106 protein-coding genes and 1 other RNA gene (2 of these 107 cut by a window edge) are annotated in these 115,343 nt (G+C 48.2%); 55 read left to right on the top strand and 52 right to left on the bottom strand.

The window, feature by feature from the left end:
* The 3 genes in view from ACO0LF_RS03630 to ACO0LF_RS03620 are tightly spaced (each overlapping or abutting the next) and all read right to left on the bottom strand, a layout consistent with a single transcriptional unit that may run on beyond the window.
* On the bottom strand, positions 1-1,437 hold the 5' portion of the coding sequence (locus ACO0LF_RS03630) for a DUF5906 domain-containing protein (protein ID WP_423011973.1). The gene continues 1,611 nt to the left of window position 1, outside the view; the window shows 1,437 of its 3,048 coding nt (coding positions 1-1,437); it begins with the start codon at positions 1,435-1,437; its stop codon lies beyond the left edge, outside the window.
* Positions 1,434-1,946 carry a hypothetical protein gene (locus tag ACO0LF_RS03625; protein WP_423011971.1) on the bottom strand — a complete coding sequence of 171 codons (513 nt, stop codon included), beginning with the start codon at positions 1,944-1,946 and terminating at the stop codon, positions 1,434-1,436. The genes ACO0LF_RS03630 and ACO0LF_RS03625 overlap by 4 nt, the downstream gene beginning before the upstream one ends.
* The gene (locus tag ACO0LF_RS03620; RefSeq protein ID WP_423011969.1) at positions 1,939-2,415 is read right to left on the bottom strand and encodes a YmfL family putative regulatory protein; all 477 of its coding nucleotides are present in this window, start codon (positions 2,413-2,415) and stop codon (positions 1,939-1,941) included. The genes ACO0LF_RS03625 and ACO0LF_RS03620 overlap by 8 nt, the downstream gene beginning before the upstream one ends.
* Positions 2,416-2,495: 80 nt before the next feature.
* Between ACO0LF_RS03620 and ACO0LF_RS03615 the strand changes: the two genes are divergently transcribed.
* The 4 genes from ACO0LF_RS03615 to ACO0LF_RS03600 all read left to right on the top strand — a co-directional run bounded on the left by ACO0LF_RS03615 (position 2,496) and on the right by ACO0LF_RS03600 (position 5,370).
* Positions 2,496-2,780 carry a hypothetical protein gene (locus tag ACO0LF_RS03615; RefSeq protein WP_423011967.1) on the top strand — a complete coding sequence of 95 codons (285 nt, stop codon included), beginning with the start codon at positions 2,496-2,498 and terminating at the stop codon, positions 2,778-2,780.
* A gap of 443 nt (positions 2,781-3,223) precedes the next feature.
* Positions 3,224-3,673 (top strand): hypothetical protein, encoded by a 450-nt coding sequence (locus ACO0LF_RS03610; RefSeq protein ID WP_423011966.1) that lies wholly within the window; start codon positions 3,224-3,226, stop codon positions 3,671-3,673.
* Between the two features lie 106 nt (positions 3,674-3,779).
* Positions 3,780-4,157, top strand: coding sequence for a helix-turn-helix domain-containing protein (locus tag ACO0LF_RS03605; protein ID WP_423011964.1), 378 nt, complete (start codon positions 3,780-3,782; stop codon positions 4,155-4,157).
* Positions 4,158-4,473: 316 nt separating this feature from the next.
* Complete coding sequence (locus ACO0LF_RS03600; RefSeq protein ID WP_423011962.1) at positions 4,474-5,370, top strand: LysR family transcriptional regulator; 897 nt, start codon at positions 4,474-4,476, stop codon at positions 5,368-5,370.
* A gap of 29 nt (positions 5,371-5,399) precedes the next feature.
* Here ACO0LF_RS03600 and ACO0LF_RS03595 read toward each other — a convergent pair whose 3' ends face one another.
* A complete protein-coding gene (locus tag ACO0LF_RS03595; protein WP_423011960.1) occupies positions 5,400-6,239 on the bottom strand; it encodes a PDZ domain-containing protein in 840 nt (279 codons plus the stop codon).
* A gap of 223 nt (positions 6,240-6,462) precedes the next feature.
* Between ACO0LF_RS03595 and ACO0LF_RS03590 the strand changes: the two genes are divergently transcribed.
* The 8 genes from ACO0LF_RS03590 to ACO0LF_RS03555 all read left to right on the top strand — a co-directional run bounded on the left by ACO0LF_RS03590 (position 6,463) and on the right by ACO0LF_RS03555 (position 11,732).
* A complete protein-coding gene (locus ACO0LF_RS03590) occupies positions 6,463-6,888 on the top strand; it encodes a hypothetical protein (protein WP_423011958.1) in 426 nt (141 codons plus the stop codon).
* Positions 6,885-7,034, top strand: coding sequence for a hypothetical protein (locus tag ACO0LF_RS03585; protein ID WP_423011956.1), 150 nt, complete (start codon positions 6,885-6,887; stop codon positions 7,032-7,034). The genes ACO0LF_RS03590 and ACO0LF_RS03585 overlap by 4 nt, the downstream gene beginning before the upstream one ends.
* 174 nt (positions 7,035-7,208) lie before the next feature.
* Positions 7,209-7,400: a hypothetical protein gene (locus ACO0LF_RS03580; protein ID WP_423011954.1), complete on the top strand. Its 192-nt coding sequence runs from the start codon at positions 7,209-7,211 to the stop codon at positions 7,398-7,400.
* A 298-nt stretch (positions 7,401-7,698) separates the two neighbouring features.
* A complete protein-coding gene (locus ACO0LF_RS03575; RefSeq protein WP_423011952.1) occupies positions 7,699-8,040 on the top strand; it encodes a hypothetical protein in 342 nt (113 codons plus the stop codon).
* Positions 8,037-8,738 carry a primase-helicase family protein gene (locus ACO0LF_RS03570; RefSeq protein WP_423011950.1) on the top strand — a complete coding sequence of 234 codons (702 nt, stop codon included), beginning with the start codon at positions 8,037-8,039 and terminating at the stop codon, positions 8,736-8,738. Before ACO0LF_RS03575 ends, ACO0LF_RS03570 begins: the two co-directional genes overlap by 4 nt.
* A 26-nt stretch (positions 8,739-8,764) precedes the next feature.
* Complete coding sequence (locus ACO0LF_RS03565; protein WP_423011948.1) at positions 8,765-10,774, top strand: ParB/RepB/Spo0J family partition protein; 2,010 nt, start codon at positions 8,765-8,767, stop codon at positions 10,772-10,774.
* Positions 10,774-11,457 carry a dATP/dGTP pyrophosphohydrolase domain-containing protein gene (locus tag ACO0LF_RS03560; RefSeq protein WP_423011946.1) on the top strand — a complete coding sequence of 228 codons (684 nt, stop codon included), beginning with the start codon at positions 10,774-10,776 and terminating at the stop codon, positions 11,455-11,457. The genes ACO0LF_RS03565 and ACO0LF_RS03560 overlap by 1 nt, the downstream gene beginning before the upstream one ends.
* Positions 11,454-11,732, top strand: coding sequence for a hypothetical protein (locus tag ACO0LF_RS03555; protein ID WP_423011944.1), 279 nt, complete (start codon positions 11,454-11,456; stop codon positions 11,730-11,732). Before ACO0LF_RS03560 ends, ACO0LF_RS03555 begins: the two co-directional genes overlap by 4 nt.
* A gap of 335 nt (positions 11,733-12,067) precedes the next feature.
* Here the strand turns inward: ACO0LF_RS03555 and phaR are convergent, their stop codons facing one another.
* From phaR to phaC, 3 genes are all read right to left on the bottom strand, one after another.
* Positions 12,068-12,625 (bottom strand): polyhydroxyalkanoate synthesis repressor PhaR, encoded by a 558-nt coding sequence (gene phaR / locus ACO0LF_RS03550; protein WP_110253707.1) that lies wholly within the window; start codon positions 12,623-12,625, stop codon positions 12,068-12,070.
* A gap of 303 nt (positions 12,626-12,928) precedes the next feature.
* Positions 12,929-13,669, bottom strand: coding sequence for a 3-ketoacyl-ACP reductase (locus tag ACO0LF_RS03545; RefSeq protein ID WP_423001401.1), 741 nt, complete (start codon positions 13,667-13,669; stop codon positions 12,929-12,931).
* A gap of 42 nt (positions 13,670-13,711) precedes the next feature.
* Positions 13,712-15,430 (bottom strand): class I poly(R)-hydroxyalkanoic acid synthase, encoded by a 1,719-nt coding sequence (gene phaC / locus ACO0LF_RS03540; RefSeq protein ID WP_423011942.1) that lies wholly within the window; start codon positions 15,428-15,430, stop codon positions 13,712-13,714.
* Between the two features lie 133 nt (positions 15,431-15,563).
* Here phaC and ACO0LF_RS03535 point away from each other — a divergent pair, with 133 nt between their 5' ends.
* Entirely contained in the window at positions 15,564-15,806 is a 243-nt protein-coding gene (locus ACO0LF_RS03535) for a hypothetical protein (RefSeq protein ID WP_423012453.1), read from the top strand.
* An 18-nt stretch (positions 15,807-15,824) separates the two neighbouring features.
* Here the strand turns inward: ACO0LF_RS03535 and pgeF are convergent, their stop codons facing one another.
* Both pgeF and ACO0LF_RS03525 read right to left on the bottom strand, forming a co-directional pair.
* Positions 15,825-16,628, bottom strand: a complete 804-nt coding sequence (gene pgeF / locus ACO0LF_RS03530) for a peptidoglycan editing factor PgeF (protein WP_423011940.1) — start codon at positions 16,626-16,628, stop codon at positions 15,825-15,827.
* A 2-nt stretch (positions 16,629-16,630) separates the two neighbouring features.
* Complete coding sequence (locus ACO0LF_RS03525) at positions 16,631-17,665, bottom strand: RluA family pseudouridine synthase (protein WP_423011938.1); 1,035 nt, start codon at positions 17,663-17,665, stop codon at positions 16,631-16,633.
* Between the two features lie 55 nt (positions 17,666-17,720).
* Between ACO0LF_RS03525 and ACO0LF_RS03520 the strand changes: the two genes are divergently transcribed.
* Positions 17,721-18,524, top strand: coding sequence for an outer membrane protein assembly factor BamD (locus tag ACO0LF_RS03520; RefSeq protein WP_423011936.1), 804 nt, complete (start codon positions 17,721-17,723; stop codon positions 18,522-18,524).
* An 81-nt stretch (positions 18,525-18,605) separates the two neighbouring features.
* Here the strand turns inward: ACO0LF_RS03520 and yaaA are convergent, their stop codons facing one another.
* Positions 18,606-19,382, bottom strand: a complete 777-nt coding sequence (yaaA, locus tag ACO0LF_RS03515; protein WP_423011934.1) for a peroxide stress protein YaaA — start codon at positions 19,380-19,382, stop codon at positions 18,606-18,608.
* A 21-nt stretch (positions 19,383-19,403) separates the two neighbouring features.
* Here yaaA and ACO0LF_RS03510 point away from each other — a divergent pair, with 21 nt between their 5' ends.
* From ACO0LF_RS03510 to ACO0LF_RS03475, 8 genes are all read left to right on the top strand, one after another.
* Complete coding sequence (locus ACO0LF_RS03510; RefSeq protein ID WP_423011932.1) at positions 19,404-19,886, top strand: putative toxin-antitoxin system toxin component, PIN family; 483 nt, start codon at positions 19,404-19,406, stop codon at positions 19,884-19,886.
* A gap of 255 nt (positions 19,887-20,141) precedes the next feature.
* The gene (locus ACO0LF_RS03505) at positions 20,142-20,894 is read left to right on the top strand and encodes a protein phosphatase CheZ (protein ID WP_423011930.1); all 753 of its coding nucleotides are present in this window, start codon (positions 20,142-20,144) and stop codon (positions 20,892-20,894) included.
* A complete protein-coding gene (locus ACO0LF_RS03500) occupies positions 20,894-22,744 on the top strand; it encodes a chemotaxis protein CheA (protein ID WP_423011928.1) in 1,851 nt (616 codons plus the stop codon). The genes ACO0LF_RS03505 and ACO0LF_RS03500 overlap by 1 nt, the downstream gene beginning before the upstream one ends.
* Positions 22,745-22,843: 99 nt before the next feature.
* Positions 22,844-24,322, top strand: coding sequence for a protein adenylyltransferase SelO (locus ACO0LF_RS03495; protein WP_423011926.1), 1,479 nt, complete (start codon positions 22,844-22,846; stop codon positions 24,320-24,322).
* Positions 24,323-24,347: 25 nt separating this feature from the next.
* Complete coding sequence (gene msrB, locus ACO0LF_RS03490; protein ID WP_423011924.1) at positions 24,348-24,743, top strand: peptide-methionine (R)-S-oxide reductase MsrB; 396 nt, start codon at positions 24,348-24,350, stop codon at positions 24,741-24,743.
* A gap of 11 nt (positions 24,744-24,754) precedes the next feature.
* Complete coding sequence (locus ACO0LF_RS03485; protein WP_423011922.1) at positions 24,755-25,378, top strand: septation protein A; 624 nt, start codon at positions 24,755-24,757, stop codon at positions 25,376-25,378.
* On the top strand, positions 25,375-25,647 hold the full coding sequence (locus ACO0LF_RS03480; RefSeq protein ID WP_423011920.1) for a BolA family protein: 273 nt from the start codon (positions 25,375-25,377) through the stop codon (positions 25,645-25,647). Before ACO0LF_RS03485 ends, ACO0LF_RS03480 begins: the two co-directional genes overlap by 4 nt.
* Positions 25,648-25,697: 50 nt before the next feature.
* Positions 25,698-26,474: a peptidyl-prolyl cis-trans isomerase gene (locus ACO0LF_RS03475; RefSeq protein WP_423011918.1), complete on the top strand. Its 777-nt coding sequence runs from the start codon at positions 25,698-25,700 to the stop codon at positions 26,472-26,474.
* 63 nt (positions 26,475-26,537) lie between these two features.
* Here the strand turns inward: ACO0LF_RS03475 and ACO0LF_RS03470 are convergent, their stop codons facing one another.
* The 22 genes from ACO0LF_RS03470 to ACO0LF_RS03365 form a co-directional block, all read right to left on the bottom strand.
* Positions 26,538-27,278, bottom strand: a complete 741-nt coding sequence (locus ACO0LF_RS03470) for a substrate-binding periplasmic protein (RefSeq protein ID WP_423011916.1) — start codon at positions 27,276-27,278, stop codon at positions 26,538-26,540.
* A gap of 167 nt (positions 27,279-27,445) precedes the next feature.
* Complete coding sequence (gene purL / locus ACO0LF_RS03465) at positions 27,446-31,441, bottom strand: phosphoribosylformylglycinamidine synthase (protein ID WP_423011914.1); 3,996 nt, start codon at positions 31,439-31,441, stop codon at positions 27,446-27,448.
* Positions 31,442-31,578: 137 nt separating this feature from the next.
* Complete coding sequence (locus ACO0LF_RS03460; protein WP_423012451.1) at positions 31,579-33,084, bottom strand: glycosyltransferase family 39 protein; 1,506 nt, start codon at positions 33,082-33,084, stop codon at positions 31,579-31,581.
* Positions 33,085-33,443: 359 nt separating this feature from the next.
* Positions 33,444-34,661, bottom strand: a complete 1,218-nt coding sequence (locus ACO0LF_RS03455) for an EAL and HDOD domain-containing protein (protein WP_423011912.1) — start codon at positions 34,659-34,661, stop codon at positions 33,444-33,446.
* Between the two features lie 39 nt (positions 34,662-34,700).
* Entirely contained in the window at positions 34,701-35,333 is a 633-nt protein-coding gene (gene cheZ, locus ACO0LF_RS03450) for a protein phosphatase CheZ (protein WP_423011910.1), read from the bottom strand.
* Between the two features lie 29 nt (positions 35,334-35,362).
* Complete coding sequence (gene cheY, locus ACO0LF_RS03445) at positions 35,363-35,752, bottom strand: chemotaxis response regulator CheY (RefSeq protein ID WP_110253727.1); 390 nt, start codon at positions 35,750-35,752, stop codon at positions 35,363-35,365.
* A 103-nt stretch (positions 35,753-35,855) separates the two neighbouring features.
* Positions 35,856-36,932 (bottom strand): protein-glutamate methylesterase/protein-glutamine glutaminase, encoded by a 1,077-nt coding sequence (locus tag ACO0LF_RS03440; protein ID WP_423011908.1) that lies wholly within the window; start codon positions 36,930-36,932, stop codon positions 35,856-35,858.
* A 49-nt stretch (positions 36,933-36,981) separates the two neighbouring features.
* The gene (gene cheD / locus ACO0LF_RS03435) at positions 36,982-37,590 is read right to left on the bottom strand and encodes a chemoreceptor glutamine deamidase CheD (protein WP_423011906.1); all 609 of its coding nucleotides are present in this window, start codon (positions 37,588-37,590) and stop codon (positions 36,982-36,984) included.
* Positions 37,587-38,486: a CheR family methyltransferase gene (locus ACO0LF_RS03430; protein WP_423011904.1), complete on the bottom strand. Its 900-nt coding sequence runs from the start codon at positions 38,484-38,486 to the stop codon at positions 37,587-37,589. Before ACO0LF_RS03430 ends, cheD begins: the two co-directional genes overlap by 4 nt.
* Positions 38,487-38,632: 146 nt before the next feature.
* Positions 38,633-40,360, bottom strand: a complete 1,728-nt coding sequence (locus tag ACO0LF_RS03425) for a methyl-accepting chemotaxis protein (RefSeq protein WP_423011902.1) — start codon at positions 40,358-40,360, stop codon at positions 38,633-38,635.
* 80 nt (positions 40,361-40,440) lie between these two features.
* Entirely contained in the window at positions 40,441-40,950 is a 510-nt protein-coding gene (locus tag ACO0LF_RS03420; RefSeq protein ID WP_423011900.1) for a chemotaxis protein CheW, read from the bottom strand.
* 35 nt (positions 40,951-40,985) lie between these two features.
* Complete coding sequence (gene cheA, locus ACO0LF_RS03415; protein WP_423011898.1) at positions 40,986-43,019, bottom strand: chemotaxis protein CheA; 2,034 nt, start codon at positions 43,017-43,019, stop codon at positions 40,986-40,988.
* A gap of 50 nt (positions 43,020-43,069) precedes the next feature.
* On the bottom strand, positions 43,070-43,435 hold the full coding sequence (locus ACO0LF_RS03410) for a response regulator (protein WP_110253733.1): 366 nt from the start codon (positions 43,433-43,435) through the stop codon (positions 43,070-43,072).
* A gap of 51 nt (positions 43,436-43,486) precedes the next feature.
* On the bottom strand, positions 43,487-44,035 hold the full coding sequence (locus tag ACO0LF_RS03405) for a chemotaxis protein (RefSeq protein ID WP_423011896.1): 549 nt from the start codon (positions 44,033-44,035) through the stop codon (positions 43,487-43,489).
* 53 nt (positions 44,036-44,088) lie between these two features.
* The gene (gene motB, locus ACO0LF_RS03400; RefSeq protein WP_423011894.1) at positions 44,089-45,012 is read right to left on the bottom strand and encodes a flagellar motor protein MotB; all 924 of its coding nucleotides are present in this window, start codon (positions 45,010-45,012) and stop codon (positions 44,089-44,091) included.
* Between the two features lie 17 nt (positions 45,013-45,029).
* Positions 45,030-45,890 carry a flagellar motor stator protein MotA gene (gene motA / locus ACO0LF_RS03395; protein ID WP_423011892.1) on the bottom strand — a complete coding sequence of 287 codons (861 nt, stop codon included), beginning with the start codon at positions 45,888-45,890 and terminating at the stop codon, positions 45,030-45,032.
* Positions 45,891-46,008: 118 nt separating this feature from the next.
* Positions 46,009-46,815, bottom strand: a complete 807-nt coding sequence (locus tag ACO0LF_RS03390) for an SAM-dependent methyltransferase (protein WP_423011890.1) — start codon at positions 46,813-46,815, stop codon at positions 46,009-46,011.
* Between the two features lie 15 nt (positions 46,816-46,830).
* Positions 46,831-47,385, bottom strand: a complete 555-nt coding sequence (flhC, locus tag ACO0LF_RS03385) for a flagellar transcriptional regulator FlhC (RefSeq protein WP_423011888.1) — start codon at positions 47,383-47,385, stop codon at positions 46,831-46,833.
* A 39-nt stretch (positions 47,386-47,424) separates the two neighbouring features.
* The gene (gene flhD / locus ACO0LF_RS03380) at positions 47,425-47,742 is read right to left on the bottom strand and encodes a flagellar transcriptional regulator FlhD (protein WP_110254236.1); all 318 of its coding nucleotides are present in this window, start codon (positions 47,740-47,742) and stop codon (positions 47,425-47,427) included.
* A gap of 536 nt (positions 47,743-48,278) precedes the next feature.
* Entirely contained in the window at positions 48,279-48,986 is a 708-nt protein-coding gene (gene dnaQ, locus ACO0LF_RS03375) for a DNA polymerase III subunit epsilon (protein ID WP_423011886.1), read from the bottom strand.
* 33 nt (positions 48,987-49,019) lie between these two features.
* Positions 49,020-50,411 (bottom strand): tRNA lysidine(34) synthetase TilS, encoded by a 1,392-nt coding sequence (gene tilS / locus ACO0LF_RS03370; protein ID WP_423011884.1) that lies wholly within the window; start codon positions 50,409-50,411, stop codon positions 49,020-49,022.
* The gene (locus ACO0LF_RS03365) at positions 50,408-51,382 is read right to left on the bottom strand and encodes an acetyl-CoA carboxylase carboxyltransferase subunit alpha (RefSeq protein WP_422637547.1); all 975 of its coding nucleotides are present in this window, start codon (positions 51,380-51,382) and stop codon (positions 50,408-50,410) included. The genes tilS and ACO0LF_RS03365 overlap by 4 nt, the downstream gene beginning before the upstream one ends.
* Positions 51,383-51,861: 479 nt before the next feature.
* Here ACO0LF_RS03365 and ACO0LF_RS03360 point away from each other — a divergent pair, with 479 nt between their 5' ends.
* From ACO0LF_RS03360 to ACO0LF_RS03335, 6 genes are all read left to right on the top strand, one after another.
* Positions 51,862-52,878: a L,D-transpeptidase Cds6 family protein gene (locus ACO0LF_RS03360; RefSeq protein WP_423011882.1), complete on the top strand. Its 1,017-nt coding sequence runs from the start codon at positions 51,862-51,864 to the stop codon at positions 52,876-52,878.
* The gene (locus ACO0LF_RS03355; RefSeq protein WP_423011880.1) at positions 52,878-54,146 is read left to right on the top strand and encodes a L,D-transpeptidase family protein; all 1,269 of its coding nucleotides are present in this window, start codon (positions 52,878-52,880) and stop codon (positions 54,144-54,146) included. Before ACO0LF_RS03360 ends, ACO0LF_RS03355 begins: the two co-directional genes overlap by 1 nt.
* Before the next feature lie 48 nt (positions 54,147-54,194).
* Positions 54,195-54,866, top strand: a complete 672-nt coding sequence (locus ACO0LF_RS03350) for a peptidylprolyl isomerase (protein WP_423011878.1) — start codon at positions 54,195-54,197, stop codon at positions 54,864-54,866.
* Positions 54,867-54,901: 35 nt separating this feature from the next.
* Positions 54,902-55,390, top strand: coding sequence for a peptidylprolyl isomerase (locus ACO0LF_RS03345; protein ID WP_423011876.1), 489 nt, complete (start codon positions 54,902-54,904; stop codon positions 55,388-55,390).
* A gap of 17 nt (positions 55,391-55,407) precedes the next feature.
* Entirely contained in the window at positions 55,408-56,187 is a 780-nt protein-coding gene (locus ACO0LF_RS03340) for a UDP-2,3-diacylglucosamine diphosphatase (RefSeq protein WP_423011874.1), read from the top strand.
* Between the two features lie 372 nt (positions 56,188-56,559).
* Positions 56,560-57,684, top strand: coding sequence for a tetratricopeptide repeat protein (locus ACO0LF_RS03335; protein ID WP_423011872.1), 1,125 nt, complete (start codon positions 56,560-56,562; stop codon positions 57,682-57,684).
* 158 nt (positions 57,685-57,842) lie between these two features.
* On the opposite strand, the gene ACO0LF_RS03330 is transcribed toward ACO0LF_RS03335, so the two are convergent.
* Positions 57,843-58,535, bottom strand: a complete 693-nt coding sequence (locus tag ACO0LF_RS03330) for an ABC transporter ATP-binding protein (RefSeq protein WP_423011870.1) — start codon at positions 58,533-58,535, stop codon at positions 57,843-57,845.
* 13 nt (positions 58,536-58,548) lie between these two features.
* Here ACO0LF_RS03330 and ACO0LF_RS03325 point away from each other — a divergent pair, with 13 nt between their 5' ends.
* Positions 58,549-59,208 (top strand): arylesterase, encoded by a 660-nt coding sequence (locus ACO0LF_RS03325; protein WP_423011868.1) that lies wholly within the window; start codon positions 58,549-58,551, stop codon positions 59,206-59,208.
* Positions 59,209-59,212: 4 nt separating this feature from the next.
* Positions 59,213-60,283 carry a tRNA 2-selenouridine(34) synthase MnmH gene (gene mnmH / locus ACO0LF_RS03320; protein WP_423011866.1) on the top strand — a complete coding sequence of 357 codons (1,071 nt, stop codon included), beginning with the start codon at positions 59,213-59,215 and terminating at the stop codon, positions 60,281-60,283.
* A gap of 3 nt (positions 60,284-60,286) precedes the next feature.
* On the opposite strand, the gene ccoS is transcribed toward mnmH, so the two are convergent.
* The 7 genes from ccoS to ACO0LF_RS03285 form a co-directional block, all read right to left on the bottom strand.
* Entirely contained in the window at positions 60,287-60,430 is a 144-nt protein-coding gene (gene ccoS, locus ACO0LF_RS03315) for a cbb3-type cytochrome oxidase assembly protein CcoS (RefSeq protein ID WP_423011864.1), read from the bottom strand.
* A gap of 21 nt (positions 60,431-60,451) precedes the next feature.
* Positions 60,452-62,710 carry a heavy metal translocating P-type ATPase gene (locus tag ACO0LF_RS03310; protein WP_423011862.1) on the bottom strand — a complete coding sequence of 753 codons (2,259 nt, stop codon included), beginning with the start codon at positions 62,708-62,710 and terminating at the stop codon, positions 60,452-60,454.
* Between the two features lie 4 nt (positions 62,711-62,714).
* Positions 62,715-62,957, bottom strand: coding sequence for a heavy metal translocating P-type ATPase metal-binding domain-containing protein (locus tag ACO0LF_RS03305; RefSeq protein WP_423011860.1), 243 nt, complete (start codon positions 62,955-62,957; stop codon positions 62,715-62,717).
* A 499-nt stretch (positions 62,958-63,456) separates the two neighbouring features.
* Positions 63,457-64,455: a S49 family peptidase gene (locus tag ACO0LF_RS03300; RefSeq protein ID WP_423012449.1), complete on the bottom strand. Its 999-nt coding sequence runs from the start codon at positions 64,453-64,455 to the stop codon at positions 63,457-63,459.
* Complete coding sequence (locus tag ACO0LF_RS03295) at positions 64,455-64,820, bottom strand: Rieske (2Fe-2S) protein (RefSeq protein WP_423011858.1); 366 nt, start codon at positions 64,818-64,820, stop codon at positions 64,455-64,457. The genes ACO0LF_RS03300 and ACO0LF_RS03295 overlap by 1 nt, the downstream gene beginning before the upstream one ends.
* 26 nt (positions 64,821-64,846) lie before the next feature.
* Positions 64,847-65,506 (bottom strand): HAD-IIIA family hydrolase, encoded by a 660-nt coding sequence (locus ACO0LF_RS03290; protein ID WP_423011856.1) that lies wholly within the window; start codon positions 65,504-65,506, stop codon positions 64,847-64,849.
* A gap of 101 nt (positions 65,507-65,607) precedes the next feature.
* Positions 65,608-66,615, bottom strand: a complete 1,008-nt coding sequence (locus tag ACO0LF_RS03285) for an RluA family pseudouridine synthase (protein WP_423011854.1) — start codon at positions 66,613-66,615, stop codon at positions 65,608-65,610.
* Positions 66,616-67,251: 636 nt separating this feature from the next.
* Between ACO0LF_RS03285 and ACO0LF_RS03280 the strand changes: the two genes are divergently transcribed.
* The 9 genes from ACO0LF_RS03280 (at position 67,252) to ACO0LF_RS03240 (ending at position 78,432) form a co-directional block, all read left to right on the top strand.
* Positions 67,252-70,239, top strand: a complete 2,988-nt coding sequence (locus ACO0LF_RS03280) for an Rne/Rng family ribonuclease (protein ID WP_423011852.1) — start codon at positions 67,252-67,254, stop codon at positions 70,237-70,239.
* Positions 70,240-70,520: 281 nt separating this feature from the next.
* Positions 70,521-71,639, top strand: coding sequence for a GTP 3',8-cyclase MoaA (moaA, locus tag ACO0LF_RS03275; protein ID WP_423011850.1), 1,119 nt, complete (start codon positions 70,521-70,523; stop codon positions 71,637-71,639).
* Positions 71,640-71,682: 43 nt separating this feature from the next.
* Complete coding sequence (mobA, locus tag ACO0LF_RS03270) at positions 71,683-72,306, top strand: molybdenum cofactor guanylyltransferase MobA (RefSeq protein ID WP_423011848.1); 624 nt, start codon at positions 71,683-71,685, stop codon at positions 72,304-72,306.
* Position 72,307: 1 nt separating this feature from the next.
* Complete coding sequence (glp, locus tag ACO0LF_RS03265; protein WP_423011846.1) at positions 72,308-73,585, top strand: gephyrin-like molybdotransferase Glp; 1,278 nt, start codon at positions 72,308-72,310, stop codon at positions 73,583-73,585.
* A gap of 204 nt (positions 73,586-73,789) precedes the next feature.
* Complete coding sequence (locus ACO0LF_RS03260) at positions 73,790-74,536, top strand: peptidylprolyl isomerase (RefSeq protein ID WP_423011844.1); 747 nt, start codon at positions 73,790-73,792, stop codon at positions 74,534-74,536.
* Positions 74,537-74,563: 27 nt separating this feature from the next.
* Complete coding sequence (locus ACO0LF_RS03255; RefSeq protein ID WP_423011842.1) at positions 74,564-74,983, top strand: ComEA family DNA-binding protein; 420 nt, start codon at positions 74,564-74,566, stop codon at positions 74,981-74,983.
* 99 nt (positions 74,984-75,082) lie between these two features.
* Positions 75,083-76,330 carry a hypothetical protein gene (locus ACO0LF_RS03250; protein WP_423011840.1) on the top strand — a complete coding sequence of 416 codons (1,248 nt, stop codon included), beginning with the start codon at positions 75,083-75,085 and terminating at the stop codon, positions 76,328-76,330.
* 6 nt (positions 76,331-76,336) lie between these two features.
* Positions 76,337-76,768, top strand: coding sequence for a hypothetical protein (locus ACO0LF_RS03245; protein WP_423011838.1), 432 nt, complete (start codon positions 76,337-76,339; stop codon positions 76,766-76,768).
* Between the two features lie 11 nt (positions 76,769-76,779).
* The gene (locus ACO0LF_RS03240; protein WP_423011836.1) at positions 76,780-78,432 is read left to right on the top strand and encodes a diguanylate cyclase domain-containing protein; all 1,653 of its coding nucleotides are present in this window, start codon (positions 76,780-76,782) and stop codon (positions 78,430-78,432) included.
* Here ACO0LF_RS03240 and ACO0LF_RS03235 read toward each other — a convergent pair.
* The gene (locus ACO0LF_RS03235) at positions 78,411-79,361 is read right to left on the bottom strand and encodes a questin oxidase family protein (RefSeq protein WP_423012447.1); all 951 of its coding nucleotides are present in this window, start codon (positions 79,359-79,361) and stop codon (positions 78,411-78,413) included. The two genes, ACO0LF_RS03240 and ACO0LF_RS03235, sit on opposite strands and share 22 nt — an antisense overlap.
* 196 nt (positions 79,362-79,557) lie before the next feature.
* Between ACO0LF_RS03235 and soxR the strand changes: the two genes are divergently transcribed.
* Positions 79,558-80,031, top strand: a complete 474-nt coding sequence (gene soxR, locus ACO0LF_RS03230; RefSeq protein ID WP_423011834.1) for a redox-sensitive transcriptional activator SoxR — start codon at positions 79,558-79,560, stop codon at positions 80,029-80,031.
* A gap of 16 nt (positions 80,032-80,047) precedes the next feature.
* Here the strand turns inward: soxR and ACO0LF_RS03225 are convergent, their stop codons facing one another.
* The 6 genes from ACO0LF_RS03225 to ACO0LF_RS03200 form a co-directional block, all read right to left on the bottom strand.
* The gene (locus ACO0LF_RS03225) at positions 80,048-81,517 is read right to left on the bottom strand and encodes a DNA recombination protein RmuC (protein WP_423011832.1); all 1,470 of its coding nucleotides are present in this window, start codon (positions 81,515-81,517) and stop codon (positions 80,048-80,050) included.
* 50 nt (positions 81,518-81,567) lie between these two features.
* Positions 81,568-81,981 (bottom strand): group II truncated hemoglobin, encoded by a 414-nt coding sequence (locus ACO0LF_RS03220; protein WP_423001530.1) that lies wholly within the window; start codon positions 81,979-81,981, stop codon positions 81,568-81,570.
* A 12-nt stretch (positions 81,982-81,993) separates the two neighbouring features.
* Positions 81,994-82,626, bottom strand: coding sequence for a glutathione transferase (gene yfcF, locus ACO0LF_RS03215; RefSeq protein ID WP_423011830.1), 633 nt, complete (start codon positions 82,624-82,626; stop codon positions 81,994-81,996).
* Positions 82,627-82,661: 35 nt separating this feature from the next.
* On the bottom strand, positions 82,662-85,160 hold the full coding sequence (locus ACO0LF_RS03210; RefSeq protein WP_423011828.1) for an ABC transporter permease: 2,499 nt from the start codon (positions 85,158-85,160) through the stop codon (positions 82,662-82,664).
* Positions 85,161-85,268: 108 nt separating this feature from the next.
* The gene (locus ACO0LF_RS03205; RefSeq protein WP_423011826.1) at positions 85,269-86,522 is read right to left on the bottom strand and encodes a cystathionine gamma-synthase family protein; all 1,254 of its coding nucleotides are present in this window, start codon (positions 86,520-86,522) and stop codon (positions 85,269-85,271) included.
* Positions 86,523-86,620: 98 nt separating this feature from the next.
* A complete protein-coding gene (locus tag ACO0LF_RS03200) occupies positions 86,621-87,514 on the bottom strand; it encodes an alpha/beta fold hydrolase (RefSeq protein WP_423011824.1) in 894 nt (297 codons plus the stop codon).
* 145 nt (positions 87,515-87,659) lie between these two features.
* Between ACO0LF_RS03200 and ACO0LF_RS03195 the strand changes: the two genes are divergently transcribed.
* Entirely contained in the window at positions 87,660-89,375 is a 1,716-nt protein-coding gene (locus ACO0LF_RS03195; protein ID WP_423011822.1) for an acyl-CoA synthetase, read from the top strand.
* A gap of 10 nt (positions 89,376-89,385) precedes the next feature.
* On the opposite strand, the gene ACO0LF_RS03190 is transcribed toward ACO0LF_RS03195, so the two are convergent.
* Positions 89,386-90,009, bottom strand: coding sequence for a flagella assembly protein FlgT middle domain-containing protein (locus ACO0LF_RS03190; RefSeq protein WP_423011820.1), 624 nt, complete (start codon positions 90,007-90,009; stop codon positions 89,386-89,388).
* 102 nt (positions 90,010-90,111) lie between these two features.
* Here ACO0LF_RS03190 and ACO0LF_RS03185 point away from each other — a divergent pair, with 102 nt between their 5' ends.
* Positions 90,112-90,648 (top strand): GNAT family N-acetyltransferase, encoded by a 537-nt coding sequence (locus tag ACO0LF_RS03185; protein WP_423011818.1) that lies wholly within the window; start codon positions 90,112-90,114, stop codon positions 90,646-90,648.
* Positions 90,649-90,792: 144 nt separating this feature from the next.
* Positions 90,793-91,413, top strand: coding sequence for a GIN domain-containing protein (locus ACO0LF_RS03180; RefSeq protein ID WP_423011816.1), 621 nt, complete (start codon positions 90,793-90,795; stop codon positions 91,411-91,413).
* Between the two features lie 23 nt (positions 91,414-91,436).
* Here the strand turns inward: ACO0LF_RS03180 and ACO0LF_RS03175 are convergent, their stop codons facing one another.
* A complete protein-coding gene (locus ACO0LF_RS03175) occupies positions 91,437-92,240 on the bottom strand; it encodes a ferritin-like domain-containing protein (protein ID WP_423011815.1) in 804 nt (267 codons plus the stop codon).
* An 82-nt stretch (positions 92,241-92,322) separates the two neighbouring features.
* Here ACO0LF_RS03175 and ACO0LF_RS03170 point away from each other — a divergent pair, with 82 nt between their 5' ends.
* The 7 genes from ACO0LF_RS03170 to ACO0LF_RS03140 all read left to right on the top strand — a co-directional run bounded on the left by ACO0LF_RS03170 (position 92,323) and on the right by ACO0LF_RS03140 (position 100,292).
* Positions 92,323-92,847 (top strand): gamma carbonic anhydrase family protein, encoded by a 525-nt coding sequence (locus tag ACO0LF_RS03170; RefSeq protein WP_423011813.1) that lies wholly within the window; start codon positions 92,323-92,325, stop codon positions 92,845-92,847.
* A gap of 13 nt (positions 92,848-92,860) precedes the next feature.
* Complete coding sequence (hslO, locus tag ACO0LF_RS03165) at positions 92,861-93,787, top strand: Hsp33 family molecular chaperone HslO (protein ID WP_423011811.1); 927 nt, start codon at positions 92,861-92,863, stop codon at positions 93,785-93,787.
* Between the two features lie 152 nt (positions 93,788-93,939).
* On the top strand, positions 93,940-94,356 hold the full coding sequence (locus tag ACO0LF_RS03160) for a DoxX family protein (protein WP_423011809.1): 417 nt from the start codon (positions 93,940-93,942) through the stop codon (positions 94,354-94,356).
* A 174-nt stretch (positions 94,357-94,530) separates the two neighbouring features.
* Positions 94,531-95,568 carry a MerR family transcriptional regulator gene (locus ACO0LF_RS03155; protein ID WP_423011807.1) on the top strand — a complete coding sequence of 346 codons (1,038 nt, stop codon included), beginning with the start codon at positions 94,531-94,533 and terminating at the stop codon, positions 95,566-95,568.
* A gap of 10 nt (positions 95,569-95,578) precedes the next feature.
* The gene (locus ACO0LF_RS03150; protein ID WP_423011805.1) at positions 95,579-96,904 is read left to right on the top strand and encodes an MFS transporter; all 1,326 of its coding nucleotides are present in this window, start codon (positions 95,579-95,581) and stop codon (positions 96,902-96,904) included.
* A 518-nt stretch (positions 96,905-97,422) separates the two neighbouring features.
* Entirely contained in the window at positions 97,423-97,911 is a 489-nt protein-coding gene (locus tag ACO0LF_RS03145; protein ID WP_423011803.1) for a cache domain-containing protein, read from the top strand.
* Positions 97,912-98,018: 107 nt separating this feature from the next.
* Positions 98,019-100,292 carry an ATP-binding protein gene (locus ACO0LF_RS03140; RefSeq protein ID WP_423011801.1) on the top strand — a complete coding sequence of 758 codons (2,274 nt, stop codon included), beginning with the start codon at positions 98,019-98,021 and terminating at the stop codon, positions 100,290-100,292.
* Between the two features lie 86 nt (positions 100,293-100,378).
* On the opposite strand, the gene ffs is transcribed toward ACO0LF_RS03140, so the two are convergent.
* Positions 100,379-100,477: signal recognition particle sRNA small type (ffs, locus tag ACO0LF_RS03135), an RNA gene on the bottom strand.
* A gap of 233 nt (positions 100,478-100,710) precedes the next feature.
* On the opposite strand from ffs, the gene ACO0LF_RS03130 reads away from it, so the two are divergent.
* The 5 genes from ACO0LF_RS03130 (at position 100,711) to ACO0LF_RS03110 (ending at position 110,305) form a co-directional block, all read left to right on the top strand.
* On the top strand, positions 100,711-101,619 hold the full coding sequence (locus ACO0LF_RS03130) for an ABC transporter ATP-binding protein (RefSeq protein ID WP_423011799.1): 909 nt from the start codon (positions 100,711-100,713) through the stop codon (positions 101,617-101,619).
* Positions 101,620-101,628: 9 nt separating this feature from the next.
* A complete protein-coding gene (locus ACO0LF_RS03125; protein WP_423011797.1) occupies positions 101,629-105,198 on the top strand; it encodes a M1 family aminopeptidase in 3,570 nt (1,189 codons plus the stop codon).
* 327 nt (positions 105,199-105,525) lie between these two features.
* Complete coding sequence (gene pepF / locus ACO0LF_RS03120) at positions 105,526-107,388, top strand: oligoendopeptidase F (RefSeq protein ID WP_423011795.1); 1,863 nt, start codon at positions 105,526-105,528, stop codon at positions 107,386-107,388.
* 108 nt (positions 107,389-107,496) lie between these two features.
* A complete protein-coding gene (locus tag ACO0LF_RS03115; RefSeq protein WP_423011793.1) occupies positions 107,497-109,551 on the top strand; it encodes a S46 family peptidase in 2,055 nt (684 codons plus the stop codon).
* 154 nt (positions 109,552-109,705) lie between these two features.
* Positions 109,706-110,305, top strand: a complete 600-nt coding sequence (locus tag ACO0LF_RS03110; RefSeq protein ID WP_423011791.1) for a hemerythrin domain-containing protein — start codon at positions 109,706-109,708, stop codon at positions 110,303-110,305.
* Between the two features lie 13 nt (positions 110,306-110,318).
* Here the strand turns inward: ACO0LF_RS03110 and ACO0LF_RS03105 are convergent, their stop codons facing one another.
* A complete protein-coding gene (locus ACO0LF_RS03105; protein ID WP_423011789.1) occupies positions 110,319-111,215 on the bottom strand; it encodes a DMT family transporter in 897 nt (298 codons plus the stop codon).
* 119 nt (positions 111,216-111,334) lie between these two features.
* Positions 111,335-115,343 carry the 3' portion of an ATP-dependent RNA helicase HrpA gene (gene hrpA / locus ACO0LF_RS03100; protein ID WP_423011787.1) on the bottom strand. 140 nt of this gene lie beyond the right edge of the window, so only the last 4,009 of its 4,149 coding nucleotides appear in the window; its start codon lies off the right edge, out of view; the stop codon is at positions 111,335-111,337.

Raw genomic sequence — 115,343 nt, 5'->3', positions numbered from 1 at the left:
AGTCATATCCTCTTCACCACGCAGCTCTGCTGCGCTAATTTGCTTTTCTTCTTTCTCTCGCGGCTCTGCCGCGCTAGATAGCCTTTCTTCCATCCCGAGCGGGGGCGCGGGGTCAGAGGGTGGCGCGCCATCTGCATCGAGGGGGGCGGGGGAAATAAGGGCAGGAACCCCAATCAGATCCGCTTCGCTGGAGGGTACGGGAGGCGCTAAATCAGGTTCAGTTTCGCTGTCGCGAGAGGGGGCGGGAGACACTGCCACGCCCAGGGCGACATCAAAGGCATGATTAATTTGCGACGCTGCCGCGTCGAAGGATTCTTCAACGTGCAAATCATTGAAGTCTGTCCATTTCTGACCACAGCGGCTTGCAAAGATAGGCTTAATTACAGTAGCGTTACCAACTTCAGCAGCTGCCGCATGGCTGCACCATACCCCAGCATTTTTAAAGGTTGTATGCCTGTTGCTGCGACCTTTGCGGATATCCGCCTCGATGTATGCAATGCCCTGCTTGTCAGTTCGCCACCATGCAGTCAAGTCTACAGTCTCACCATCCGTTGCGACGAACTGGTGAGAGTTACCGTCAATCACCGGCACATAGCCGCAACCTACCAGGTGAAAATCTGCCACGAAAGGCGCACTGAATTCTTTGCGCAAAGTGTCGGCCAGGCGCTGCTCTAACAGATAGTCATCATCAGCCAGAAACAACAGGTGCGCCGTTTTGTACTTGGCCCGCAAGGCGCGAGCGACGTGGATAATGCTACCTGCATCAAAAGCAGCTACAACAGGCTGGCCAGATCCCATGTGTGCTGTTGCGCACGTAGCGTAGCCTTCGCCGACTGCAATAATCTTAGGATCAGCAGGAATCTCGCCCAGGACGAAACCTGCGCCGTTCTTATCGATGCCTTCGTTATAGAGTTTTGCACCAGTTGCAAATATCTTTTGCAGACCCACAAGCCGGTCACCAGTGCCACCATCCGACCAAAGAGGAATAAACAACTGACCATCTTCATTGACGCGCAGACCAAAATTAGTGACGGCTTTTTTAACCAGGTATGGATGCAGTTCTGCTCCCTGGGGTGAGGCTGCAGTCCATTGACCCTTTGCGCGGTTTGCTGCAAACCTTGCTTCTTCTTCTCGCTTAGCCTGGTCACGCTCTTCCTGTTCGCGTTGCTTGCGAATGAACTCAGCTTTATCAGTGTCACCCCAGCCGCCGGAATCAATCTTGACCTTGACTGTATTAGGGTTTTCCCCCTGATAGTTCCCAAAATGGCCAGTAATAACCACTTTGCCGGAACGAAGCGTTACCTCCCGCAATACATACCAGGCTTTCTTCCCTTTACCAAAACGATGTATTTTTCCGTCTACTTTAGGGTGACCAGCAGGCAGGGACGGCAAATTCCATTCAAGCATCTGCAGGACTACATCTTCCACTGGGGTCATTCAACGACCTCGCCGGAAGGCAACTTACGCACTGTTTTTCCTACAGTCACAGTCCGAATCAATGCCCCAAATTCATTAGGCTCCAACTTCTCGACGACATCGGCAGTAAATAAGGATGGAATTTTTTTAAAGTCATCTGAACCAGGACGAAAAGGGGCTACCGCCCTATGCCTTTTCAGGTTCAATTCGCGCACGGTGCGCGTACGGGGCTGGACGACCTCACCCACATACTTGTCTGCAGTTGGCAATTGCGACTTAACAGCTCGCCCAGCAAAATCTTTGCCGTATTGCGTAGCACGTAAAATCTGGCCGTCACACATATCGGCAAATATCAAGGCGTGGTCAACCAGTATGTGAATGACATACCGGCGAAACATTGCAACAGTGTGATACTCGATTGGCAGTACACCCAGCAAAGCAGACATTTTTGCACTACCACCAAGGTCTACAATACGACAAATCGCCTTGTATGCTGCTGACCCTGGGCGCGGACCGGCATGCTTAGCCATGCTTGCGCCCTCCTGATTTCGCCGCCGTTTCGTGGCAATAAAACTTAAAGGTCAATGCACGAAGCTCATCCATGGTCCTGTGCATACGGTCAACCACGCAGTTGATGCACTCGCGTTCTTTATTATCGACTTCACCGTCTTTTGTCGCCTTCTGGAACTCGACCGACAACTCACCTAACTCAGCATAGAGTTCGTGGAATTTGTCGGCTATCGATTCATTGTCGATATGGTCCAGGGATGGCAATTGAACGAACGTGCCACCGCTGGCAGTAGCTACCGCCTCCGCAAAGTGTGTCGTGCGAGCAAACTTTTGCATCTGGATCGCCGTTTGAACGTGCAAGCCCTGCCCTTTTCTTTCGTAAATTCTATTTTCAAGGCCATCGTGGCTCATACCCAGGACAGCAGACATTCCATCCCAGCCGCCCTCGTATGCCCTAATCATCGCTAAATATGCTTGCCGTAAGTTCACTACTTCCCCCGTTTTCCTGTGGTTTAACTTTTACTTAACTGCATCTACACTTCACTCAAATTCAACCTGGAGCCAAGGTAATGACATCTAAAACAGCCGCCGATGAACGACACGAAGCGCAGCAGCAGTTAAATGAATTTCTAAAAAAATCTGACTACTTGAACAGCATGCTTACTAGTCATCGCCTGGCAACCTCACAGGCATTCGCCATCGTTTTGAAGGCTCTGATAAAACACGATCCAACCCTAGCGCCGGTCATACTCGCTGCCGTTGGTCAAATCGAAGCAAAAGCATTTAAAAGCCCGAGCGTTGATGGAGACAGGGCCTTAATTGCAAGAGCGATTCGCGAAGAACTGAAGCGATGAACTTACGATTCGCATTCACCTTGTCGTCAAATGAGAGATCTGGCTCGGGAGGAACATCAGCGTTTGCTGATTGCAGAAGGATGAACAACTTGCGTTCAGCCTCGTTTAGTGGGCCACACATAGCTGTCCAAACTTTTTTTCGATGTACTCCCAATCCATCACGGCTTGAGGACACAATCGCTTGCAGGACACAGTCCCGCCCGATTCACGGTCAATGGAAACGGCCAGTTCAGGACTACACGGTTTTACACCGTAGGAAATCAGTCTCAGAAATCCAATCGACGTGCCACAGCGAGCCGCAAATTCCTTCTTTTGCGGTGCTGTTAACTGTTTTAAGTATTCGAGTAGGTTCATGCCGAAACAATATCATTTGATATTGTTAAAAGCAATAAAAATAATCATTTGATGTTTTACCAAATGATATTCATGGATGAAAATGCCGTATGAACGACGAAATCGCAGAATTACGACAAAAGAAACTCCAGGAGCTGATAGATAGCTTTAGCACTGACCCAGGGAATCGGGCGGCATTTTGTCGCGCCCATGGACTTGATCCACTGCAAATCGGTCAATATTTTACGACTGGTTCCCATGGTAGAAACATCGGTGAGCGTAAAGCTCGTCATATAGAGAAAATGGTAGGATTGGAACCTGGCTGGCTAGATCAAATAGATAGCAACAGGAACAAAACGAAAGCGGCTACGCCCATAGTAAATGAGCAGCCAACCAATGAAAGTCTGAATATTGTCAGCTTGACCTATGTGACAATTGAAGAAATCGAATTACTCACTGCGTTTAGAGAAGCCAACGACATGGGTAAAAATATGTTCAAGGCGGCAATTCTAACCGCACCAAGAGATCAAGCCAGAATCAGGTCTATCAAGAATTTGTAATGATTTATTAATTTTGAAATCGGCTTATAATTCCGATTTCGGGCAAATAGACCGATTTCGGGCTAGCGATTGAGAGAGCAGTCTGCCGTGCGTATAGTTGAGCACCATGACTACAATCGCCGACAGAATTGATATCGCAATGCGCATAGAAGGCTTTAAGAGCCAGGCCGAATTGAGCCGTGCTTCTGGCGTACCCAGTTCAAGCCTGGTGCGCATTTTAAAGTCTGAATCGTTACCGAGTATTGAAAATCTTGTAGCAATAGCTGCTGCATGTGGACGGAGTATCGACTGGATCGTGACAGGTAACGAAAAGACCAATTTCAATTCTCCCGAAGTAAGCCTCTCATATGTCACGACGGAAGAGTTAAAGCTATTAACTCAATTTCGCGAGGCTACCGATATGGGGAAAAATCTCATTCGAACCGCTGGCGACACCGCCCCAAAAGTATCAGCCTTTCGCGGTCCCAACCCGAACAAGTCTTAGCATCGGTTCCTTTTTTAAAGGGTATCCACTAACAAACTCTCTAAGCATCTGTACCGCAAGGGCAAATGCTGCTGGGTCTGTACGCCTTTGAATTTCTTTTAACTCTTGAATTTGATCCTCTGCTCTCATAAAACCTCGTACGACGTAAGTAGTTGTAATAAATATTTCAATATGTGACTTTATAACATGCAAAATTTATATTATGTTACGGAAATTCCGAACCGTTTTCGGAATTTCCGTAACTCTTTCTTTTTTGCAATTGCTTTGATGTTTAAGTCGCGATATAAACAAGCGTCGTTCAGTCGCTTGCATTACTTTGTCATCTACTTTATCACTCGCGGATCTAGAACTCATCCGCGCCTGTGCGGAGGAGCGAACACTAACGGCTGTAGCAGAGCGCATGCATAAGTCACTCTCTACAGTAAGTGGTCGCCTGCTGCTAATCGAAGAGATGCTCGGAGAGACCATTGCTCACAGAAAGCCCTTTCATTTGACAGATGCAGGGGAAGTTATATTAAAAACTGCGGTAAAAATCCACGAAGAATTAAGGTTGATGCATGATGAACTGCGCGACCGTCAAACCTCCCAAGATCGACTAAAGATAATGTGTTCGTCGGTAATCATGCTCAATGATTTACCGCTAGCAGTCGAAATATTACGCACTAGATTTCCGAGTGTTCGATTGGATATTACGTCAGGTAGTTTTAGCGAGATTCAGACCTCTGTATATGAAGGAACGTGCGATGTTGGCCTTCTCGGCCCGACACCACATACAGAAGGGTTAAGCTACATGACATACAAAACAGAACGGCTATGTATAGTCGCCCCGGCAGATCATCAACTTGCACAAGGTAATGGGAAAATAAATTTTATTGACACTTTGCATCACCAATTTATTGGTATGGATATTTCTAAACGCATTACAGAATTTGTAGAACATCATGCCGATATAGCAGGGCTACACATTGACTATCGCGTCATAATTTCAGATTTTCATGCCCAAATTGAAATGGTTGCTCAAACTGGCTACGGTATTGCTTTAGTACTTGAGTCCGCTGCAAATCGTGCTATTAGAACCGGTTCACCACTGAAAAAAATAGAATTGTTAGACAATTGGGCATGGGGAAATTTTGTCTGCTGCACCAAAGAAAATGCACCACAAAAAGAAGTTACAAGGGCTCTCTTAGACATATTGTCAATGACACCCCGGTAATAGGAGTGTCATTGTTCAAGTAATGTAGTTCAGAATTGAACTGGTATTTCCAGTTTTTGCGAAGCACGCATGATTTTGAATTGTACTTTTGCTCCTGCAGGAATTTTACCCAATATATTTTGTAACGATGTTAAGTCAGAGGCGACCTGTTCACCACCAATAGCTTCAATGATGTCCCCAGGGAGTATTCCAGCAGACTGAGCAAGACTATTGCCTTCAATGTTAACGATAACGACGCCTTGAACGCTGGGCAGTTTTGCGTATTGCAAGTATCCGTCGGTTACCGGAACAAACTTAACTCCAAGCTTTGGCTTGCTGTTACTCCTAGATTCTTCAATCTTTGTTGGTAGCTGTGCAAGCTTGCCACGCACATCAGCTTCCACCTCTGTCAATTTCGCTAAAAAAGTCTGCACATGGTCGCTGGGTAGCTTAACAATCAACTGTCCGCCCTTGCCCTGAAACCGGAAGTCAAATCCGTTGTCTTTGTGTCGCTCTATATAGTCCCTTGAAAGCTGAGCTGAGAACTCCTCAACCAATAAGCTTGCGGCTTGAATTCGTCTGTCAATAACACTTACCGTTAATGTATTTCCGTCAATATCCTTCGCTGAATCAAAAAATTTCCAATTGCCTGAGTGATAGTAAACGCGTAGCCACATACTCTCCGCACCTTGGTCTGAAACATTCCCGGCCAAATGTGCCGTCGCGTACGCTGGATTCCAGAAGGAGTTTATATCAGGAACTATAAAGGCAGTAGTAGCGATTCCGGTAGCTTTTGAATACTGATCGTACTTGGCTACCGACACAATATCTTCACCAGCTATCGCCATAGAAGCAACGATATACAAACACAGCGCTAAAAATTTCTTCATCTTGCAAAGCCTTATTTAAATTACTTGCCTAATTAGAAATAAATACGGCAATTACTTCATATTAACAAATTTCCAATTGAGTTAAAAATATCAAAAGATATTGCACTATTCAATATCATTTGATATTCTTCGAATCAATATCAAATGATTGTTTTTAAATTGATAATTAAAATCAAATAATCAGTCATAGATAGATTTTCAATATCACAACACAGGAGTGACCATGAAAACTTTTCTTCAAAGACTGATCGACGAAAACAAACGCCGCTTTGAAACGCGAACAGCCGAGATCGTACGCATGATGAGCGAAATCGAAGCTGCCGAGCCAATAATTAAACAGCTCGAAGCTATGCTGGGCAACGAGCTTAAGGTCAACAGCCAACTCCAAGACAGTAGTTTCTACCCTCGTCCGCTATTTCTGAGCGAGTCCTACTTCAGCCACCATGACCGCCGCTTACACGATTCACTGTTGCTTTTGGGCTTTGTAGAAATCAACCGTCTGGGCATTACAGGTGGATTGTATGACCGGGCCGTATTTACCAAGGACCAAGTGTTTATCTCTATTGATACGGCACCAGGTTATCGCAATCCTGAAAGCCCCGCCCCTGTAAATCAAAAGCGTCGCGCTAGTGACAAGGTGACAGCATGAGCATATACACAGTCACTGTCCGCACTCCTGGTCAGGTTGTCAGCTATCCAGCGATTGCGCCTACTTCTGCCGACGCGATACTCAATGCCCTGGATCACTTCGGTGTAGCGTCTGTTAGCGCCCTCCCATTAGTCGGAGGCCAATAATGCCATTCAACTTTCTGACAAACCGAAAGATACCGACTGAGCTCGCTCCAAAAGCCAGCCCGACAAGTCCAAACCTTGGCATTTTCGCTGGCTTGTACGGCCCAGAATACATCAAACAAAGACAGAAGCCTTCAAAAGTGCAGACGTCTGCACTTTTGAAAAAAAGGAGCTGACATGCTTGCAACTCAGCCAGATCGCGCAGCCCTGGAGGTGGCTTACAGCCATCTCCAGGACAAGACCAAATCACTCGACGACATGCTCAAAGTTCCAGCATTGAGACTGGCCCTTGAAAACGATGCACGCAATCACATGCGCCACCGTAGCCAGTTCGACTCAAAGCTGGCCAGGTGTGGCGAGAAAGACTGACCCCTCATGCCAATTACTTCAAGTTCCACAAACGGCCAAAGTAGCACTGCTTACTTTGCGAGAAACGGCAGAACTTTCTCGATTAGGCAAGCCAACTGCACGGCCAGACTGCTGGAAAAAAGACTCAGGAACGGAGTCTACCAGGAGCAAGAAGATGGTCTCTACAAACGCTGCTCAAAGTGCCGGGACTACTGGCCAGCAGATAGCGAATTTTTTTATACATCAACCCGCGATGATGGCCTGTCTTCATGGTGCAAGGCATGTTCGCTGGAGTGGTGCTCACCTAAAGGAAAAAGACGTGGTAAATCAAGAAATTAAAGTCGGCAGCTATGTTGAATTCGATAGCGATTACGGCCCGCAAAAAGGCGTCGTCACCGGCTTACTCCCTTGCCTTGAAAACGGCAGGCAATTCGCGGCCATCGAGATAGACCATGAACTGGATGGCATTGTATTCAAGATGCCTATAGATACCCTCAAAACAGCCCAGGAGACCTTGAGTTTTATCTTCATGTCCGGTGCATTTAATGCCATGGAGTTAGACCAGGGTGACCGCCGCTTCGCATCGTTTAATCACCAACCGCTCAGCAAATCAGCATGTGATATCTGGGCAAATTCTTTAAAGAAAATGATCACACCATGAACTCACCGTTATCAAAAGTCCACCAAGCAATCGCAGCCGTTAAATCAGCCATTTTTAAAGCCTCGCGCCCCAGGGTATTGCCTAACACACCCATATGCGACCTACTGCTGCACATTTGCAATAAGGATGAAGACTTAGCGCTGTTCGTAGCCAGGTGGATCGCTTTCCCGCTGATCAGAAAAGGCACAAAGATGGATACGGCGTTGGTTGTCATTGGCCCGAACAACGTCGGCAAATCACTGTTCTTTGAACACATTGTTACTCGCCTGCATCCGGAATATGCAAGGGCCACCATTAGGAAAGAAGAACTCCTTGGTAGATTCAACGGCTGGACAGCACAAAAGAACTACGTGGTAGTTGATGATTTCAATCCAATGTGGCAGTCCGATTCTATCGGAAATGAATGCATGGTAAAGGCGTATCTATCCTCAGGTTCTTTCCGTCGCGCCGAAAAAGCACGGGAGCCTGTCTCCCAGGTCAACAGAATGAATTTTGTATTTCTTTCATTCCGACCAGCCGAGACAGAAAGTACACGCCGTTTCATCGTCATAAACACCCCTGAGCCAAGAGAAGAAGAATTCTACGGGAAGCTGTTTGCCAACCTGAGCGATGACGACATAGAAGGCTTCAAGCATTGGCTTATGCATGGCCTAGATATGCGTGGCTTCAATCGCTCAAGCACATTTATCCCATTTTAAAAATCACTCAATATTTCGGAGTAATCATGTCTCTTACTGAATCCACTGCAGTCGCCACCACCGAGCAACACATAGTCGCTTCTGAGCTGGTTGACCAAGGCACGTTTGGCATTTACAGCCTGCGTGACATCCGTATATCAAAAACAAACCGCAAGCGCTTCAACGAGACAGCGCTCCAGGAGCTGGCCGCAGATATCAAAGTTCATGGTGTGGCACAGCCCATACTCATACGCCCGGTCACCCCTACCGATGATGAGCCAGAACCGTTTGAAATCGTTGCTGGCGAACGCCGCTACCGCGCATCCAAACTGGCAGGCGCTGTTTCAATCCCTGCAATGATGCGCGTTTTAAGCGACTCGCAAGCCGCCAAAATGCAGCTCCTAGAGAACCTGCAGCGTGAAGATCCGCATCCGCTTGAGGAGGCTATAGGCTATGAAAATCTGATGATGGCGCATGGTTACAGTGCCGACCAGTTGGTGACAGAGCTGAGAAAGACCAGATCTTACGTTTATGGCAGGCTGAAGTTGTGTTCACTTGCAGCTGACTTGCGTGAAGATTTTTTAGATAACAAATTTCCTGCATCAATTGCTTTGCTAATCGCACGCATCCCAGTGCCAGCATTGCAAAGACAAGCAGCCGATGAAATTTTAGGCGAGTCCGAGGAAGATCAGTTATCAGTGCGAGATGCAACGGCACATCTTCATAAGCGCTTCACTCTGAAACTGGACGACGCCTCATTCAAAACAAGCGATAGCAAGTTACTGCCCGATACTGGTTCATGCATAAAATGCCCCAAACGCACCGGCAACCAGCCAGAAGTTTATGCTGACGCGCACCCAAATTACTGCACTGACCCCAATTGTTTTGAAGAAAAAACAGCGGCAGCATTTAATCAAAAAGTCATTGAAATAGTGAAGTCGGGTATCCCAGTTGTATCAGAGATTGAAGAAGGAGAAACTGAACTTTCCAATGCCAGATCAGTAAAAAATGATACGGCAACAGAAGCCACACAACTGTGGCACATGGCAAGGCGCAAACCATCCACATTAGGGATGACTACCATAGGTCACGCCCTTTTGGGGAAAACTCAACCAACACCTGTACTGAAGTATGTCAGAGCCGCTGACAATAGACTTATCCCTATTTGGAACATACATGACGCACAGGAAGCATTAGAGAAAGCTGGGTACTGCTACACCCTTCTGGATATCGCTACAAAACCATCTGGAACTGCAGCCAGTGTCGCAACAGCTCATACTGTTACGTCTGGCAATGGCACAGTGCTAACTCAAAAAAATAATGATGCGTACTTGGAAAAAATCAGGAAAGAAGACGAACTCAAAGAACGTGCAGCCAAAGAAACTCGCTACCGTGTGGAATTGTATAAGCGCGTCCGTCAGCGCGGCTTCAATGGCTTTAGCTTACAGTCTCTACGCGCATTTGTTAAGCAAATGCTGATTGACGCCAACGACTACGAATTGAACGAAGACGTCTTTAAGGAACTGCCTGGCATCTACCCGTTCATGGACGACTACACCCGTGAAAGTGCTTTTGAATTTATCGATAACGCGCCCCTTGATGTAGTCCAGCTCGTACTAGTGGACCTGGTCTTGTCAGATTCCTTGCTCGTTGACCAATGGTTCATTGAAACAATAGGCAACAGCGACGACAGTTTTATGACTGTTGAAGCTATGGCCAGGGCAGAAGGTATCGACCCAGATCTAATGCGGGCCGAACTAGAGAAACCTGCCGAGCCTGAGCCGCAACCGGGAGCAGCGCCAAAGGCATCAAAACGCGGCAGGCCCGCGAAGACCGCAGTAACCAAAGAAGTTGGCCAGGCCAACGAAGTGCAGGCCACTACTGCCCCCTCAAAGCAAGGAATAACCACAAACATGAGTGTCGCACGGCGCAAAGCAAAACAAGCCGCTACTGAACAAATAGCCGCAGGCGACACCCCCGCACCTCCAAACCAGGAACAAGAACCCCAAAAGCCCAGCGTCAACGCAAGCTGGCCATTCCCGAAAGGAGCAAAATAATGAAGCAATGGATTCTACGTCACTTCAAGTGGTGGATCGCAGGTAAAGAACTGCAAGAAAAAAATGCTCTAATTGCTCTGTTAAAGGAAGAGTTACGCGATGCAAAAGAGTTCGCATTTGTAAGCGGGCTCGATGCAGCAAGGGATGGACCTCACAAGCTGTTTGTCCATGAAGACTCCGATCTTGATGGACTGGAAGGCGATGTGCCATTTTGTCACTTCTATTTTTATTCAGATTCTGGCGATAGCTCTGTCGGCATTCCAGCCAGGCATTACTGGGCATTGTCAGACGATCAGACCAGCACAGAACTGGCACGAATTCTTGACATGCGAAACATCAAAGCAAAAGAAATGATGTATGAAACATTCGATTTCATCCTGCACATGAACCGCCAACGTAACTTTTCTGAATACACATTCGGCCCCGGCCTGCGCACCAAAATGGTCTGTGACCACATCCGCAAAGAGCTTATAGAAGTTGAGGCCGCACCCGTTGACCTTGACGAATGGATAGACATTGTACTACTCGCCCTCGATGGCGCATGGCGAACCGGGGCTACATCGGAAGCCATTGCGGCAGGGCTGTGCGGCAAGCTAACAGAAAACGAATTACGCACCTGGCCAGATTGGCGCACTGCAAATCTTGACAAGGCAATCGAACATATCAAAGGGGAAGCAAAATGATAGGAATACCAAAAACCGACACCCTCGCGCAATCAGTTATAAGCGGAGTTTGCTTTGAAGGATTGACGATCACAACGAAGGATGGAAAGCCTGCACAACTGGCCGTAATCGACGCAGATGGCAACATTGTCGAAAGCGGCGCTGCCGTTGCAAAGGAAGCCTGGAATGTAACGCTCGCCGTTTATAAAAACTTCTTAGTTGGACAAGGCCACCTTCGAATATTTAGCCAGCCACCAGGCTTGAACTTGAATCAAGACCAAGCAATTGCTGCTTAAAAACAACAGGGAGTGTCATATTAAAAAACCCCAGGAAGTTAATCACTTCCTGGGGTTTTTCTCTATGAAATTTCTCAATTATCAAGAGTATATATTAAACATCCTTCGGGCAACCCAGGGACACAAATCCCACCTTGTGGGTAGCAGGCATTTCTTGACGACGAATTTCAGAGATAGACATAGAGGACAATTAATAGCAAATAAGAGCAAAAAGGGTACAAAAGCGAATCCGCTATTGTACCCTTTTTGCCAGCCCAACTTGCCGCATCTGCGATAATTTCCTGAAGAATCAGGGGCTTAAGTCAGAATGCGAGCCTATTCAACTTGAATATCATTTACTTTTTATTCACATCTTCCGGATTGAACGGAAAGACATTGAACATGTTTTTTGCCTGGCTTTGCATCTGTTCTTGCATTTGCACAAACAAATTCTTGCTTTGTTCTATGTAGTTGCCCATCATGCCTTGCATCATTGGGCCCTGCACATTCATGAACTGTGTCCACATTTCAGGGCTGAAGGGCTTGCCTTCATAGATGCCCTTGGAATTTTCGGCCAGCTTGTTTTGGATATCGATAAAGGCCTGGACGTTTTTTTCCAGATAATTGCCCATCATGCCTTGCATGGCATGGCCATAGTAGCGAATGATTTGCGACAAAACGACACTGGAGAACATGGGCGAACCGCCCGCTTCTTCTTCCAGAATGATTTGCAACAATATGCTGCGCGTCAAATCCTCGCCTGTTTTTGCATCAACTACGGCGAAATCATCGTTTTCCAGTACAAACTGCTTGACGTCCACCAGCGTGATATAGCTACTGGTTTGGGTGTCGTACAGACGACGGTTAGGATATTTCTTGATCAGATGCTGTGATGATTTTTTTGCGCTATTCATTGAGATCTCAGTTAAACACTTCGATATCCTGCTACTTGAAGAGAATCTCCCTTCAAAGTAACACAGACTATTCACGCAAACATGATTTCCTGTTCTGGATCAGCCAAAACAGCTAGCCATGTTTGTCCCCTTTTTTTTATATCTTGTATTTTGCAGTCAGCAAAAGATATGCCCATCGAAATCTTGCGACTCTGATGGGCATATTTTACCGCACTGCAGAAGAAAGACAGCAATCAGGGAGGCTAAAAAGCCAATTTAAAAAATTTATTCTAATTTCTGGTCATTCCTGAGTTATCGCGGCGATTACCCCATGTGTAAACCACCATTGATGGAGAAGTCTGAACCAGTAGCATAACCACCTTCGTCAGATGCAATCCAGGCAACAATAGAAGCAATCTCTTCAGGCTCAGCCAGACGTTTGACGGGGATGCCAGCCACAATCTTCTCCAATACATCAGGACGTATGGCCTTGACCATATCTGTACCGACATAACCTGGAGAAACCGTATTCACAGTCACCCCCTTGGTTGCCACTTCTTGTGCCAGGGCCATGGAGAAGCCATGAATACCTGCTTTAGCAGTGGAGTAATTAGTCTGACCAAACTGACCTTTTTGACCATTCACAGAAGAAATATTGATAATACGACCCCAACCGCGGTCTACCATGCCATCAATAACCTGTTTGGTGACGTTGAAGAGGGAATTCAAATTGGTGTCCATGACAGCATCCCAATCTGCCTTGCTCATCTTGCGGAACTGGCCGTCACGGGTGATACCGGCATTGTTCACCAGCACATCCACTTCACCAATTTCTGCCCTGACTTTTTCAAAGGCTGCCTTGGTTGATTCCCAATCTGAGACATTTCCTTCAGAAGCATGAATGTCCAGACCTTCAGCACGCATATCGGCCAGCCATTTATCTTTGCGGGCCGAATTGGGGCCGCAACCTGCAACGACTGTATAGCCGTCTCTGCACAAACGTCTGCAAATTGGAGTTCCAATACCACCCATACCACCAGTAACATAAGCAACACGTTTTGACATACTTGTTCTCCTCATTGAAATTTATTACTTAACGACAAACCTTCAATCTGCTCTTACCTTGACGTAGCGTCCCGGTGCATCCTCAATTGCTGGAAATTCTGCATTACCGGGAACTGTTGGTATTTTTACCATTTTACCACCATGTTCCGCCAAAAAGGCTGACCATTCTGGCCACCAGCTACCTGGGTGTTCGGTAGCACCGGCCAGCCAGCTCTCTGAATCCAGACCGGTTTGCTCATTGGTCCAGTAACTTCTTTTTTTCTTGGCAGGCGGATTAACGACGCCAGCAATATGGCCGGAGGCACCCAGCACAAAACGGTTCCTGTTTTTATGACGTGGATTCAGCAAGGCGGTGGAAGCAAAAGCTGCCTGCCATGGCACGATATGATCCTCACGCGAGCCATAGATAAAGCAAGGCGCATCAATTTCCCCCAGATCCACTTTACTACCCGCTACCGTCAATGCCCCCGGTTGCTTGAGTTTGTTTTCCAGATAGGTATTGCGCAAATACCAGCAAAACATAGGACCAGGCAAGTTGGTACTATCAGCATTCCAGTACAAGAGATCGAAAGGCGGCGGCGCCTCGCCCTTGAGGTAATTCGACTGCACATAATTCCAGACCAGGTCATTTGCCCGCAAGCTGGAGAAAGTGCTGGCCAGGTCTTTACCCGGCAAAATGCCACGGCGACCTATGCTTTGCTCACGCAGATTGACTTGCATTTCATCGACAAACACATCAAGCACGCCGGTCTGCGTGAAGTCGAGTAAGGTGGTCAATAAAGTCAGGCTGCTGGCGGGATGCTCTCCACGTGCAGCCAACACTGACAAAGCCGTAGAAACAATCGTGCCGCCTACGCAAAAGCCAAAGGTATTGATCTTGTCCTGTTTGCTGATCTTTTGAACGACCTTGATGGCCTGTATGGCACCATCTTCTATATAGTCATTCCAGCTAACTTCGGCCATGCTTTCATCAGGATTCGCCCAGGACACCAGGAACACTGTGTGCCCTTGATCGACGGCATAACGCACGACCGAATTCTCAGGCTGCAAATCCAGGATATAGAACTTATTAATACAAGGCGGCACCATCAACAAGGGACGGTGATGCACGGTCTTGGTGGTTGGCTGATATTGAATCAGCTGGAACAAATGGTTCTCATAGACCACGGTACCGGCCGAAGTTGCGACATTCTTGCCAACTTCAAAGGCTGATTCATCTGTCTGGGAGATGCGGCCTTTCTGCATATCGGCCAGCATTTGGGTAATGCCTTTGGCCAGACTCTCGCCTTTACTCTCGATCAGCTTGCTTTGCGCCTCAGGATTAGTGACCAGGAAATTGGCTGGCGACATGGCGTCAATCATTTGCTGCACTGCAAAACCGATTTTCTGTTTTGTCTTGATTGGGGCTTGCACAGACTCTGCCATCGCCATCAAAAAGCGTGCATTCAACAGATATGAAGCTGCACTATAAGAGTGCATGGCATGGTTATGCCAATCTGGCGCAGAAAAACGCCTGTCTTTCAAATCAGGGATTTTGGATACGGCAAAGTCTTGCCATAGCTTGCCAAACTCTTGCATATACTCCGTTTGCAAACGGGTCATGGTGGCCGGGTCTATCTGCGCGCCCAAGTCCTTCAGCATATCCGCTGCCGGCATGGGATTGATTGCTGCAGCAGGTTTCATCCACTCCTGCCATTTATCTTGATTCACTAGCTGTGACATCCACTCGGAGTACATAGCTTGAGGATCGAAAGTCTTCATGCGTGCCTCCTGATTTTCGCGTATCGTTTCGAAATAATTTTGAGCTTTCTTTCTCGTATTAATTAAGCTGCAATACAGTATCTTCTATTGCATGCGCACATCAAACACCTATCAAATTCAAATAAAGGTTTTTATGTATATCGTTGCAATCGCCTGGATTTATGTCGTACTGATGATGTCGATCACTGAACATACAGTAATCGCAGGCATCATGACTTTCCTGCTGTATTGCGTTTTTCCTTTAACAATAGTTTTATACCTGATGCGCACGCCACAGCGCAAGCGCGAACGTCTGGAAAAACAAGCTGCACTGCAAAAACAATCTGAGGCCACCACAATTTCCGGAGCCAATCAACAAACCGAAAACGAAGCCTGACCTGCCTCAGTTATCAACTTAGTTCTGCGCCATCCAAATCAGGCTGGCCATCCTGCCGCTGACACCATCGCGACGATAGGAATAAAACTCCGTCGCCTCTTTCACTGTACATCTGTCCCCACCATACACATGATGTACATGTATATCGTTTAGCAATTTTCTTGCCAGGCTGTAAATATCAGCCAAATATTTTTCAACATTACCCGTCCTGGCTTTCATCTGAAAATAAGGCCGTATATCAGTCAGCTGCGCAGCAAAGGCATCAAGCACATCAGGTCCGACCTCAAACGCTTGTGGACCTATCGCTGGACCCAGCCACGCAATAATCTCCCCTGCCCCCTTGTCACGCATGGCTTGCACGGTATTTTGCAACACCCCGGAAGCCAGGCCACGCCAACCAGCATGTGCTGCCGCCACGACCTTTCCGGTAACATCAGTGAACAAAACTGGCAGGCAGTCCGCCGTCAGCACTGCGCAGACCATGCCTGGCTGCGTCGTCAATACGGCATCAGCGACATTTCCAGAAGAGAGATTTGCTGCATCAAGTACTATATTGCCATGCACTTGTGATAAGAATATGACATCCGACGGCAATTGACGATTTAATTTATTCCGATTCTGCTTTACAGCAATGGGATTGTCGTTGACATGGTCACCGAGATTGAGACCGGCGCTGCCGCTTATATCTCCATAGGGACCAAGACTGAACCCGCCGTGACGGGTGGTGGTGAACGCCCGCACGTTTGCGGGCGCGTGCTGCCAGTTGGGCAGCACCACGGGGAAAGAAGCAAGATCAGTGATGTTCTTGCTGTCTGATTTCATACTTATTTAGCGATCAACTGTATGCCAGCCTGCAGCAGCAATGCTGCAAAATCATCAGCCAGAGGGATTTCCCATTCCACATGCTCACCCGTGGTCGGATGCGTCAAGCCCAGCTTGCGCGCCTGCAGAGCCTGGCGCGGGAAGAAGCGCGCCAGATGCTGCTTGCCATACAAAGGATCGCCTACCAGTGGAAAGCCGAGCGACAACATGTGCACACGTATTTGATGGGTGCGGCCAGTTTCCAGTTGACAAGCCACCAGGCTGACTGGGAATTTCTCCAGCATGCCAGCAGCTACGCGCTGGAAATGAGTCACTGCGGGTTTGGCAAGCATGCTTTGAGAAACTGCCATCTTGATACGGTCACGCGGATGCCTGGCCATAGGTGCATCGACAGTGCCAGACAAATTCGGCGTACCCCAGACCAGAGCATAATATTCACGCTTGACTGTCCGGTCCTGTAATTGACGAACCAATTCAGTGTGCGCGATCAGGGTTTTGGCGACAACCATCAAGCCCGAGGTATCTTTATCCAGCCTGTGCACAATCCCTGCACGTGGCACGCCCAGCAAAGCTGGCCAACGATATAGCAAACCATTTAATAAAGTTCCCGACCAATTACCTGCTGCCGGGTGCACGACCATGTCAGCCGGTTTATTAATGACCAGAATGTCGTCGTCCTCATACACCACGTTCAAAGGGATATCTTCTGGTGCATAAGCACCCTCGTCAGGTGCGGCCTGCGGTTCAATAACTATTTTTTCGTCACCCAACATGGTCATTTTGCCACGACCCGGCTTACCATCGACGCTGACAAAGCCTGCTTCTATCCATTGCTGGATACGACTTCTGGAATATTGGGGAACCAGTTTGGACAAAGTCTTGTCCAAACGCTCACCACAGGCTTCTGATGTGAGCTTTATTTCTATATTTTCGACTACTGGCGAAAAATCTTCGTCCACTTCGGTGCTATCGTTCAGCTCTTCAAATTCAGTCTCCAAGTCGGAATCTGACAAAATCACTGTAGTAGTTTGTTTCACATTTTTTGCCATCGGCTATAATCCGTAAATTGTTTTCATGCTCACGCACAAATTTATGCACATTAAATCTTTGAAATTGCTGGTTCTGGCTGTTGCCGCGTCCTTAAGTTTAAGCGGCTGCGGGGTGTTTGGTGATAAGGGCGATGAGACCAAAACCTGGTCAGCATCAAAATTATACGCTGAAGCAAAAGACGAAATGTCTAGTGGGAGCTACGAAAAGGCCATTCAGTACTTTGAAAAACTGGAATCTCGCTTCCCTTTTGGTACTTACGCACAACAAGCGCAGATGGAAACCGCCTACGCTTATTATAAACAAGGTGATCAAGCCCAGGCTTTGGCAGCAGTTGAACGCTTTATCAAGCTGCATCCTAATCATAGCCATGTAGACTACATGTATTATTTGCGTGGCGTCATCAACTTCAATGACCAGGTTGGTTTGTTGAATTTCCTGGCGAACCAGGACATTACCGAACGCGACCCAAAAGCCTCTCGCGACTCTTTTGACGCCTTCAAACAGCTGGCAATTCAATTCCCAGACAGTAAGTATACGCCAGACGCGATCTTGCGCATGAAATATCTGGTGAATGCACTGGCGCAGTATGACGTGCACGTGGCACGCTACTACCTGCGCCGTGGCGCCTACCTGGCATCTGCCAACCGCGCCCAGTCAGCCATCAAGGAATATCCTGATGCGCCTGCAATTGAAGAAGCCATGTTTATCCTGATACGCTCCTACGATGCCATGGGCATGACAGAGTTGCGTGATGATGCGAACCGCGTCTTCCTGCAAAACTTCCCGAAAAGCGACTTCCTGACAGGCAAAGCTCGCTTAAGCACCAGTTGGTGGAAGTTCTGGTAATAATGTAATCTCAACATCCACCAGAAATTAGTTGCATCTGGTGGATGTTGTGCTGTCGTCAGGCCTCAATTTAACCCCAAGTTAGCCTTCAATATTCCGTCGGAATACCCAGCGTGACTTGGTCGATTCCATTTTGCAGTAGGCATACCCCTCTTCGGCAAAGGCCTTCAAGTCTTCTGCCTTGCGGATGCCGTTCTGTGCGCAATATTTAGCCATCACCCCCCTGGCGCGCTTTGCATAGAAAGAAATGATCTTGTATTGACCGTTCTTATAATCCTGGAACACAGGTGAGATCACTGGCACACCCAGCAAGGCTGGTTTAACAGCTTTAAAGTATTCATCAGAAGCCAGATTGACCAGAGACTGTGACTTTTGTTGCTGAATAACATCACTCAGTAACAAACTTATTTTATCGCCCCAAAAGGCGTATAAATTTTTGCCTCGGGCATTATTGAGGCTAGTCCCCATTTCCAGTCGATACGCTTGCAAAGCATCCAAAGGGCGCAATAATCCATACAAACCAGACAAAATACGTAGATGATTTTGCAAGTACTTTACTTGTGGCGCATTCAGGCTGGCAACATCCAAACCTTCGTAGACATCGCCATTAAACGCGAAAACTGCCTGCTTGCTATTCTTTGGCGTAGCCTGCACTTGCCAGTCAGCAAAACGTTGAACATTGAGTTGCGCCAGAGCCGGAGAGATATCCATCAGCTCAGCCAATTGATCGGGCTGGTAATTTCTGGCAATGTCGATCAACTCCTTGGCCTCATCCAAAAAATGGGGCGCAGTCAAAGTTCTGCTCTTCACAGCAGTGTCAAAGTCCAGACTCTTGGCTGGAGATAATACAATGAGCATAAATTGAATTTAAAGACAAAAATGACCGACATCATACCTAAGCGCGTAGTGATTGACACCAACGTCTGCCTGGATTTATTTGTTTTCAAAGACCCCAGGTGGTCTGTTCTGCTTGAAAGTCTCCGCAACGGGCAGATACTAGCCCTCACTCGCAGCGATTGCCGGGATGAGTGGCTGGCAGTGTTAAGCTACCCCCATCTTGCAGCCAGGCATGACAGCGCAGAGGCGGTGACTGCCTTGTTTGATGCCTATATCACATGCATCACGCCAGCCGAAATCTCTCCCAGCAAATTACCGGTTTGTAGCGATAAGGATGACCAGAAATTTCTGGAAATTGCACGCGACATACAGGCCGAAGTATTGATCACTAAAGACAAGGCTTTACTCAAACTGGCCAGAAAAATGAAACAGGCAGGCATGTTCAAAATCGAGACGCCGGAACAATTTTTGCGAACTTACGTAAAAGAATGTGACAAAACTGCATCGGGAGTAACAAAAGAATGACAAATTTTATTACTCTGAGTTATTCTTCGGTAATGTCCTGCTACTATGAACATGAGTAAAAAGCCGTCTCGTTCATGCATGAAATTTACGCCCGAATTTATTGAAATGAAATTGGGAAAATGACCGGAGTCCATGCGGAAGCTTAGTATCTGAATGGCAGCAACTATCAGATGATTTCTGCATACTCTCGCTGACACACCGTGACATTTGTGAAGCTTACACAATGATCAATGCGATTATGGAGAACCAAGGACTATGACCGATTCAGCAGATGATCTGGACGCATTGTTTGAAGAAATGGCCAATCAGCGCCAGGAAACCAATGTAGAGCCCCCTTCTTCAGGAGCAGCCGTAGTTGCGAGCAGTCCCGCACCTGAGCCGCCGCCCGTCAAATTCAATCTCCATAACGATGACGCAGACTCAACCAGACCCATGTTTGACCGCCTGGGCGGCCTGGTCAGAATGCTGCACGATTCCATGCGTGAGCTGGGCTATGACCGCTCACTGTCTGATGTTGCCGAACAAATTGCCGATGCCCAGGGGCGGCTGGAATATGTCGCGACCCTGACCGAACAGGCCGCGAACAAGGTCTTGAATGCCACAGACCTTGGCATGCCAGAACAGGATGAATTGGCGAAAAAAGCCAAATCCATGGATGCCCGCTGGACAGATTTATTTGAAGGCAAACTTAGCGTTGATGAATTCAAGGCTTTGGCCAGCGATTCCAAAACCTTTGCCAACACTGTGCTGGCTGCCACCGATGCTGAAAAAGCGCGCTTGCTGGACATTATGATGGCGCAGGATTTCCAGGATTTGACTGGTCAACTAATCAAGAAAGTCGTAGGCATCAATAAACGTGTCGAGCATGAACTGGCACAAATACTTTTGGACAATGCCCCATCTGACTTGAAAGAAAAAGCAGTAGAATTGATGGAAGGCCCTTCCGTCCCGAACGCAGCGTTGGAACAGGATGATGTAGATAACCTACTTGATAGTCTGGGTTTCTAATGGATGACATGCTCAAAGAATTTGTCGTCGAAGCGCTCGATCTGGCGACCAATGTAGAAGAACATCTACTGTCACTAGAGCGCAATCCCGGCGACATGAATACGCTTAATGCCGTATTCCGATCGTTCCATACGATTAAGGGTGGCGCAGGTTTCATGAATTTGAGCGCCATGGTGTCGGCCTGCCATTTGACCGAAAATCTCTTCGATGCACTGCGCACAGGGCAAGTCCCCGTCACGCCAGAAGCCATAGAAGCAGCTCTCGAAGCCAGTGGCTTTGTCGCTGACCAGCTCACTGCCCTGAATAATGGCACCGAGCCGGACAAGCTGTCGACCATGCCCAAGTCGCTGGAGAAGATGCTGACGGACGCTATAGAAATGAAAGGCGTCAGTAAAAAAACAGCTGCAGCAAAACCAAAGGCGCCCGAAGCCCCCAAAGCGGTTGAAAAAGCCGCCGCGCCAGTGGCTAAAAAAGAGAATACCGGGGAAGTTGACTGGGACGCCTATTATCGCGCCGTAACACCGCCAGGCACCTTGCCAGACGTAGAAGTCGAGGCTGAAGCCAGCGAAAGCGAGGCAGAAGAAGTACATGCGCCAACGCCAAGAGAAGAGACCGAAGCTGTCAAATCCTCACTCTCAGGCGGTGAAGTCAAGCAGAGTGCACCGGCAAAAGAGGAAAGCATACGCATTGATGCGGTCAAGCTGAATGTCTTGCTGGAAGTTGCTGGTGAGTCTGTACAAGCAGCCAATCAAGCTGCGGTCTTGCTGGAAAAACTCTCGCAATTCAAGTTTGACGGGCAAGCAGCGCCTTTGATGTCAGCATTGACCGAGACCTTGACGCGTGCCTCACGTTATTCTACCGAGTTGCAGCGTGCTACTTTGGCGACACGCATGCAGCCTGTAGGCCGCTTATTCCAGAAATTCCCCCGATTGATCAGGGAACTTGCGCGTGACCTCGGCAAAGAAGTCGATCTGAATATTGCGGGTGCCGAGACTGAGGTAGATCGCGTCGTCGTTGACAGCTTGTACGACCCCCTGGTCCACATGCTGCGCAATGCACTTGACCATGGCATAGAAACCGCTGAAGAGCGCATCAATGCCAATAAATCACCGCGCGCCACGATTTCACTGAAAGCCTGGCAGGAAGCCAGCAGTGTCATGATAGAAGTGACCGATGATGGCAAGGGCATGGATGCACAAAGATTGCGCGACAAAGCCGTCTCCAAAGGCTTGATCAATGCGCACGATGCCCGTACCGATGACGAAGCGTTCCAACTGGTATTTTTACCAGGCTTCTCCACCAAAGAAGTAGCCTCCAGCGTGTCTGGTCGCGGTGTTGGTATGGACGTGGTAAAAACAGCCGTCGAGCGCCACCGTGGAGCGATCCGCATTGCCTCGCAATTGGGTACCGGCACCACCTTCCTGATACGCTTGCCAATTGAATTATCCATCGTACCAACCATGCTGGTCCGCACTGACGGTGCGTCACTGGCACTGCCTATGGCAACCGTACAGAGGGTAGTTGAATTGCCTGAGACTTTTGAAAGTGTGGGTGGCCAACCAGTCTTACGCGATCTTGGCAGACCATTACCAGTCAAATCTCTGGGCAAGGTGCTGGGATACACACCGTCTTCCGAGCGGGTTGGTATCGTCATCGCCGCCCCCAGCCCCTATATTTTGTCAGTTGATTCGGTAGATGGCACGGCCGACCTGGTGATCAAGCCTTTGACCTGTATCAGCACGCCGGGCATTACGGGTACAGCCCGTTCTGCCGAAGGGGAGTTGGTATTGGTGATCAGCCTGTCCTTCCTGCTTGATGGATGCAAGATGCGGGAACGCATCACCGCTTGAACTTGTCGGCAGTAAAAAAATAGCAAATCCCTCCAATAAACGCATTTTGATCAAATCTGTCAAAATGCGTTTATTCTTTTTACAGCCATATGGCGCGTCATGACCACTCCCCCACTCTCTCTGCAAGAATTCGTGCTGGAGAATAAATTTGCCCATCTCCCACCGCATTTCTTTACTCATCTTTCTGCCAGCCCTATAGAGCAGCCGTATCTGGTGGCGGCTAGTCCTGAGGTTGCTGCACAATTAAACCTGGACCTGACCAAGCTGAATACGCCGGAATTTCTTGATTATTTCTCTGGTAATCAAGCACTGCCTGGCAGCAAGCCTTTGGCAGCTGTTTATTCAGGCCACCAGTTTGGGGTCTGGGCAGGCCAGTTAGGCGATGGGCGTGCGTTACTGCTAGGCGGCACATCGCATGCTGGCCAGCATCTGGAAATACAACTGAAAGGTGCTGGCATGACGCCTTATTCGCGCATGGGTGATGGTCGTGCCGTATTGCGCTCTTCCATACGTGAATTTCTATGCTCGGAAGCGATGGCAGCATTGGACATTCCTACTTCACGCGCACTCTGTGTCATCGGTTCCGACCAAATGGTTTTCCGCGAAACGCCGGAAACCAGCGCCGTCGTCGCCCGCGTAGCTCCCAGCTTTGTACGCTTCGGTTCATTTGAGCATTGGTACTACCAGGACAGGATGGATGATTTGCGCTTGCTCGCAGACTATGTCCTAGCGCAGTCTTACCCAGAACTGCAGGCAGAAAATAATCCATACCAGGCATTGCTTGCCACCGTTACCACACGCACTGCCGAACTGATGGCGCAATGGCAAGCGGTCGGCTTTATGCATGGGGTCATGAATACCGACAATATGTCCATCCTGGGGCAGACCCTGGACTATGGTCCATTCGGTTTTATGGAAGCCTATGATGAAAAACATATCTGCAACCATACCGACCAACAAGGACGCTATTCCTACCGCATGCAGCCAGCCATAGGCAATTGGAATTGTCAGGCCCTGGCCCAAGCTTTATCGCCGCTCATAGGCAGTGTCGACGATACCAATGCTGCACTGAGCCATTATCCCGCGGTTTATCGACAAAAATGGTCAGCGCTCATGCATCAAAAATTTGGCCTGAAGACACATCACGAAGCTGACTTGGCCTTATTTGCAGATTTTTTCACTTTGTTACAAAGTAATCATGCTGACTTCACCCTGAGTTTCCGTCATTTGAGTAAGCTTTCGAACCAGAAATCGACCAAGGATGAGCTGCTGCGTGATTTGTTTCTGGACAGGGATAGTCTGGACATATGGCTGCTGAATTACCGGGCGCGTCTGGCAATGGAACAAAGTGACGAGCAGACACGTCAAACCAGTATGCTTGCAGCCAATCCCAAATATATTTTAAGAAATTATCTTGCGCAGCAGGCGATAGAAAAAGCGCAAAAGAAGGATTTTTCAGAAGCCAGGACATTATTGAGCATTCTGGAAAACCCCTATGACGAACAAGAGGAACACGACGACTATGCAAGCTTGCCGCCAGACTGGGCAAAGCATCTGGAAGTCAGTTGTTCATCCTGATACAAGGAAAAGTGAAGAGGAAATCATGAGTAAAATCGTCAAATCAGATGCCGAATGGAAGGCACAACTGAGCTCCATGGAGTATGAAGTCACCAGGCATGCAGCCACCGAGCGCGCTTTTACAGGCAAATTCTGGGATCACCATGAAGAAGGCATCTACACCTGCGTCTGCTGCAACACACCTTTGTTTGCCTCCGATGCCAAATTTGATTCAGGTTGCGGCTGGCCAAGCTACTTCAAGGCATTAAATCCAGCCTATGTCCGCGAAAAAGTTGATACATCTCACGGCATGACGCGCACCGAGATATTGTGTAATATCTGCGACGCCCATCTGGGACATGTATTCCCGGACGGACCACCCCCTACAAGGTTGCGTTATTGCATCAATTCCGCTTCCTTAAAATTTGACCCTGTAACTTAAGCTGTCTGTAAATGAAATTTCTTTTTGATATGTTCCCGGTAGTTTTGTTTTTTCTCACTCTTAAATGGGGTGAGAAAAATGCTTCTACTGCACAATCCATCGTATCCGACTATTTTTCCGGCATCGTGTCTGGAGGTAGTACCACAGCTGAGCTGGCACCCATTTTATTGGCGACAGCGATTACCTTGGTCGCATCCATATTCCAGATAGGTTACCTGCTCATACGTCGTAAAAAAGTGGATGCCATGCTATGGATTTCTTTCATCATTATCATGGTGTTTGGTGGCGCCACTTTGTATTTTCAAAACGAAGCCTTTATCAAATGGAAGCCTACCGTACTCTATTGGTGTTATTGCGGCGCCTTTGCTTTGGCCCAGTTTGCATTCAAAAGTAACCTGATTCAATTGGCGATGGGTGAGCAAATCAAGTTACCGGCGCAAATCTGGACACGCCTCAGTTATGCATGGATGCTGTATTTTTTGCTCATGGGTTTCATTAACCTTTATGTGGCATTTAATTTTCCTACGGATACCTGGGCCAATTTCAAGCTTCTTGCCGTCGTTGCCATCATGCCGGCATTTATTGTCATCCAGAGCCTGTTTCTGGCTAAATATATGGAAGAACCTGCCCAATGACACGTCAGGAAAAAATATTAACCCATCTCACGGAAACCTTGCAGCCTCTTCAATGTCAATTAACAGATGACTCTGAGGCGCATCGTGGCCATGCTGGCGCAGCAGGCGGCGCAGGTCATTACAGTGTAAGAATAGTTTGTCAGCAATTTGAGGGATTAAACCGCATTTCTCGCCATCGACTAGTGTATGATGCCGTTGGCGATATGATGCAAACGGAAATTCATGCCCTCAATATCGTGGCATTGAGTCCGTCAGAGATAGCGACCTAAGCAGTTTATTTATAATCCGTTTTTTTTATTTTGTTATTTAGGAACAGACAATGACTTTTAAACCTGCTCATTTGCTGGTAGTACTTCTTGCAACTGCCCTCCCTGCAATGGCTCAAAATCTGGCTACGGTTAATGGCAAAGCGATTCCTACCAGCCGCCTTGAAACATTAGTCAAACAAGTAACTGCTCAGGGACAACAGCAAGACAGCCCACAATTGCGCACTATGCTGAAGCAGGAACTGATTAACCGCGAAGTATTGATACAAGAAGCGGAAAAATCTGGCTTGGCTGGCAATGCTGAAGTAAAACAAGCAATCGAAGCAAGTCGCCAATCCATCTTGGTTCGCGCCCTGATGATAGAGCAACTTAAAAAGAATCCTGTCACAGACGCAGAAGTACAAGCCGAATATGACAAGTTAAAAGCACAAGCTGGCGACAAGGAATATCACCTCTACCACATCCTGCTGGAAAAAGAAGATGATGCCAAAGCGATCATCTCCAAATTGAAAGCTGGCGCCAAGTTCGAAGAACTGGCCAAGCAATCCAAAGATGCTGGTTCAGCATCCAAAGGTGGCGATCTTGACTGGTCTACACCGGTTAACTGGGATCCAACTTTTGCAACAGCTGTTAAGGCCCTGCAAAAAGGTCAATTTACAGAAACACCTGTTAAGTCTCAAGCTGGCTTTCATATCATCAAACTCGATGATACACGCACAGCAAAATTCCCTTCAGTGGAAGAAGTCAAACCTAATTTTGTAGAAGGCTTGCAACAGCAACGCGTACAAGCGTATCAGCAAGCACTGATCAAAAAAGCCAAGATACAGTAATCTTATCTCGCTGTACTTGATAAAAAAAGAGGTGCAAATGCACCTCTTTTTTTTCATGACAGCTTATTGATATTTATTGATGATGCTGTTTAATTTACCACTGCGCTGCAGCTCGGCAAGTCCTTTATCCAATTGCTCAATAATTTGAGCGGCCTGAGGATGGTCTTTGCTCACCCCAAAATGCAAAGGGTATTTTTCTGTTTGTGGCAAATTAAGTATTTTGTAAGTACTCATATCCAGTGGCAAAAGACTTAAACGCGCAAATCCCCACAAGACCTCCTGCATATCGACCACGATATCACAATGACCCCGCTCGATCTTGCGCATAAGGCTGGTATAGCTGGTTGCGCCACTCTCTATCGCCGATGCTGGCAGCCTGGTATAAAAAATTGATGAGCCGTGCAGAGAGCACACCTTGTATTTCTCCAGATCACCCAGGACCTGCAAAGGCGCTTGCGGGAAACGTGCCGCGGAATACAAATAAGAAGGAGTGAGGCTGTGATAACTGCGGGAAAACAGGTAGATTTTTTCGCGCTCAGGATTTTTAAATACCGACATCACAATATCGAATCCTTCGCGCGCCTGTACTTCCAGCAGGCAACGCGCCCAGGGTCTGAGCTCTATCCTGGGATCGTTGAAGATATTCCTCAAAATATCTGCCGATAGCCCTTCCACTGGGCCGCCAGCAGCCTTGACATAGGACATGGGCGGCCAGTTACTATCGCCGCCACAGGCACGCACGCGCCCTGCTGCACTGGCATCATGCAAGGCAAACAACAAGGCAATGAATAACAAGTATCGCATTTATCTAGAGAAAGTTTCCCCGGCGATTCATTATAAGGAAAGACACGCCTCGGAGACGCATAATTCTGATTTCAAATGTAAATCATTTTCATGAGTCCAGAGTAAACAAAAGGGCGAAATCATTTTCATGATTCCGCCCCTTGGGCTGCTGTTAATACGAGGGAAGATCAGCCAGCAAAGACGCGTGCGTTGCGGAACATGCGCATCCAGGGTGAATCTTCACCCCAACCCTCTGGATGCCATGAATGCAAGACCGAGCGGAATACCCGTTCAGCATGCGGCATCAATACCGTAAAGCGGCCATCTTCATTAGTGACCGAGGTAATGCCCTGAGGCGAACCATTCGGGTTATAAGGATAAGCCTCAGTAGCCAGGCCAGCATTATTAATGAAACGCATGGCTACCTGTGCTTTGGCGATGTCACCGGTTGTGGAAAAGTCAGCAAAACCTTCACCATGCGCGATAGCGATAGGTGTTTGGGTACCTGCCATGCCCTGGAAGAAGATGGAAGCAGATTCAGCCACTTCCACCATGGCAAAACGGCCCTCGAATTGCTCAGACTTATTCTTCGTGAATTTAGGCCAGGCTTGTGCGCCTGGGATGATGGATTTCAAATTACTCATCATCTGGCAACCATTACAGATACCCAGACCAAAGGTGTCATCGCGATGGAAGAATTGCGAGAACTGATCAGACATCATGGCATTGAACAAGATCGTTTTTGCCCAGCCCTCACCTGCTCCCAGCACGTCGCCATAAGAGAAACCACCAACGGCGATCAAGCCCTTGAAGTCCGCCAGTTTTGCACGGCCAGCGATCAGGTCACTCATGTGCACATCGACCGCTTCAAAACCAGACTTATGCATGACATAAGCGGTTTCTATATGCGAGTTCACACCCTGCTCACGCAGGATCGCAACCTTGGGACGTACGCCAGTCGCAATAAATGGCGCTGCCACGTCTTGCTGCGGATCGAAACTCAGTTTAGGCTGCATGCCTGGATCATTGGCATCGACGATACGCGCGTATTCAGCATCGGCACCGGCAGGGTTATCGCGCAAGCGGGCGATTTGCCAGCTGGTTTTGCTCCACAACTGATGCAATGCAGTTCTAGGTTGTGTATAGATTTGCTTGGCATCGCGGGTAAATTCTATGATGCCGCTATTGTTTGGCTTGCCGATGATATGGCTACAGGCGCCCAGATTAAAGCTACGCAAGACATCCATGACTTCTGAGCGCTGCTCAGTACGCACTTGTATCACGGCACCCAGTTCTTCATTGAACAAGGCGCGCAAGGTCATGTCATTACGACGCTCAGATACCTGGCTGGCCCAGTTCTTGGCATCGCCCTGGTCTGCCGCATGCTCACTATCCATGGTCAGGATATCGAGATTGACGGACAAGCCAGCACGACCGGCAAACGCCATTTCACACAGGCTGGCGTACAGACCACCGTCAGAACGGTCATGGTAAGCCAGCAATTTATCTTCTCTATTCAATTGCTGGATAGCGGCGAAGAAAGCTTTCAGGTCTTCTGCGCTATCGACATCAGGCGCATCGTTACCCAACTGCTGCATGACTTGCGCAAAACAGGATACACCCAGACGATTTTTGCCACGACCCAGGTCGATCAAAATCAGGCTGGTATCACCCTGGTCCAAACGTATTTGCGGCGTCAGCGATTTACGCACATCATAGACAGGTGAGAAGGCAGAAATAATCAAGGATACCGGTGAAGTCACGGCCTTGCTTTGACCATCATCCTTCCAGGTTGTACGCATGGACAAAGAATCTTTACCCACCGGGATACTGATACCCAGCGCCGGGCACAATTCCATGCCAACCGCTTTGACCGTATCAAACAGGGCCGCATCCTGGCCAGGCTGACCACAGGCAGCCATCCAGTTGGCAGACAGTTTGATATCCGAAATATCCCTGATCGGCGCAGCAGCAATATTAGTGATGGCTTCACCAACAGCCATACGGCCCGATGCGGCAGCATCAATCACAGCCAGCGGTGTACGCTCGCCCATGGACATGGCTTCACCGAGATAACCTTCCAGACTCATGGTGGTCACGGCACAATCTGCTACCGGCACCTGCCATGGACCAACCATCTGGTCACGCACTGAAGTAGCACCCACTGTGCGGTCACCAATGGTGATCAGGAAGGATTTATCCGCCACCGTCGGCAGACTCAGCACGCGCTCAGCGGCAACTTGCAGATCGATGCCCGTCAAATCAATTTTAGGGAAGTCATTGCTGACATGGCTAACATCCCTGTGCATTTTTGGTGGCTTGCCCAGCAAGACATTCATGGGCATGTCGACTGGTGAAGTGTCGTTCAGCGGATCGATGACGCGCAATTGACGTTCTTCCGTCGCTGTACCAACCACAGCAAACGGACAACGCTCACGCTCACAGAAATGGCGGAACAGTTCCAGACTTTCCGGGGCGATACCCAGAACATAGCGTTCCTGTGATTCATTACTCCAGATTTCTTTCGGTGCCATGCCGCTTTCTTCCAGCGGTACTTTACGCAAATCAAACAGCGCGCCGCGCTTGGCATCATTGGTAATTTCAGGGAAGGCATTCGACAAACCACCCGCACCGACGTCATGGATGGACAGGACAGGATTATCATCACCCAACTGCCAGCAGGAATTGATGACCTCTTGCGCACGACGCTCCATTTCAGGGTTGCCACGCTGTACAGAATCAAAATCCAGATCCGCCGTATTAGTACCAGTTGCCATCGAAGAAGCGGCACTGCCACCCATGCCTATACGCATACCTGGGCCACCGAGTTGTATCAACAGCGTGCCTACTGGCAGATCATTCTTTTTGGTGTGCCTGTCCGAGATATTGCCAATACCACCAGCAATCATGATGGGCTTGTGATAGCCATACACCGTGCCGCCGACATTTTGTTCGAAGGTACGGAAATAACCACCCAGAACAGGACGACCGAATTCGTTATTGAAAGCCGCACCACCCAAAGGGCCTTCTATCATGATCTGCAGCGGTGAAGCGATGCGGTCTGGCTTGCCGTAGGCATTCATATCGACTTTTGCAGTCAGACTGTCACCAGCGTTTTCCCAAGCCTGACGTGCACCTGGCAACATCAGATTGGATACGGTAAAACCGGTCAGGCCCGCTTTTGGACGGGCACCACGGCCTGTTGCACCTTCATCACGAATTTCACCACCAGCGCCAGTAGAAGCGCCTGGGAATGGGGAAATGGCGGTTGGGTGATTATGCGTTTCCACCTTCATCAGAGTGTGCGTCAGTTCTTCTGTGACTTTGTAGACCTGGTCTTTACCGGACGGGAAGAATCGATTAACGACTGCACCCTCCATGATGGAAGAATTGTCGCTATAGGCAACGATGGTGCCCTTAGGTTGCAGCTCATGGGTATTCTTGATCATTTGGAACAGGGATTTATCCTGTTTCTGACCATCGATAGTCCAGTCTGCATTAAAAATCTTGTGGCGGCAATGTTCGCTGTTTGCCTGGGCGAACATCATCAATTCGACGTCAGTCGGATTACGCTTGGCAGTGGTGAAGGCGTCAACCAGATAATCGATCTCGTCATCTGATAAAGCCAGACCGAGTTCGCTATTCGCCTGCAGCAGTGCAGCCTTGCCACCTTGCAGTACATCGACATGCTCCAGATCCTTGGCGACCAGCTCAGAAAACAGTGCCTGGGCTTGCTGTGCATCGGCCAGCACCATTTCTGTCATGCGATCATGCAAGAGCGCTGCCACTTGTTCACGGCTGCCATCAGCAAGCTTTTTAGCACCACCCAGCAAACCTGTCTTGACTTGCACATAATAGATAATGCCGCGTTCCAGACGGTGGATATGCGTCATGCCACAATTGTGGACAATATCCGTCGCCTTGCTGGCCCATGGCGAGATCGTGCCAAAACGCGGGATCACGACAAATACATCACCGTCGCTGCTGGCAGCAAATGCATCGCCATACACCAGCAAAGCATTCAGGCGATCAGCGTCTTCCTTGACCAGTTCAGATGCCGTATCGACAAAATGAACGTAGCGACCGCTGACACCAACTATATTGGCATCAACAGCTTGCAAACGAGAGAGAAGACCGGAGGTACGAAAAGCAGACAGGGCGTTGGAGCCTGGCAATATCAACATGGTGAGCGAGGTAGTTGAGGCACAGTACACAAAACCTGCCGTGCACATATGCTGGTTGGATCAGAAAGCGTGATTATACCTTGATGCCCAACCCGACTCCAGACGCCAGCAGGAAGAAATTGCCCTAACTGCCAAACTCAATTCATAAAAATGGTACTGCGACCGATTTTTTTTATTTTTTTAAACTTATATGCATATTTTTTGCACAAAAAACATTCAGTTTGATTATCTGGAAGTTTTGGGTTTTTGTCCAAATCTTCATCGAGAACAACCAAAACTACGGATTGTCTATCTATTAAGGTATCAAAATTGGTATCTGAAAGAACAATATCATTCTTGTGAAGTTTATTTCCCCAAAACAAATCACTACTACGACTATCAACCACTCTAACCGGTTGTTTCAAATAAAAAGGCAGCGAAGACTGGTGCTCAAATACTTTAAATAAAAACACTTCACGCTTAACTTCTTTTGCTGACAATTCCGCCACTAGGGGCTGTGTAGAAGTCCATTGCGCCCCTGCCTGCAAGACCCCTATAAGTGCCACCAAAATCAACGCTGGTATCGTCGCAAAGGGAAGCAGGCCAAAGCTCGGCAAACGCCATACCACAAGGGCAATACCTAGGCTCAAGAGACAGGCACTAATCATGAATGCCCGTAAAAATTGTATACCTTGCACGCCATAAATGAGCAAGGAAGAAAATTGAGACGCCCCTTGCTTGCCCGCCTGCCAGGCGAGTATACCAAACAAAACCGCCAGGACCAGGCCCACCAGCCCCCTGCCCCATGCCCGCCCAAACTGCCGGTCTTCCAAAGCAATAGCAAGTTGCAAGGCTGCAAGTGGCATGACCACGACGAGATAATAATTCGCCTTGGCACTAGAGACTGAGAAAAACAGCACAGGCATGATCCAGGCACAAGCCAGGAAAAAATGCAGCACTCTAGGGCTTGTTTTTTGAGCTTTGACAAACAAAAGCACAGGCAAAAAGAAAGACCAGGGAAAGAGGTAAATCACCATCCTGGGCAAGTAATACCACCACGCACCAGCATAGTAGTCATGCGGCTCACGTTTACCCAAAAAACGCAGCACATGCTCATTAATAAAATAGAACCAGGCAAATATGGGTTCAGCCACGATGGCAGCAATATGCCAGGGCAAGGCTATCAACAAAAAAATTCCAATAGCCCTGGGATTGAACCAGGTCAGTATTCTTTTTAGAAAATCTGCTGCCGAACTGGAAAATAGCAGCGTATAGACAAAGGTCACGGCCACAAACAGGATGATTGCCACAAAACCTTTAGCCAACAAAGCGAAAGCCAGCAATCCCAGTGACCAATAGAGTTTTTTCTTATTGCCGGATATGCTGAACAAATAGCCTGCCATCAGGGCACCGGTCAAAAACACTGTCAATAGCATATCGAACATCAGGGTGCGCGACATTGCCATGACTCCCAAGCCACTGATGAACATCAATGCAGCCAGCCTGGCCGCCGTCACCCGATTTATCTGGCGACCGAACCACAGTATCATCGCCACACATGACAATGCTGACATGGCAGGCACCGCCCTGGCAGCCCATTCGTTTTCACCAAAAACGGCAAAGCAAATGGCCGTCAGCCAGTATAGCAATGGAGGTTTCTCCATATACGCCAGACCATTCAGATAAGGAATGATCCAATGATGCCAGTCTCCGGATGCCAGCATTTCCCGGGGAATCTCAGCATACAAGCCTTCGTTATTATCCAGTATGGGATAACAGCCCAGGCCATAAGCCAAAAAGAAAAAGGTCAGCAACCATACCAACCATGCTGGTATGCTTGCTTGATGCCCTTCGATTTCAGCTTGCAGATTACTCATAGTAGTGAAGAATGACGGCCTATCGACCATGTCTCAATGGAATTTGTCATAATTATTTTTTCAAGTAGCGAACTTTATCCATTCTTGCGGGATAAAGCAAAAAAAAGACAAGCAAATGCTTGTCTTTTCATGGATATACGATTTGATCAGGCTAGGGATGCAACATTTTTTGCCCAGACCAACGCTGCCATATGCGCTGCATTCAAATCTGCTGGTGTAATCTTCAAAGATTCAGCCAGTGAACCAACCAGCATGCTATTGAGTTCACACGCCTCAGCCAAAGCCAGGAAAGGCCCGTAAGTGCCACCGCGCGAAATCAGGGCTTCTGTGACAACCTCTGGTAATTGTATGGATGAAAGCACTTCTTCCATAGGGATGCCCAAAAGCCTGTCCAGCAAAGAGAACATACCGGCAACAAACAGATTTTCCGCCTCACTCTTGGACATTTTACTTTGGCCCAGAATTTCAGCCAGGCGGCCTCGAATAATGGCGGTTTCCAGCAATACCGGTGAATAGCCACTGGTGCTGGCCGTCGCCAACAACAGAGTGAGCCAACGGTATAAAGGACTATATCCCAGCATTTGCACAGCATGCTTCAAGGATTGCACTTCGGTGCGCAAACCAAAACCTGCCGAGTTAATATAGCGCAAAAGCTTGTAAGCCAGAGTCGCATCGCGCTTGACCACGGCTTCAAGTTGTTGAATATCCGCATTTTTTCTGACCATTTCCATCAACTGCAAAATAGTCGTCTGAGACGTATTCAAAGTCTTGGGCGCTGTACTGGGTCTGGGCGTCAAATGCAGCTTACCAACAAAACTATCCAGCCCCAATGCCGAGCAAGCATCAAAATCCTGCCATGCGAGTACATTGCGCGCCACCATACGTACCGTGGATTGTTTCAGCGCAGCATACACCTTGGCTTGAGAGGCGAAATTAGCCGCATTCAACTTGACTTCGAGATGGGAAATTTGCGCGAAATAGGAGCGCTCCAATGTCGTCACTTCTGCGCCACGCAAACAAATACCATAGCCCAATTTGCGCAATTCCGTCACTGCCTCCAAAGTGGCAGGGTCAGCAAAATACTTCTTGTGCAAGATGAGCACTATATTTTTTGCTGGCAGCAGCTTTAAACCTTCCGCATGCAACAACTCTGGCACGGCCTCAAGAAACAACAGACTATCGCCAAGCAAGAATCCCTTGTCATCATCTTGCAATTGTACTGCGACAAATTCCAGCAAGGCACTCAGGCTCTCTGTGCTTGCCTCTGCATTTTGATCCGGCTGCTGCCAGGAAAATTGGAAACCTATGACTCGTTGCTTAGGATCGAGTAATGGCTCTCTTACGATGAAGCTTTCTTCTATCATCTTATTTATTATTTATGTTAGTTAATATGACTGAAAAACTCAGAAGCCTAGACTATCGAGCAAATCATCTACTTGCCCTTGATTTGCAACAAGGTCTGCATTCCCTTCCGGATTTATTTGCGGGCCATTCAACAGCCCATCAACTGTCTCCTTCTTGAGTTCATTCGGTGAGTAATCGACAAGCAATTGTAGTAATTGCTGCTCAAGACTTTGAGCAAGCACTGTTACCTTCTTGATGACTTGACCAGTCAAATCCTGGAAATCCTGCGCCATCATGATTTCCATCAAATGGGACTTGGTTTCCAGGCTATTGGTGCTGGCCAATTTGAGATAGGCCTGCAACTGCTCGTGAAATTGCTGGTACTGTTCAGGCAGCGGAGTCTGCGCCTGTATTTCAGAAAAAGAGGCAGTCAGCTTCTTTGCATCCGTATCTAATGCTTCCTGCAAAGGAATGGCAATATCTGTCGCGTTCAAGACACGTTGCGCTGCCTTCTCAGACATTTGAGCAACGTAATCAAGGCGATCACGTGCATCCGGTATGTCCTCGGCAGCGCGTTCCAGCAACTTGTCCAAACCCAGGCCACGCAAACTATCATGCAATAACCTGGTCATGTGTCCTACTCTGTTCAGGAGATCGTCATGCTGAGTATTTGGATTGATGTTCTGACTCATGTTCTCCTCCACTTCAAGCTGTCGCCTGACTATTTCCCCAGCTTTTCGAAGATCTTTGTCAGCTTTTCGTCCAGGGTGGCAGCTGTAAATGGTTTTACCACATAACCATTGGCACCTGCCTGAGCGGCAGCAATGATGTTTTCTTTTTTGGCTTCTGCCGTCACCATGAGTACCGGCATTTTAGACAAGGCTGGATCAGCACGAATATGCTGCAGCATCGTCAAGCCATCCATATTAGGCATATTCCAGTCAGAGATGACGAAATCGAAATCACCATTCTTCAACTTTGCCAAACCCATTGCTCCGTCTTCTGCTTCATCGACATTGGAATATCCCAACTCTTTAAGCAAATTCCGCACAATGCGACGCATAGTAGAAAAGTCGTCAACTACTAAAAATTTGAGATTTTGATCGGCCATGAATTACTCCACTATTTCTTTAAGGACAGTTATTAGCATTATCGGACAAATTGAGATAAAACGGTGCTGAAATTGCAGTAAGACATCAAATTCTAACAAATCGTCACACCCTCAAGGCTCGACTACCATGTGTAGCAAGGTAATGCAGAACCTTGGTAGGCAATTCGTTCAAAGGGCCAACCTCATGTGTCGCGCCAATTGCAATTGCTTCACGCGGCATACCAAATACTACACAACTTGCTTCATCTTGGGCAAAATTGTATGCACCTGCATTTTTCATCTCCAGCATACCGGCAGCACCATCCTTGCCCATACCTGTCAAAATCACTCCCACCGCGTTTTTACCTGCATAGGTCGCGGCAGAACGGAACAACACATCCACTGAGGGACGATGACGATTCACCGGCTCACCCTGATCCAGTTGCGTCACATAATTGGCACCACTGCGCCCTAGCAAGAGGTGTGAATGACCGGGCGCTATGTATGCATGCCCGGGCAAGACACGCTCGCCACCAGCAGCCTCGGATACAGAAATTTTGCACAGCCCATCCAGGCGCTTGGCGAATGAACGTGTAAATCCTTCTGGCATATGCTGAGTAATCAAAATTCCAGGGCAATCTGAAGGCATCTGTACCAGGAAATTCTTGATAGCCTCAGTACCACCAGTGGACGCACCGATAATAATCAGCTTTTCACTACTGGTCAGTGGATTGCGTACTTGTGGCAATACTCCAACATTCACATGCCCAGCATCCGCTACAGGCACGCTTCTTGGCCTGATTCTGGCTTTGGAGGCGATCCTGATCTTGTCTGCAATCAGCTCTGTGTATTCAAGCATGCCACTTTGTATGGATAACTTGGGCTTGGTGACAAAGTCTACCGCCCCCAATTCAAGTGCGCGCATGGTAATTTCAGAACCGCGCTCAGTCAGCGAAGACACCATGATGACGGGCATAGGCCTCAAGCGCATCAAGCGCTCAAGAAAATCCAGTCCATCCATCTTGGGCATTTCCACATCCAGAGTAAGTACATCAGGATTGGTTTGCTTGATCAGCTCGCGTGCGACCAAGGGGTCAGGAGCCACGCCAACCACTTCCATATCTGGCTGGCTGCCTATAATTTCGCTCATGACACTTCGTATCAACGCAGAGTCGTCAACAATTAATACTTTTATTTTCATTCAAAATACTCCGCACTCATTGATGAAGATGACATCACGCAATAAATAACTAGAACAGATCCACTTCCCCACCCACCGAGGTCGTTTTGAGCTTGCTAGCATAATCTTGCTCGCGCCTTCTGAGAGTATCGTTATGTTCTACTTTCAGTTTCTTGACTAACACCTTGCCCGTCTTGGGAAAGAAATATACTTTGCGCGGATAAATGTCATTCAAATCTTCGGCCGTCACGCGCATTCTTTCGGCACGCAGATAATCCAGCACAAATCTGGCATTGCGCTCACCAACATTGATCGCCGTAAACCCGCGCAAAACATTGCCACCGCCAAAAACTTTGGCTTCCATATTTTCGCGCTTGGCTCCGGCTTTCAACAATTCATTGATTAATACTTCCATTGCATAAGTGCCATAGCGCATGGAGGCTGATACAGGATTATCGGCATCCCCCCCGGTATCGGGCAACATAAAATGATTCATGCCACCGACGCCAGAAACACGATCCCGTATGCATGCAGAAACACAGGACCCGAGGACCGTGACAATCAACATATCCTTGTTGGTGAAATAAAATTCACCAGGTAATATCTTGGCAGCATCACAATCAAAGGTTCGATCATAATAAACATTCGTTGCAAAATGCTCTTCACTTAGCTGGCTCATGGATTACCCTTTTGCAAATGGCGCAATGTCGTTCTGTTGCCAGGAGCATGCGACTTGGTCAGTTCATAGACCGTCTTACCTCTGAGCTTGAAGTCATCAGAAACATACAAAAAATTCTCTGAGTGGCCTGCAAACAACAAACCGTCCGGCTTCATCAAGGGAACAAACTTCTTCAAGATTTTCCCCTGCGTAGGCTTGTCAAAATAGATCATGACATTCCGGCAAAAAATTGCATCAAATTCGCCGCTCAAAGGCCAGTTATCTTCCAATAAATTCAATTGCTTAAATGTGATCAATTCCCGTAATTCCGGTCTTACCCTGACCAGACCTTCTTGCGCACCCTTACCTTTAAGAAAAAACTTGCGGGTTCTTTCTGCCGACAGTTTTTCTATACGGTCCAGGTTATATACACCACGCGAAGCAGTTTCCAGAACATTGGTATCTATATCTGTTGCAATAATATGAGCAGGCGGACGTAAAGTCCCGAATGCCTCGCATAGTGTCATCGCAATAGAATAGGGCTCCTCCCCTGTTGAGCTGGCAGAACACCAGATATTGACTGTTTCCTGTCTTTTGGCGATGTGTTCAGCAAGTATGGGAAAGTGATGTTCTTCCCTGAAAAACGAAGTCAAATTCGTTGTCAGTGCATTGGTGAAGGCTTCCCACTCTGACTCAATCTGATTACTTTCCAGGCTATCCAGATAGTCAGAAAACGAGCTGATACCAGTCGCCCGCAGACGACGTGCCAGCCGGCTATAGACCATTTCCTGCTTGCTATCAGCCAGAGAAATGCCAGCCTTTTTATAAATCAAGTCACGGACACGGTCAAAATCCCTGGAGTTAAACGTAAACTCTTTTGAAGTGTCCGACCTGGTTTTATCGATGGATTTCGTCATTCAATGCTTTCTTAAACTTTCCCCATCCTGTTTCAGAGACGAAAGCTGATTTCAAATAAAAATCCAGATAATCAGTACCTCTTTACTATCGGGGTATTTAATCCAAAACCCCGGCCTCAGCCTTAAAACCTATTGATGATCTTAGATCAAAATTCTTCCCAATCATCCTGCTTATCTGCAACTGGCTTGCTCGCCCTGGCTCCAGCACCAGCTGTTCCTGATGGTTCAGCTCTAGGCAAAGCCTTCACTTGAGCCGCCCTTGTCGCGACAGGCTTATTGAATGCTTTACTGACCACAGGTTTTGTTTGTTGAGGTACATGCCCCATCCCTGAATTAAGCTTAAAGACGCTCACAGCCTGCGCTAATGCAACGGCTTGCTCTTCCATGCTTTCTGCCGCTGCGGCTGCCTGCTCTACCAAAGCCGCATTTTGCTGCGTCATTTCATCCATTTGTGTAATCGCCAGGTTCACTTGTTCTATGCCTGAACTTTGTTCCTGGCTGGCGGCCGTGATCTCGCTCATGATGTCAGCCACATGCTGGACACTGGTGACGATTTCATCCATGGTCTTGCCTGCTTCGTCGACGAGTTTGCTACCCTGGTCTACCTTGTCTACCGAGTCACTGATGAGCGATTTGATTTCTTTGGCCGCACTGGCACTGCGCTGTGCCAGGTTGCGCACTTCTGCTGCTACGACGGCAAAACCACGCCCCTGCTCACCAGCCCTGGCCGCCTCTACCGCCGCATTCAAGGCCAGGATATTGGTCTGGAAAGCGATGCCATCAATGACGCCTATGATGTCGACGATCTTGCGTGAGCTTTCCTTGATCGAACCCATGGTACTGACTACCTGGCCGACTACTGCCCCACCCTTGACTGCCACACCAGAAGCAGAAACCACCAATTGATTGGCTTGCCTTGCATTGTCGGCATTTTGCCTGACTGTGCTGGTCAACTCTTCCATAGAGCTGGCAGTTTCTTCCAGTGAGCTGGCTTGCGATTCTGTACGGCTCGACAAGTCTGCATTGCCGCTGGCGATTTCTTGTGAGGCGACGGTGATGGTTTCTGTGCCTGTCCTGACCTGTCCGACAGTTGCGGCCAGATTATCATTCATGTTTTTCAGCGCCTGGAACAAGGAGGTCACTTCATCATTGCCGGATACCGTAACCTGGCTACGCAAGTCACCGTCAGCTACTGTCTCAGCCAAACTCAATGCCTCTTGCAAAGGCTGGGTAATGCTGCGTGTAATAGTCCAGGCAAATAATGCACCTACAGCCAGAGCAGACAGCAGAATGACATATAACCACATCGTCAGCTTGGCACCTGCAGCGGCAAAAGTTTCAAAAACCTGCTTGGAAGCAACTTCCTGCAAATCAACTAATTTATTCATCTCCTGTATTGATTTAACACTCAGAGGGTCAATCACAGTGGCGATAATTTTTGCTGCACCTTCACCATTAAAAGCCAGGGCCTGGCCTACTGCATCTTTTAATGGTTTATCAATATCCTTATCCAATTTGGCGATATCGCCCAATATTTTCTTTTCTTCTTCATTCAAACCAAGAGAAGCAATCTTTTCTTTGGCTTCTTCATATTTCTTCTTTTGCAGCTTGACCTTACCCTCTTCCTTTTGCATTTCACCTACATCAGACTGTATGCCTATATTGCGCATGGCGATACCACCTTCAAACAAGGCGCTCTTCATATTATTGGCCAACACCTGTTTTTGGGCAGCCAGATTCAAACCATTTACCATGGCCTGACGATTATTACCACTGAGTGCATTGACAAACAAAATAACGCCTATCAGGCCAGCTAAAATAAGTGCGAAGCCGACTCCCAAACGGGTGCCAATTTTAAAGTTTCTTAGATTCATAGCGTCTCCTATTTATTTTTTTGCCTACTACTCTATCTACACTTTTTCAAAGCTGAATGACCAAAACAGTAGTCACATGATCAAGCGGCTGCCTCTACCAGTCCCATTTCAGGGCTAGACATCAATTTATCGATGTCTACCAAAATCAACATGCGGTCATCTAGTGTGCCCAAGCCTATCAAGAAATCGGTACTGAAGGTCGTTCCCATTTCTGGAGCTGGTCTGACCTGTTCAGGCAGCAAAGTCGTGACATCGGATACGCTATCGACAACCATACCGACGATGCGCCCTTCAATATTCAAAATAATGACCACCGTAAATTGGTCATAAGTAGGTGCTCCCAAATTAAATTTGATGCGCATATCCACCACGGGAACGATGATCCCGCGCAAATTGATAACGCCCTTCAAAAACTCTGGTGCATTGGCAATCCGCGTTACAGCTTCATAGCCACGTATTTCCTGAACCTTGAGAATATCGATACCGTACTCTTCGTTACCCAAGGTAAAAGCAAGGAATTCATGCCCAGCAATATCTGATTTAGCTCCATCGTTGGAGCCATGATCACCAGCCTGTGAAATTTGCGTCATTTCTTTTTCCTCGTCTTAAATTTCTAATTCAATCTTCATCGCGCAGTGCGCAAAACGGCAGCGACATCCAAAATAAGTGCAACACCACCATCACCCAGGATAGTTGCTCCTGAGATGCCAGGGACTTTCTTATAGTTTGATTCTATATTTTTTACCACCACTTGTTGCTGACCAACCAGATCATCAACAAATAATGCGGCTTTTTTCCCATCCACTTCCACAATCACAACGATGCCATCAGATGGATCTGTATATTTGGGCGGAATATCGAAATATTCATACAAGGGTACCAGCGGCAGGTATTCATCGCGCACCTTTACCACTCTGCCCTTGCCACTGATTTCCTTTATATCTGCCTTGGCTGGCTGTAGAGACTCCATGACGAAGCCCAGAGGTAAAATATAAATCTCATTACCAAACTTGATCGACATGCCATCCAGGATCGCCAGCGTCAAAGGCAAGGATATCGTAATCGTCGTACCATAACCCTTGGCTGAGCGGATGTCGACGACGCCGCCCATGGCAGCGATATTGCGCTTGACCACATCCATACCAACACCGCGACCAGACACATCAGTCACCGTTTCGGCAGTTGAAAATCCAGGTGCAAAGATCAGGAGCCAGACTTCACTATCACTCATTGCATCAGAAACGGTCAGGCCATTCTGCCTTGCCTTGGCCAGGATTTTATCCCTATGCAGGCCACCGCCATCGTCACTGACTTCAATCACAATATTACCGCCCTGATGTACCGCAGACAGGGACAATTTACCTGTTTCACTTTTGCCTGTCTGCGCTCTGGTAGCTGGCATTTCTATGCCATGATCTATACTATTTCTCACCAGATGCGTCAGTGGATCGACAATACGTTCAATCAAGCCCTTATCCAGCTCTGTCGAAGCGCCATAAGTGACGAATTCAACTTTCTTGCCCAGTTTGGTCGCCAAATCCCTGACCATGCGTGGAAAACGCGAAAAAACATAATCCATGGGCATCATGCGTATGGACATGACAGCTTCTTGCAAATCACGGGTATTTCTGGTCAGGTGTGCCACGCTGCTCAGCAGACGTTCATTGGCAATCGGATCCAAGTCTTGAGTACGCTGCTCCAACATGGCCTGAGTAATGACCAATTCACCAATCAAATTGATCAGTTGATCTACTTTTTCTATGCCGACCCGTATGGTAGAGGATTCCTGGGAAGCAGTAGGCTTCTCCACTTTTTTCTCGGCAAGCGGCGCTGCCTTTTCTGGAATAACAATGTCCGCCACTTTTTCAGAAGCGGTTTCTGACTTGTTTTCCTCAGGCGGAAACATGGCGTCCAGGGGTTCAAAGAAACCATAACCCAGGTCATCGTCGCTAGGCTGCGCTTTACTGGCGGGTAAGTTGGCGATTTGCTCTTCTGTTATTTTCAGTGTGTCAGGATTCAGAATAAAAGAACAAATCGAAATAATGTCATCTTTGCTTTCATTCGTCCGCAAAGCCAGGACTACATTGCTGCCATTATTATCCAGTCTGGATATGGAGCCGAGCAATCCCAGCTCCGACATGATCGCAGCGGCGTCTGATTCAGAAACATCGGGCAATTCAATTTTGAAAGCCGTTTTATAGACTACATCTGCATCATCAAATTCTGGACTGCGGCTGGCAAAACTGGCCGTGGGAGCAGCAATGGGCACTGCATCCTGCGACAGTGATTGCAGCAACATCCTGACATCAGCAACTGCATCCTGATCTACAGGCGTACCTAACTTATGCCCGTCAAGCTGCATCTTCAAAATATCTTTAGCGATGAGGAAAGCATCTACATGCTCTGCAGTCAGCGCCATTTCACCCTTGCGTATCTTATCAAGCAGTGACTCCAGTATATGAGTCACTTCCGTCATATCTGTCAGGCCAAAGGTCGACGCGCCCCCCTTGATGGAGTGAGCGGCACGAAAAATGGCATTCAAATCCTCAGGATCTGGTGAAGAGATATCGACGGCAAGTAACAATTTTTCCTTCTCGGCAAGAAGCTCTTCCGCCTCGTCGAAAAAAACCTGGAAAAACTGACTCATGTCAATCGTCATTATTAAACTCCGTGATTTACATTTGTTTGCCCAGACTTCAGGCCATTAATTCAGCCAATCACTTTTTTCACTACTTCAGTCAGTTTTTGCGGATCAAAAGGCTTCACCAGCCAGCCATTGGCGCCAGCAGCCCGACCTTTTGCCTTCATATCGTCGCTAGATTCGGTTGTCAGCATCAAGATAGGCACTCGAGCATATGAGGGCAATCCACGTAGAGACTTGATCAGCGTCAGGCCGTCCATGCGTGGCATATTTTGATCGGTCAATACCAGATCAACGACCTGATTGCGTGCTTTTTCCAGTCCATCCTGGCCATCAACTGCTTCAATCACCTGATATCCTGCGGCTTTCAAACTGAATGCCACCATCTGCCTCAAGGAGCCAGAATCATCCACAGCTAAAATTGTCTTGGCCATAATTACTCCGTTATACGAATTGTAGGCAGCTTCTGCAAACCACCACTTGATTTAAAATAACTCGATGTCACCACTATCCAGATGCTTCTGATGCACAGCTTTATGTAACAAATTTTTCAGGTCCGCACTTTGCTTCTCCAGACGGACGGTAGTCTCACGCAACAAGGCCGTCAACTCATCTGATTCACCGTCGTGCTCAATATCATTGCCTACCACTCCCAAAGTCCCCAAGACTTCCCGCAAACCTTCGCATCGCTGCAGGGTTCTTGAAATCAACTGACTGGTCAAATCCTGAAATTGCAAGCTGGTCACGGCTGAACTGATATGCCTGGCAATATCTTCCTGTATTACCTTGAGACGCAATACGCTTTCATCAGAAACACCACCGGAACTAACGATTAAATTGATTTCTTCCTGCTCACTCGAAATGGCTGCATGCAGGGCCATAAAGCTGACTCCCAGCTTTTCTATTGCCTCGCCCAAGAGTATGGTTGTTTGCGCAAGGTCGGTCTCAACCTCCAGCAAATGTGCATTTCCATGATCAGACACACCTGATAAAAGTTGCTTAACCTGAGAACCCAACAGTTTCTTTTTGGACATCTTAAGCATCCTATCTATGCATTTTGACTTAATGATGCTACGTCTTGCTACCGTCAAGGCTTGACTGAAATTTCCGCACTTGAGTCAGACTGATTTGCAACTTCAATAGAGCCACCATCCTGCGACGCAGATTCCTCCGCTTTTTTATTCATGACGATGATGCTGATCCTGCGATTGATGGGATTCAAGGGATCCTGCTTATCAAACAATACAGAAGAAGATAGACCAACTACGCGCAAAACCTTGGTTTCATCCATACCACCATAAATCAATTCTCGTCTGGAAGCATTGGCACGGTCAGCCGACAATTCCCAATTGCTATAACCGCGCTCTCCACTACCGTAGGGTGAAGCATCGGTATGGCCTGACAAACTGATGCGATTCGGCACATCATTCAAAGCCTTACCTATCTCATGCAAAATTTCTCTGGTATAGGGCTGCAAATCTGCCTTGGCCGAGGCAAACATAGGGCGATTTTGCTCATCGACCATTTGAATACGCAAACCATCTGTGGTGATATCCAGCAACAACTGTTTCTTATACTGCTTCAAGGTTGGGTTAGACTCTATCGCTGCCTCAATCTTGGTCTTCAGGCCCTTCAAGCGTTCTGCTTCGACTTTTGCCAGGGCTGCTTCAGCCGCTTGCAAATTGTAGGTTTTTTTCTGAGCATCTATCTCACCCTTGCGATTTTGCCCCTCACGTGCGCTGAGGTCCTTACCACCGCCCTTGATAACACTGGAACTATCACCACTACCGTCACCACCCGCCATTGCCACCTTCAACGGGGTTTGAAAATATTCGGCGATACCATTCAAATTACCCTTGGCAGTCGAACCCAGCAACCACATCAACAAGAAAAACGCCATCATTGCAGTCACAAAATCGGCATAAGCGATCTTCCAGGCACCACCATGATGGCCACCAGCCACCTTCTTGATGCGCTTGACGATAATCGGTCTTAGTTCTTCGCTTGCCATCACCAATCCAGTTTTTATTATTTAGATTTAGATTGCTTAATATGTTCTTCCAACTCTGAGAACGTAGGCCTCTCGGTTGAATACAATACCTTGCGGCCAAACTCCACCGCCAAAGCCGGTGCATAACCATTCAAACTGGCCAGCAAGGTCACCTTGATACATTGAAATGTTTTGGACGATTCATCAAGTTGCTGCTCCATCAAACCCGCCAGAGGGCCAACAAAACCGTAGGCCAGCAAAATACCAAGGAAAGTACCCACCAGCGCATGCGCAATCAAAATCCCCAATTCAGAAGGTGGAATACCTACTGACTCCATGGTGTGCACCACCCCCATCACGGCAGCCACAATACCAAAGGCTGGCAAGCCATCACCCAGTTTGGCAATAAAATGGGCGGGCACGGCACCTTCGTGGTGATGTGTCTCCAGCTCATTGTCCATTAAATTCTCGATTTGAAAGGCATCCATATTTCCCGACACCATCAGACGTAAATAATCCCCTATAAACTCCATCATATGATGATCGTGGACAATTGCAGGATATTTACTAAAAAGCGGGCTTTCTTCAGGCTTTTCAATATCGCCCTCGATAGACATCAAGCCTTCTTTGCGCACCTTGGTCAGGACGTCGAACAGCATGGTCATGAGCTCCATATACAATGACTTTGTATATTTGGAACCTTTCAGCACGCTAGGAAGCGCCTTCATTGTCGACTTCAAGGTTTTAGCATTGTTACCAACCAGAGAAGCACCAAGTGCGGCGCCACCTATCATCAACAATTCCAGGGGCTGAAACAATACCGCCAAATGCCCGCCGGACATGACGAAGCCACCAAAGACTGAGCCCAACACGACGATATAGCCGACGATAACTAACACGAGCTTTTACTCCTTAGAGAGGATTTTTTATAATATCGACTACACTACCTCAGACCTGAAACATTCACCAGAAATGGAAGGTTAAATATTGCTTCAGGAATACATTTCACTATGATCATTATATGCGCCAGATATACAGATCGGGGTCATTCAGATTGCTTTTTATAATTAAATCCGCTTCGACACCGGGCACTTTAAATTCATAACTCATGAAAATCGCACCTGGCCTCATTTCAGATCTGACCTTTTCCCACAGTCCTGGCATAGCCACCGGAGACAGGTAAGCAAAAACCACATCAAAATCAGCAAAATCCAACTCCAAATAATCTTTTAAGTAAAACCGCAGCTTCTTACTTAATACCGCAGCCCTGAGCCAACTTACCAGCCAGGGGATGGGCGCCACCTCAACGCCAAAGAATGATTGTTCAGGTCGCATTTTTGCCAGGCTGATAGATACCCCTCCAAAACCACTGCCGATATCAATAAAGCGCAAATCATTGCGAGCAGGTAGTTGCTCAAGAATACACGGCAACAAACTGGATTTGGAAGGAAAATATGGGACTTGGGTGCGGTAAGTTGACCAAAACAACAATACCAACAATAAAAAGATGGACAAACTGAAACCCGGGTGCAACTGGAATACCAGAGAGGCGACAACCGCAAAAGGGAAAGTAAATTGTATTAGCCACCACCACCAACTCATGCCCAGCAAGAAACTGAGAGTTGCAGCGATGCCCGCATGGACAGCAAGCAGGAAATAGGGAGAGAGTAAGCTACCGAACTGCCACCTGTCGGCGGCATATAGCAAATAAGAAAGGACAAAAGCGAGTAACTGTAAGCTAAGCGCGAGAAATACTGGCGAAGAAAAAACTCCGTTAGCCGGGAGGAGCTTGCCTTTGCGGGTTTTTGACGCTACTACCTCCAAGGCTCCTCCTGAATTTTAAGCCACCATCTCCAACGCGGCCTCCGCATCTTTTGCTTTTTTTGTTTTACCTGCCCGTGATGGGACGTGGCATAAACCACAAGCATAATCATCATGCAAATCCAGGCTATGCGCAACAAATTGCCCGCTGCATTTGCAACATTTTGCAAAACTGAGCATTTTACCCTCAAAGAAGCGCACCAGAGTCCAAGCCCTTGTCAGTGACAATACGGGCTCATCCCCAATTGGCACCGGCACCTGCTCAAGATACAGACGATATGCCTTGATGATGGCCTCAATACCCTCCACGCCAGCATGTTCACGCAAATATTTATGGATATTCATGAACAGGGAAGAATGAATATTTGGCTGCCAGGTAATAAACCAGTCCGTAGAAAAAGGCAGCATGCCTTTTGGCGGCGATACACCCTTCAATTCCTTGTAGATCTTCAGCAGGCGCTCACGCGACAAGGAAGTCTCGGATTCCAGCAATTGCAACCTGGCGCCCAGATTGACCAATTCAATTGCCAATTGAATTTCGTGTGCTTCGTTTACTACGCTTTTGCTTGCCATGATTATTCCCCATCCACCTTGATTGAAATGCTCGACAAATTAATGAATTTCTTCGACTGGTTGACCAGCCATCAAAATCGCAGCATGGGAATGCGCAAGAGCACGTTCCTTGTTGTAATTTGTCAACATACACAAAATGGAACTATCTTCGAAGCGGAAGCGCGCCAACATCATATTGGAGCCAGCCAATTTCAAAATTTGGGCATTATTCAGACCCTCAATCAGGTCAGCAATTTCTTTACCAATACCCAAACGGAAAATAGCGGTCGCTTTATCAGCGCGAATCATTTGTTGTGCCAACATCAAATAACTCAAATTGGCATCCCGAATCTCGGCCATCATATCGTTCTGCGTCATTTTCTCACCCTCCAGTTTGTTATCAGTGGCATGTTTGCATTGCCAGTGAGATACATTGTGCAGGCTGGTGAAAAGCCGCTGTATAAGCGAGATTCCGTATTTAAACCAAGAATAAAACGAAGGCATGCCGTAGGAAAATATCCTACAGGCACAATTAGATATCTACAAAATAAGATTTCGTAGAAAACAGATTTTTATTTTTTCGGATCAGCAAAATTAGCCAATTCAAAAAACATCAATAAAAACAATAACTTAAGCAAAAGAAGGACTTTTACTTCATCGTCTCATAATCATTAACGGCAGCACTTTAGAAAACTTTAGGGAATATTTAAAAATATTTTCGATTTATTTTCATACCCATCTAACGGCAACAAATTGTGAAAACTTTAGGGTTGAGATCAAAAAAAACTCAAAAAAAATCACCCGTTTGCAACAGGTGATCCTTTTTGAGTCTTCTAAATTACTACTAAAGCAATTAATTATTATGTTTATTGCATCTCATGAATTTCCAAAAACACAATATTTACCATTATTTCCTACACCGTCGTGCGCCAAATACATTTATCTTTGATTTGTTTATCCAAGCCGGACAACAATGCTTCATGCTCATCCATCTCTTCAGCTGTTGCCATTAAAACTGCAATTTCTCCAACCGGCATATCAAACGCAACGACTTCCTGCACTTTAGGCGCGTCATCCTCTTCAATGTCGATCTCAAAGCTATTTTGTCCACGCGACATTGCCAGAAAAACATCTGCCAGCAATTCAGCATCCAGCAAAGCGCCATGCAATTTGCGGTGCGAGTTTGAAATTTCATAGCGGGTACAAAGTGCATCCAGTGAGTTTCGCTTTCCAGGATGCAATTCCTTTGCCTGGACCAGTGTATCTACAATACTGGGGCAATATTCAGTCAGCGCTGACAAATTCAGGCGCGCAAGCTCAGCATTCAGGAAACCAACGTCAAAGGGTGCATTATGGATAATGATTTCCGCATCCTTAACATAGGCGCAGAATTCCTCGGCTACTTCGGCAAACTTGGGCTTATCACTTAAGAACTCAGTAGTTAAGCCGTGGACTGCCAGCGCACCCTCTTCTGAATCACGCTCAGGATTAATGTAGCGATGAAAGTTATTGCCAGTCAGTTTACGGTTAATTAATTCTACACAACCAATTTCTATGATGCGGTCACCATTGCGCGCATTCAAACCTGTGGTTTCGGTATCGAGGACTAGCTGTCTACGCATATTTAATATTCCTATAAGACGATAATGCCTAATTTAATCAAAAACCCAGCGTAGGGAAATGCAAGAGCCAGGTTTGTCCTGGCAAAACCGGCTCTGCATGCCAACGCCTGCAGCAAATAACAAATCCTTACCGATAGAAACATAAGGCAAGCGCTCGCGCTGCCAGAAAGGTATCTTCAGGGATTGATAATGCCCCTTCATATCGCGGGTAGAACGATTTTCAGCCAACTTCAATCGCTCCCCTCCCCGGCGCAGATGCAAGACTAGTGTCTGTGATTGTAGCCATGACGCATCGAGACCATGTTCACTCTGGTCAAAATACAGGCTACCAGCGAATTCTGGGAAATGGATACTATCCTGCCCTTGCCATGCAAATTCCTGCAAGCAATTTTCTTCTGCGATCTCCGCTTTTTGTGCGGACAGGTAGACGACGTTTTGATAGCGATGTATGGCAATGGTGTCATGCTGAACAGTAATTCGAGCATCTTCACGGCCATCAAACAGCTGACTTTGCATTTCTTTCAGTCGTGAGGTCGTCGGCATGCGCACACCAGCCCTGGCAAACCAGTAACGGAACAAATTATCTCTACGCGCAGGACTCAGTGTACGCATGGCAGCAATTGCCAGCCCTGTCTCATGCGAGCAGCTATTGAAATCCTGTTCAGCAACTTCCAGCAGCAAATCTTGCGCCGCCTGAAAATGTGTGGCAGAACGGGCGATACGTTCTGAGTAACCCGGCGACAAACCCTCAAGTATTGGCATGACACTATGACGTAGCGCATTGCGCAGATAGCGTTGATCAGTATTTGACTCGTCCTCTATATAGCGCAAGCCCTGCTGGCGTGCATAGGCTTCCAGTGTTGTCCGCTTTTCTGACAATAATGGCCGTCCCAGCATGACTTTGTCATGACCAAACAAATTGGGGGCACGATGGCAAACATCCATACCAGACATGCCAGCTACGCCGCTACCGCGGAGTAATTGCAGTAACAGGGTTTCGGCCTGGTCATCCTGATGATGGGCAGTCAGTATTAACGGGGTGCCAGCATCTTCCGACATCCGCCCCAATGCCTGGTAGCGCCCCTTGCGTGCAGACGCCTCCACGCCATCACCGCTATCACGGGCAACGTGAATACGTTCAGCATGAAAATGAATGCCACTGGCGACGCAAATAGCCTGGCAATGAACTAACCAGTCATCAGCGTGAGGACTTAAGCCGTGATGTATATGAAAAGCATGCAGTGAAATTTGGGCGCGGCGGCAGTATTTGACCGCCAGATCAAGTAAAACCGTGGAATCCAAACCGCCGCTAAAGCCTACTGCGAGGCCATTTTGCAAATTGCTGTCACAGAAATCCGCAATAATGGCATCGAGTTTTTTTGAGAATTTTTGCTCAAGACTGGAGCAATGTTGATCTGACCTCATTCAGCAAGTTTCGTTTCCTTAAACTTACCATAGCTGAGTAATTTTTCATGACGGGCAGCCAGCAAGTCCTTGGTTTTTACGCCCTGAAATTGACGCAGGGTATCTGCCAGTGCACGTTTGACCAAAGCACACATCTGCTTGGGATCCCTATGAGCACCACCCAGAGGTTCATTGATGATCTTGTCGATCAAACCCATGGCTTTCAGTCTATGGGCAGTCAAACCCAGCGCTTCTGCTGCATCGGATGCACGGTCAGAAGTCTTCCACAGGATGGAGGCGCAACCTTCTGGTGAAATCACGGAGTAAGTTGCGTATTGCAACATCAATACCGCGTCGCCAACTGCCAGTGCCAATGCGCCACCGGAGCCACCTTCACCAATAATGGTGGTGATCAGTGGAACTTTGAGTTCTGCCATGACATACAGATTGTGGCCAATGGCTTCAGACTGACCGCGCTCTTCTGCATCTATGCCAGGCCAGGCACCGGTAGTATCCACAAAGGTAAATACAGGAATATCGAATTTCTCGGCCAGCTTCATCAGGCGCATGGCCTTACGATAGCCTTCTGGCTTGGGCATGCCGAAATTACGCAAAGCGCGCTCTTTAGTATCGCGACCTTTTTGATGGCCCATGACCATACACGCCTGCCCATTAAACCTGGCCAGACCACCAACGATGGATTGGTCATCAGAAAAACTGCGGTCACCATGTAACTCATGGAAATCAGTAAACATCTGATTGATATAGTCCATGGTATATGGACGCTGGGGATGGCGGGAAATCTGCGACACTTGCCATGGGGTCAACTTGGCGTAAATATCCTTCGTTAACATCTGGCTTTTCTTCGACAGTCTATCTATTTCTTCAGAAATATCGACTGCCGAATCATCCTGAACAAAACGCAATTCTTCTATTTTTGTTTCCAGCTCTGCAATTGATTGTTCAAAATTTAAAAATGTCGTTTTAGTCATCGTGCCTCCTTAACATCACACGAGTTGATAAAAAAATCCAATTTCATTCTGGCGCGGGCGCAATGTTTAATTGAATAATGTGTCGCTATGCTAAGCGTGCAAACAAACCATTTAGATGATTTTTTTGCAAAATTCGTATGCTTTTGTGGGACAATTTGTCCTGACGGACCAGATTAGATATCAAAACTATCCTCGCTGTCCAGTGTTCCCCGCTATTGGCTTGCATCAGAGCAATAAAAATTAGTATGTAAGTACTAGTTTTATGGTGGCCCATCTTTACAAAATTTTTTTATCCCTCATTCACGGAGCACCACAGTTTCATTCAAAACTGAAAAATATAGTGAAGGTAAAATGCTGTTTGTTTGTCAAACACCCATAGTCGGCAACTTATTTGATAAGATGGCGCTTTGCTTAATAGCCAGTATAACATTGCTGCTTACATGTTCTGCCAAACTCCTATAAATCCAAGACCGAACACCATGCGCCACATTTTAAAGAATGTACTTACTCTCTCCAGTTTGTCCCTGCTGTTGATGTCTGCCTATGTGCGCGCAGATGAAGCCGCCGATGTTGGCAAATTACTCAGGGCTGGCCAGGTAAATGAAGCCATGCAGAAAGTGGATACCGCTTTGGCGCAACGGCCCAAGGATGCCCAGATGCGCTTCCTCAAGGGGCTGATATTGACGGAACAGAACAAGTCGGCAGAAGCCATCACTGTCTTCTCGAAATTAACTGACGACTATCCTGAGCTGCCTGAGCCTTATAATAATCTGGCCGTCTTGTACGCATCTTCCGGTCAATATGACAAGGCGCGTGCCGCGCTGGAAATGGCTATCAGGACCAACCCTACTTATGGCACTGCCCACGAAAATCTGGGTGACGTGTATGCCAAACTGGCAAGCCAGGCCTATGACAAGGCCTTGCAACTCGACTCCAACAATAATACCGCCAAGCTGAAGCTGACCCTGGTTAAGAACCTGGTTGGCAACACCACGGGTGGCACCAACCCCAAAACTGCTGTAGCAGCAGCGACAGCACCTGCGGCTTCCGCAGCTAAAGCCAGCGCAAGCACAGTCGCAATGGCAAAACCTGAACCGGAAACTGTCAAACCAGAACCCAAGGCCAAGCCTGCGCCTGTTGCTGCCACTACCGACAAAGCCGAAGAAGACGTGCTGAAGGCAGTGGAAAACTGGGCCAAGGCCTGGAGTAGCAAAGACACCAACACTTATCTGGCTCATTACGCAAAAGATTTCCAGACGCCAAAAGGTGAGCCTTATAAAGCCTGGGCAGAAGAACGCCGTAACCGCATAGAAGGCAAAGGCCGCATTAACGTCAAAATTGAATCTGCCAAGATTGATGTCGACGGCAACACTGCCACTGTCAAGTTCAGGCAAATTTATACGTCCGACCAGTTGACCGCCAATAGCCGCAAGACCTTGCACATGGTGAAGCAGGATGGCAAATGGCAGATCAAACAGGAGCGCGCGGGTAGCTAATGTTTTTCGCAGTCAATTCTGGTGCTCCGGCTGCTGGTAAAGCCGGAAAATCGCGCATTTTTGCTATTCTTGCATTGTCATGTCTGGCGTATGGCTACTCTCCTGCCATCGTCACGGCCAAGTCACGCCCCAACAAAGTCGCGCCCGCTGAGATCAATCCCAATGCGCCCGACCCGGATGCATTGCTCATTGAAGTCTACAAAAGCCTGGCTGCCAATAATTTGCAAAAGGCGCAAAATAAGATCGATGCCCTGGTAGAGGCTTACCCGCATTTTCAATTGGCTCACCTCATACAAGGCGACCTGTTACTAATGCATACCCGCCCGGTACGCAATTTTGGTGTAGGTGCACTGACACAACCTGACAAGCTGAAAGATCTCAGGGATGAAGCTGCAGTGCGGATACGCTCTTATCGCGAGCGCCCCGACCCTGACCTCATCCCCAGGGCCATCTTGCAATTACGCGATGACCAAAAGCAAGCTATCGTCGTCGACGCTAAAAAATCGCGCCTGTACGTCTATGAAAATGCCGCGGGCCAACCACGCCTGATCAATGATTTTTATGTGAGCCAGGGCAAATTTGGTATCAACAAACTCAAGGAGGGCGATCAAAAAACCCCTATCGGCGTGTATTACATCACCAGCCGCCTGGCAGGCACCAAATTGCCTAGTTTTTATGGCCCTGGTGCCCTGCCCTTGAACTACCCGAATGAATGGGACAAATTCAATGGTCGCAATGGTTCAGGTATCTGGCTACATGGCATGCCGCCCGAAAGTTTCAGCCGTCCGCCACTGGCCTCAGACGGCTGTGTGGTATTGACGAATCCAGATTTCCTGAAAATTTCGGCCATGGTGGACATAGGGAAAACCCCGGTGATCATCAGTGAGCAACTCGAATTCGTCAGCCGCAATAAGTGGATACTGGATAGAAATCAGGCAGAAAAACAGGTGGATGACTGGCGCCTGGATATGGAAAGCCAGAATGCTAATCGCATTTTGACCAATTATTCGCGCAATTTTAAGACTACCCAGGGCGATAACCTCAACACCTGGTTCCCCAAGCAGCAGCAAAGCTGGGATAACTGGCATAATCCTGTTATTAAATTAAAAGATGTCACCCATTTCCGTTACCCAGGCAAAGATGAGCTTATTGTCAGCACCTTTACCCAGGAAACCACGAATGGAAAAACCAAGGCAGCAGTCCGCAAGCGTCAATACTGGTTGAAAGAAGCTGCCCGGTGGCGCATCATTTATGAGACTACCGTCTGAACAATTTGAAGTATTTACTATAAACTTTAATTCAATCATCAATAACGTATGCTGAATATGAAAATTTCAAAATCCGGATTAAGCAGTATATTGCTGGGCACTTGCCTGATGATGTCTAGTGCTTTCAGTTTTGCTGAAGGGCAACCTAAAGTAGCCTTCAAAACCAATATGGGTGAAATCGTCATTGAACTTTACCCTGAAGCCGCCCCAAAAACTGTAGAAAACTTTCTCAAGTATGTCAAAAGCGGACACTACAAAGGAACGATTTTCCACCGTGTTATCGACAATTTCATGGTGCAAGGCGGCGGCTTCGACAAAGACATGAAAGAAAAACCGACCAATAAACCTGTGCCACTGGAAGCCCGGGTAGCACTGGATCATGGTTTGAAGAATGACCTGGGTGTAGTTGCTATGGCGCGTACGCAAGACCCTAATTCTGCAAGCGCGCAGTTTTACATCAATGTCAAAGACAATGATTTCCTGAACCACCAAATTTTGCCTGAAGGTGACCCGGTTGAATTCCAGTACCGTGGCAGCACTGTCACTGAAAGACGCGCCCGTGCACTGGCAATGACTGCTGGTTATACGCCATTTGGCAAAGTTATTAAAGGCATGGATGTGGTTGAAAAAATTAAAGTGGTAGAAACTGGCGACGCTAAAATGATGCAAAATGTGCCTGTCAAACCAGTTATCATTCAATCCGCTACCTTGTTAAAATAAACAAATCTCTAAACTTTTTGAAACGAAAGACTATCATGGCCGTTATTCTGACCACCAACTTCGGTAACATCAAGATTGACCTGAACGAAGAAAAAGCACCAAAAACTGTTGCCAATTTCCTGGCCTATGTTGAATCCGGTCACTATAACGGCACTATTTTCCATCGTGTCATTGATGGTTTCATGATACAAGGCGGTGGTTTCGAGCCAGGCATGAACCAAAAATCCACGAATGCATCTATCGAAAATGAAGCCAAGAACGGCTTGAAAAACGAACGTTATGCATTGGCCATGGCACGCACTGGCGATCCACACTCGGCCTCTGCCCAGTTCTTCATTAATACTGCCAACAATAGTTTCCTCGACTACCCTGGTCAGGATGGCTGGGGCTACTGTGTATTTGGTAAAGTCGTTGAAGGCATGGACATCGTTGATAAAATCAAAGGCGTCAAAACGACACGTACTGGCATGTTCCAGGATGTGCCGGTTGAAAACGTCCTCATCGAAAAAGCAGAAATCGTTTAATACCGATAGATTCATTCATGATCGCAGACAACACCGCGTATCAGAACAAGGCGCAACCTGAACTGGTTGCGCTTTTTGTTTCCGACACCCATTTAAACCCTGCCCTACCCCATACGACCAGCGCTTTTTTACACTTTTTGAAAGCGTATGCGGTGCAGGCAAAATCCTTGTACCTGCTCGGGGATTTATTTGAATACTGGGTAGGCGATGACGATATTTCTGCGCCCTATAATTCATCCATCACTACGGCCTTGCGCGAAGTACACGAGCAGGGTGTGCAACTCTACTGGATAGCCGGTAACCGTGATTTTTTGGCAGGAGAAGGCTTTGCTACCGCCACCGGTGCGCAACTCTTGCCTGATCCCAGCGTGATACAAATAGGCCCGAAAAAACTGGTGATCAGCCATGGCGATGCACAATGCACCGATGATCTCGCCTATATGGAATTCCGGAAAAAAGTCAGGCAGGCCGACTGGCAAAACGCCTTTCTTGCCATGCCGCTGGCTCAACGCAAGCACATAGTGGAAGGCTTGCGGACAGAAAGCAAAATGGAGCAAAAGCAGAAATCCATGCAGATCACGGATGTCAACGACAAGGCCATCGCCGACTTGTTTGCACAATCAGGCAGCGATACCATGATACATGGCCATACCCACAGACCAGCCACCCATGTCGTGGACGGCAAAACCCGACATGTATTAAGCGACTGGGAATGCGATCACCCAAAGCTGCGTGGCGACTGGCTGGCAGCCTACAGTGACGGCAGCATCGTACGCTACCACTGGGATGGCGTCTAGCTGTCCCATCTATGTAAACAGATGACGGCGATGTAGAGTGATGAATTGTCAGCAAAAAATCAATTGGCTGTCAGGACTGCTCGGAAGACGTTCCACCACGCTGGTCAGCGAATTGTCATGGGTACCAGCACAGGCCAGTGCAATCAATCGCCTTTCCCGCGGCACGGCCTGCACCTGACGTCAATGCAGCTTGCTTAAGCAAATCCATCAGAATTTGTTTGCGTTGTTTGAAAAGCTTATTTCGTTTTGCTAAATTAGTAGTAATTATTGATTGTAAATCGAAGGAATATTTAAAAAATTTTAGAGTGCGCATGCTGAAAAAAGACTAGATTTAAAAGTAAGGAAGCTAATTATCCTCAGAGAGCCTCATCTATGAAATATCAAAACATGAAAGTTATATTGTGCCGCATGAATAATATTCTACTTGTCGCCATTACTATTTCGATATCAATCTTAATTTCTGCGCATAGCCAGGCTAAACCACCTAATGTGCAAATAGTTGAGTTATACGAGAAAGCCAAGGCTGGGGACAAAGCCTCTCTGGAAATTTTGTTCCACAATGCGAGAAAAGGTAATGTGGATGCCCAAAACGGACTCGCGCTCATGTATCTCAATGGTACCGGCGTGCAAAACAATTATCTTGAAGCATTTAAATGGTGTCTGCAAGCTGCTCAGCAGGGAGACCCTATAGCACAAAGCAATCTGGGGACGATGTACGCGCAAGGCCTAGGTGTGGTTAGAAATGATACTGAAGCATTAAACTGGTTTCGCAAAGCCGCAGCACAAGGAAATGCCCAGGCGAAATTAAGTCTTGGGCTCATATACACAAATGGTTTGGGTGTTGTACGGGATCCTACGGAGGGATTAAATTGGACGCGTAAAGCTGCAGAACAAGGGCTCCCCATCGCACAAAACAATCTAGGGAGCATGTATCTTGACGGCATAGGTACTAAGCGTAACTATCCTGAAGCAGTTGAATGGTTTCGTAAAGCAGCCATTCAAGGTTTAGCACTTGCGCAATATAACCTGGGCGTGTTGTATGCGGAAGGACAAGCTGTTCCAAAAGATGTTGTACAAGCTGCGAGTTTGTATCGCTCGTCGGCTGAGCAGGGATTAGCTCAAGCTCAATACAATCTAGCACTATCGTACGCAACTGGCACAGGAGTAAAGCAGAATGATAGAGAAGCCTTTGAATGGTTCCTTAAGGCGGCTGAACAAGGGTATATATCAGCTCAAAATAGCCTTGGGGCGATGTATAGCATGGGGAGAGGAGTCAATATCGACCTAAGCAACGCCTATAAGTGGCTGACAATCGCACAAATCATGGCGTTACCGGCGAGTATTGAGTTTAATGATGCAACACGTAATCTCAGTATATTATCCGAGCACCTATTACCTCAACAGCAAAAAAAAGCACAACAAGAAGCAGCCAAGTGGGTGGCTCTATTTAGAGATAGGGAGCTGCACCGTAAAATCTCAGACTATCCATTTCAATGAAAAGGAACGCAGGAGATGTGAATGTGGATTAGATGAAATTGCATTTAAAAGTCACCTACATAAAATGACTAATTTTTTGGTTCACATTTTCGACATTTTTTTACCTCAGAGACAGTTGGACAGCTACGGAACGACAACAAAGCCAGTGAGGTGCGTATTTAAGTATTCACCGTATCTGAACGCAAATGCCCGGCACTGATGGTCAGCACCCGGCCACAGCGTGCAGCAATCGATAAGTCATGCGTGACCAGCACCAGAGTAGAACCACGCTCCCGATTGAGGCTGAACATCAGATTGATAATCGCTTCACCAGTGGCTGCATCCAGGCTACCGGTAGGCTCATCAGCAAACAGCAGAGGTGGTTCAGTGACAAAGGCCCTGGCCAAAGCCACCCTTTGCTGTTCGCCCCCTGACAAGAACTTGGGGTAATGCCTGAGCCTTGAACCCAGGCCTACATGTTCCAGCATTTTTTCTGCCTTGGCACGCGCCTGCTTGTCCCCACGCAGTTCCAGTGGCAGCATGACATTTTCCAGCGCATTCAAATGCATCAGCAACTGGAAAGACTGGAACACAAAACCCAGGTTTTCTTTACGGAATTGTGCCCTGCCATCTTCGGTCAAATCAAAAATATCCACGCCATCAAGCAAGACCTTACCTTCGGTTGGTGTATCCAGGCCAGCCAGAATACCCAGCAAGGTGGATTTACCCGATCCAGAGGCACCAACAATTGCAAGCGTCTGCCCGGCTTGCGCGGTAAAATCTATACCATTCAGTATGCTCAGTTCACCCGTTGCATCTGCTACACGCTTGCTCAGGTGTTTTACTTCGATTGCTGCTTTGCTTGATTCCATAAGGTCTTTGCGTATGCTTTTTACTCAATTGTCAGGTCACGTCAACAGGTTATCAAAACAAGCCCTGATGCTCGTGGCATTTGCTGCATTTACATTCACTGCTTTACCTGCTTATTCTGCATCAAAAACCATCCTTGTGCTCGGCGATAGCTTGTCGGCTGAATATGGCTTGGTACGTGGCAAAGGCTGGGTAGCCTTGCTGGAACAAAGGCTACAACAAAAAAATATCCCAGCCACCGTCATCAATGCCAGTATCAGTGGTGACACTACCAGCGGTGGAAAAGCCCGTCTGGGCAATTTACTGGAAAAACATCATCCAGATATAGTCATCATCGAACTCGGTGGCAATGATGCCCTGCGTGGCTTATCACTTAAGGCCTCAGAGGATAATTTCAAGGCCATGATAGACATGAGTAAGGCACAGCATAGCAAAATACTGTTAGCTGGCATGCGCATACCGCCCAATTATGGCCCGGATTATTCTGAGCGCTTCTTTTCAATCTACGAAAAATTGGCGAAAGCGAATAAGACGGCATTGGTGCCTTTTCTTTTGGAAGGTATAGTAGAAAAAGACAAGCTGTTTCAGGCAGACCGCATCCACCCCATAGCAGAAGCACACCCGACCATACTTAACAATGTCTGGCCACACTTACTGCCATTATTGAGCAAGTGAGAGCATGAAATATCCTGAATTACTGGATTTTTCTGATGTGCATCAGCGCCGTACAGAATTTGACAGCATCATTGACGTGCGCAGTCCTGCTGAGTTTGCCGAAGACCATATTGCTCATGCCATCAATTGTCCCGTGTTGAATAATGAAGAACGTATCATCATTGGTACCATGTATAAGCAAGTCGGTGCATTTGAAGCCAAACGCCTGGGTGCCGCCCTGGTGGCAAAAAATATAGGGCAGCATATAGAAAACCTGTTTCAGGATAAGCCACGCGACTGGAAGCCTTTGATTTATTGCTGGCGCGGCGGCAATCGCAGTGGCGCCATGGCCCATATTTTTGCCAAAATAGGATGGCCAGTGGCGCAATTGAACGGCGGCTATAAAGCCTACCGTCACTATGTCAATCACAGCCTGACTTCAGAACTGCAGCAATTTCAATGGCAGGTATTATGCGGCCCTACCGGTAGTGGCAAAAGCCGTAGCCTGCAAGCCCTGGCAGCACTAGGCGCGCAAGTCCTTGACCTGGAATTGTTGGCAGCTCACCGTGGCTCAGTACTGGGGAGCGTGCCTGGACATGCCCAGCCCTCACAAAAACAATTTGAAAGCCGCATCTTTGAACAAATACAGACATTTGATGCGCAGAAAATGATTTATGTAGAAGCAGAAAGCAAGAAAATTGGCACTTTGAGAGTACCTGAAAATCTGATGCAAACCATGCGTGCGTCCAGCTGCGTGCAACTCAGCCTGCCCCTGGAAAAACGCGTTGAACTATTGTTGACGGAGTATGCACATTTCATCGTCAATACTCAAAGTTTGCATGAGCAATTACATTTTTTGACCGCCCTGCATGGCAAAGAAAAAATATCTCGCTGGAAGCTAATGGGAGAAAATGGACAAATACCACAATTGGTACGTGAATTATTAGAACAACACTACGATCCTGCTTATAGTAAATCCGTCGTCAAAAATTTTACAGGATACGCCAATGCACAATTGATAGTGCAGGACGATATTAGAGAGTCCGACTTTAAGCGTACTGCCCTCCAGATATTGAGTGCCGAAGTCGGCGCATAAGTATCAGCCATCGACATCATCAACAATACTTTGACCTTGATCTTCAAGCCCATCAAACTGCTGGTGATTGAGCGCCCACCAGAATACGCCTCCGATGGCAAATACCAGCACCAGACTGAGCGGTATCAGTAAATATAATATGTCCATGATTTCCAGTATGCCCTTAGATCAGTCTTGCGTCAGATAGATAGGCTTTGAAATGGGTTGCGGTACCCAATACAGTCGCAAGGCATTCAAGACCACGATCAATGAACTTAGCGACATGCCTAGCGCAGCATGCCAGGGCTCCAGCCATCCACACATGGCTGTTGGTATCGCCAGCAAATTATAAAGCACTGCCCAGGCCAGGTTTTCACGTATCAGTCGATAGGCCTTGCTGGCAACCGTCATGCCAAAATCCAGATCCAGCAAACGATTCGACATCAGCAGCACATCACTGCGCGATTGTGATATTGGCGCGCCCTGCCCCATCGCTACGGACACGTCAGCCAGCGCCAGCACAGGGCCATCATTCATGCCATCGCCCACCATGACTACCGTAGCACCTTCGGCCTGGAGTTTGCGCACAATCTCATACTTTCCTGCCGGGCTCAGTTCTGCATGCGCTTCCTGAATACCGCATTGCCCGGCAATTTTTTTGACCACATCAAACCTGTCTCCAGATAACAGCAATATGTGCTTGCCCTTGCTTTTTAAATTCTTGATGGCTTCAATAGCATCATCACGCAATATATCGTCCAGTGCAAACCACAAGAGACTGCCATGTTCGTTGGCCAGCACGCTCAATGTCTGCCCGGCAAAACCTGCAGGAATAGCGATATCCTGAGCATGCAAGTCGCGGGCAAATTCCACATTGCCAAGGCGATAAATTTTGCCTTCAAATTCAGCTTCTATGCCAGCGCCAGGTACTTCCCTGATGTTGCTTAAGTCCGCCACATCCTGGTTTGATTTTTGTTGCACCAGATAATCAGCAATTGCTTTTGATACCGGATGTGACGACTTGCCAGCCAGCGCCAGGGCGATGGCTGCACTGATAGACAGATCATCCACAGGCAATACTTCCTTGACTTGCATGCGCCCCATGGTCAAAGTGCCTGTTTTATCAAACACTATATGGGTGGCCGATGCCATGACCTGTATCGCCTTGGGCTTTGCCAATAAAACGCCGTTCCGGGCCAGAATACCTATGGTTGCGGACATCACGCCAGGCGTAGCCAGGGATAAGGCGCAAGGACAGGTTACGACAATAATACTGATGGCTATCCACAAGGCACGATCAGGATCTATTTGCCACCAGACCATACCGCTGACAAACGCCAATAAAAGTATGACGATTAAAAAACGGCTGGCATGCTTGTCAGCCAGCAAGACCAATGGCGGTTTTTCCAGCGAGGCAGATTCCATCATGCCTATCAGTGCCGACAATTGTGTTGCGCCGCCGACTTGTTTTGCCTGCACTACCAGCGCACCATGAATATTCACTGATCCGGCCAATACCTGGCTACCAACAGTTTTACTCATAGGCAAAGATTCACCTGTCATCAATGCCTCGTCACAATAACTGTCACCAGAGATGACCACACCGTCTGCAGGAATATGTTCGCCTGCAGCGACCATGACATAATCCCCTGCCTGCAAGACAGCCACGTCAACCGCCTCGACCTGTGCCTGAGGATAAGCAACAAAGCGTTGCGCCATTGCTGGTGACAACTGCGTCAATATATTCAGCGCAACTGTCGTACGTTTTTGCACCCTGGATTCAATCAAACGCGCACCAAGCAAGAGAAAAACAAACATGATGGCGGAATCAAAATACACTGCGCCACCATGGAATGTTGCCCAGACACTGGCAAAGAAAGTCAGCAATATGCCTAGAGAAACTGGCACATCCATCCCTATATGACGATTTTTTACATCACGCCAGGCAGAAGCAAAGAAAGATGAAGCTGAAAAACCAATCACCGGAATAGTAATAATCATACTGGCCAGTTTGAGCAACTTGTCCAGGTCAGGCGTCAAATCACCGTCTATCTGAGGCACAGGAACCAGGTAAGCAGGGAATGCATACATCATGACTTGCATCATGGCAAAACCTGCTACGAACAAGCGCCACAGGGCACGCTTGTTTTCCTTTTGCTCCATTGCATCTGGCGACTGACGGGCTGGCAAAGCTCCGTAGCCCAAGTCAGTGATGGCTGCGAGGATGCGCTTGAGTGTCAATAACTCCGGGTTCCAGGAAATCTCGGCGCGATGAAAGGCAGGATTGATTTTAAAGGCAGAAATTCCCGGCAATTGCCTGATACGAAATTCAATCAATTGCACACAAGCAGCGCAACGCATACCCGAGAGATGAAGTTTCTCGCTCACCAGCAATTGCTGCTGCGCCGATCCAATCTCCAGAGATGCGTCTCCATTGGAATGTGCCATATATTTACCCGACGATAGCCTGACTGGCTTTGTTTTGCATGTATTCAGGCACCAGATTGTTTTGCTCAATGGCACGTAAAATGGCCAGACAACCATGACAGCAGACTGCTTGCGGATGATGATTAAAGCAGACCGTTAATGCATTACTCTCACGCATTTTCTCACCACAATGAAAACAGTCTATTTTTTCTCCCGCAGAAAAAGACAGGCGGACTGTTTCAAAAAGAGAAGAAAATGTAAATGCCATATTTTGCAAAAGTAATTAGTCTGGGGCTTGCCTGGCATTGATACTACAAGAAGAACCCGGGAAGATAGTTGATGCGCATCAAGCGCGAAGAAGAAAAGACAGACATAAAAAAACGGTAGCGTTGCACTACCGTTTCTTTTACTTCATGGATACTACATAGATGCTGCGTAAATACTAAATACATTAAGGCTACGACTATATTGCTACCACGATGCTAATACATAGCGAGGAATCCGAGAAACCTCAGGTCCGCAAACTACGCGGATGGGCACTGCACAAATTGTAGGTCTATCCACTTCATTAATAACCGGCACACAAGACATTACCGGAGCTCAAATTCAATCCGCCTAGGATACAAAAAATTATTTTGTATATCGACCTCCTTCTTTTGAACCAGTTACGCCCCTAATATATGCCAACTCATTAACGAGTGAAAGAAAAAAATAACTATGCAAGCCAGCAAGCAGATTAAGAAAATCAACTAAACAAATAAGTTGATTTAACGCATGCTGGGAGTATTTCCCTTCAACATTGTACTTGCAGCGCTAGCCCCTATCGAAGCGCCAAATTTTTTCAAGACGCGCTCTGGCAAGCCTTCTTTTTGGGTGTAATCAACGATATTTTCCACTTTGATGACATCGCGTGCGACTGAATCTACAGAGCCAAAATCATCTGCCAGCCCCATTTGCACTGCCTTGCTACCTATCCAAAAAAGGCCGGAAAACATTTCTGGCGTTTCCTTCAAGCGCTGGCCGCGACCAGCACGTACGGTATCAATGAATTGCTGATGAATTTCATTTAGCATGGCTTGCGAAAATGCTTTTTGTTTTTCTGTTTGCGGCGAGAAAGGATCCATGAAACCCTTGTTTTCGCCTGCTGTCATGAGGCGACGCTCGACACCCAGCTTATCCATCAGACCAGTAAAACCAAAGCCATCCATGAGCACGCCTATGGAACCAACCACACTGGCTTTATTCACGAAAATTTTATCTGCGGCAACTGCAATGTAATACCCACCGGATGCGCAAATCTCGTCCACCACGACATACAGTTTTTTCTCTGGATATTCCTTACGCAGTCTGCCCATTTCATCGTTGATCATGCCAGCCTGCACGGGGCTACCGCCAGGGCTATTGATGCGCACAACCACCGCAACTGAGCCTGGATCAGAAAAGGCCCGGTTCAATGCCGGGATCACCGTATGTGCACTGCCCGCACCTTCCGGCTCTATGGTGCCGTCAATTTCTATCAGCGCAGTATGATGTCCCAGATTTTCCATTTCATCAGTTGCATAATCGCTGAAATAGTAAAATGCAAAAATAATCACTGATAAAAATGCGAATCTGAAAAAAATACTCCAACGCCTGCGCAAGCGCTGCTCACGTAAGGAGTCGGTAGCCAACTTCTCTAAAAGCTGTCTTTCCCAGCCCGCTTCTTTTTTGTCGCTCTCACCTACGGGTGAATTCGATAATTGCTCTTCCATAATTTTTCCAGAAATCAGGCAATAACAGCTTGTATATAATCATCGGGATGCCAGTAAATCTGCCCTTCTGATTCACTGACATTAATTTTTCGCAGGCGACCACCGCGACAAGGGCCGCCTGTGCAATAACCGGTATCCGGCTGATAAATCGCGCCATGAGTGGCACACATGATGTAAAGACCGCTGGATTCAAGGAATTCACCCGGGTTCCAGTCCAGCTCTACAGGCACATGCGCACAACGATTTAAATACCCATGCACTGCGCCGTCATAACGAATCACAAAGCCTACGGCATCGTCACTGCCAGCAGTAACGGGAAAACGCACTCCTTTGCCGCCTTCTATCAATTCATCTGACTTACATACGGAAATTGCCGTCATCTCTACCTCTTATTTACCTCTATACCTCAGGCGTTCTCACGCAGCCAATCGTGCAACTGCGCCACATCTTTTGCAGAAAACAGGGGCTGCATACTTTTCAGGGCCTGAGCATCATGTGCACCATATTCAACTGCGATCGCCGCAGCGCCAGCATTATTCGCCATCTGCAAGTCATGCGTGGTATCGCCTATCATGACAGTACGGCGCATATCCTGACCCAGTTCACGCGTCAATTCTTGCAGCATGGCTGGGTGAGGCTTGGAAAATGTCTCGTCGGAGCAACGTGTTGCATCAAATACCGAGGTCAATTTGGCCGTGTGCAAGGCACGGCTCAAGCCTACCCTGCTGGCACCAGTTGCCACGGCCAGAAAATAACCCTCCTGCGCCAGTTCAGCCAGCATTTCCCTGACACCTTTAAACAGCGGTAGTTCATGGTCCCTGGTCAGGAAGTGATGACGAAAGCGTTCAACCACCCTGGGATACAGTTTGGGGTCTATGCCTGGCATGGCAACCTGAATTGCTTCAGGCAAAGCGAGGCCAATGACATAGGACGCTATATCTTCTTTGGGAACCGGCAAACCAAGGTCTTTCGCTGCGGACTGTATACAGATGACGATGGCAGCCGTGCTGTCCATCAAGGTTCCATCCCAGTCAAATACTATTAAATCGAATTGCTTTTTTGCCATATATTCAATAAACGCACATGGGTCAGCATGTGCGCCATGTTTCTCATCAATAACGGCATCATACCATTACTAAACCATTAAGACTTTTCCAGACCAGACCACTAAGCCAGGCTTTTCAGAAAATCTTCACATTCCTTGGGCAAGCCTGCATTTACCGTCACGGTCTTGCCCGTCTCGGGATGGACGAAACTGATCTGGTGTGCGTGCAGGAACATGCGTTTCAATGCGCCACGTCCTTCACCGGCTTTCAATAGAGCACGATTCAGGGAAAAATCACCATATTTATCATCGCCAGCTATAGCAAAGCCACTGGCTGACAGATGAACGCGAATCTGATGGGTGCGCCCGGTTTTCAGCTCAGCTTCCAGCAAGGCAAAATCGCGGTATTTTTTTTGCAAAGTAAAGACCGTATGCGAAGCCATGCCATCGGCCTGCACCCGCACGCGGCGCTCACCTTCTGCTGTTGAATATTTATGCAAGGCAAGTTTGACATGCTGGCGGGCATTTTTCCAGTCGCCATGTACCAGCGTCAGATAGCGCTTGTCGGTGACACCATCACGCATTTGCTCATGCAGATTTGTCAAGGCGCTGCGTTTCTTTGCCAATAAAAGTATGCCGGAAGTTTCCCTGTCCAGTCTGTGTACCAGTTCAAGGAACTTGGCATCTGGCCTGGAGGCACGCAATTGCTCGATGACGCCATAACTGATACCAGAGCCACCATGCACTGCCACACCGGCCGGTTTGTTAATAATCAATAAATGAGCATCTTCAAACAGGATAGGGAATTCATGCTTGGGTGCGACCTGCTCGCTGGGTTCTGCCATGCGGATTGGCGGGATACGGACAACGTCTCCCTCGACCAGGCGGTACAACTGGTCTATGCGGCCTTTATTGACGCGCACTTCACCAGAGCGTAACACCCGGTAAACATGGCTTTTTGGTACGCCTTTGCAGATACGCAGCAAGAAATTATCGATACGCTGCCCCGCCTCTTCTTCAGAGATCGTGAGCATTTGAACTTTGGGTTGTGAGGCCGAAGGCTGCTGAGGGGGAGTCTTTTCCATCTGAATTTGATGTGCTCCCCTATTAATTGTCGCTAAGTCCTTCATTTTGAATATATAATCATTTTCGCTTCAGCATTTATGCTTTAGCAGTGTAAGAGGAATAAACGCCTATTTTACACAGGGGCATGTCCATCGGCCTCGCCTGTTTGCAAATTTGATGGAAAAGATGTGTATGCAGCGTCATTTGCATGTCAAGGTAACAGCCAATTGTTGTTGTCGGGCATAGATAGATGAAGTTGGATCAGAGAGTTTGAATTGTAAGGATATTAGTCTGGCAAGAGGCGCAGGTTTAAATATGAACCAGCGAGCTTGTCGGTTGATGGTTGAAGTAATAGGGTCGATTTCGCCAGACACAACACAATAAGATGGTCTGGCACCAAAGTTGCTCATCGCCTGGCGTTGTACTTGCTTGTTCAATCAATAAGCGAGTCAGACAACGCGGGGGACATGTGCACTCGAACTTTCTTACCTTGATCGTCCGCGCCCAACGCAAAACAGATGGCCGTATTGCCATATCATCAGTTCTACTTGGCTTTTCATGGCCACATAGACTTCGCACTGTTTTGCCTCAGGCATTTCCCTCCCCCTCAAACACTCCGCTCCCGCGTACATCCCGTATCAGTACAGTTGCCTCTTTAATAGAAGGCAACACAAGATGACCACCAGGTCACGGAGTAAAACATGAAACGTATGCTGTTCAACGCGACGCAGCAAGAAGAGTTGCGCGTTGCCATTGTCAATGGGCAAAAGCTGATTGACATAGATATCGAGACTGCCGGTCGCGAACTGCGCAAGTCCAATATCTACAAAGGCGTGATCACTCGTATCGAGCCTTCCCTTGAAGCCTGTTTCGTCAACTACGGCGAAGAACGTCACGGTTTCCTCCCCTTCAAAGAAGTTGCCCGCACCTATTTCAAAGAAGGTGTGGACGTACGCAATGCTTCCATTAAAGAAGCGCTGCGCGAAGGCCAGGAAATCATGGTCCAGGTTGAAAAAGAAGAACGTGGCAATAAGGGCGCAGCCCTGACCTCGTTCATTTCCCTGGCAGGCCGCTATCTGGTTTTGATGCCTAACAATCCACGTGGTGGTGGTGTTTCCCGCCGCGTTGAAGGTGAAGATCGCCAGGAATTGCGCGAAACCATGGACAAACTGGACTTGCCAGGTGGCATGTCTGTGATTGCCCGCACTGCTGGCATAGGTCGCAATGTTGACGAATTGCAATGGGATTTGAATTACCTGATGCAACTCTGGCGCGCGATTGAAGGCGCAGGCAAATCCTCTCCAGGTGCCTTCCTGATTTATCAAGAGTCTTCCCTGGTGATCCGAGCGATCCGTGATTATTTCCAGCCTGATATCGGCGAAATCCTCATCGACACCGACGAAATCTACGAACAAGCCCAGCAATTCATGAGCCACGTGATGCCCGATATGGTGCACCGTGTCAAACGCTATAGCGATGATGTACCGCTGTTCTCGCGTTTCCAGATCGAACACCAGATCGAAACTGCGTATTCCCGTACTGTCCCATTGCCATCCGGTGGCGCGATCGTTATCGATCATACTGAAGCCCTGGTATCTGTTGACGTTAACTCCGCCCGCTCTACCCGTGGTGGCGATATCGAGACTACCGCTTTCAACACCAATCTGGAAGCCGCTGAAGAAGTAGCCCGCCAATTGCGTTTGCGTGACTTGGGTGGTTTGATCGTGATCGATTTCATCGACATGGAAAACGCCAAGAACCAGCGCGAAGTTGAAACACGCCTCAAAGATGCCCTGCGCTATGACCGCGCACGTGTACAAATGGGCAAGATTTCCCGCTTTGGCCTGATGGAATTGTCACGTCAGCGCCTGCGCCCTTCTTTGTCCGAAGGCAGCCATGTGACTTGCCCACGTTGCAACGGCACTGGCCATATCCGCGATACTGAATCTTCTGCCCTGCAAGTCCTGCGTATTATCCAGGAAGAGGCAATGAAGGAAAATTCAGCAGCGATCCACGTCCAGGTACCTGTTGATGTTGCCGCTTTCCTGCTGAATGAAAAACGTGGCGAGATCCTGAAGATAGAAACGCGCCACCGCGTAACTGTCATCCTGATTCCCAACAAGCATCTGGAAACCCCGCATTACAAACTGGATCGCCTGAAAACAGATGATCCACGCCTGGAAGATCATCACGCCAGCTACGCCATGGCTGAGCAGGCTGATACTGACATCGGCTATAGCAAGCGTCAGAAAGAAGACGTCAAGCCACGCCAGGAAGCCGTGGTCAAGAGCATCACGCCTGAGACTGCACCTATCGTTGAGCGCAAAGAAGTCACCCCAGTGGTCGCCGCACCAGTTGCAGCCCCAGCAGAACCCGGTTTCTTTGGCAAGCTGTTTGGCTTCCTGTTTGGCAAATCTGAACCAGCAGCCAAGGTAGAAGCACCTAAACCAGCAGAAGAAAAAGCCGGTGAACGTGATCGCACTGCCCGCGGACCACGCAATGGAAGTGGCAATGGCCGCAACCGCAATCGCCGCAACCGTGACCGTGATGAGCGCGAAGATCGCCCAGCAAAGACTGAAAAAGCAGATAAGGCTGAAAAACCAGAGCAGGAAGCAGTCAAACCGGTAGCAGCGGAAAATCCACGTCCACCAAAAGCGCCTAAGCCACCACGTGAAGAACGTGAATCCCAGGAAACTCGCCGCGAACGCCAACAGCGTCAACGCGACGAGCGCAAGGAAAACCAGGCTCAGGAAAACAAGGAAGAACCTATCCACAAGCATGTAGATCCCGTGCCTGTTGATGTCATGCCTGCTGCACCACAGCTGGAAGCACTGGAATCCGGTGCCGAAAACGATAATAGCGAGCAAGGTGAAGAGCGCCGCCGTCGTCGTCGTCGTGGTGGCCGTAACCGTAACCGCCGTGACCGCGATGGTAACGAGCAAGTCAATGAGCAAGGTGAATTGGCGATCGATGGCAGCGAAGCAGTTGATGCAGATGCTGCTGGCAATGAAGCACTTGTGCATGCACAAGCAAGTACTCCAGTAGCTGTAGCCCCAGAAACAACTAGCATGGTCAGTACCGTGGCTGAAGCCAGCCAGCCTGTGATTTTTGCAGAACCTGCCGCAGTTGCAGCGCCTGAGGCTGCACCAGCAGTCGCAAGCCCTGTCGTCGCTGCTCCTGAAGCAGTTGCCGAGACAATTGCGGCAACTGTCGTGACTGCTGCAGCTCCACAGGAAGTCATCAGCGCGCCAGTTGTTACTGAAACGCCAGTAGTACCTGCTGCTGTAACTGAAACGGCACCAGTGGCCGCTGAAGTAGTAGCACCTGTAGCAGCGCCTGTAGTAGTTGAAACTGTTGCAGCACCAGCACCTGAAGTGGTTGTTTCTACTCCTGCAGAAGTGGCAACTCAAGCTGCTGCTGTTGAAGTGACGCCCGTCGCTGCAACTCCGGCGCCAACAATCAGCGCTCCGGCAGCAACACCGCAGGATGCAACCATGCCTCTGGAAACCCTGCATAGCATGCTGAAAGAAGCCGGACTGGAATTGGCCAGCACCGACCCTGTCAAGCTGCAAGCATCCAAAGTCGAAGCAGAAAAACTGGTAGCACCGGTACGTGTTCCACGTGAACGCAAACCGGCGCCTGCTGTTGCTGATGAGCCTTTGGTCATGGTGGAAACACGTCGTCCATGATGGCAATAAACGGCCTGTAAACTAGCTTTACTACAGGCTTTATAAAAAACCGGCATTCATAATGATTGCCGGTTTTTTTATGCGGAATTGATGATCAAGTTTGCTATTTTTTAAACCGTAAACACGCATTCTCAAACTTGCCACTCAATTTACACCCCAGGCTGTACACGGTGGAACTCTCATTATCGCTGCCATAAATACAATAAAAACCATTCCAGGCACATGAGATTTCAAGTCGTGCTATTGTTCTTTATTAAGCTTAAAAATTACCTGTCCCAGCTATGACGGAAAAATTTATTCCGCTATCAGAATTAAAACGATTTCGTCCTGCATTGTCTGTTCCAGAAGTATTAAAAACACCCGATGGCCAATTGCAGGATGCCTTGTCACGCCCCCTGCATGACCTGCGCATATCCGTGACTGACCGCTGCAACTTCCGCTGCGTGTATTGCATGCCCAAAGAAGTCTTTGATAAAGACTATCAATACCTGCCGCACAAGTCCCTACTGAGCTTTGAAGAAATCACGCGTGTCGCCAGCATATTCGTAGCTCATGGCGTGAGGAAAATACGTCTGACCGGTGGTGAACCGCTATTACGCAAACACCTGGAACGCCTCATAGAAATGCTGGCCAAACTCAGGACTGTCGATGGCAAGCCGCTGGATCTGACGCTGACGACGAATGGTTCACTACTTGCACGCAAGGCGCAAAGTCTCAAGGATGCTGGCCTGACCCGAGTGACAGTGTCACTCGATGCCATGGATGATGTCATTTTCCAACGCATGAATGATGTCGATTTTTCTGTCAATGAAGTGCTGGAAGGTATCGCTGCCGCTGAAGCAGCAGGGCTAGGCCCGGTAAAGGTGAATATGGTTGTCAAAGCCGGCTTGAATGATCATGAAATCATTCCCATGACCCGTTACTTCAAGGACAAACCCCATATACTCAGATTCATAGAATACATGGATGTCGGCGCTTCAAATGGCTGGAAACTCGATGAAGTCATTCCTTCATCACAAGTGGTACAGCGCATACAGGACGCAGGCATGCCACTGATCGCCATGGATGCCAACTACACTGGCGAGACAGCCGCCCGCTGGCGCCATGCCGATGGCAGTGGTGAACTGGGCTTCATATCCAGTGTCACACAAACCTTTTGTCATGACTGCAGTAGGGCCAGACTATCAACGGAGGGCAAGCTCTATACCTGTCTATTCGCCAGTCGCGGTCATGATTTACGTGCCTTATTACGTGACACAAAACAGCATACAGACCTGGCCATCGCCAATGTCATTGCCCAAATCTGGCAGCAGCGTACAGACCGCTACTCAGAAATGCGCAGTCAAAACACCCCTGACCAGCAGCAAAAAAAGATAGAAATGTCTTATATAGGCGGCTGATAACAGTATCATAAGTACTTTAGATTTCAGCCAGTCAATTTCAGTGCCAACTTCCAATCCACCCTTAAGCAAAAATCTCATCACGGGCCTGGTATTGGCAGGTGGCCGTGGTACACGTATGGGAGAGGTAGATAAGGGCCTGCAATGCCTGCACGGTAAAGCCATGGTTTTACATGCTCTGCAAAACCTGGCAGAGCAAACGGCTAGTATCATGATCAGTGCCAACCAGAATATAGGCACTTATCGAGGATTTGGCTTCCCAGTGTGGCCAGATCACATGCAAGGATTTGCCGGGCCTCTGGCAGGCATACAAACGGGCCTGCTGCATTGCACTACGCCTTATCTGCTTTGCGCTCCCTGCGACTCACCATTTCTGCCACCTGATCTGGCCCAGCGCTTATCATCTGCGTTAATACAGAGCGATGCCGAGCTGGCCGTTGTGGTAACACTGGAAAACCGGAATGGCATACTGCAAAAACAAAGTCATCCTGTATTTGCGCTAATGAAAACCAATGTGCTAACAGACCTGACAACTTATCTAGAAAATGGTGGGCGCAAAATGCAGGCATGGCATGCCTGCCTGCACATATGCGAAGTCGTTTTTGAGGACCATATGGCGTTTCGCAATATCAATACACTAGAAGAATTACGAGAACTTGAGAACTGATATGCGCTTACAAGACATCACCGCATGCATGTCTGATTTCGCCTCTGAAGCACTGACAGTACAGCAGGCGCAGGAGATCATACGCCAATACATCCAGCCAGTTTGCGGCATGGAAAAACTCACCTTGCGACAGGCCTTGGGACGCGTACTGGCCGCTGACATTATTTCGCCTATCAACGTGCCTGCGCACGACAATTCTGCGATGGATGGCTACGCCTTACATGGTGAAGATCTGTCAGGCCTGCAAGAGCTGAGTCTGAAAGTTGTTGGTACTGCCCTGGCAGGTATGGCATTTACTGGAACCATAGAAGCTCATCAATGTGTGCGCATCATGACGGGGGCAGTTCTGCCAGCAGGATGCGACACAGTAGTACCACAAGAATTTATCAGCAAAATCAGCGATAGCGAAATCAGATTCACTGTAGGCAATTTGCGCATTGGCGACAATCGTCGACTGAAAGGCGAAGATTTGGCGATGGGCAAAATCGCCATACGCAAGGGCAAAATATTGACTCCAGCAGACCTGGGTTTATTAGCCTCCCTGGGCTTACCGGAAGTGAATGTGCAGCGACGCCTGCGTGTCGCCATTTTTTCTACCGGCGATGAATTACGTTCTTTGGGCGAAGTTCTGGAAACAGGCTGTGTCTATGACAGCAATCGCTATACTTTGTACGGCATGCTGACACGCCTGGGTTGCGATGTACTGGACATGGGAGTGGTTCAAGACGATCCAGAAATATTGGAAGCCACCATGCGCAGTGCCTGCGAAAATGCCGATGCCATTATCACCTCAGGTGGGGTCTCTGTTGGCGATGCTGACCATACCCGGCGAATGATGGAGCGCCTGGGAGATATCGCTTTCTGGAGCATCGCCATGCGTCCTGGCAGGCCTATGGCGTTTGGTAAAATCAATTCCTTGGGCAAGAGTGCCTATTTTTTTGGATTGCCAGGTAACCCCGTCGCGGTCATGGTGTCTTTTTACTTTTTTGCCCGTCAGGCTTTGCAGCAGCTAATGGGTGCAGATGCCAGGCCCTTGCCATTGATCACTGTCAAGTCGGACACGGCCATACGCAAACGCCCTGGTCGCACTGAAATCCAGCGCGGCATTTTAGCAATGCGCGATGATGGTGAGCTCGGGGTCAGCACGACTGGTTCGCAGGGTTCGGGGATTTTGCGCTCCATGTCAGAGGCAAACTGCATGATAGTCCTGGCCCATGATCAAGTCAGCGTAGCCAGCGGTGACAAAGTCAGCGTTCTATTATTCGATGGATTGATTTAAAGAAATACACCTGTATTTGTATAGAAATCGTAACAGCATCTAACAGGGTGATAAAAAACCGTCCAGGCAAAGTAAAATACCAGCGTTTAATTAATTTTGGAGAACAGTTTGAAAGCGACAACATGGCTCTTGGGTGCCTGCGCATCCCTCGTATTATTAAGTGGCTGCGGCGGTTCGAAATCGGATACTGCAGTAATACCATCTGTGACCAAAGTCACAACAGATCAGGTGGTTTATCGCAAGATTACGAATTTCACGATTACCGGGCAAAACCTGGATAAAGGCTACAACGCCACCATTCCTGCCTGCCTGACGATTACTGAATTGGCTGGCGGCACTGCCACACAAAGAGTCTTGTCTTGCAAACTGGTAGGCGTTGGTGCATCCTCTAACTATACGATCACCGCAGCCAATGGCACTACCCTGTATTCGGGCATATTGGATCTGACTTTAAAAGCACAGCCCCAAGTCACAATGACGACCAGCATGGGCACGATCGTACTGGAACTGAACCCGGCAAGGGCACCTATCAGTGTCGATAATTTCCTCAACTATGTGGAAAGTGGTTTTTATGTAAACAAAATTTTCCATCGTGTCATCAAAAGCGCCATCGTTCAGGGCGGTGGATTTACTGCAGATTTGCAGCAACCTACCACGCTGTCCCCCATTAAATTGGAAACGCCAAATGGTTTGAGCAATTTGCGTGGCACTATTGCAATGGCACGCACCAGCGATATCAATTCCGCAACGGCACAGTTTTACCTGAATGCTGCTGACAACCCTGGCTTTGATGGGCTGACTGCGGGTACTGGCTATGCTGTCTTTGGCAAGATTGTTACTGGTCTGGACATTATGGACAAGATCAATGTCGTGCCAACTACAACAGCTGCAGGTATGACTGATGTCCCTGTCACACCAGTCTTCATTAATTCAATGGTACAAACACAATAACATGTTATGCTGCACTCAGCAGCTCACATGAAATTTGTTTTAAAACAGGAGCCGTCGTGCTCCTGTTTTACTTTTGGGATTGGGGTAAAGATGAAAAAACAATGGCAAGCAATCTTGTTGGTGGCGACTCTGACCGCACTGACTATGGGCACAACATCTGCTGCAGATACTGCAAAAAAGGTGTCTGCATCCGCTCCCGCTAGTGCATCAAGCTCAGCATCTGTTCCCGCCTCTGGAAAAACCGAACTCATCGATTTGAACAACGCCACAAAAAAAGAATTGGCGACCTTACCTAAAATTGGTGATGTACGTTCAGATGCCATCATCAAAGGACGGCCTTACAAAGGCAAAGATGAATTACTGAGCAAAAAAATATTGCCTGAAGATGTTTATAACGGCATTAAAGACCTGGTCATTGCCAGGCAAAAGCCCGCAGAGAAAAAATAAATATGTAGCCAGGTACAGTATCTGTAAAATTGATTTTGCAGATACTGACAAAATAGATGCCTTTGATTGTGTAGCACTTTGCCGCCGCAGTGAGGTTCTATGTCAAACAGGTTTTCACATCTTCTTCTCGGCTTCGTCATACTGGGGCTATCGACCCCGGCATTTGCTGCTGACGATAGCACAGCATTGACTGTGAGTGGCTTTGGCACTCTCGGCCTGGTCCATAGTGACACCAGAGACGTCGACATAGTTCGTGACCTGACGCAAAACAGTGGCGTAGGGTTTAGCAGACAAACTGATTTTGGCATGGACTCCAATTTTGGCGTACAGATCAACAAGCGCCTTAACGACAATGTTGATACGGCAGTGCAAATTGTCAGCCGTCGTTCAGCCAACAATTTTCAACCAGATGTGACATGGGCTTACGCTCGCTACCTTCCCAACGACAATCTGCAATTGCGTGCAGGTCGGCTGGGATTCGATGTCTATCTATTGGCTGACTCGCGCAATGTTGGATATTCCTATCAATGGGTCAGGCCACCCATCGATTTTTTTGGTAGCCTGATTATTTCCTATTTCGATGGCGCGGATATGGTCGTCTCAAAACAGCTTGGGGGTGGCATACTACGCAGTAAGGTTTTCGCCGGAGTAGCGAGAGAAAAAACTTCGACCGGCAACCCCGATGAATTTCTCTCGCTGAATCGCTCGAGACTGCTGGGTGGACACCTGGAGTATCAGACCCAGAACTGGATATACCGCATAGGCTATACCGAACTCAAATTCAGAAATGAATTTCCACCTTTGCAAAGTCTTTTGGATAATCTGCGCTCGCCTTTTTTGAATGCCTTCATCCCGACTGCTGCCGGTCTGGCAAGGGATGTCTCTCTGGAAGGTAAAAAATTCAAATATCTGTCTGCCGGCATTGCCTATGATCAGGGGCCTCTGCAAGCGCAATTGATGCTAAATCAACTCAGTTCAGAGTCCCTGCTTTTTCCAACTAATAAAGCAGCTTACCTGACGGTCGGTTACAGAATTGACCAATGGACGCCTTATTTTACCTATTCAGCATCCCGCCCTGTTGGCCACAAAATGCCAGATCGCCTGCCGCCAGGCATCAGCCCTGAGATTGATATGCTGAGGGCAGGCATTAACGAAGCCATTGACAATCAATTTAATCACCAAACTACGATATCCCTGGGATTACGCTACGATCTGACTGAGAAGTCGAATATCAAATTACAGTATGACAGGATCAATAGCAGTGATTATTTTCTGGTGCGGAATAATCAACCAGGATGGAATGGCAAAGCCAATTTGATCAGTATTGCCTACAATTTCATATTTTAGGAGAGCATGATGAAAGCCGCATATCATCTTCTCTTATATATCAGCTTCTGGGGTTGTTGCCAGGCTGCACAAGCAGACTTGGTGGTGATTGCCAATTCGCAAAGCGGGATAGAAAAATTAAGCAAGGATGAAGTTATCAACTTATACATGGGCAGAAATCGCAAATTAGCCACCGGCGTGAATGCTATGCCACTGGACCTGGCTGCTGTCAATGTAGAAAAAGCCAAGTTTTATGCCATGCTGGTCAATAAAAATTTGCCAGAAATCAACTCTTATTGGGCAAGGCTCATGTTCTCAGGCCAGGGCTCCCCTCCTTTGCAAGTAGAGACAGCAGATGAAGTTTTGGATATAGTAGGCAGTAACAAGGCAGCAATTGGTTATATAGAGCGCAAGAAGCTCGATAAGCGGGTAAAACTGATCTATGACCCTACACAGTAAGTGATTTTTGCATGTTGAGACTGTTACGTACCAGCATCGTCTATCGCAGCGCATTTATTGTGCTTGGCATCGCCCTGTTCGTTGGCATTTTCTTTGCCTTGCTCAGTTACCATTTCTCGGCAAAATCTGAGCAAGAGCAGGCTCGCCAACGCATGCAAGCCTCGCTGAGTACAGTAGAGAACACCGCCAGCATTGCGTGTTTTGTACTTGATCAAAACCTGGCAGCAGAACTCACCCGTGGCCTATTAAAGAATGGCGATATCAGCCGGGTGCAGATCATCTCGGATGGGAAAGTCCTGGCCGAGGCTAATAAGCAAAGCACAAATAAAACCGACGCTTCAGCACTGGCCATACTGCCGGGTATCAATGCGTCCAATCAGCTTGTGCATGAAGTGTTCTCTCCATTTAATCCCAAAGAAAAAGTATGTGAAATCCACCTTGATCCCAATCTTGATTTCATACGCGAGCAAAGCACTTCCAAAGCACGGTTTATTGTCTATTTGCTGTTGATACAGGCCATTGCCATGGCCTCAGCAGTGGTCTATGTTGTGCTGAACATGATTACCAAACCCATCAAGAATATCTCGGACAGACTACATACCCTGGCACCGGAATCAGGCGACAGACTGGGTCTGCCAGATGGCAATGAAAAAGATGAAATAGGCCAGCTTGTGCGTGACGTCAATACCCTGGTTGCCAGCTTATTAAAAACTCTCAATGAAGAACGGACTTTACGCATCAAGCATGCGATTGGAGAAAAAAAATTCCAGACCATCTTTGAAAATGCAGAAACCGGCATTTTTCAGCTTAACTTCGCAGGGGAATTACTGTCTTACAATCCGGCCTTCCTGCGCATGTTCAGCCTTGACCATCATGAAGGGGATGCCAGCATTTCCAATGCCCTCACTTCTCTGCTGGAAGGTCAGGAGTTACGCCTGCATTTGATGATAGATACAGCCATCAATGAAGCCCGGGTCATGTCTGATGATTTTTATATACAACTCACCGCTTCCACGCACAAGAAATGGATCAATCTTGTCATCAGCCCAGCTGAGGACGGTATTTTGCAAGGTCTGGCTAACGACATCACCGAACGTAAATCACAGGAAGAAAATGCCAATCAACTTGCCATCACTGACCATTTAACCAGCCTCAATAATCGCCTGGGCTTTGAAAAAGAGATCAGCCGTCTATCCAAAGAACATGCTCATGGCAACGCCCTCGGCTTCTTTTTGTTGATGATAGACCTGGATAAATTCAAACAAGTCAATGACAGCCACGGCCATACAGTAGGTGACCAGGTATTGATTCATTTTTCCAGGCTTGTCAGTAATACTGTCAGAAGATCCGATTTTGTCGCCAGACTGGGTGGCGACGAATTTATCATCTTGTTGAAAGATTTAACACATCTCGTCAAAGCAGAAGAGATAGCGCAAAAAATCATTACACAAGCCAGCCAACCCATCATATTCGATGAAAACCTGTCAGTGCAAATCGGGGCCAGCATAGGTATCAGCTATACGGGCCCGACTGAATTCAATGCAGAAGATTTATTAAGGCAGGCCGATGCTGCCATGTATGAAGTTAAACGCAGTGGCAGAAATGCCTATCGTGTCGTCCATCTGGCAGGCTATGAAAATCATCAGGAAGCAGACACAGTGTGAGCATCCTGCATTTCCATGACGACCAATTGATAGAGGATATTCGGTCTCAAACTGATTTCCAGGGCACAGGTATAGGTAAATTTAATGACATGATCGTCATTACTATTGATCGCCATTGCAAATAACGCAGCCCAACTACGAACTTGCCCGTGTTTTGCACGCATGTGGCTCTCATACACAGCTGCATCGACCAAGGCTGGTGCGCCAACAGATACATAGGCTGCACATAGCGCAAGCCATAAATCCTGCAGCCTGCTGCTCATCACATCCTTATCCAGATACGGCAACAACTGCCGGGTAGCGTTGATACCTGTCACGATATGCAAAATCGTAAAATCTCCGGTCTGCCCATATGCTGAAATAGCCCATAGCGCCAATTCCTCCAGCAAATTACCTGTAACAGGCACGCCAGGCAAACATTGGAGAAATTGCTCATCATTGACAACCGCCCGCATTTTTTCAGCAATCATCCTGCCTGGATAAGTTTTACCGCTCATATGATTTGATAGTTCTTGAAAGCCGGCCGCAACCGAACTTGCTGCTTGTCGTCCTGTCATATCGATGTTGATATCAAAATTCGCAGCCACCAGCGCCGCCAGGCTGGCGGCGATTTCCCCTGCATGGTTTGCTTGCAATGCATAGGCGAGCCTTATCATGGCATGGAATGCTGTAGTCGCAGGAGCAAATGGAACAAGAGCAAAAACCTCTCGGATGACTTCGCTTTCTCCACGTTCAGCGATACGGCTGGCAAAACAGGATTGCAAGTCTGTAAAGTATTCCCTCTTGCCAAGATAGCGCTGAAAATCTTCATACCTGATCATCTGATGAAGAGGCAAGGCTGGCAAAGCATAGGTATCATGCCAATGCGCGAAGAATTCCTGCAAGCGACTGTCGCTCGCCCCCATGCCAGCCAGTGCGCCCAAGGCCATGGGACAGTGATTGGTTGTCCCCTTGCCGTTCAAGGCAAACTCCCTGTTCTTGTCCAGCAAATCTTGTAGAACCACATTACTACTGATACCTGCAGTTGAAGCTGTCATTTCCTCACCCCATAAATGATTGAACTTGCTGTAGTATGCAAGTTCAAGTTAACTTGAAGTCAAACACTTTTTCATGCTTGGGAGAGAAATGATGGCTAATGCAAACGATACAAATCTGATCAGCATAGGTGAACTTGTCAAACGATCAGGCATCGCGGCCAGCGCTTTGCGTTTTTATGAAAGCCGGGGCTTGATAAAGAGCATACGCAGTCCAGCGCAACGCCGCCAATTCCCACGAGAAGTATTGCGCCGTGTTGCCTTTATCAAGGCCGCGCAAACTGCAGGACTTACTCTGGAAGAAATAGAGAACAGCCTGGCCACCCTGCCCGGCCAGAGGACGCCCACAAAACAGGATTGGGAAAAACTATCAAAATCATGGTACTCCCTGATAGAACAGCGCATCATGGCATTGACAGCCTTGCGTGACCAACTCAGCTCCTGCATAGGTTGCGGCTGCCTGTCGCTCAAATCCTGCGCGCTATATAACCCACAAGATATTGCAAATACCAAAGGTACAGGGCCACGATATTTGATGGGCGACAAATCTTCAGACCTGGTTTAATCAGGTCGAAGCATATTTATTCAGTATCTGCATCACCGACATCAATGCTAGTGCCCAGCAGGCTTTGCGCAGTATCCGCAGGCAGGGCTTCTACACTCTTTAGCTTGCGTGTCATTTGCCGGGTCCTGACTTCTGCCTGATCGATATTTTTTGCGGCTTTTTCCAGTGCTACTTTTGTAGCAGTCAGCACATCTGCAAATTTGCCAAACTCTGTTTTGACTGCGCCCAATACCTGCCAGACTTCTGATGAGCGTTGCTCCAGCACCAGGCTGCGAAAGCCCATTTGCAAGCTGTTCAGCAAGGCTGATAAAGTAGATGGGCCTGAGATGGAAACACGGCAAGTGCGTTGCAATTCATCAGCCAAACCTGGCCTGCGCATGACTTCGGCATACAGGCCCTCGGTCGGCAGGAACAGAATGGCGAAATCTGTCGTCAATGGGGGTGACAGGTATTTCTCGGAAATGGTTTTAGCCTCAAGGCGTATCGCTCTCTCCAGCTCTTTACCAGCCTGTGCCACGCCTTCTGCATCGGCACGCTCTGCGGCATCGATCAGGCGCTCATACTGCTCTTTGGGGAATTTTGCATCGATGGGCATCCATACCGGAGCCCTGTTTTCTTCCTTGCCTGGCAGCTTGATGGCGAACTCCACCCTTTCACCTGAGCCTGGCACGGTTTCTACATTCTTGGCATACTGGTCTGGCGTCAACATTTGTTCCAGTACCATTTCCAGTTGCACTTCACCCCAGGTGCCACGGGTTTTGACATTCGTCAACACGCGCTTGAGGTCACCGACGCCAATGGCAAGCTGCTGCATCTCGCCCAGACCCTGATGCACTTTTTCGAGACGATCAGAGACCAGTTTGAATGACTCACCCAGACGCTGCTCCAGCGTGGCATGCAGCTTTTCATCGACGGTCTTGCGCATTTCTTCGAGCTTGCCTGCATTGTCGGCCTGCAATTGCTGTATTTTTTGCTCCAGCGTTGCGCGTATTTCATTCATGCGCTGAGCATTTGATTCTGTCAGTGCAAGCAGGGTCTGATTCAGGCTGTCACCAAAGCGCTTCAGGCTTTGGCCTTGCTCATCACGGGCAACCTGCCCTTGCAAGATGAAAGCCTGCCTGAACTGTTCCAGTTGCTGCGCATTGGTTTCATTGAGTTTCACCAGCTGCTGGGAGAATGCATCGATCTGGTTATTTTGCAGTGTGGCCACGCTGGTCAATTGGGCAGCCAGGTTTTGCTGCAACTGGCCAAAGCTGCCCGCCAGTTCCTGGCGACCAGTCTGAGCTGTCAATTGCACCTGCTCTCTTAGTGCGCGTTCACTGCGTTCCTGCGACATCTGAGATTGCTGCTGTGTCTGGCGCAGTTGTTCCTGTATGGCGAGGATGCCACCTACGTCTTGACTACCTGTCCGGCGCAGCAAAAGCATAATATTCAAAACCACGGCCAGCGCAGCCAGCAAAAGTATCAGTACCTCAAACAGGCTCATAGAAAAATATTCAGGTGAAAAAGGGATTTCAAATTGCGAAGCCTGGAAACTTAACCAGGGCGGTTACGCATCCAGTCAGCCGTCTGATAAAACGATTGCATCAAATGCTGCTGCAAATCTTCACTGACGCCGACATCCTGCATGGCCCAGGCCATGCAGCGCAGCCACTGATCGCGTTCACTGCTGGCGATAGCATAAGGCAGATGACGGGCACGCAGGCGCGGATGACCAAACTGCTCTATATACAGATTGGGGCCGCCCATCCAACCAGACAAGAACCAGTACAGTTTGTCGCGTGATCCATCCATGGGAGTGGGATGCAGTGCACGTATGCCAGCAAATTCTGGCTCCAGTTCCATCAAGTCATAAAAACGGTCAACCATCTCACGCAGTTTTTCTGCCCCGCCCAGCAATTCATATAAATTGACCTGGGCTTCTTCATTATTTTCAACTTCAGTATTCATATCATTTATTACTTAAAGTGCCGGCCTGGTCTGATTCACCCATAATTGCACTGCAGGCCTTTGCCATTGTTGGGTGGCAAAGCGAGCTAATTTTTCAGGCACCTGATCGCCATGCAAGGCCAGACGGTTAATCATCAAGGCGAGATCAAGGTCAGCGACGGACCAATCACCGAAGAGGTTTTCAGCCTTATCTGGTATCAATGATTCGCCAACCAGAAACAATTGTGCCGCCGCTGCCCTGGCTGCAACAGACAGGGGCGCCAGCTTCTTGTCATAGAAGATGACCTGGGTATTGCGCTCTACCCGTATCGGCATCAAGGCGCTGCGTATCCAGGCTTGTACTTGTCTTGCTCTGGCGCGGGCATGCGTGTCTGCGGGGTACACTGCCTGCTGCGGAAATACTTCTTCCAGATATTCAGTGATCGCTGAAGATTCAGACAAGGCGAAACCATTATGCACCAGGGTAGGCACGCGCTGCGTCAGCGACGTTGCGGCATAATCTGGTGCGTGCTGGGCATCAGCTTCCAGGTCTACTGTCAACAGCTCAAAGTCCAGGCCTTTTTCATGCAAGGCGACGAATACCGACATCGCATAAGGGCTGGTAAATTGTGAATCTACATAAAGCTTGATGTCTTGTTTTTGCAAGATATATCCTTTTAAATTAATTCAGCACGCTGTTATCAAGCCTCACGCAGGCTTTGCAGAGGCGGCTGATTCAGGACATTGCGCAAACCCAGCCAGCCACCTATCACTGCGCAAGTAGCACCAACAATCAAGCCTGCCAGCCATACCAGCGGCGAGAAAGTCCATTCAAAATTGAAACTGAAGCGTGCCAGTGCCCAGCCTATGGCGGATGCGCCAGAAGCTGCCAATACACCAGACAAACCACCTATCAGCAAGAATTCTATCCACTGTGCCTGCGAGAGTTGTTTGCGGGTTGCTCCCAGTGCACGCAAGAGTGCTGCTTCTCGCATGCGTATATCCTGCGAGCCAGCCAGCGCGGCGTACAACACCAGCACGCCAGAAGCCAGCGTGAACATGAACAAAAATTCTACTGCCGTAATTACCTGGTCCAGCACATCCTGCATTTGCTTGATCATGGCACCAACATCTACTACCGTCAGGTTAGGGAAATCACGCATGAAGCGATTGACGAAAGTTTTATCTGTTTCAGGCAAACGGAAAGCCGTAATCCAGGTTTGCGGCATATCGACCATGGCTTTAGGGTTGATGATGACAAAGAAGTTCACCCGCATCGAACCCCAGTCCAGCTTGCGCAGGCTGGTGATAGTCGAAGTCACCTGTTGACCTGCGACATCAAAAGTCATCTTGTCACCCAGTTTCAGTTTCAAGGTTTTGGCTATACCCTCTTCCACTGAAGCCTCAGCCTCGGTGGCCTTACTATCGTCATACCAGCGACCGGCAGTGATTTTGTTCAAAGCAGGCATATCAGCCATGGTCGACAAATTGAATTCGCGGTCCACCATGCGCTTGGCCTGGTCTTCTGCATAGGTGTCGCCAGTGATAGGTTTATCATTCAGGGCGATCAGGCGACCACGTATCATGGGGTAAAGTTCAGGCTTGCCAAAAGCCTGTACTTGCCTGGCAATATCTGCTTTCTGATCTGGCTGTATATTGATGACAAACTGATTTGGCGCATCTGCTGGCGTGGCTTTTTTCCATGCAGTGATGAGGTCACCACGCACTACAGTTAACAATAACAAGGCCATCAAACCCAGGGCCAGGGAGACAACTTGTATGACTGTTGCACCAGGTCGTCTTTGAAGCGCAGTAATAGCGAAACGCCAGGCAGAATGTGCAAATAATGTACGCATGCGCTTGAGTGAAAACATGCCCAGCCAGGCGACCAACGCGAATACCAGCAAACCCACGAGGAAACCAGCAGCAGTCATCAGGCCCAGTTTGATATCCGCCGTTTGCCACAGCAACAAGGCCACGAACATGCCAAGGCCACAGGCATACGTCACCAGCGTCATGGCTTTGGGCGCATCCTGTTCACGTCGTATGACACGGTTATGCGGCACATTACGCAATTGCAAAATCGGTGGCAAGGCAAAACCTACCAACAGCAATAAACCTGTGGCGATACCCTGCAAGGCTGGCAAGAAATTCGCATCCGGCAAATCCTTGGCGACCAGTTTGCCCAGCCATTCAAGCAATACATAATGACCGGCGTAACCAAGCAGCACGCCTGCGATACTGCCCAACAAACCCAAAATCAGGAACTCAATCAGATACATGGACATGACCTGGTTTTGTGTCAAACCCAGGCAACGCAACATGGCACAGGCATCCAGGTGGCGCAGCATGAAGCGGCGTGCTGCCATGGCAATGGCGACTGCGGCCAGCATGGCTGACAACAGGCTCACCAGCGACAGGAATTGATCTGCCCTGTCCAGCGTGGCGCGCATTTCAGGGCGGCCTGATTCCAGTGACTCCAGACGTATACCTTTGAGTTTTTCACCATCTATCTTGCCTTGCAATTCTTTTTGATAGGTAGCGATAAGTTTGGCATCGCCCGCCATGAGCAAGCGGTAAGTCACACGCGAGCCGTTTTGTATCAGTTTGCTGGCAGGTATATCCGCAAGCGATATCATGGCACGTGGCGCGAAATTCATGAAACCGGCACCACGGTCTGGCTCTGTGCCTATGGTTTGGGTCACCGTTAATTGCAGTTCACCCAGCTTGATTTTTTGGCCTACATTCAAATTCAGGGCTGACAGCAAGGCGGGGTCTACCCAGACTGTGCCAGATTGCGGGACGCCATCGGTAGCGACTTCTGTCTCGCCCTTGTTCAGCTTCAACTTGCCACGCAATGGATAATCGGCGCTCACCGCTTTTAAAGAAACCAGGCGTGATATGGCTTCGTCGCCCTCGCCCGCCAATGCCATACTGGGGAAGACTACCGTTTCTGCCGTCTTGAAGCCGCGTTTTTCTGCTTCTTGTCGCCACTCAGGCTTGATAGGCTGGTCAGCAGCGACCAGCAAGTCAGCACCTAACAACTGATGGGCATCGCGGTTGAGGCCGCTGCGCATCCTGTCAGTAAAAAAACCGACCGAGGCCAGGGAGGCCACGGCGATCATCAAGGCAATCAGTAAAAAGCGCAGCTCCCCAGCACGCCAGTCACGCATCGTCATACTGAGAGAGAGTTTAAACATAGTCACTTTGCCAATACAGAAATTAAAATCAAATACAACGCAGCAGCATCCGGCACTACTGACAGTAGTACCGCAAACAGGTTTTAGCTCAAAGACCGCCTTGTTTTTTTACTCAGAGGTCAGCGCATTCGCAAAATCATCCAGCAAGTCCTGGGTATCTTCTATACCGACAGAAACGCGTATCAAAGAGTCAGCTATCCCCATCCCTGCACGACGTTCTGCCCCCATCTCAAAGAAAATGGTGTGCGCAACCGGAATAACAAGGGTGCGGGTATCACCAAGATGCGTCGCATTGATCGCCAGCTTCAATCGATTCAGGTAATCAAAGCAATCAATCTCTGGCTTTAGCTCAAAACTGAACAAGGCACCATAGGCAGCAAATAACTCTGTCGCAAGGGCATGCTGTGGATGGTCTGGCAAGCCGGGGTAATGTACTGCTGCCACGCGCGGATCGGCAGCCAGCATTTTTGCCAGTGCCAGGGCGTTCGCACATTCCCTGTCCATACGCAGAGCAATGGTTTCTGCGCCTACTGCTATCTGGTGTGCTGCATCTGGCGAAAGCGAGGCACCAAAATCACGCAAAGCCTTGGTCCTGATTTGTGCCAGGCCTTGCATTTGTGCAGGCTGTTTGCGGAAATTGGCGGCAATATTTGGAAATGTGCTCCAGTCAAACAGGCCGGTATCCGTCAATGCACCACCAAGTACATTGCCATGACCGGCGATGGATTTAGTGAGTGAGTTAATCACCAGACCTGCGTACACAGTCTTGGGCTGGAACAGATAAGGCGAAGTCATGGTGTTATCGACTACAAACAGGATGCCTTTTTCACGGCACAACTCACCTATCTTTTTCAAATCAGCGATTTGCGTGCGTGGATTGGCGATGGTTTCGACAAATACCATACGGGTCGCTGGCGTCAGTGCGGCTGCGACATGACTTACATCAGTCGCATCCACCAGTGACACATCAACACCCTGAGCGCTCACGGTTTGCCAAAGGCTATTGGTATTACCAAACAAGAATGAGGACGACACCACATGGTCACCCTGGCGCAACAGGGCCTGGAACACTGCGCCTATGGCAGCCATGCCAGTTGCAAATGCAATACTGGCCAGCCCGCCTTCCATCTTGCTGATTTTTTCTTCCAGAGCAGAGACCGTAGGATTGCCTTGGCGGCCATAGCGGTAGCCTGATTGTTTATTCTGGAACACTGCTGCCAGGTCACGCGCATCGCGGTAGCCGTACATGACCGATGTATGGATGGGCTTATGGATAGAGCCGTGCTCTATGTCTTTTTGTCTGTCGCTATGCAGGATGGTGGTGGTAAAACCGTATTTCGGTGATTGAGATGTTGTGCTCATAGTGCCGGGATATGAATAGAAAATAAAAAGCGAGTTCTGGGAGTTTAACCCAGAACTCGCTTTTTCATTCTTGTACCGATACCGTAAGGCTGGCTAAATCAGTCCTTCAGCAAGAAAGCCTCTATCAATTCTGCCAATTTTTCTGGCTGGTCATGGTGCAGCATATGTCCGGCATCCAAAATCATCTCTTTTTGCAGCTGTGGGATATGTGCCAGACGTCGGTCTATTTCAACGCGCGCTTCTTCTTTTGGACCCATCCAGCGCCAGACATCGGTGTTATCTGCCTCCATCCACAATACTGGTGCTGTAATTTTTTGCCAGCAGGCCATGACCTCCTCTACTCTATACAAGAGTGGACTGGTTTGCTTGTGGGCAGGGTCACCCAAGATTTCCCAGCAACCGGGGCTGGTTTCCTTGGCCCAATGGGCAGAAAGAAATGCTGCTCTTTCATCTGAAAGGCGTGGATTGGTTTTTTGCAAACGAGCAGCGACCTCTGCTTGCGAAGCATAAGTACGCAAGCCAGCCTGGTTTTTTAACTCATCCAGCCATTTCCTGTAGCGCCCAGGTGCCTGTTTTGGATGGGTCACCGGCATGCCAAAGCCTTCCAAATTAATGAACTTGCGCACGCGCTCTGGCCGCACGCCTGCATACAGGCCAGCGACATTCGCGCCCATGCTGTGTCCCAGCAGGTTCACAGGTTCATCCGGCGAGATATGCCTTAGCAGCGCGTCAAGGTCACCCAGATAATCGGGGAACCAGTAAGTATCGACATTGGGCGATTCAGTCAATCCAAAGCCACGCCAGTCAGGCGCGAGCACTTGCCAGTCATGCTTGAGGCAATCGACGACAAACTGGAAAGAGGCAGATACATCCATCCAGCCATGCAGCATGATGATTTTGGGTGCATCTTCCCGTCCCCAACTGCGCACGTGATATTGCAGGCCACGGATATCAAGAAAGGATGTGCGTGAAGGCTTGAATAGAGTATTCATAAGAATTTAATATTTTTCATCTGGAAATACAGGGAAACGCCAGCCTGCAAAGCACATTATCAAGTAGCATGATACTAATGCCTCAGGGCACTTGCAGCAAAATCATACAATAGCACGACCGTTCGCTTATTATAACGGAGACAGGATGAAGCAGTTGAACAAACTCAAAGACCAGACAGCAAACGATACAAAAATTGACCAAGTTGATCATTATGAGCAGCTCTATCACGAGTTCAGATGGGATGTCCCCAGTAATTTCAATATTGCAGAAGCCTGTTGTCACCGTTGGGCGGCAAAGCACAAGCATGCAAAGAAGACTGCCATTCTTTATGAAGACAGCGAAGGCAATAGCCGTCGCCTGACTTATCTGCAATTACATGAGCAAGCCAACCAGCTTGCTAATTTATTCTTGCAAGAAGGCATACAGCGTGGTGACGTGATCGCCTGCATCTTGCCACAAAGGCCAGAAACTGCCATCACCATCATGGCTTGCCTGCAGATTGGGGCCATCGTCATGCCCTTGTCCTTTTTGTTCGGGCCAGAAGCGCTGGAATACCGGCTGCAGCATAGCCAGTCCATCGCCATCGTGCTGGATGGCAGTGGGATAAAGGCATTTGAAGAAATCCGCAGCCGTTGTCCCGATCTGAAAACCGTGATCAGCCTGGATTGCACTACCAGCGATGACTTGCCACCCTGTATAGACTGGGCAACACATGTACCCAATATGCCTGTCACCGCCCACATAGCCGACACCCGCTCCAGCGACCCGGCCATCCTGATCTACACCAGCGGTACCACGGGCGCACCCAAGGGTGCGTTGATCCCGCATTCTGCCATCATCGGTAACCTGACTGGCTTTGTGGCCTCACAAAACTGGTTCCCGCAAGATGAAGATGTATTCTGGTCACCAGCTGACTGGGCCTGGACGGGTGGTTTGATGGATGCTTTATTGCCTACCCTGTATTTTGGCAAACCCATTGTCGGATACCAAGGGCGTTTTACTGCAGAAACTGCCTACTATTTGCTGGAAAAATACCAGGTCACAAATACCTTCCTGTTCCCCACCGCCTTGAAAATGATGATGAAGGCAGAGCCCAAGCCCAGGAAAAAATACAAGCTCGCCCTGCGCGCCATCATGACTGCTGGTGAAGCTGTGGGTGATGCCGTCTTCAACTGGTGTGAAAAAGCCCTGCACATCACGCCAAATGAAATGTTTGGCCAGACTGAGATGAACTATATCGTCGGCAACAGTCATCAATTATGGCCTGCCAAGCCTGGCAGTATGGGGCGGCCTTATCCTGGGCACAAAGTGGCCGTCATTGATGATGATGGCAATGAAGTTGCGGATGGCGAAATAGGTGAAGTTGCCATGAGCCGCTATGATACTTACGGCCATCTTGACCCTGTATTCTTCCTGGGGTACTGGAAAAACGATACGGCAACCCGCAATAAATTTACTGGGGACTGGTGCAGGACAGGCGACCTGGCCACCCGCGATGCCGATGGCTACCTATGGTATCAGGGCCGGGCCGACGATATGTTCAAGGCGGCAGGCTACCGCATAGGTCCCTCAGAAATCGAGAATTGTCTGGTCAAACATGCAGCGGTAGCAAACGTGGCTGTCGTGCCAAAACCGGACAAAGAACGGGGCAACCTGGTCAAGGCCTATGTGGTCTTGAGCCAGGGGTTTCAGGGTGACGATACGCTGATCAAGGAATTGCAAGATCATGTGCGTGGAAAACTGGCACCTTATGAATATCCCAAGGAAATAGAATTTATCGACGCCTTGCCTATGACTACCACCGGCAAAATACAGCGCCGCATATTACGGCTGCGTGAAGAAGAGCGCGCCACGAAATAATCAGGCTGACTCAGTGCTGCGCCAACACCGTAGCACTGACCAGACTGGCAACCTGGTCCAGCATATCGCTGATAGTCTTGCCGTAGGCAGTGCTATTAAACGCTGCACCGTCAAAAACATGCTCACGCCCTATACTCACATTACCTGCAACAGTGCTTGAAAACTCTTGCTGTGCCAGCAATTGACCAGTGCGTGCATCATAGATACGCACATCAAGTTCTATGGCACGAGTGCTTTTATGTGTCAGACCAAACAGATTGCTGTCTATCTTGGTACCCGCATTGCGGACCTCGCCCGAGACGATATAGCGGCTGGCATAGGTTTGCCCCAGTTGCTGCAAGAGATTCATTGGTGGCTGATCCTGCTGCCAATCAAACGATAATAAATCAGGGGAGGTGCGCACCTGCACTTGCCGCTCACGCATCAACCTGCGTGCAATCGCTTTGGGGAAGCCCTGAGCCGCATCATCAATATCAAGTACTTGCACCGGTTTATTAACGAAAAAACCTGTCAATACCAGTGATTTGTTGGGCGGCAAACCGGGATCGGTCATTTGTGCGATGGAGTGCGCAGAAAAGAATACGCCGATTAAAAGTAACGCGATCCGGTTTACCATGGAAGCTAAGGCTGTCATTTTATTCTTTTCAGGAATGTTTACTTTGATTACGACAGCATTAGCAACAACTTTAAGCATCCATTACAATCTGCAAATCAACAACCTCATAAACAAAGCAGAATGATGAATTCAAACCTGACAATCACCCTTGTCAAAGCCGAAGACGCGGCTACCGTATTGGCATTTGAACAGGAAAACCGCAGCCACTTTGAAGAATGGATAGCCAGTCGCGGCGATGAATTTTATAACTTACCAGAAGTACGCTCCAGCCTGGAGCAAGCCCAATATCTGGCCAATGCCAAACGCGAATATCATTACCTGGCCTGGGTAGGGGGCGAGGTGGTGGGCCGCCTCACCTTACGCGGTGTAGAACAAGACCAGTACCATAAGGCTTTCTTGGGTTATCGCTTCAGCCAGCGCCATGGTGGCCACGGTTATGCAACGGCAGCAGTCAATGCCGTAGTTGCCCAGGCATTTGATGAATTCAAGCTAAATCGTATAGAAGCCGTCGTCATTATCGACAATCTGCCATCCCAGGCCATCATGCGCAAATGCGGTTTCAGCGAGTACGGACATTCGCATGCCTCTGTACACAGAAATGGTTTATGGATGGATATGCTGCATTATGAAAAATTAAATACAGTGCGCCCCGCCTGAATGACAGCTCATCCCCGGAATTTTGCAGTTCATCGCAAACCCGGCGCAATCGATGATGAAATTAGTAATACTTAATCATCTGCACAGGATAGCAGGACTAAGCTTCCAACATCAGTGCGGCACAATTTAATTTTGGAGAAATGCATGCGCCGTTTACTATTAATATCTGCACTACTACTCAGTTCCTCAGCTTTCGCCGACGAGCAGAGTCGAAATTTACCCGTATTCAAGTCGATTAAATCACGTAGCGCTTTTACTTTGCTGGTTGAAGTAGGTAAAGCACAATCCGTACAAATCAAGGGAAGCGATAAATTTATTAATAATGTCGTGACCGAGGTGATAGGTGATGAGTTAATCATCTCCTATAAGGAAAGAAATTCCATCACCATCAGTGACAACTCGCAAGTGACTATCCGCATCCCTGAACTCAGCAAGTTCAAAATGGAAGGTGCTGGTCTCACTACTTTGACCAATTTATCTGGGCCTCACTTTAATTTGGCCCATGAGGGTGCGGGTATGCTGATCGCAGCAGGAAAAGTCAAGTCACTTACTCTGCGCGCCCAGGGAGTTGGCATGGTCGAGGCCAAGGACTTGATCGCCGAACAAATTGATGCGCGCCTGGAAGGAGTGGGTTCAGTATCTGTTCATGCACGTGACAATCTCACTGCCTCTGTGCAAGGCATAGGTAGCCTGACGTATTACGGCCACCCTCGTAATATCAGTAAAACTGTAGAGGGTATAGGTTCAGTACGCGCTGGTGATTGAGCAAAAAGCAGGCAAGACAGTGATCAGCCTGCAGCTTCTTGCAGGGCACGCAGCTCTTCCTCGTCAAAACCCGCCGCTCTTCTGCCTTCCAGGTTAAAAGGCCCCCGCAATGCCGGGGCCTTGTATTTGCGGGTCATCTCGGCATATGTCGAAATGATATCCAGACCCTGCTCCGCACACAGCTTCTTGTACCAAAAATTGCCGATGGCAACGTGGCCAATTTCATCATGCAGGATAATCGCCAGAATATCGGCAGCAGCCTGGTCACCTGCCTGTGCCAGTTTAGCCATGACGGCAGGCGTGGCATCCAGGCCGCGTGCTTCCAGCGTGCGTGGCACCAGGGCAAGACGGGCCAATAGATCGCCCCTGGTTTTCTCTGCCATTTCCCACATACTGTTATGTGCGGGGAAGTCGCCATAAGCAAAACCCTGGGTATGTAAATGTCCAATCAGCAATTGGAAGTGATAAGCTTCTTCCTTGACCACTTTCAGCCAGTCCAGGTAAAACTGCGCAGGCATGCCAGCAAAACGCCAAATAATGTCAGCTGCCAGATTGACTGCATTCAATTCTATGTGTGCCAGTGCGTGAATGAGCACTGCCCGGCCTTCTACCGTGTTCATGGCGCGCCTCCCCACCTTGCCAGGTGGCACCAGTTCGGGCTTACTCAAACGCCCCGGTATGCCTTCCGGTTCAGCAAAAACTGTGGCGACATCCAGCAAGGACTCCTTGAGAATTGCATGGATAGCCTCACATTTACGTTGAGGATCGGGTTCCAGTACCGCAGCCAATGCGCATGCTCTTAACTCATTAATAACTTTATCTTTCATATACATGTGAAGCCAGGCAAGTAAGCCCACAGGGGTTTACAATACTGCCTTAATCAATGCTGTGCCATTTTACGGAACTATCATGCCCATTTACCAATTCGGTGACCTAGTCCCAGAAATTGATGCTTCTGCCTATATTGCCGACAGCGCCAACATCATAGGCAAAGTCAGGATAGAAGCCAATGCCAGCATCTGGTTTGATGTCACTATACGTGGCGACAATGAATTGATTACCATCAGTGAAAACAGCAATGTGCAGGAAGGCAGTATTCTACACACTGATCCTGGCTACCCCATGGTGATAGGCAAAAATGTCACTGTCGGCCATCAGGCCATGCTACATGGCTGCACCGTTGGCGATGGTTCATTGATAGGCATACAGGCGGTAGTACTGAATGGCGTAAAGATAGGCAAGAACTGCCTGGTTGGTGCTGGTGCACTGGTCACGGAAGGCAAGGAATTCCCGGACAATTCCCTCATCATAGGTTCGCCCGCCAAAGTGGTCAGAACACTGGGCGAAGCAGATATTGCCGGCCTGCAGCGCAATGCCGACACTTATGTCAAGCGTGGGCAAGCTTTTAAAACTCAACTCAAACGCATAGACTGATTTAGCGATAACAATGACTGATACTCTACAAAAATTCATGTTCGAACATGCCGGTGTACGCGGTGAAATGGTAGAACTGACCCACACCTGGCAACAAACCCTGGCGCGCAAGACTTATCCGGCTGCCGTACAAACCATACTGGGTGAATTGATGGCAGCATCTGCCCTGCTGTCAGCCAACCTGAAGTTTGATGGCACCATGATCATGCAGATCCATGGCGATGGCCCAGTCAAATTATTGGTGGTGGAATGTGACGCCGAACTGAAAATGCGTGCAACCGCCAAACTCAGTGAGCATGCCACTATTGCGGAAGATGCCAGTCTGACTGACCTCATCCATTCCCATGGTAAAGGTCGCTTCGTCATCACTCTGGACCCAAACAATAAATTGCCTGGCCAACAAGCTTACCAGGGCATAGTGCCACTGGATGGCGATAGCATTGCAACTGTCATAGAAAACTACATGCAGCGTTCAGAACAGCTCGACACCAAGCTGTGGCTGGCTGCTGATGACCAGGTCGCACGCGGTATGTTACTGCAAAAACTGCCAAAAACCGGCGGTGCTGAAGCACAGGTGGAAGATGAAACCGAAGCCTGGAACCATGCCGTCATGCTGGGGGATACGTTGAAACGCCCCGAATTACTGAGCACGGGCATAGACATACTTTTGCACCGCCTGTTCTGGGAAGAAACCATACGCGTATTCGATCCCTTGCATCCGCAATTCCAGTGCAATTGCACACGTGAAAAAGTCGGCGACATGCTAAAAATGCTGGGTGAAGAAGAAATACAGTCTGCCATCGCTGACCTTGGCACCTTAGATATCAATTGTGATTTCTGTGGCAAGCACTATGGCTTCGACAAAGTTGACTGTGCGCAACTGTTTGTTGCCACAACGCTGACCGAAGGCACTTTGACAGCGCCAGAAATAAAGCACTGATTTGGGCAGGTCTGGCGCACTTTTACCTCGCCAGACCCAGCAGATCAAACTTGCAGTGCGTTCATCACTTTATATCTCAGCTTGGTCACACTACCTGATTCTTTCACTTGTTCTCATGTCATTGTTGAGAACTTATTATTCAGGAGAACTTCATGATCCAACAATGGTATAAAGTTGACCCAGCCAATTTGCATCGCGGCATAGACATCGTACGTATAGGTGTGGCCTTGATCATTTTGATGCACCCGCTGCACGGTTATTCTCACCTGGAGAACATTCCACGATTTGGTGAATTTCTGACCTCTCTAGGCTACCCTTTTGGTACTGCCTTGGCATGGCTGGTCTTGCTGGTACAAACAGCCAGCAGTCTGGCATTGCTGGCCAATCGCTTCGTTGTTCCTGCCTGCATAGGACATATCATCGTCATTTGCTTCGGTCAAATCCATGTGCATGCCCAATACGGCTGGTATGTCGTCGGCCCAGGCTCAGGTGGCATGGAATGGGGCTTTATTCTGATGACCTGCTTGCTAGGCGTCATGTGGGCATATTGGCCGCAAAAAACTCGCTAACCGCCATTTCATACAAGCAATTGCATAGCCCGGCAAACAATTTTAATTGTTGCCGGGATGACCAACCCTCCTCGTTCCGCCCCCTCCACATCTTCCAAGAAAAATATTTTCAAAAACCCTTTGACCCTGACATAAGGTAAGGCTTTATAGTCTGCTTCATTGAGGAGATCAGGCATGTTATTGAAAATCGGTGAACTCGCCAGCCGTACTGGCTTGACCATACGCACACTACATCATTACGACAAAATCGGCTTATTGAATCCATCTGCACGTTCAGAGGCTGGTTATCGCCTCTATGACAAGGCAGATATCAAGCGCCTGCACCATATACAAGCACTGCGCCGCCTGGATTTATCTCTGGCAGAAGTGGCTGATGTCATCAATGGTGCGGGCAATGATTTGCATTGCGTCATAGATGAGCAGATTTCTGGCCTGGATCAGCAAATTGCGCAAAGCGTGGAATTGCGCGACAGGCTGCAAAAACTGTCAGAACTATTAAAAACCAATAACGAACCCAATCTTGAATATTGGTTGTCAACACTGGAAATGATGAGCCTGATCGGCAAATATTTCAGTCGGGATGAAATTTTACATATGCGAGAGCTTCAAGCCCAGAACAAAATTGAAACGCATATGTCGCCGATAGTCCAGGCTGTCAGGAGTTTGCTGGATAACAAAGTATCGCCACTAGACCCGGCTGCCAAACAACTGGCCACGGAATGGGTGCAGAGCATGAGCAAAATCATGCCTGACCCTACATTACTCAGCAAATTTACGTTGATGCACAGGAAAGAACCGTCCTTGCAGACATTGAGCGGTGTTGATGATGAAATGATGGATTTCATCACCCGGGCATCAGTCGAGGTCAGGTATGACATTTACAGGAAATATCTGAGCGAGGAAGAATTGCAGTATTTTCGCCAGTCATTTTTTAAAAATGCAGAATCATGGACACGCATGTTTTCTGAAGTACGGCAGCAAATGGCCTCTGGCTTGTCACCGGAGCATGCTGATGTGCAGGCATCTTTAGTCAAGTGGCGCGCCCTGTTCATGGATGCCTGGGGCAATCACATACCGACCATGCTTAAGGTCAGAGCAATTCACGAAAAAGAACCGGAACTATCCATCGGTGGCGGCTTAACTCCCGCATTAATTATTTATGCACGTCAGGGCCTGTCCTTTTTGGAAAAAAGCCAGCCCTTGAAATCGTAAGGAATACAAAATGAACGATGTAAATACCAATAAAACCGACAGTTCGCCCAAAGGTATATTCAAGGATAGTAATTTCCTCTGGATGATAGGCGGTGGCGCTATCTCCATGCTGGGAGACCAGTTTACTTTAATTGCCCTGCCCTGGTTGGTGCTAAAGATGACTGGTGATACCTTAATCCTGGGCATTGTGCTGGCATTGATCAGCGTACCGCGTGCGTTGCTGATATTGCTGGGCGGTGCCGTGGTGGACCGTTATTCACCCAAGACAGTGATGATGCAAACCAAGTACATCAATACTCTGCTGCTGGGAATTTTGAGTGTCCTGATTTTTTACAGCAAGCTGGAATTATGGATGGTGTACGCCCTGGCTTTGGGCCTGGGAATATCAACGGCCTTCAGCATACCTTCAGGCACGTCCATGTTGCCAAAGGTCGTCGCACCGACACAATTACAATCTGCAAATGGCATCATGCTGGGTATGCGCCAGTTGACCATGTTCATAGGACCCGTGCTGGCAGGCTTGCTGATTGCCTTGTTTGGCACACATGATGGTACGTATGAGCAAGGCATGATCAATGATGCACAAGGATTGGCAGCAGCCTTCTTTTTTGATTGCTTCACTTACGCTTTTTCTGCGTGGACGCTGAGTAAAGTCAGGATGCATGCTGGCATGCCTGCACCAACTGGCGACGCGCCTACGGCACCAAAACCAGCACTATTGCAATCGCTTGCAGAAGGCTTGCGTTATTGCTGGAATGAGAAACAATTACGCAGTTGCTTTCTCTACTGGTCGGCTATCGCTTTCTTCATCATGGGGCCGATACAGATTGCCTTGCCCGTCATGGCGAATCAACTCAGCAACAGTGCAAGCGCACTTGGCTTGCTGGCAGGTTCTCACGGCGCGGGCACTTTATTGGGCATGGCTTTAGCAGGCATGAAACCAAATCTGCGTTTTGGCAATCTGGGGCGCACCATCTTGCTGGTGGATTTTATTGTAGGCATCTTATTTATACCCATGGGCCTGATCACTGCAAGCTGGCAAGGCGCAGGCATACTGCTCAGCGTCGGCATATTGGGTGGTTTCTTGCATGTGGCAGTTTTCACCTGGGTGCAAAAACAGGTGCCACCGCATATGATAGGTCGTGCCATGAGTATGTTTATGTTTATCTTCATGGGTATAGGCCCGATCTCGGCAGCATTCACGGGCTGGCTATTGCGCAGCATCAGCGTCCCTCAACTATTCATGGGTAGCGGTAGTTTGCTGGTATTGATCGTTGTTATGGCGACACAGCTTAGCCCTATGATAAACGTCACAGATAAACGTGCTTCGATCTGATAAAACATGCACTATGGTTGAGCACTATCCGCAGTAAAGCCTGTACCACCCGCATCGTCCCCTCACTCAAGTCCAGGACAATATTAAAGTGATGTTTGTCCTGGATCTCTTATAACTTAACAGCAACAAACCTCTGCTGCAAAAATAGCATTACCCATCTCTGCCCCGACGAATGATAAAGTTTGAGTCAAATTTCGAGTTGCCACACCCTACAGCAAACCCTCTCCAGTTTCCAAAAAACAACAATTTCAATGTTAAATCGGGTTAATTTGAATAGCAAATTATTTCCATTCAACTTAAATTCCCCACAATTAGTTCTATGATGTAGATACATGGTAATTAAATTGGGTAGATAAAAAAATCAAAAATTCACCCGTTCAACATAAGAATATTTGCCAAAAACTGCGACTAGCAGAATATAATTTATTTTCATTATTAACAATGGGGTTTTAACGCTTTTGCTTCAAAGCATAAATTAGTGATCATTCATCAATCAGCATTTAATCAGGGAGACATCCATGAAAAAAACTTACCTCGCACTCGCCTTGGGATTATCTGTTGCTAGCTTTTCACATTACGTAGCAGCTGCAGAAAGAAGTAACGAAGCTGACGCTATAGCATTGATGCAAAAAGCCCAGGAATACATCAAGAAAAATGGCCTTGAAAAAGCGATTGTTGAATTCAACAAGCTGGATAGCCCATTTAATACAACCAGCGATATTAATAAAAAAGGTGATCTTTATGTATTCACCGTTGACCAAAAGGGTTTTCAAGCAGTCCATGGGAAAAACCCAAAAATAGTTGGCAAAACAATGATAGACATGCGCGACCAGGATGGTGTTTATCTCATCAAGGAAATGGCAGAAAAATGCTATTCTCCCGCAGGCAAAGGATGGGTGCCTTATCGCTGGCCTAATCCAGTCACCAAAGATCTGGAAAAGAAAAAAGGGTATGTAGAAAAAGTTCCGGGTCAAGACATGTGTATAGGAACAGGCATTTACTACTAATAGAAACCTGTTAATTTCTTAAAATCCCATGGCTTTCTTTTCCAGGAAAGCCAATTGCGCAGCCGTTTTCCCAATAGTAAAAAAGAAATTTTACGGAAGGAATTTGCATGGCAACATCGGCTGAACGGCCAAAAATTGCTGGTGTAATTTTCCTGTTACTCGCAGGTGTGGCGATTACCGCCATTATTTTGCAAACCTGGTGGGCTATTTCGCAAGACCGTAACATCACATTCAAATCTGAACACGAAAATGGCTTGGTTGCGGTTCGTTTATTGGAAGAGCATGCAACCCAAACCCTGAATGAGGCAGACGGAAACCTCAATACCATCATCAATGCCATACAGTCCATCAGCAGGGAAAAAGAACTGAATGACAATATCATCCGAGAGCTCATCACAAAAGCCCAGCCTTTTAATAAGATATTAAAAGCTCTGCAATTTGTGAATCTCTCTGGCAAGGCCTTTGTCAGCACTGTGGATTACCCAGCTTATCAAGTTGACGCCGACGAAAGAACCTATATCCCCTATCTACTGAAACACCCTGAAATCAAACACGCTATTATCGGCCATCCTTTTCAACGCTTCTACGATACCGAACTGGTCGTTCCGCTTGCCCGTAATCTGTATGCTGATGATGGTACTCACGTAGGCATTATCAGCACTGACATCAGTGTTTCATATTTCAGTACAGTTTATGCAAGGGTTGCCAAAGACAGTAAGGCTATAGTCTCGTTATTCACAGTCGATGGCACAGTGATAGTGCGCTTCCCTTTTGAAAAGGAATATGTAGGTAAAGAAATCAAGCATTCTCCCGTCATCAAGGACTTAATCAATAAACCGGTAGAGGGTAACTTCACTGACAAGCAATTTCTTGATGAGAAAAATCAGATAGAACGTCTTTATACTTACCGAAAAATTGCTGCCTTCCCTATTGTTTCCGTTTTCGCTCGAGACAACGACGCCATACTTGTTCCCTGGCGTGAACGTACCCGTGATCGACTGGTATTTTCGGGTGTGACAATATTACTTTTATGCATACTGACATTTTCATTGTGGTTGCACATAAGTCGCCTTCATCGTTCAGAGTCCTCATTAAAAAAATCAGAAATGTCTCTTCGTATCAGTGAGAGCAAATTCATTAACTTGTTTAAATTCTCTCCCGTTCCTCTCGCATTAATCAGCTTGGCAGATGATCAACTGGTTGAAGTCAATGATAGTCTATTGAGACAAACCGGCTTCCAGGCCCATGAAATGTTAGGGAAAACACCGCAAGAATTACGCCTTTGGGAAGACATCTCATTAAGAACCAATTATTTGAATTTACTGAAAGAACAAGGTTATGTTGAGCAGTTTGAAATGCGCTTCAGATATAGCGACGGCACAGTCGCAACATGTTTATTGTCTTCCAGGCTTTTCGAGTCAAGTGGCAACAAGATGGTCATTTTTACGCCCATAGACATCAGTCAGATACGCGTAATAGAAAATGAAATCCGCCAGTTGAACACTGACCTTGAAGAGCGGGTAACACAGCGTACCAAGAGCCTGGAAGAAACCAACAAAGAACTTGGTAATGCGCTCGATAGTTTGACGGCCATGCAAGGTGAGTTGATACGCTCGGAAAAAATGGCTGCATTAGGTTCGCTGGTTGCTGGTATTGCACATGAACTCAATACACCGATAGGTAATAGTGTCACCGTCGCATCAACCTTGCAAGACCATGCGGTAAACATGGAAAACGAATTATCCACCACGCAACCGCGCCGCTCCGTACTCGCTCAATTGACTCGTGAAACCAGTAAAGGTGCCAATATACTTGTGCGTAGCCTGGACAGGGCCGCTCAACTCATCCTGAGTTTTAAGCAGGTTGCAGTAGATCAATCCAGCAACCACAGACGCAATTTTGATCTGAGCACAACCTTGAATGAAATCCTGATCACGCTGGAACCTATGTATAGCAGGACTACGCATCGCCTGCACATTGACCTGGAACCAAATATTGCGATGGAGAGTTACCCAGGAGCATTGGCGCAAATCTTGACGAACTCGGTCAACAATTCCCTGACGCATGGTTTTGAAGGCCTGGACCATGGAAATATGTATCTGAAGACCCGACTTTCAGGTCAACACCAGGTTGAAATTGTATTCAGCGATGATGGTGCAGGTATTTCAGCTGAACATCTGGCCCGCGTGTTTGATCCTTTCTTTACCACCAAGCTTGGTAAAGGTGGCTCTGGCCTGGGCATGCATATAGTCTACAACCTGGTCACCGATGTATTGGGCGGGAAAATTGAGTTAGGCAGTGAACTGGGTAAAGGCACCACCCTCAGTTTGATCTTGCCGCTCGTCGCTCCCGTAAAACAAACTGACAAGTTTGCTGCTTAAGGCTGCGCTTGCCATGACAATACGCCACAACAATTTATTAAAAGAATATAAACAGGAAAAATAAAGAGAAGAGACCGAAAGAAGAAGTTGGCGAGCCTGGTCTACGGCACTTGCGGGAAATGACTGTGGCTGCTTCGTTCCCGACCTGACCAGATTGGCCATGCCGCAATGCGCAGGGGCCCGCCAAGCAACATTATATCGCAACAAACACAAACTTGCAGCACTTTGGCCAGAATAAGCCTGACCAGGCAGTTTCTCTGCGTCATACATCAAGTTCAATCCATCATTTTGCATTTCCATCCTCGCTTATACCCGTTTCATCGCATCTTTCCCGCCTGAGCATTCCATTTACATAAGATACCCCTGCCCGCGCCAGCTTGCGCAAGGAGCAGTTCATTCACAAAAAAAGGATAAGAGCATGGAACTACGCATACAACATCTGTCAAAACGATATAGCAATGGTGTACAAGCCCTCAACGACATCAGTCTCACTATACCGGCTGGCATGTTCGGTCTATTGGGACCAAATGGCGCAGGCAAATCGACACTGATGCGCACTCTGGCGACTTTACAGGACGCTGATACAGGCACAGCAACGCTGGACAATATCAATATCCTTGAACAAAAAGATCAGATCCGTCGCTTGCTCGGCTATCTGCCGCAGGATTTTGGCCTTTATCCCAAGGTCAGTGCCTACGACTTGCTCGATCATTTTGCCCTGCTAAAGGGCCTGGTCAATCGCCAACAGCGCAAAGAGGCGGTAGATGCCCTGCTGCATCAAACTAATCTTTACAGCGTCAAAAACAAACACCTGGGTGGATTTTCAGGCGGCATGCGTCAGCGTTTTGGCATTGCACAAGCGCTGCTAGGCGACCCCAGGCTGATCATTGTCGATGAGCCTACAGCAGGTCTGGACCCGGAAGAACGGGTGCGATTTCACAATCTGCTGGCCGACATAGGGGCCGAAAAAATCGTTATCCTGTCTACTCATATCGTTGAAGATGTCGCTGACTTGTGCAACAACATGGCCGTTATCAACAAAGGAAACCTCATATTGAGCGGACAACCACTTGCCCTGATAGAGCAAATACAGGGAAAAATCTGGCAGCGCTTCATAGAGAAAGCTGAACTCCCTACATATCAGCAAGAATATCAATTGATTTCCAGCCGCCTGACCTCGGGTCGCACCCTGATACATGTCTATGCAGATGAAAAGCCAGACCATAGTTTTAAGCTTGCACAAGGCAATCTGGAAGATGTTTATTTCTCAGCAATGGCGGGCTTGCTTTCAGGCACCACCGCATTGCCCGTCCAACGCATTGCCTGAGGAATCACCATGTTAGCGATACTCTTGTTTGAGCTACGTCAAAAATCACGCAGCCTGTCCAGCTATGTCTATTTTCTGGTGTTCTTTAGCCTGGCCCTGCTCTGGATGGCCATTGCAGGCGGTACGATTCCCAATGCATCCATAGGCTTTGGCGGCAAGGTGCATATTAATTCGCCTGTAGCAATCTTCCAAAGCATCACCATACTTGGCTACCTGGGGATAGCCACTCTTGCCGCGTTAATGGGCCAGGCCACTTATAGAGATATAGAACACCAAACCTGGCATTTTTTTTATAGCGCCCCCATCACAAAATTTCAATATTTAGCCGGTCGTTTTTTAGGTGCCCTGCTAACCAGCATGTTCATCTTTTCCGGTCTGGGCCTGGGGGCCTGGCTGGGATGTTATTTGCCAGGCCTGGAAGCAGTAAGGCTGGGGCCAATACAGGTATGGCCTTACTTTACGCCCTATTTATACGCAGTCCTGCCGAATTTCATTATCTTCGGCGGCATTTTCTTTAGTATCGGTGCGCTCACACGCCGCATGATGCCCGTCTATGTGTCGAGTGTCGTACTGATCATAGGCTACATGATTGCCAGTTCGCTGAAGGCGGATCTGGACAATAAGATGATAGCCGCCTTGCTGGACCCATTTGGTTCTACTGCTGTCAGCAACATGACTGAATATTGGAGTATCAGTGATAAAAATACCAGGCACATTGGCCTTGAAGGATTATTCCTGCTCAATCGCCTTATATGGCTGGCCCTGGGAAGTATATGCCTGGTGTTTTGTTACTGGCGTTTCAACTTCAGCAATGTGATCAAAACTGGCAAGCAAAAGAAAGAAAACCTTGCTACTGCGCCACTCAATATCGCATCGCCAAAACAGCTGCCTGATTTTTCAGGAAACAGGATCTGGAAATTACTATTCGCCGAAAGCATGCTGAACTTGCGTGAATCGGTAAAGAACGTCTATTTCATTGTCATACTGCTGGCAGGCATACTCTTCATGCTTGTCATTTCCAGTTCTGCGACCAAGTTGTTTGGTACTTCGACCTACCCCGTCACCTATGCCGTACTGGAAATACTTGGTGGTGGCTTTAGTCTTTTCATGCTTGTCATTACGACTTTTTATGCCGGTGAGCTGATCTGGCGCGAAAGAGATGCGCGCATCGCACAATTGCTTGATTCGCTGCCCGTTCCCAACTACCTGCCATTTTTGGCCAAATTGATTTCACTGGTCGTGCTACAAGGCATCATGCTTCTGGTATTAATGTCATGCGGTCTGTTGATACAGACTTTCTACGGCTATACCAATTATGAAATAGGCCTGTATGCAAACCAGCTTTTCCTCATGCAATGGCCAGAGTATGCGCTCATCGCAGTATTGGCGATGTCCCTGCAAGTCATCGTCAACCACAAATACCTGACTTATTTTTTAATGGCGCTCTATTACATCGCCATGATAGCTCTTCCGGCAATGGGTATCGAGCATCCCATGCTCCGCTATGCATCAACACCACCCATGATTTACTCGGATATGAATGGCTACGGACATGCCTTGCCTTTATGGCGCTGGTATTTAAGTTACTGGAGCAGTGCGGCTTTACTGTTGATCACAGCGTCGCTGATGCTGTGGGTACGTGGCACTTCTACCGGTCTTCGCCTTCGCCTGCGTCTGGCAAAACAGGTATATACCGGTGGCAATCGCATTCTTATGCTGGCCAGCATTTGCGGTTTTTTATTGACAGGTTCAGCGATTTTTTATTTTACGAACATCCTCAATCCCTATCGCAATCAGTTTGCCAAAGAAACCGAAAATGCCGAGTATGAAAAACGCTATAAACAATATGCCAAACAGATACAGCCACGCATCAGTGATGTCAAACTTAATGTGGATATTTTTCCTGAAACGCGTAGTGTCCACATCAAAGGCAATTATCAGCTCATCAACAAGAGCCAGCAGCTTATTGAAGAAATATTCATTACCCAGTCAGAAAATGCCCGCGTCATCAAGATGGAATTGAATGCCAACTTTGCACAAAATATCGCAGACAAAGCTTTGGGGTTTTATAGCTACAAACTAAAAAATCCACTGCCTCCAGGTGAAAAACTGAATTTGCAATTTGAACTGGAACTCGCATCCAGGGACTTTCTGGGCATGAGCCAGGGCCACGATATTTATGACAATGGCAGCTTTTTCAATAGCATCTTAATGCCGCATATAGGTTATCAGCCTGAGGTGGAACTCAAAGAAGATAAAAGCAGGCGTGAACATGGTTTACCAGAAAAAGAAAGAATGGCATCACGTGATGACCCCAGGGCGCTGCAAAACAGCTATCTTGCCAATGATGCAGACTGGATCAATTTTGACGCTGTTGTCTCAACTTCAGCAGATCAAATGGCGATTGCTCCTGGCACTTTAAAACGCCAATGGCAAGAGCATGGTCGCAACTATTATCACTATACACCTGAGCAAGCCATTTTGAATTTTTATGCATTCCAGTCTGGGCGCTATCAAGTCAAACAAGCCCAGTGGCAAAACATACCTATAGAAATCGATTATCACAAAGGACATGCATATAATCTGGAACGCATGGTAAAAGGCGTACAAAAATCACTGGATTACTACACCACAAATTTTGGGCCATATCAGCACAAATTGGTACGCATTGTTGAATTCCCACGTTATGCCAGGTATGCCCAGGCTTTTCCAAACACCATACCGTTCTCGGAGAGCATAGGTTTCATTGCCCATGTAGATGACAACAATCCCAAGGATGTGGATTACCCCTTCTATGTCACAGCACATGAAGTCGCGCATCAATGGTGGGGGCATCAACTCATTTCCGGCAATAGCAAAGGTGGCACTGTGCTGGTAGAGACACTGGCACAATATTCTGCCCTGATGGTGATGAAACATACCTATGGTGACGCAACCATGCGTCGTTTCCTCAAGTTTGAACTGGATCGCTATCTTCATGGCCGCGCCCAGGAAAGAAAGAAGGAGCTACCTCTGGCGCAAAATGAAAATCAGGGCTACATCCACTACGGCAAAGGCAGTCTGGTCATGTATTTGCTGCAGGACTTGATAGGGGAAGACAAGGTCAATGAAGCACTGCGCGAAATACTTGCCCTGCACGCCAACAAAGGGGCACCCTATGCTAGCAGCAGTGCCCTGCTTACAGCCTTGCGCAAGGTCACACCTGTCGGACAACAATATGTGATCGATGATTTATTTGAGTCCATCACCCTGTATGAAAATCGCGCCATTTCAGCCATAGCCAAACCCATGGCTGAAGGTCAGTATGAAATCAGGCTGAAAGTCAGCAGTAATAAACTGAAGGCAGATGAGCTGGGCGTGGAAAAAGAAGTCCCCCTCAATGACTGGATGGATATCGGCGTCGATGACAAGGATGGCAAACCCTTGTTACGCATGCGCAAACTCATCAATCAAAAGGAAATGGAATTCACGATGATGGTGAAAGGCCAGCCAGCCAAGGCAGGCATAGATCCAGATATCAAATATGTGGACCGCAAACCAGACGATAACTTGGTCAAGCTTGAATTCAATAGCAAATAATTGACGAAATCTGCATCACAAACAAAGGCGAATCCAGGTTCGCCTTTGTTGCGTTTTATCAAAAAAAACACCTATTACGAATCATGGTTAATTTGATACCATTTAATACATATTACTGCCTATGTAATTGAAATCAATCAATTTGCAGCGAAAAAGCAAAAAAACAGGAAATATATTTCCAAATTTGCTTTTCAATTGAGAACTTTCAGAACAGAATAATGCCCAAATACAGGGGCCATGCCATGACAAGAAACATCTATATTAAATAAACAAAATTGTCTCCCCTGCATTTATTCCACATCCATTAATCCACACTGGACCATAACCATGCATAAACATCTTGTTCGCAACTTGTTCGCTGTTGCATTGACCCTACCCGGCTTAGCCTTTGCTGCTCATCCCAGTGAGACAGAAGCTGACCACTGGAATTTGAATGACATGTATCAGACCAAGGCTGATTGGGACAAGGATGCCATGACGCTGGAAGTACAGTTAAAGCAATTCCAGACCTGTAGCGGCCACCTGAATGACAGCCTGGCGCGTTTCAAGACTTGCCTGGATTTGAATTCCGACTTGTGGAAGCGCTACTCCCGCCTGTCCAGCTATGCATCCCAGTTCCGTGATCAGGATACTGGTGACAATGCCGGCATGGACCTGGGGCAACGCTCGGATATACTCGGCAGCAAAGTCGAAGAAGCAACTTCTTTTTTACGTCCAGAAATTCTCAGTATGGGTGTGAAAAAGATACAGGCGTTCCAGGCCAAGGACAAAGGCTTGAAAATCTATGCACACCAGCTCGATGATATCCTGCGCTCTGGCGCACATACCCTGGACAAAAAGGGTGAAGAGCTGATCGCCACCTTCGGTATGGCCACCAATACCGCCAGCGCTGTTTACTCGACGTTCTCGAATGCCGAAATGCCTTGGCCAAAAGTCAAATTATCGACAGGTGAAGAAGTACGCATCGATCAGGCTGCCTATACCAAATACCGCGCCGCACCCAACCGTGCTGACCGTCAACTGGTGTTTGATGCATTCTGGGGCAAATGGAAAGAGTTCGAGCGCAGCTATGGCGTGACCTTTTACGAGCAATTAAAACGCGATGCTGCCTATGCGAAGATACGCAATTATCCTGACTCATTGACACAGGCACTCGACAATAATAAGTTGCCACGTGAAGTTTACGATACGCTGGTGGCACAAACCAGGGCCAATCTCCCTACCCTGCATCGTTACTTTAAACTGCGCGCAAAATTGTTAGGAGTAAAAGATCTACGCTATTTTGATATCTATCCGCCACTGGTATCTGGAGACTTCAAATACCCTATCAAGGATGGCATCAAGCTGATGCTGGAATCTGTCAAACCACTGGGTGATGACTATGCCAAAGCCATGGCCAAAGCCACGACTGAGCGCTGGATGGATGTCTATCCACGTCCGCGCAAGCGCTCTGGTGCCTATATGAATGGTGCAGCCTATGATGTCCACCCTTACCTGCTGTTGAACTACAACGATGACTATGAGTCAGTATCGACCCTGGGACATGAATGGGGTCATGCCATGCATTCCTATCTGGCCAATAAGCACCAGCCTTTCATCAGTGCCGACTACCCTACCTTCACGGCAGAAATAGCGTCTACGACCAATGAAGTCTTCTTGCTGGACCATATGCTGAAAATCGCCAAGAGCGATGATGAGCGTCTGCTCTACCTGGGATCTGCACTGGAAAACCTGCGCGGTACTTTCTTCCGCCAGGCCATGTTTGCCGACTTTGAGCGTGAAGTCCACGCCAAGGTTGATAAAGGTGAGTCCCTGACTGGCGAAGCACTCTCCAAGATTTATGGCGACATACTGAAAAGCTATCACGGCGACAAAGAAGGTGTCATGAAAATTGATGATACCTACGCAATAGAATGGGCTTATATCCCACACTTCTATAATCGTTTTTATGTCTTCCAGTATGCAACCTCTATCGCGGCAGGCTCGATGTTTGCTGAAGAAGTCTTGAAAGGACAGGCTGGTGCCAAAGACAAATACCTCAATATACTGAAAGCCGGTGGCTCTGCTTACCCTTATGAGCTGGTAAAAAGTGCGGGTGTAGACCTGGCTTCACCAGCGCCCTACCAGGCAGTATTTGCGCGTATGAATAAAATCATGGACCAGATAGAAGCCATACAGGCAAAACGCTAAACACTGAAGCAACGCCCTCTGTAGCCTATGCAATTATTCATATGAATAAGCTATGCCACTCACCAACTCTGGTGAGTGGCGATTTATTGTTGAAGTAATGGAAAAAAGATGCAAAAGAAATTTTTGTTGCTAAGCCTGGCATTGCCGACTCTGTCCATGGCAGCCGAAGGCATGTGGACCATGGACAATTTACCCAATAACAAACTGCAAGCTGAATATGGTTTCAAACCCAATGCAGAATGGGTAAAAAATACCATGTTAAGTTCAGTCAAGCTGCCCGGTTGCTCTGGCTCTTTTGTTTCCAGGGATGGCCTGGTCATGACCAACCATCATTGCGCATCGGGCTGCATAGAGCAATTGTCGACGGCGAAGCAAAACTATATAGAAAATGGTTTTCTGGCAAAAAAGCGTGAAGAAGAACTGGCTTGCCCCGCTTTGGAATTAAATCGCCTCGAAGAAATTACCGACGTTACCGAAGAAATCAAAAAAGCCACCGCAGGTCTGGAAGGTGGAAAATTTAAACAGGCACAAAATGCCATCAGCAATAAACTGACTTCTGCCTGCACCGGAGAAGACAAAGAAAAAACCCGGTGCGATATTGTAGACCTCTACCATGGTGGTCGCTATCACCTCTACAAATACCACCGTTATGCAGATACCCGCCTGGTGTGGGCCCCTGAAAAAGCCATCGCTTTCTTTGGCGGCGACCCGGATAATTTCAATTTCCCACGCTATGACCTCGACATCACCATGTTGCGCGTCTATGAAGATGGCAAGCCAGCGGACATCAAGCATTTCTTCCCTTTCAGCAAAACTGGCCCGCAAGAAGGGGAAATGACGATTGTTACCGGTCACCCTGGATCTACCCAGCGCCAATTAACCATCTCCCAACTCAATAGCTTGCGTGATATAGGCCTCATCGATGGTTTGCAACATATGGCCGAATTGCGCGGTGTGGTGACGCAATATCGCAAAACCAGCCCGGAAGCCGCACGCACAGCAGATCAAATGTTGTTCGGCATAGAAAACAGTTATAAAGCTGGTGTAGGCAAGCTAAAAACCCTGCTGGACCCAGAATTCATCGCCCGCAAAGAGGCTGAAGAATTGGCTTTGCGCCAGTTCGTAGATAGCAGACCAGAGTTGAAGGAAAAAATCGGCGGGGCCTGGGATGCCATTAGCAAAGCACAAGAAAGCTACCGTCAGCTACATAGAATAACCAGTCTTACGGAAGGGGGAGCGGCTTTCTCAAGTAATTATTTCCGCATCGCCCGTACTCTGGTGCGTGCAGCAGATGAAAAAGTGAAGGCAAGTGCAGACCGTTTGCCAGAATTTACGGATAATCGCCTGGCTGGTGTGCAACAAATGCTATTCTCCAAAGCCCCAATTTACCCGGAATTTGAAAAAGTCAAACTGGCTCATTCCCTGACCAAGATGCGCGAAGACCTGGGAGCCGATCATGCTTTTGTCAAACAGGTTTTAGGCAAACTGTCGCCAGAACAATTGACAGAAAAACTGGTCAGCAAGACCCGCCTGGCAGATATTGAATACAGAAAAACCCTGTGGAATGGCGGCAAGGAAGCCATCGCACAATCGGACGATCCCTTCATCAAATTGGCGCTGGCTGTTGATGCAGAATCGCGTAGCGCAAACAAACGCATGCAACAGGAAGTGCAATCTGTTGTACAGAAAAATTCTGAATTGATCGCGCAAGCGCGCTTCCTGCAATCCGGCACCAGTGTTTATCCTGATGCCACCGCGACCCTTCGTCTGTCTTATGGCGAAGTCAAAGGCTGGCAACTAGGTGAGCACACTGTAAAGTCTTTCACCACGTTTGCAGGTGCGTTTGAACATGATACCGGGACCTATCCCTTTGCTCTGCCCGCTTCCTGGCTTGCTGCAAAAAACAAACTGAACCTGCAACAGCCATATAATTTTGTCACCAATAACGATATCATAGGTGGCAATTCAGGCAGCCCACTGATCAATAAGAATGGTGAAATCGTTGGCCTGGCTTTCGATGGCAATATCCATTCTTTAGGCGGTGCCTTCTGGTTTGATGGGCGCAGCAACCGCACTGTTGCTGTTCATAGCACTGCCATACTGGAAGCCATGGATAAAATTTATAATGCCCAGGAACTATTGAAGGAGTTAGCGGGCAAATAATATTCTTCAGGTCAAAAAACAAGATAGCCACGCAAGCAAAACTTGCGTGGCTATTTTTTCATTAAGCATGACAGGTCTGCACTTTTGATCCTGATCAAGAGCCCTCTCCCTGCATCACAGTAAAGTAGCAAAAAAAATAGCAAGGAGGCTCATCATGTCCGTCAGAAATATTTACCCTGCTTCGCTGCGTGTCATACAAGATGAACACGAACACCTGTATTCGGTCATACAAGGCATGCGTTATTTCGTCAGGCAAATAGAAAGTGGTGGCAATGCACCTGATTTGAAGGTATTCCGCGCCATGCTGTACTACATCATGGAATATCCTGAAAAAGTCCATCATCCCAAGGAAGATCACTACCTGTTTGCCAAAATCAAGGAAAGAACACATCAACTCGACACTGAACTTGATGCCCTGAGTGAGCAGCATAGCAAAGGAGAATTAATGGCACACCGGCTATTCCATGCCTTGCTCGATTATGAGTTTGGCGGCGAACCTGCATTCCTGCCATTCCGCGACCTGGTAGAGCAATATGCGCATTTCTACTTCACTCATATGCGTGCAGAAGAAGAACACATCATGCCCGTAGCCAGGCAAGTACTGAATAATCTGGACTGGAAAGAAGTCGATACAGCATTCCTGGAAAACAAAAGAATGCTGGACGACGCTGGTGAGCGTTACAAATATGAGCAATTATTTTCACTCATCGTCAACATTTCACCTGCCCCTATAGGCGTGGCGGATCCAATTTGATTTGAATTAATACCTAGCGTTTTGAGGACAAGATAATGCCACCTACGATGCACAAAAATGCCAAGGCATGAAACACATGCGGTGTTTCACCCAAAAATGCAGATGACAGCAATGCTGCAAACAGCGGCGTCAGATTACTGAAAAAAGCAGCAATATTCGGCCCGACTTTTTGCACACCCAAGCCCCAGCAACGAAAAGCAATCACTGCAGGACCTATCGCCACAAAAGCCAGGGCGGCAAATAAGACAGGGCTCCAGTGTATCGTCGGTTTGGTGATAGCCCATTCAGCCGCGGAAAACAAGCCTGACCACAAGACACCAAAGCTCACTTGTGCCAGCAAGAAATCAGCCCAGTGCTTGCGCAAGTCACCATCATTGCCGCGCGTCAGCAACCAGCTATATATGGACCATGTAATGGTAGCGACGATCATGAAGATATCACCTGGCACCAGACGCAAAGCCAGCAATTGCGCCATCTCACCACGACTCAGGACGATCAGCACACCAGCGATGGACAATAGTGCACCCGCCAATTGCCAGCGTGTGACTTTGGCCTGAAAGAAGAGTCGCCCGACGATGAGCATCCACACCGGCATGCTGGCCGCAACCAGGGTGACATTGATAGGAGTAGAACTTTGCAAGGCCAGGTATTGCAAGGCATTGTATAAGCCCACGCCCAACAAGCCCAATAAGGCATAGCGCCGCCAGTTGCGCCATAACATGCTGTCGCGACGATAAATGTGGGCAGCCATGGGCAAGAGTATCAAAAAGGCTAATACCCAGCGTATGAAGTTAAGTGTAATAGGTGGCACCAGCTCATGTATCATGCGCCCGACGACGGCATTGCCAGCCCATAGCAAAGGTGGGATAACAAGTAAAAATATGGTTGCAGGGTTCAGTTTGTGATTCATGGATTTCTGGCTGTCGATAAAAAAGCAGGCTTCAGCTTGATTAGCCTGAAGCCTGCCCTCAGCATACAACAAGCAAACAAGCTTTGCCTGTGGCCATGCTAATCCATCTCAAATACCAACTATCGCTGCAAACTCTCCCACACTTTTTGCAAGCGTTTGACGGACACAGGCATGGGTGTACGCAGTTCCTGGGCAAACAAAGAAACCCTGAGTTCTTCCAGCAACCAGCGAAACTCCAGCAATTTCGGATCAGCATCCGGCCCGGTCTTGCGTGGATGACGTTGCCAGGCTTGCGCCACACTATTCCACTCTGCCAGCAGCTTCTGGTCACGCGCAGGATCAGCACGCAGCTTGTCCATGCGCACCGTGATCGCCTTCAGATAACGCGGAAAGTGCGACAACTGGGTGAAATCATTTTCTGCAATAAAGTGCTTGGTCACCAGCATCTGCAATTGCGCCTGCATATCAGCAGCAGCCTGTGCATGCGCCTTGATGCCTTGCAGCTTCTTGGGCAAACCATGGTATTCCACCAGTATTTGCGCAGCAGTGCGTGCTATTTCATTAGCCAGCAAATTCAATCTCGCCTTGCCTTCATCGCGACGCTTATTGAACTCACCCGAATTCGCAGGCAAAGGGTTTTGCAGGAAAGCGCTTTCTATAGCGACCTGGATAATCTGATCACGCAATTCTTCCTGCGAACCCAGCGCCATGAATTGCATGCCCATTTGCTGCAAGCCAGGGATATTTTTTTCCAGGAACTTGATCTGCTCTTTCAACTGCAAGGCAAACAGGCGTCGCATACCTATGCGATGTATGCGCGCTGCCTCGTCCGGGTCATCGAACACTTCGATATGGCAATGCGTGAGTTTGTCGACCAGCGCTGGATAACCAATCAGAGTTTGCTTGCCTTGCTGAACTTCCAGCAATTCTGGCAGACTGTCAAAAGTCCAGGCAGTCAGGTTTTCTTGCTTGAATGCCGGTACTGCGGCGCTAGTCTGAATGTTTGCAGTTGCAGGTTTTCCAGCATGACGAACTGACTTGTCTTCTGCAGCAGCCTGTTTAGGCGCAACTGGAGTTGTATCCAGCAATGCTAGTTTCTCGGCGCTGGCAATACGCTGGAAACTCTCACGTGCCTGGCCACCAAATTCTGCCCGCAAGCTGGCCAGATTACGGCCCATTTCCAGTTGACGGCCATGCTCATCAATGACTTTGAAGTTCATCGTCAAATGCACGGGTACAGTCTCGAATTTAAAGTCTGTAGTCTTGCATAGCAAACCTTTTTGCTCGCGTATATCGGCAATCACGGCATCAAGGAAATTGCCTTTACCAAAATCATTACGCTCACAAAAGCCTGCTGCATATTCAGGAATAGGCACGCAGTGACGGCGTATCTTTTGCGGCAAGGACTTGATCAGCAAATGCACTTTTTCTTTGAGCATGCCAGGCACCAGCCATTCGCAGCGATCTGCCGACACCTGATTCAGAGAAAATAAAGGCACAGTCAGGGTCACACCGTCACGTGGGCTGCCAGGCTCAAAATGATAACTGAGCTGCAAAGCCACGCCCGAGACCTGCATGGTCTTGGGGAACAAATCCGTGGTTACGCCTGCCGCCTCATGGCGCATCAGCTCGTCCTTGTTCAGGTAAAGGAGCTTGGGATTAGCCTTGGTCGCTTCTTTATGCCATTGTTCAAACAAGACTGCATTCCACACATCGGCTGGCAAATGCTGATCATAAAAAGCCACGATCAGTTCCTCATCGACCAATACATCGAGGCGGCGTGATTTGTGTTCGAGGTTTTCTATCTCTCGCACCAGCTTCTGGTTATACGCGAAGAAAGGGGCGCGAGTATCAAATTCACCTTCGACCAGGGCATCACGGATAAACATCTCGCGCGCCTCTACTGGGTGTGTCAAACCATATTGCGTGCGGCGCTGACTATAGACGACCAGACCATACAGGGTGGCACGTTCAAAGGCAGATACCTGCCCTGCACGTTTTTCCCAGCGTGGTTCGCCATAGGATTTTTTCAGAAGGTGCTCGCCTATCTTTTCCAGCCATTCTGGATTGATCTGGGCAATGCAGCGGCCGTACAAACGTGTGGTATCCACCAGCTCAGCCGCCATGATCCAGCGCCCGGCTTTTTTGACCAGGGTAGAACCCGGCCATATATAAAATTTGATACCACGCGCACCAAGGTAATGCGCTTCTTCATCTGACTTATAGCCTATATTGCCGAGCAAACCAGTCAACAATGACAAATGCAATTGCTCATAAGTGGCAGGTGCCTCATTCAAGCGCCAGCCCTGCTCTTTGACGATGGTCAACAATTGCGAATGCACTTCACGCCATTCGCGCAAGCGCATCTGACTCAGGAAATTGGAACGACAATTATCTTGTAACTGGCGATTGGTTTTCTTATGCTCGATGGCATCTTCAAACCAGTTCCATATCTTCAGATAAGACTGAAATTCAGATTTTTCATCGGCAAATTTCTTGTGCGCCATGTCAGCCGCAGCCTGCGCCTCCATGGGTCGGTCACGCGGGTCTTGCACCGACAAGGCAGCAGCAATAATCAACACTTCCTGCAAGGCCTGGTTGTCACGCGCAGCCAGAATCATGCGGCCGACACGCGGGTCCAGCGGCAGTTTGGCGAGCTGTCTGCCAACCGGCGTCAACTGATTCACTTCATCCATCGCCCCAAGTTCTTGCAAAAGCTGATAACCATCGGCAATCGCTCGGCCCGGCGGCGGCTCGATAAAGGGGAATGTTTCCACGTCAGTCAGGCGCAAGGATTTCATGCGCAAGATGACGGCAGCCAGTGACGAACGTAGAATTTCTGGCTCGGTAAATTTTGGCCTTTGCAAATAGTCCTGCTCATCAAACAGGCGTATGCAAACACCAGCCGCAACGCGGCCGCAACGACCGGCACGCTGGTTTGCCGCAGACTGGGCAACCGCCTCTATCTGCAGTTGCTCCACTTTGTTCCGGTAACTGTAGCGCTTGACGCGTGCCAGACCAGCATCGACGACATAGCGTATGCCTGGCACAGTCAGCGAGGTTTCTGCCACATTCGTGGCCAGGACAATGCGACGCGCATTCGAGGTCTTGAATACCCTCTCCTGATCTTGTGCTGACAGGCGGGCAAACAGCGGCAAAATTTCTACATGCGGTGGATGGTGTTTGCGCAAGGCTTCGGCAGCATCGCGAATTTCACGCTCGCCGGGTAAAAATACCAGCACGTCACCAGAACCTACACGGCACAATTCATCAACGGCATCGGTAATCGCCGTCATCAAATCGCGTTCTTTATCTTTTTCTGTATCTTGTATCGGCCGATAGCGCACTTCTACCGGGTACAGACGGCCTGATACTTCGATCACCGGCGCTGGCTTGGGCTCTGCACCTCTGGTATCAGCAAAATGATTGGCAAAGCGTTGTGCATCTATCGTGGCTGAAGTGATGATGATCTTCAGGTCACGGCGCTTGGGTAGCAATTGCTTCAGATAACCGAGCAAAAAATCAATATTCAGGCTGCGTTCATGCGCCTCATCGATGATGATGGTGTCATATTGCTTTAACAGCGGGTCGGTCTGAGTTTCTGCCAGCAAGATACCGTCCGTCATCAACTTGACGGACGCGCCCTTGCTCAGGGTATCGGTAAAGCGGACTTTAAAGCCTACATGCTCGCCCAGCGGCGAATTCAATTCTTGCGCAATACGCTTGGCGGTAGACGAAGCAGCAATACGGCGTGGCTGGGTATGGCCTATCAGACCTTTTTGCCCGCGCCCCAACTCCAGGCAAATCTTAGGTAATTGTGTGGTCTTGCCTGAACCAGTTTCGCCGCAGACAATGATGACCTGGTGTTTTTGCAAAGCCTCGGCAATCTCCGCCCGCTTGCCGGATACCGGCAACTCTTCAGGGAAGGTAATAGGCGGTAAAACATTGCGAAAAGGCAAAGTTGGTACATCCGCCACCGGGGCAGGCGCAACTGGCGCTTTTACGTTGCTACTTGTCCGCTCTGTTGACGATGTTGATGACTTATTGCGACCAGCTTGCCGTGTGGCTTGCCGTGCGTGCCCATTCTGCGTTTTTGGCGGGCGTGTTGATTCCATGCCGCTCACAGTG

The sequence above is a fragment of the Undibacterium sp. Di27W genome (assembly GCF_049340345.1).
In the GTDB taxonomy this organism is placed as follows: domain Bacteria; phylum Pseudomonadota; class Gammaproteobacteria; order Burkholderiales; family Burkholderiaceae_D; genus Undibacterium.
The sequence above is the reverse complement of the archived record's forward strand: the minus strand, read 5'-3'. Positions and strand labels throughout refer to the sequence as shown.

Bases quoted from the DNA above. Each gene is read 5' to 3' on its own strand.
- ACO0LF_RS03625 (WP_423011971.1), bottom strand. From the start codon at position 1,946: ATGGCTAAGCATGCCGGTCCGCGCCCAGGGTCAGCAGCATACAAGGCG.
- ACO0LF_RS03615 (WP_423011967.1), top strand. From the start codon at position 2,496: ATGACATCTAAAACAGCCGCCGATGAACGACACGAAGCGCAGCAGCAG.
- ACO0LF_RS03610 (WP_423011966.1), top strand. From the start codon at position 3,224: ATGAACGACGAAATCGCAGAATTACGACAAAAGAAACTCCAGGAGCTG.
- ACO0LF_RS03605 (WP_423011964.1), top strand. From the start codon at position 3,780: ATGACTACAATCGCCGACAGAATTGATATCGCAATGCGCATAGAAGGC.
- ACO0LF_RS03595 (WP_423011960.1), bottom strand. From the start codon at position 6,239: ATGAAGAAATTTTTAGCGCTGTGTTTGTATATCGTTGCTTCTATGGCG.
- ACO0LF_RS03590 (WP_423011958.1), top strand. From the start codon at position 6,463: ATGAAAACTTTTCTTCAAAGACTGATCGACGAAAACAAACGCCGCTTT.
- ACO0LF_RS03585 (WP_423011956.1), top strand. From the start codon at position 6,885: ATGAGCATATACACAGTCACTGTCCGCACTCCTGGTCAGGTTGTCAGC.
- ACO0LF_RS03580 (WP_423011954.1), top strand. From the start codon at position 7,209: ATGCTTGCAACTCAGCCAGATCGCGCAGCCCTGGAGGTGGCTTACAGC.
- ACO0LF_RS03570 (WP_423011950.1), top strand. From the start codon at position 8,037: ATGAACTCACCGTTATCAAAAGTCCACCAAGCAATCGCAGCCGTTAAA.
- ACO0LF_RS03565 (WP_423011948.1), top strand. From the start codon at position 8,765: ATGTCTCTTACTGAATCCACTGCAGTCGCCACCACCGAGCAACACATA.
- ACO0LF_RS03560 (WP_423011946.1), top strand. From the start codon at position 10,774: ATGAAGCAATGGATTCTACGTCACTTCAAGTGGTGGATCGCAGGTAAA.
- ACO0LF_RS03555 (WP_423011944.1), top strand. From the start codon at position 11,454: ATGATAGGAATACCAAAAACCGACACCCTCGCGCAATCAGTTATAAGC.
- phaR (WP_110253707.1), bottom strand. From the start codon at position 12,625: ATGAATAGCGCAAAAAAATCATCACAGCATCTGATCAAGAAATATCCT.
- ACO0LF_RS03545 (WP_423001401.1), bottom strand. From the start codon at position 13,669: ATGTCAAAACGTGTTGCTTATGTTACTGGTGGTATGGGTGGTATTGGA.
- phaC (WP_423011942.1), bottom strand. From the start codon at position 15,430: ATGAAGACTTTCGATCCTCAAGCTATGTACTCCGAGTGGATGTCACAG.
- ACO0LF_RS03535 (WP_423012453.1), top strand. From the start codon at position 15,564: ATGTATATCGTTGCAATCGCCTGGATTTATGTCGTACTGATGATGTCG.
- pgeF (WP_423011940.1), bottom strand. From the start codon at position 16,628: ATGAAATCAGACAGCAAGAACATCACTGATCTTGCTTCTTTCCCCGTG.
- ACO0LF_RS03520 (WP_423011936.1), top strand. From the start codon at position 17,721: ATGCACATTAAATCTTTGAAATTGCTGGTTCTGGCTGTTGCCGCGTCC.
- yaaA (WP_423011934.1), bottom strand. From the start codon at position 19,382: ATGCTCATTGTATTATCTCCAGCCAAGAGTCTGGACTTTGACACTGCT.
- ACO0LF_RS03510 (WP_423011932.1), top strand. From the start codon at position 19,404: ATGACCGACATCATACCTAAGCGCGTAGTGATTGACACCAACGTCTGC.
- ACO0LF_RS03505 (WP_423011930.1), top strand. From the start codon at position 20,142: ATGACCGATTCAGCAGATGATCTGGACGCATTGTTTGAAGAAATGGCC.
- ACO0LF_RS03500 (WP_423011928.1), top strand. From the start codon at position 20,894: ATGGATGACATGCTCAAAGAATTTGTCGTCGAAGCGCTCGATCTGGCG.
- ACO0LF_RS03495 (WP_423011926.1), top strand. From the start codon at position 22,844: ATGACCACTCCCCCACTCTCTCTGCAAGAATTCGTGCTGGAGAATAAA.
- msrB (WP_423011924.1), top strand. From the start codon at position 24,348: ATGAGTAAAATCGTCAAATCAGATGCCGAATGGAAGGCACAACTGAGC.
- ACO0LF_RS03485 (WP_423011922.1), top strand. From the start codon at position 24,755: ATGAAATTTCTTTTTGATATGTTCCCGGTAGTTTTGTTTTTTCTCACT.
- ACO0LF_RS03480 (WP_423011920.1), top strand. From the start codon at position 25,375: ATGACACGTCAGGAAAAAATATTAACCCATCTCACGGAAACCTTGCAG.
- ACO0LF_RS03475 (WP_423011918.1), top strand. From the start codon at position 25,698: ATGACTTTTAAACCTGCTCATTTGCTGGTAGTACTTCTTGCAACTGCC.
- ACO0LF_RS03470 (WP_423011916.1), bottom strand. From the start codon at position 27,278: ATGCGATACTTGTTATTCATTGCCTTGTTGTTTGCCTTGCATGATGCC.
- purL (WP_423011914.1), bottom strand. From the start codon at position 31,441: ATGTTGATATTGCCAGGCTCCAACGCCCTGTCTGCTTTTCGTACCTCC.
- ACO0LF_RS03460 (WP_423012451.1), bottom strand. From the start codon at position 33,084: ATGGAGAAACCTCCATTGCTATACTGGCTGACGGCCATTTGCTTTGCC.
- ACO0LF_RS03455 (WP_423011912.1), bottom strand. From the start codon at position 34,661: ATGATAGAAGAAAGCTTCATCGTAAGAGAGCCATTACTCGATCCTAAG.
- cheZ (WP_423011910.1), bottom strand. From the start codon at position 35,333: ATGAGTCAGAACATCAATCCAAATACTCAGCATGACGATCTCCTGAAC.
- cheY (WP_110253727.1), bottom strand. From the start codon at position 35,752: ATGGCCGATCAAAATCTCAAATTTTTAGTAGTTGACGACTTTTCTACT.
- ACO0LF_RS03440 (WP_423011908.1), bottom strand. From the start codon at position 36,932: ATGAAAATAAAAGTATTAATTGTTGACGACTCTGCGTTGATACGAAGT.
- cheD (WP_423011906.1), bottom strand. From the start codon at position 37,590: ATGAGCCAGCTAAGTGAAGAGCATTTTGCAACGAATGTTTATTATGAT.
- ACO0LF_RS03430 (WP_423011904.1), bottom strand. From the start codon at position 38,486: ATGACGAAATCCATCGATAAAACCAGGTCGGACACTTCAAAAGAGTTT.
- ACO0LF_RS03425 (WP_423011902.1), bottom strand. From the start codon at position 40,360: ATGAATCTAAGAAACTTTAAAATTGGCACCCGTTTGGGAGTCGGCTTC.
- ACO0LF_RS03420 (WP_423011900.1), bottom strand. From the start codon at position 40,950: ATGACGCAAATTTCACAGGCTGGTGATCATGGCTCCAACGATGGAGCT.
- cheA (WP_423011898.1), bottom strand. From the start codon at position 43,019: ATGACGATTGACATGAGTCAGTTTTTCCAGGTTTTTTTCGACGAGGCG.
- ACO0LF_RS03410 (WP_110253733.1), bottom strand. From the start codon at position 43,435: ATGGCCAAGACAATTTTAGCTGTGGATGATTCTGGCTCCTTGAGGCAG.
- ACO0LF_RS03405 (WP_423011896.1), bottom strand. From the start codon at position 44,035: ATGTCCAAAAAGAAACTGTTGGGTTCTCAGGTTAAGCAACTTTTATCA.
- motB (WP_423011894.1), bottom strand. From the start codon at position 45,012: ATGGCAAGCGAAGAACTAAGACCGATTATCGTCAAGCGCATCAAGAAG.
- flhC (WP_423011888.1), bottom strand. From the start codon at position 47,385: ATGGCAAGCAAAAGCGTAGTAAACGAAGCACACGAAATTCAATTGGCA.
- flhD (WP_110254236.1), bottom strand. From the start codon at position 47,742: ATGACGCAGAACGATATGATGGCCGAGATTCGGGATGCCAATTTGAGT.
- dnaQ (WP_423011886.1), bottom strand. From the start codon at position 48,986: ATGCGTAGACAGCTAGTCCTCGATACCGAAACCACAGGTTTGAATGCG.
- tilS (WP_423011884.1), bottom strand. From the start codon at position 50,411: ATGAGGTCAGATCAACATTGCTCCAGTCTTGAGCAAAAATTCTCAAAA.
- ACO0LF_RS03365 (WP_422637547.1), bottom strand. From the start codon at position 51,382: ATGACTAAAACGACATTTTTAAATTTTGAACAATCAATTGCAGAGCTG.
- ACO0LF_RS03360 (WP_423011882.1), top strand. From the start codon at position 51,862: ATGCGCCACATTTTAAAGAATGTACTTACTCTCTCCAGTTTGTCCCTG.
- ACO0LF_RS03355 (WP_423011880.1), top strand. From the start codon at position 52,878: ATGTTTTTCGCAGTCAATTCTGGTGCTCCGGCTGCTGGTAAAGCCGGA.
- ACO0LF_RS03350 (WP_423011878.1), top strand. From the start codon at position 54,195: ATGCTGAATATGAAAATTTCAAAATCCGGATTAAGCAGTATATTGCTG.
- ACO0LF_RS03345 (WP_423011876.1), top strand. From the start codon at position 54,902: ATGGCCGTTATTCTGACCACCAACTTCGGTAACATCAAGATTGACCTG.
- ACO0LF_RS03340 (WP_423011874.1), top strand. From the start codon at position 55,408: ATGATCGCAGACAACACCGCGTATCAGAACAAGGCGCAACCTGAACTG.
- ACO0LF_RS03335 (WP_423011872.1), top strand. From the start codon at position 56,560: ATGAAATATCAAAACATGAAAGTTATATTGTGCCGCATGAATAATATT.
- ACO0LF_RS03330 (WP_423011870.1), bottom strand. From the start codon at position 58,535: ATGGAATCAAGCAAAGCAGCAATCGAAGTAAAACACCTGAGCAAGCGT.
- ACO0LF_RS03325 (WP_423011868.1), top strand. From the start codon at position 58,549: ATGCTTTTTACTCAATTGTCAGGTCACGTCAACAGGTTATCAAAACAA.
- mnmH (WP_423011866.1), top strand. From the start codon at position 59,213: ATGAAATATCCTGAATTACTGGATTTTTCTGATGTGCATCAGCGCCGT.
- ccoS (WP_423011864.1), bottom strand. From the start codon at position 60,430: ATGGACATATTATATTTACTGATACCGCTCAGTCTGGTGCTGGTATTT.
- ACO0LF_RS03310 (WP_423011862.1), bottom strand. From the start codon at position 62,710: ATGGCACATTCCAATGGAGACGCATCTCTGGAGATTGGATCGGCGCAG.
- ACO0LF_RS03305 (WP_423011860.1), bottom strand. From the start codon at position 62,957: ATGGCATTTACATTTTCTTCTCTTTTTGAAACAGTCCGCCTGTCTTTT.
- ACO0LF_RS03295 (WP_423011858.1), bottom strand. From the start codon at position 64,820: ATGACGGCAATTTCCGTATGTAAGTCAGATGAATTGATAGAAGGCGGC.
- ACO0LF_RS03290 (WP_423011856.1), bottom strand. From the start codon at position 65,506: ATGGCAAAAAAGCAATTCGATTTAATAGTATTTGACTGGGATGGAACC.
- ACO0LF_RS03285 (WP_423011854.1), bottom strand. From the start codon at position 66,615: ATGAAGGACTTAGCGACAATTAATAGGGGAGCACATCAAATTCAGATG.
- ACO0LF_RS03280 (WP_423011852.1), top strand. From the start codon at position 67,252: ATGAAACGTATGCTGTTCAACGCGACGCAGCAAGAAGAGTTGCGCGTT.
- moaA (WP_423011850.1), top strand. From the start codon at position 70,521: ATGACGGAAAAATTTATTCCGCTATCAGAATTAAAACGATTTCGTCCT.
- glp (WP_423011846.1), top strand. From the start codon at position 72,308: ATGCGCTTACAAGACATCACCGCATGCATGTCTGATTTCGCCTCTGAA.
- ACO0LF_RS03255 (WP_423011842.1), top strand. From the start codon at position 74,564: ATGAAATTTGTTTTAAAACAGGAGCCGTCGTGCTCCTGTTTTACTTTT.
- ACO0LF_RS03250 (WP_423011840.1), top strand. From the start codon at position 75,083: ATGTCAAACAGGTTTTCACATCTTCTTCTCGGCTTCGTCATACTGGGG.
- ACO0LF_RS03245 (WP_423011838.1), top strand. From the start codon at position 76,337: ATGATGAAAGCCGCATATCATCTTCTCTTATATATCAGCTTCTGGGGT.
- ACO0LF_RS03240 (WP_423011836.1), top strand. From the start codon at position 76,780: ATGTTGAGACTGTTACGTACCAGCATCGTCTATCGCAGCGCATTTATT.
- ACO0LF_RS03235 (WP_423012447.1), bottom strand. From the start codon at position 79,361: ATGGCCTTGGGCGCACTGGCTGGCATGGGGGCGAGCGACAGTCGCTTG.
- soxR (WP_423011834.1), top strand. From the start codon at position 79,558: ATGATGGCTAATGCAAACGATACAAATCTGATCAGCATAGGTGAACTT.
- ACO0LF_RS03225 (WP_423011832.1), bottom strand. From the start codon at position 81,517: ATGAGCCTGTTTGAGGTACTGATACTTTTGCTGGCTGCGCTGGCCGTG.
- ACO0LF_RS03220 (WP_423001530.1), bottom strand. From the start codon at position 81,981: ATGAATACTGAAGTTGAAAATAATGAAGAAGCCCAGGTCAATTTATAT.
- ACO0LF_RS03210 (WP_423011828.1), bottom strand. From the start codon at position 85,160: ATGTTTAAACTCTCTCTCAGTATGACGATGCGTGACTGGCGTGCTGGG.
- ACO0LF_RS03205 (WP_423011826.1), bottom strand. From the start codon at position 86,522: ATGAGCACAACATCTCAATCACCGAAATACGGTTTTACCACCACCATC.
- ACO0LF_RS03200 (WP_423011824.1), bottom strand. From the start codon at position 87,514: ATGAATACTCTATTCAAGCCTTCACGCACATCCTTTCTTGATATCCGT.
- ACO0LF_RS03195 (WP_423011822.1), top strand. From the start codon at position 87,660: ATGAAGCAGTTGAACAAACTCAAAGACCAGACAGCAAACGATACAAAA.
- ACO0LF_RS03190 (WP_423011820.1), bottom strand. From the start codon at position 90,009: ATGACAGCCTTAGCTTCCATGGTAAACCGGATCGCGTTACTTTTAATC.
- ACO0LF_RS03185 (WP_423011818.1), top strand. From the start codon at position 90,112: ATGATGAATTCAAACCTGACAATCACCCTTGTCAAAGCCGAAGACGCG.
- ACO0LF_RS03180 (WP_423011816.1), top strand. From the start codon at position 90,793: ATGCGCCGTTTACTATTAATATCTGCACTACTACTCAGTTCCTCAGCT.
- ACO0LF_RS03175 (WP_423011815.1), bottom strand. From the start codon at position 92,240: ATGAAAGATAAAGTTATTAATGAGTTAAGAGCATGCGCATTGGCTGCG.
- ACO0LF_RS03170 (WP_423011813.1), top strand. From the start codon at position 92,323: ATGCCCATTTACCAATTCGGTGACCTAGTCCCAGAAATTGATGCTTCT.
- hslO (WP_423011811.1), top strand. From the start codon at position 92,861: ATGACTGATACTCTACAAAAATTCATGTTCGAACATGCCGGTGTACGC.
- ACO0LF_RS03160 (WP_423011809.1), top strand. From the start codon at position 93,940: ATGATCCAACAATGGTATAAAGTTGACCCAGCCAATTTGCATCGCGGC.
- ACO0LF_RS03155 (WP_423011807.1), top strand. From the start codon at position 94,531: ATGTTATTGAAAATCGGTGAACTCGCCAGCCGTACTGGCTTGACCATA.
- ACO0LF_RS03150 (WP_423011805.1), top strand. From the start codon at position 95,579: ATGAACGATGTAAATACCAATAAAACCGACAGTTCGCCCAAAGGTATA.
- ACO0LF_RS03145 (WP_423011803.1), top strand. From the start codon at position 97,423: ATGAAAAAAACTTACCTCGCACTCGCCTTGGGATTATCTGTTGCTAGC.
- ACO0LF_RS03140 (WP_423011801.1), top strand. From the start codon at position 98,019: ATGGCAACATCGGCTGAACGGCCAAAAATTGCTGGTGTAATTTTCCTG.
- ACO0LF_RS03130 (WP_423011799.1), top strand. From the start codon at position 100,711: ATGGAACTACGCATACAACATCTGTCAAAACGATATAGCAATGGTGTA.
- ACO0LF_RS03125 (WP_423011797.1), top strand. From the start codon at position 101,629: ATGTTAGCGATACTCTTGTTTGAGCTACGTCAAAAATCACGCAGCCTG.
- pepF (WP_423011795.1), top strand. From the start codon at position 105,526: ATGCATAAACATCTTGTTCGCAACTTGTTCGCTGTTGCATTGACCCTA.
- ACO0LF_RS03115 (WP_423011793.1), top strand. From the start codon at position 107,497: ATGCAAAAGAAATTTTTGTTGCTAAGCCTGGCATTGCCGACTCTGTCC.
- ACO0LF_RS03110 (WP_423011791.1), top strand. From the start codon at position 109,706: ATGTCCGTCAGAAATATTTACCCTGCTTCGCTGCGTGTCATACAAGAT.
- ACO0LF_RS03105 (WP_423011789.1), bottom strand. From the start codon at position 111,215: ATGAATCACAAACTGAACCCTGCAACCATATTTTTACTTGTTATCCCA.